Here is a 115343-nt window from a genome sequence, read left to right as displayed (position 1 = left end):
GAAGGACAACGAGCGCGACTTGCGCGACGTTCCCGAAAGCGTGCGCGCCGACCTGACTTTCGTGCCGGTAGCGCATATGGACGAAGTCCTTCGCCACGCGTTGTCCGACGCGTTCGGGAAGTTCGCGCTCGCGGCGGATGAAGGCGACGACAATCTGCAGGGCAAGCCGTTCGTGCAAGCGAACGAAAAACCGGAGGATACGCCGCCGTTAGGTACTCACTGATGGGAGAAGTCGGTCAAGATGAAAATCAATCAAAGCGAGTTTGTCATTAGCGCGGTCGGCCCTGATCAATATCCGGCGGACGGTTTGCCGGAGATTGCCTTGGCCGGCCGCTCCAACGTAGGGAAGTCATCGCTCATCAACAAGATGCTGCTCAGACGCAATCTGGCGCGCACGAGCGCGCAGCCGGGCAAGACGCAGACGCTGAATTATTATAAGGTGACCAGCGAAGCCGGCGTGCTTTACTATGTCGATTTTCCCGGTTACGGTTATGCGAAGGTGTCCAAGTCCCAACGTCAAGCATGGGGCAAGATGGTCGAGAAGTATTTGCGCGACCGGGAGCCGCTCAAGCTCGTGCTCCAGCTCGTGGACTTCCGCCATCCGCCATCCGCGGAGGATCAGAACATGTACGCCTGGCTGTCCCATTACGGCATCCCCATGTGCGTCGTGGCCACGAAGACCGATAAAGTATCTCGTTCCCAGTGGCCGAAGCATTCGAAGATGATCCGCCAGACGCTCGGCATGCCGGGCCATGTTCCGCTTGTCCTCTTTTCCTCCGAAACGGGTCAAGGAAGAGATGATTTATGGAGCATTATCGCGCAATCGGCAGATATGACGATGAAATCCCCCTCTGAACCCCCTAAACTCGCGCAGGAAACCGAGGATAACGGGTAAAAGTTTGGCTGGATCGGGTGAGGAATCGTTTTTTGAGCGTTTTTTACGGAAAAATCGAGACTCGGCGGCAAGAAACAAGGTTGTGAATCCGGTATAATAAGACTTAGCAAGACGGTTTCACAATTTGCAACACAATGGAATTGAGGAGATTTTATGGCTCAACGGGTAGCCACGGAGTATGTGAACGCCAGCTTTGTACTTCCGGAATCCGAAATGCCGAAATTGATCTCTCTTTGCGAGCTCCAACAGCTGAAGATGCAAGTGTTCGTGTTGGATAACGGCAATCATGAGGTCGTGCTAGGAGACGATGCGGGCGGAGAAACGATCCGCTTGACGTTCGAGAGAATGAATGGTCAGTTTCGTTGCGTTCTCACTTGCCGTGTCGTTCAACCGAATTTGAATAATGTACTGCGCAAGCTCGTATCGTCCTTCAAAGGAGATGCGGTAGTCAATCGGATTTATCCTGGATTTACGATGGTTTATCACTATATACGGGGAGCCGTCGTCCGAATCGTGGAATGCAGCGGCAACAACTTGCGCACGGTGTTCGAGCACCGGGACACGGCAGGAGCGTTGGAAGCTAAGTTCAAGTTGGTCTCGGTCGAAGGCGAGATCGAGAGGTTGCGCGGAGCGGTCAACGAGCTGCTCGACATCCGCAATCAGACGCTGGACGCCCGCCGGATCGCCGATATCGACGAGAAGTTGAAATACCACAGCCGCATGCTGTTCGCGCTGGAAGCTTAAATTTGCCATTCTAGGGAGCCGACGATACGGCTCCTTTTGTTGTTGCCTGCGGATCGCGGAGAATCGCCCGGCAGCGGTTTCGGGCCGACACCCGGTTTTCCTAAGCTGGGCGCGGTATGGCGGGGGGTAAAGACGCGCAAAAAAAAGTATTGCATTTCATGCGGATAGATGTTATTTTTAGTTTCGTTGACAACACAATAGGAACCAGGATTCACTCTCAAAGGAATACAGACAGATTCCCTCCAAGTGAATGACGTAGGTCCTAGCGGATGAAAAGTTTCACACATTTTATTCCTAGGAAGGGGGAACCGAAAGATGGAATATTCAACTTTCGGAAGACACGTTGCGGTCGATACATGGGGAGGAAACGTCGATCTGTTGAACAGCGCGGAGCTGCTTCAATCCCACATGGTAGAAGCCGCTGAAGCGTGCGGCGCAACCGTTCTCTCGGTTCAAGCCAAACAATTTGAGCCGCAAGGCGCTACGGTGCTCGTACTGCTGTCCGAGAGCCATCTGTCCATTCATACGTATCCTGAGAGAGGATTCGCCGCGATCGACTGCTATACTTGCGGCGAAACGGTAGATCCGCAGCTTGCGATCGACTATTTGATTAACGTGATCAAGCCGGAGAAGACGTTTGCGAAGAAGTTGGTCCGCGGTCTTGGCGAGATGCAAGTCGAAGAACCGAAGATCAAGCTGGCTGAACTCGTCTAATAACGATATCAAACTCGCCACGGGGCATGCGCCCTGTGGTTTTTTGTACGTGATATCTTGCTCGCGCGACGCCGGTCGAGGGAATAGATTGAACGCAGCAGGCCGACACTAGCAAGAAAAGGTCTTAAAGGCATGGCAGGGTTATTCGAAAAGTGTTCAAATTTGGCGACAGAGCGGTCGTCCAATTGTGCTATAATGAAAATTGATTTGGAATGAATCGAATTCGCTCCTTAGGAAGGCAGGTGAATGCCCCGTGCATCTGATCGTCGTCGGTCTTAATTATCGTACAGCACCCGTAGAAATCCGCGAGAAGTTCGCGCTTTCTGAATCGGATCTGCCGAAGGCGCTTCAAGCGCTCAAAGCGACGACGGGCATTCTCGAAGGCGTCATCGTCGCTACCTGCAACCGAACGGAGATTTACGCGGTCGTAGACCGGCTCCACCTATGCGGGCACTATATCCGCTCGTTCATGGAGCAGTGGTTCTCCGTGCCGCGCCAGCAGTTCAATTCCCACTTGTACATGTACGAGGACGATCGTTCGGTAGAGCACTTGTTCCGCGTCGCATGCGGTCTGGATTCGATGGTGATCGGAGAGACGCAAATATTGGGCCAAGTGCGGGACGCGTTCTTGCTGGCTCAAGAAGAACGGGCGACGGGAACGTTGTTCAACCGCTTGTTCAAGCAGGCGATTACGCTCGCGAAACGAGCGCATTCCGATACGTCGATCGGCGAGAACGCCGTGTCGGTCAGCTATGCGGCCGTCGAGCTGGGCAAACGCATCTTCGGACGGTTCGACGAGAAGACGATTATGATCGTCGGCGCCGGCAAGATGAGCGAATTGACCGCGCAGCACCTGCACGCGAACGGAGCCGAAGAGGTGCTGGTCGTCAATCGGACGCTCGAGAACGCGCAAGATCTCGCCAAGAAGTTCCAAGGCGAGGCGCTTGCGTTCGAAGAGGCGATGAACCGCCTCAAGGATGTCGACATCGTGATCAGCAGCACCGGCGCGCAACGGTTCGTTCTGACCCGCGAGCAAGTCGAGGCTGCCATGGCGAGCCGCAAGAAAAAGCCGCTGTTCCTGATCGATATCGCCGTGCCGCGGGATATCGAGCCGTCTACCGGCGACATACCGAACGTATTCCTTTACGATATCGACGATCTCGAAGGCATCGTAGAGAACAATATAGCCAAGCGCCGCCAAGAAGCCGCGATCATCGAAGAGATGATCGAGCTTGAGGAGGAGGCTTACCGTCAATGGTACGCTACGCTCGGCGTAAGCCCGCTCATTCGCGCTTTGCAAGAGAAAGCCGCGAGCATTCAGGAAAGCACGCTCGACAGCTTGCTTCGGAAGCTTCCGGAGCTTGACGAAAGACAAGTGAAAGTGATCCGCAAGCTGACGAAGAGCATCGTCAACCAAGTGATTCATGATCCGATTCTCCGCATTAAAGAACTGTCCGCCGAAAAACGCAGCGACGAAGCGATGAAGCTGTTCGTGCAGCTATTCGCGCTCGAGGAAGACGTCGCGAAGCTGAAGGCGCAACAGAAGGCGGAGGAAAAGTCCCGCAAGGATGCGACCTTAGCGGCGGCTAAAGCGCCGGAGACGGCAGTCGGTTCAGGCTTGGATCAAGGCGGCTTGCTGTCCAAGCTCGCGGGCGCGATTCGATAACGGTAGGGAAGCGGGAGGCGCTGCCCTCATGATGACGCAAGATTTGTTAACGGACGCCGTCTTGTATATTTATGCCCTGAGTCTGCTATTCTTCGTATCCGACGCCGCTTCCGGCAACCGGAGCGCGAGAAAAGTCGGAACAGGGCTGCTTGTTTTTGTATGGGTCATACAGACGGCGTTCCTGCTGTATATTCTGATCGAAAGCCTGTCGGACCCGAAGCTTACGATCAGGGAGTTTCTGTTCTACGTATCATGGCTGCTCGTGTCGGCTTCCTTCGTGCTCCTTCGATGGCTTCGGGCCGATCTGCTCGTCTTGTTGGTCAATGTCGTCGGCTTCGCCGTATTGGCGCTCAATTTGCTTGAGTATCCCGGCAGGCGAATGGAGCTGGGGACGGAAGAGGTTGCAAGACGGCTGCTCGTCGTGCATATCAGCTTCATCACGCTGGCTTTCGCGGTGTTGACCGTAACGGCGCTTCTATACGGAATGTACTTGTACCTGCATCGCCGCCTGAAGACGAAGCGATGGTCGCCGGTGATGAGCCGAATGCCGGGGCTGCAGCTCATCGATACATACGCGTTCCGTTCCGGACTTATCGGCGTGCCGCTGTTGCTGTTGTCGCTATCCACGGGAACGGCCGCGTTGCTGCTCTCGGCGAACGGAGGGGAGCTGCTCGACCTGAAGGCGTTGCTTGCCTACGCGGCTGGCGCTGCGTACATCGTCTCCCTCATCCGCAGCCGGTTGGCGCGGGAGGCCGGCGGCGAATCGGCTAAGTGGAGCCTGATCGGATATGCGCTCATGGTCGCCGATTTTTTCGCCAGCGCGTTCTCCTCGTTCCATCATATGTTCTAGGCGTAAAGGAGCCGGATAGACGTGTCCGAATGGTACCCGATCTTATTGAACTTGAAGGACCGAACGTGCGTCGTGATCGGAGGCGGAGCCGTCGCCGCGCGGAAAGCGCGAGGGCTGCTCGATGCCGGCGCGAACGTTACGATCGTCAGTCCGAAGCTGAACCCGGAACTGTCGGAGCTGGCGGAAGCAGGCCGGATTCGCCACGTGCCGAAAGCATATGCCGACGGCGATCTCGAAGGCGCTATGCTTGTATTCGCGGCGACGGACAGTCCCGAGGCGAACGCAGCGGTCTTGTCCGAGGCGAATAGGCGGGGGATACCGGCGAATGCGGCTGACGGCGGCGAAGCAGGAGACTTTATCGTTCCGGCCGTGTTAAGGCGAGGCGATCTCGTATTGACGGCGAGCGCATCCGGTTCCGGCCCGGCGGTGGCTTCGCGCATTATCGGCGAGCTTAGGGATCGTTACGGGCCGGAGTATGCGGATTACTTGATCGGGTTAAGGAAGATTCGGTCATGGATTAAGGCGGAGGTCGCCGATCCGATCGAGCGGCGCAGGCTGTTAGAGGAGGCGTCTACGGATCAGTCGCTGACCGAATGGAGCAAGCTGGACGATCGGGCGGATATTCACGCTATAATAGAAAGATTAAAAGTGCGAGCACTTGGAAGGAAAGGATAACACACCATGCGCAAAATCATTGTCGGAAGCCGGCAGAGCACGCTGGCATTGACGCAGACGCAGCAGACGATCGACGCGATAAGCAAGCTGTGCGCGGAGGCGGGGCTTCATTATACGTTCGAGGTCAAACCGATCGTGACGCGAGGCGACCGGATACTGGACGTGACGTTGTCGAAGGTCGGGGGCAAAGGCTTGTTCGTCAAAGAAATCGAGCAAGCGCTGCTTGACGGGGAGATCGACTTTGCCGTTCATAGCATGAAAGATATGCCGTTCGAGCTGCCGGAAGGCTTAGTCGTCGGCGCGGTGCCGGCTAGACAAGATCCGAGAGACTGCTTGATCTCGAACACGGCGACCAGCCTGGAGGAGCTTCCGCAAGGGGCGCGAGTCGGTACGAGCAGTTTAAGAAGGGCCGCTCAGCTGCTGGCGGGACGTCCGGATTTGCGGATCGAATCGATACGCGGCAATATCGATACGCGTATCCGCAAGCTGTCCGAGGAAGGCTTCGACGCGATCCTGCTCGCGGCCGCCGGCTTGCATCGCATGGGATGGAAAGAGAAGATCACGGCGTATTTGCCGACGGACGTCTGCTTGCCTGCGGTCGGCCAGGGCGCGCTCGCGATCGAATGCCGCGGGGACGATGAAGACGTGCTGGCCATATTGCATCTCGTGAACGACCCGGTGACCGAGAGAGCGGTTTCCGCGGAACGCAGACTGCTCGGCTTGCTGAACGGCGGGTGTCAAGTTCCGATCGGCGCATTCGCCGAGGCAAGCTCCGCGGACGCGGGCTCGCCGGTTACTTTGACCGGAATCGTATCGTCTCCGGACGGCGTCAAGCTGCTTCGGGAAACCGCGACGGGCAGCGATCCGGGCAAAGTAGGTTATGAGGTCGCCGAAGCGCTATTGCGCCGGGGAGCGGACCAGTTATTGGCGGAAGCGAGGGAGTAGGCGGATGAACACGGGGAAGATTGGCAAAGTCTATTTGGTGGGAGCGGGTCCGGGGGATCCGAAACTCATAACGATCCGAGGTCTGGAGGCGCTGAAGCGCTCGGACGTCGTCGTATTCGACCGTCTCGCGGGGCCTCAGCTGCTCAATCACGCGAGACAAGACGCAGAGCGGATTTACGTCGGCAAGCTGCCGGACCGCCATACGATGAAACAAGAAGAAATCAATCAGTTGCTCGTCGATTTGGCGCTGCAGGGCAAGTCCGTCGCTCGCCTGAAAGGCGGGGATCCGACCGTCTTCGGCCGAGTCGGGGAAGAAGCGGAGCTGCTGCGCCAGAACGGCGTCGAATACGAGATTATTCCCGGCATTACTTCGGCGATCTCGGTGCCGGCATACGCCGGCATCCCGGTGACTCATCGAGACTTGGCCTCCTCCTTCTCCGTCATTACCGGACATGAGAGTCCGGACAAGCTTGATCTGTCGATTCATTGGGACAAAGTGACGAACGCTACCGGCACGTTAGTCTTTCTGATGGGCGTAGCCAAAATCGGCTATATAAGCGAGCAGCTAGTCAAACACGGCCGATCTCCGCAGACGCCCGTTGCGCTCGTGCAATGGGGTACTCGCGCCGAGCAGCGAACGCTCGTCGGCACGCTGGGCGATATCGAAGCGAAAGTCAGCGAGGCGAACTTCAAGCCGCCGGCGGTCATCGTCGTAGGCGATGTCGTGGGCCAGCGCGAGACGCTCTCGTGGGTGGAGCGGAAGCCGCTCTTCGGCCAGCGGGTGCTCGTCACGCGCGCGCGCTCCCAAGCAAGCGAACTGGTCGCCAAGCTGGACGATCTCGGGGCCGAGACGTACGAGTATCCGGTCATCGAGACGAGACTTCCGGACGCTGCCGGCAACGTTCAGGCGATCCGGGAAGCGCTGGCTCAGGCGGATGTTTACGATTGGGTCATTCTGACTAGCGTGAACGGCGTCGAATACTTTTTCCGCTGGTTAGAGAGTGAAGCCGTCGATATCCGTCGCTTCCATCGCGCGAAGTTCGCTGCCGTCGGTCCGAAGACCGCCCAGGAATTGGCGCAAAGAGGGATTCGCGCCGATCTGCTTCCGGAAAGCTATCAAGCGGAAGGACTCGCGGATAAGCTTGACGGATTAGTTATACGGGGGCAGAAAGCGTTGCTGCCGCGAGGGAATCTCGCTAGGGAGCTGCTTCCGAAGAAGCTGCGGGAGCTGGGCGTCGAGGCGATAGAGATCGATGTGTACGAGACGGCGCTATCGGCGCCTAAGGATATGTGGATCGCCGAGATGCTGGAGAAGAAGCAAATCCACGTCATTACGTTCACTAGCTCGTCCACTGTCGTCAATCTGCTGGAGGCGCTTAAGCTTAACGGCATCGATGATCCGGTCGCCGCGCTGCAAGGCATCGAAATCGTATGTATCGGTCCCGTGACCGCCGAAACGGCGGAGAAACGCGGCATTCAAGTTACGGTCGTTCCACAGCACGCGACGATCGACGGCATGGTCGAGGCTTTAGCGGAGCGGCGTCGCATCATGAGAGGAGAATAGACAACGATGGCATATCCGATCGCAAGACATCGCAGATTAAGAGGATCGGCTGCGCTGCGCAGCATGGTAAGAGAGACGAGCCTAAGCGTTAACGATCTCATCGCGCCGATCTTCATCACGGAGGGCGAAGGCGTTCAGCACGAAATTCCGTCGATTCCCGGCGTCTATCATTGGTCGCTCGACACGTTGGAGAAGGAAATAGGCGAAATCGCGGCGGCGGGGATCAAGTCGGTTCTCGTATTCGGAGTTCCGAGCAGCAAAGACGCCGTCGGTACTTCGGCATTCGAAGACAACGGCATCGTACAACGGGGCATTCGCCGAATCAAAGCGTTGCGGCCGGATCTTATCGTTATCGCGGATACTTGCTTGTGCCAGTTCACGGATCACGGACATTGCGGGGTTGTTCATCAGACGGATTGCGGGGCGGAAATCGACAACGACGAATCGCTCGAGCTTCTGGCGAAGACGGCGGTATCGCAGGCGAAGGCAGGCGCGGACATAATCGCCCCTTCGAATATGATGGACGGCTTCGTGACGGCGATTCGCGGAGCGCTGGATCACGCAGGCTTCGCGAATACGCCGATTATGTCTTACTCGGTTAAGTTCGCGTCTGCCTATTACGGGCCATTCCGCGAAGCGGCGCATTCGTCGCCGCAATTCGGCGACCGCAAGACCTATCAGATGGATCCGGCTAACGCGCGCGAAGCGATGCGCGAAGCGCAGTCCGACGCGGAGGAAGGCGCGGACTTCCTCATGGTGAAGCCCGGCCTGGCCTATCTGGATATCGTTAGAATGCTGCGGGACAGATACGATCTGCCGATCGTCATCTATAACGTGAGCGCGGAATATTCGATGGTAAAAGCGGCGGCGATGCAAGGGTGGATCGACGAGAAGTCGATCGTGCTCGAGACGCTGACGGGCATGAAACGCGCGGGCGCCGAGTTGATCATTACGTATCATGCGAAGGATGCTGCTCGCTGGCTGCAGGAAAGCTGAGCGTTAGCCGCGCAGCTTCAGCAGGTTAATCTTGTACTCGTTGATGCCGAACGTAAGCACGCCGCGGGATTCCAGCTCGCGAAGCACGTCGGAGAGCACGGCTTTCGTGACGCCGGCCATCTGGGCGAGCTCGTCGTAATTGAGCGCCATGTGGATCGAGATGATGTTGCCTTCGCGATTGCCGTTCTGATTGGCTAGCGTGATGAGATTCTTAAGCACGCGCGTGCGTCCGTCGAGGAACGTCAAATCGTTCACGTGCTCGTTCGTCTTGCGCAGCCGGCGGCTCAGCTCGGTCAGGATGCCTTTCGTAATATCGAAATGGTTCTGCAGAAGTTCCATGAACTGGTCGGAGGACAGCTCGAGCACGGTCGTCGGCTCCAGCGTTTGCGCGGAAGCGGAACGCGGACGGCCGTCGAGCAGCGACAGCTCTCCGAAGCTCTCGCCGGCGTTGACGAGCGACAGCACTTTCTCTTCGCCGTTGTTGCTCCGGGTGAACAGCTTGATCGATCCGGACAAGACGACGTAGAACGTATGTCCGAGTTCTTTCTCCTGGAACAGGAGGGAGCCTTGGGGTATCGTGCGGCGTTGGGCGATTCTTAGAATATGTTCGAGCTGCTCGTCGTTAAGATTATCGAATAATGACACTTTCTTTAACCATTCGATCATCGTCTTCGTCCTCCATTCAACCGGTAAAATCATTCTAATTCGTAGTGTATCATAGCTATTTCCAATCTAGATAGTAGGGTGTGACGATTATGAGCGAAAATCGTCGAATTCGCGACGACGCAAAGTCCAAAGCCGCTTTCGAGCAAGCGAAGAAAGTCATTCCCGGCGGGGTGAACAGTCCGGTCCGCGCGTTCAAATCCGTCGGATTAACGCCTCTGGTGATCGCGCGCGGGGAAGGAAGCCGCATTACCGACATCGACGGACAGACGTATATCGACTACGTGCTGTCTTGGGGTCCGCTCATCGCGGGACATGCCCATTCGGAAGTCGTCGAAGCGATCAAGCGGACGGCCGAGAACGGCACGAGCTTCGGCGCTCCGACCGAGCTCGAGACCCTGATGGCCGAACTCGTCTGCGAGCGAGTGCCTTCCGTCGAAGTCGTGCGCATGGTCAACTCCGGAACGGAAGCGACGATGAGCGCGCTAAGATTGGCTCGCGGCTATACGAAAAGGAATAAAATTCTGAAATTCGAAGGCTCGTACCACGGACACGCGGACAGCCTGCTGATCAAGGCGGGTTCGGGGGTCGCCACGCTCGGACTGCCGGATAGCCCCGGCGTTCCCGAGAGCGTTGCGAGCCACACGTTAACCGTTCCTTATAACGATCTGGAATCGGTTAAGGTCGCTTTCGAACGCTTCGGCGAAGAGATCGCGGCGATCATCGTGGAACCCGTCGCCGGCAATATGGGCGTCGTTCCTCCTCTGCCCGGCTTCCTGCAGGGGCTGCGCGATATCACGACGAAGTTTGGCAGCCTGCTTATTTTCGACGAGGTTATGACCGGTTTCCGGGTTCATCGTCATTGCGCGCAAGGGCTGTACGGCGTAACGCCGGACTTGACGACGCTCGGCAAAGTGATCGGCGGCGGGCTGCCGGTCGGCGCGTACGGCGGCAAGAGAGAGATCATGGAGCAGATGGCCCCGGTCGGTCCGATCTACCAAGCGGGCACGTTGTCCGGCAATCCGCTCGCGATGGCAGCGGGTTATACGACGCTCAAGCTGATGACGGAAGAAGCTTACGAGCTGCTGGAGCGGTTGTCGGTACGGCTTCAAGCGGGCCTCGAGCGGAACGCCAAGGAAGCGGGCGTTCCGATGACGATCAATCGAGTAGGCTCGATGGTATGCCCTTTCTTCACGGATAAGCACGTCATTAACTACGAGTCCGCGAAGCAAGCGAACGCGGACTCGTTCCGCTCGGTGTTCCGCAGCCTGCTCGACGGAGGCGTCAATATCGCTCCTTCCGCCTATGAGGGATGGTTCGTCTCCACCGCTCACTCTGAGCAAGATATCGACCTTACGGTCGATGCTCATCGGACGGCGCTTCGTAAGCTCTAATCGTTGCGACCGTCTTGCAACCTCCCGCGATTGCGATCGCCGGGAGGTTGTTTGTATTTTGCGGTTCGAACAGGCATGCTAGGCTCTCTTCGGCATATAGATAGTTAGTGAGTTGCTAGAGGGCCCTGACAGCGATCCGGGCGCCGAGTGAAGAAGGAGGAATCACCGTGACGGAGCCACCAAACGGACTGCGGTTCGATATTTACGAACGGGTGCATTTGCCGGACGACGTAGCCGCGATCGACGAATTGGAGGAAATCGAGCTTGTGCCCCATATGCAGGTGCTTCCGCGCGAGGACAACGTCCTGCTAAGCGGGAGCCTGCTGCTGTCCGGCGTATATCGCGCGCAGTATTCCGACGAAACGACGCAATTGACGCATTGGATACCGGTAGAGATCACGCTGCCGCTTAATCGGGTCCAGAACGTGGACGAGATCGGCGTGGAAATCGACAATTTCGACGTCGATTTGTTGTCGACGAGGTCGCTTAACGTGACGGGCGTATTGGCGCTGAGAGGGTTGCAGACGTCTTCCTCGCAAGAGCCGATATGGAAGGACGACAGCTTTACGGTCGTACATCAGGCGCGGTCGAGTTACGAGGAGGACTTCGGGCGCGACGGCTTATCCGCAGCGCAGGCAGCCGACGATTCCGCCGACGATGACGACTCCTCGCAGGCCGCGTCTTCCCAGTCGGACGATTCCTTGCTTGAATTCGATCCGGAGCGGATCGAGGAGCAGCAAGCTGCGCAGCCGCAGCAACCGCAGAAGCCGCAGCCGGTCCCGAGCTTCGCCGATGCCGCGAACGAGGGAAGTTGGCTGTCGAACTTCAAGAGCTACGCGGATAAAGCCAAGTCTCAGGAACAGACGAGAGCGGCGCAGCCCGTCCAATCATCGGATGGGTGGGGAGATTTAAGCCAGCGGCGAGACGCGGATCCGCAAACGAGCCAGCCCGCAGCTCCGTCCTATAGCGCATTGGAAATTCCGGCATTGCCGGCGGACGTGCCGGCAGCCCAGCCGGAGACTTTGCCCTCAGTCTCGGCAGCCCCGGAACCGGAACCCATGAAGATCGCCATTAACGGCTTGCCGTCGGATGCGTCGCAACGCATTCAATCCGGCGTCGGGCTGCTGTCGCAGCTCGGCGATATCGGCGCCAGGCGCGAATCGGATTTGAAGCGGCAAGAGGCCGCGCAATCGGAAGAAAAAGCGAATGCCGCAAGCTCTTCCGGAAGTACCGGCGACGAACTCGAATGGACGCGCCTATTATCGGGCGGAGAGAACGAAGCCCAGTCGTTCCGCAAAGTCCGGATGTGCATCGTGCAGCGCGACGATACGCTCGAATCGATCGCGGACCGATATAACTTGCAACCGAGGGTGCTGCAAACGCACAATAAGCTTAACGAACCGTACTTATCCGAAGGGCAAGTGCTCTACATCCCATAGAGCGGCTGCCGCTTCGCCGCATACCCGTCTCCCAATAACCTCCGGCGATCCTTCCGCCGGAGGTTATGAGGCGTATCGCCGCCCCTTATTGACTCTCCCCTCGGCGAAGGGTAGAATAGGGGGAAAGACTTGGATAGGGAAGAGTCACAGATCGTCCTACAGAGAGCGGGGCCGCTGAACGTCAGCGCTGGAAGGTTCCGCAGGAGAATTGAGCTGCGACGAGTCGCCCTGGAGTTTCTTGTTCGAACGGACGGCCGCTGTGCGGCTTACGCCCTAGATCAAGACGGCTGCTACCGTTATCCCGCGTCGAGTGCCGCTCCGGCTGAATATAGCCTGGCGGAACGAAGGTGGTACCACGGAAGATGAACCTTTCGTCCTTTGCGACGGGAGGTTTTTGTGTTTTTATGCGCCGCGATAAGGAGTCGGAACTCCTTGTCGGCAGGCTGAACATTGCGTCCTATGGAGGTTAATTCGTACATGTCCGAGACAAAAAGCTTTAACGTCGAAATGCCGACGACTTACGATCCGGCGAGCGCCGAACGCAAATGGTACGACGCGTGGCTGCAGGGCGGATACTTTCAAGCGGGACGCCGTCCCGACGCGCCTAAATATACGATCGTCATCCCTCCTCCGAACGTAACGGGCATGCTTCATATCGGGCATGCGCTCGACTTCACGCTGCAAGACATCATGATCCGGTTCAAACGGATGCAGGGCTTCGACGCGTTATGGCTGCCTGGAACCGATCATGCGGGCATCGCGACGCAGACGAAGGTCGAGCAGAAGCTGCGCGAAGAAGGCAAATCCCGTTACGATTTGGGTCGCGAGGCTTTCCTGGAGAAAGTATGGGAATGGAAGGAACACTATGCGGGAACGATCCGCAACCAATGGGCTAAGATGGGGCTGAGCCTCGATTATTCCCGCGAGCGGTTTACGCTGGACGAAGGCTTGTCCGCGGCGGTTCGCGAAGTGTTCGTGCGCTTATACGAGAAAGGCCTGATCTACCGCGGCAAACGGATCATCAACTGGGATCCGGCAGCCCGCACGGCTTTGTCCGACATCGAGGTCGAGTACAAAGAGGTCAACGGCCATCTGTATCATCTCCGCTATCCGCTCGCCGACGGCAGCGGCTCCATTACCGTCGCCACGACGCGCCCGGAGACGATGCTGGGCGATACGGCGGTCGCCGTTCATCCGGAGGACGAAAGATACAAGAGCCTGATCGGCAAGATGATCAAGCTGCCGATCGTGGATCGCGAAATTCCGATCATCGCGGACGAATACGTCGATAAGGAATTCGGAAGCGGCGCGGTCAAGATTACGCCGGCCCACGACCCGAACGACTTCGAAGTCGGCTCTCGCCATAACCTGCCGCAGATTACGGTCATGGACGAAGGCGGGCGCATGAACGAGCATGCGGGGCCGTATAACGGCCTGGACCGCGCGGAATGCCGCAAAGCGATCGTCAAAGACTTGCAGGAGCAAGGCGTGTGCATCCAAATCGAGGATCACGTTCATCAGGTCGGCCATAGCGAACGTTCCGGAGCGGTCGTCGAGCCGTACCTGTCGACGCAATGGTTCGTCTCGATGAAGCCGCTCGCCGAGCGCGCGATCGCTAACCAGAAGTCCGGCCAAGGCGTCAATTTCGTGCCGGACCGGTTCGAGAAAGTGTATTTGCAATGGATCGAGAACGTCCGCGACTGGTGTATATCCCGTCAACTCTGGTGGGGACACCGGATTCCGGCTTGGTACAACGATACGACGGGCGACATTCATGTCGGTCTCGAAGCGCCGGAAGGCGCGGATCAGCCGGGTTCGCCTTGGCGCCAAGACGAGGACGTGCTCGACACGTGGTTCAGCTCGGCGCTGTGGCCGTTCTCGACGCTCGGCTGGCCTTCGGATACCGAAGACCTGCGAGCGTACTTTCCGACGAGCGTGCTCGTTACGGGCTACGACATCATTTACTTCTGGGTTGCCCGGATGATCTTCACGGCCCTCGAGTTCACGGACCGAATTCCGTTCAAGGACGTGCTCATCCACGGCCTCGTCCGCGACGCGGAAGGTCGCAAAATGTCCAAATCGCTCGGCAACGGCGTCGACCCGCTCGACGTCATCGCGCAATACGGCGCGGACGCGATGCGGTTCATGATCTCGACGGGCAGCACGCCGGGTCAAGATTTGCGCTTCCGCTTCGAGAAAGTCGAGCAGGCGCGCAATTTCGCCAATAAAATATGGAACGCATCGCGGTTCGCGCTCATGAACCTCGAAGGCTTCAACTATGCGGATATCGACCTGAGCGGCGAGCTGTCCACGGCAGACCGCTGGATTCTGCATCGGTTTAACGAAACCGCGCAAGACATTACGCGCCTGATGGAAAGCTATGAGTTCGGCGAAACCGGCCGTTTGCTCTACGACTTCATCTGGGACGATCTGTGCGACTGGTACATCGAGTTCGCGAAGCTCACGCTTTATGGAACGGATCCGATCGCGAAGCGCAGCACCCAATCGGTCATCGCATACGTGCTCGACCGCACGTTGCGTCTGCTGCACCCGTTCATGCCGTATTTGTCCGAGGAAATTTGGCAGCATCTGCCTCACGAGCCCGGCGAGACGATCATGCTCGCGGCATGGCCGGCGTACGACGCTTCGTTCGAAGCTTCGGAAGCGGTCAAAGAGATGAAGCTCCTCATGGAGGCGATTCGCGCCGTGCGGAACATTCGCGCGGAAGTGAACGTATCGCTGGGCAAGAAGATCGAGCTGCTGCTTAAGCCGACCGGCGCGGAAGAAGAAGGCATTTTCCGTCGGAACGAAATTTACGTTCAACGCTTCTGCAACACGTCGGCGCTTACGCTCGACCCGTCTCTGACGGCGCCGGACAAAGCGATGACGGCGATCGTCACGGGAGCGGAGCTGTACTTCCCGCTGGCGGGCTTGATCGACATCGGCCAAGAAATCGCGCGGCTGAACAAAGAGCTTGATGCCCTTAACGCCGAGGTCGACCGCGTAGAGAAAAAGCTGGCCAACGAAGGCTATATCGCCAAAGCGCCGGCGCACGTCGTCGAGCAGGAACGCGCGAAAGGCGCGGATTACAAAGACAAGCGCGACAAAGTGCTGGCGCGTATTGCCGAGCTGCAAGCTTAACGGAGGGAAAGCATCATGAAGAACGAATCTCCCCGGACCGGAGCCGGCTTTAACAGCGCCGAAGAGGCGATGTCCTGGATTGTCGGACTGACGAATTTCGGCATTCGTCCGGGACTTGACCGGATCAAGCTGCTGATGGAGGCGCTGGGCAATCCCGAGCGTCGGCTCAAATTCATTCACGTCGCGGGCACGAACGGCAAAGGCTCGGTTTGCGCCTACTTGACGAGCGTGCTCCGCAAGGCGAAATACGATGTCGGCACGTTCACGTCGCCGTATTTGACCTCGTATGCCAATCGGCTGCAATACAACGGACAGGATATCGACGACGAGACGCTCTTGCGTCTCGTCAACCGGATCAAGCCGGAAGCGGATAAGCTCGCCGGTACCGAATGGGGCGCGCCGACGATGTTCGAAATTACGACGGCGCTCGCGCTCCTGTATTACGGCACCGTCACGTTCCCGGACTACGTCGTCTGGGAGACGGGATTGGGCGGCCGGCTTGACGTCACGAACATAGTCAGTCCGGTCGTCACCGTGATCACGAACGTCGGGCACGATCATATGGACCTTCTTGGTCCGACGATCGCCGACATTGCCAGAGAGAAGGCAGGCATCATTAAACCCGGCGTTCCGATCGTTACGGCCGCCGGCCATCCGGAAGCCGCGGCGATCATTCGGGAGACGGCCGAGAGCAAGAAGGCAACCTTGTACGCGCTAGGCGATCAGTTCGGGTTCAAACCGGAGTCGATCCGGGAAAATGAACAAATTTTCGGTTTTCAAGGGCCGTTCCGCGCGATACAATCGTTAGCGGTGACATTGAACGGAACGCATCAGCTCGCGAACGCCGCCGTGGCGGCCATGACGCTTGAAGTGTTGCGCCAATATTACGCGCTTATCGTCGACGACGAGGATCTCGAGGCAGGGCTCAGAGAGACGTCCTGGCCGGGTCGGCTCGAGATGGTTTCCGATTCCCCGCGCATTCTTCTCGACGGCGCGCATAATCCCGAAGGGATGGAGGCTTTGGCCGCTGCCCTGAGCGATATTTACAGCTTCGATAGGCTGAACGTCATGATCGCGATGATGCCGAATAAGAATCACGAACATTCCCTGCGGCATATACTACCAATGGTGGATATGCTAGTGATTACGGAGCCCGATTTTCATAAAAAAATGGCCGCCGAAGATTTGGCCGCAGTCGCGAACCGGCTGAAAGCCGAGCTTGGAGGTCCGCGCGACATCGTCGTCGAACCGGATTGGCGGCGTGCTTTGACGCTTCTGCGCGATGCGTCCTCGCAAGCGCCTGCTCAAGGGGATACGCTAAGCGTCGTAACTGGCACGTTATATTTGATTGCCGACGTTCGCTCGTGGTTGCTCCACGGAACGAATTCAGAAAAAGGCTGGTGAAGCGTCGTTGCGAACCGCTGAACATGTTCATTTTATCGGTATAGGTGGCTACGGTATGAGCGCCATCGCCCGCGTGATGCTGGAGATGGGTTACAAGGTGTCCGGCTCCGACGTCGTACGTCAAGAGCTGACCGAGAAACTAGCGGCCGGCGGGGCACAAATTTATATCGGCCACGAGCCGGAGAATGTACGAGGCGCCGATCTCGTCGTATATTCAACGGCGATCGCCAAGGACGACGTGGAACGCCGAGCCGCGGAGCAATTGCGCATCCCTACGCTGCACCGCGCCCAGATGCTGGCGCGCCTCTTGAACGCGCGCACGGGCATCGCCGTCGCCGGCGCGCACGGAAAAACGACGACGTCCTCCATGATCGCGCTCGTGATGGAGAATTGCGGGCTGGATCCGACATTCATTATCGGCGGGGAGATCGTCAACGTCGGCACGAACGCGAAAGCGGGCAAGAGCGACTTCGTCGTGGCCGAAGCGGACGAAAGCGACGGTTCCTTCCTTCAATACGAACCGGCCGTCGGCGTCGTCCTTAACATTGAAGCCGATCATCTGGAAAATTACGATGGCGATTTCAACAAGCTGAAGGATGCTTACGTATCTTTCCTTGGCAATATTCGACCGAGCGGCTGCGCGGTCGTATGCGCGGACGACGACAACGTACGGGAAGTCGTGCCGATGGTGAAAGGTCCGCGCGTGGTTACGTATGGCGTCAGCTCGTCAGATGCCGATTTTACCGCGACGAATATTAACCTCGGCGACCGCTGCGTATCGTTCACGGTACGCAAAGGGAACGACGAACTAGGCACGGTCGAGCTGTCCGTACCCGGACGCCATAACGTCTACAACGCGCTTGCGACGGTCATCGTCTGTCTCGAGGCAGGCGCTTCTTTCTCGGCGATCGCCGGAGCGATTCGCGAATTCCGCGGCGCTAAGAGACGGTTTCAAGTGCTTGGCGAAGTGAAGGATATGCTGGTGATCGACGACTACGCGCATCACCCGACTGAAATCCAGGCGACGATCCAAGCCGCCAAAGCGACGGGCAAGCGCATTATTGCCGTGTTTCAGCCCCAGCGATATACGCGCACGTATTTTCTGCTCGATGCGTTCAGCAGAGCGTTCACCGACGCCGATGAGGTCATCATCACGGATATTTATTCGCCGGCCGGCGAGCAGAGGATCGAAGGCGTCAATTCCCGCAGGCTGGTCGAGCTGATCGCCGGCAACAGCAATCCGAACGTGCGATATATCCCGACGAAGGAAGAAGTGCGCGATCTGCTCGCGGACGAGATCAAGCCTAACGATCTCGTTCTGACGATGGGCGCGGGCGATATATGGAAGACGGCCTACGAGCTTGCGAAGATTCTTCGCGAGCGAGAAGGAGCGGAATAAGCGAATGCTCCCTTGGGAAGCTCTCTCCTTCAACGAAGGAGGGGGCTTCCCTTATTCCTTTATAACGATATCCCTGTCGCTCAGGGACGCTGCAACGTTCTCCCAGACCGCAGTAGAGCGTTCTATCATATTTTTCATCCGTCTCTCATATCCTATTGATAGATTGTAGGACAAGGGGAGACGCGGCATGCCATCCAACGCAAGAATGACGTTTCGTTTCGAGCAGCCTCCTATGCAGAAGCCGGTTAAGCTAGCCCCGGCGGCGAATCTTGCCCGGACGGAGCGGGAGGACGTCTTCGATGAACCGTCTATCGCAGCCAAGCCGGAACTAGCGAGCGAGGCGCGAGTTGAATCAGCATATAATCATTTAGTTATAGAGCCGTCCATAGCGAATGACGGACCCTATCAAGACGATATTCGCGCGCTCGAGGATATCATTCGTCGGACCGATTCCGTCGTCGTGCATATCCCTCCGGCGGAGAAAGCTCCCGAGACGACACCCAAGTCCGACCGCAAGCTGCCCGTTGGTACGATTCGCCATCCCGTCGTCGTCCGGGAGCTGGAACAGACCGAGCCGGATCATGAACAGCCGGAGCGATGGAGCTTGCCGGCGGATGACGACTATACGCCTACTGAAGATTGGCTATCGCAAGCAGGAAGCTATAGACGTAACGATTCTCCGACCTGGACGCGCGTGTTCTTGTCGGTGACCGCGGCGATCGCAACCGGCGCGCTATTCGGATATATGGTGCTGACGTTGTTCACCGGTGAGCCGATGTTCCCCGGCAAGCAGTCTGCGGGAATTCAAGCTGCCGGGCAAGCCGGAGTCCCGGACGCCGCATCGTCATCGACGGCCGCGGCAGCCCATGCCGACGATGCCGCCGTGGGAGCGGGAACTACGCCGGACCCGAACGCAACGGGTAAAATAGAAGGCAAGTCGTTTGCGGAAGTTCCTGCGAATGAAGCTTACGTCCTGCAATACGGCGTCTTCCGCAACGCGGACAGCACGCAATTGGCGGCCGCGCAACTGAAAGACGTCGGATTGCCCGCTGCGATCGACGACGGCGACGGTTACCGCGTCTACGCGGGCATCGCCTCGACCCGCGCCGAAGCCGAGCTTCTGGCGGCGCAAATGCCGAACATCGAAGTGTATATCAAGCCGCTCGGAGCAACGGCGCTAATGTTGGACGGAAGCGAACAATCCGAGACGATACGAGCATTCATGACCGAGAGCGCATCGCTCGCGCGGTTGATCGCTCAGCTCACCGTAGGCGGCCTGCAAGACGGGCTGCCGCAGCCGTTCGCGCAAGAGGACGCGGACGCCTTGCGGCAGACGGGGTCCGCGTGGAAAGCCGCCAAGCTGCCGCAAGGCGCGCTTACGGGCGCGGCTAACGCCGCGGCGGTAAAGCTCGAGCAAGCTTTGGATGAGGCGCTTGATTCGCTCGCAAATTATAGCGGCAAGACGTCCCGGTTTCATCTATGGAACGCCCAGACGGCGATCATGCAAGCCGGGCTGGCGGACCGCGAGCTGCGCGATGCATTGCAGCCCGCCGCGCGCGGTTGAGCAATCCGTAACTCGAACGAGGCAGCTCTGACTCCGCGGGGCTGTCTTGTTTATTCTCATTCGTTCCAGTTTCGCATTGTGCGCAATCTCCAAGCCACGTATAATGAGTATGCAAGTGTCAAAAAATGGTGGTGAATAACGAACCGTGAAGAAAAATGGCTGGATTCTGCTACTATTCATCCTGTTAGGCATGCTTGCCGGCACCTTGGTTTCCCATTGGCTTCAAGACGCGCAAGCCCTTAATTCCTCACCCGCTCGCTTCCGGTCCATTGGTCGCCTTCCGCCGATCTGGCGGTGTTCAAATTCGATCTTAATTTTGACGCGGATGTCAGCCTGCTCAGCATTATCGGCGCAGCGCTTGCCGTCTGGGCTTATCGCAAAACGTAATATCGAAAGGAAGTACAGCGTCATGGGTTTGAACCAAGCAGCTTCGCCGACGCTTATCCTGGCGTCAGGTTCGCCTCGGAGGCAAGAGTTGATCCGTTTGCTCGGCTTGCCCGTGGAAGTCGTGCCTAGCAACGTCGACGAGGACACTCCGGAAGGTTGGACGCCAAGGCAAATCGCCGAAGGACTTTCCTTGAGAAAAGCATTATCCGTTAAAGAACAACTCGCGGGGCAATCCTTCGCCGAATCTATCGTCGTAGGCAGCGATACGATCGTTGTCTTAGATCGCGAGGTTATGGGGAAGCCTAGGGACGCGGAAGACGCGACTCGGATGTTGGGACTGCTCTCCGGGCGCACGCACGAGGTGTATACCGGCGTCTCCTGCGTTCGCGTATCGGACGGGGAAACCGTCACATCGCATCGCGTGACGCACGTGCGCATGCGAGCGCTTACGGCCGAGCAAATCTCGCGTTATGTCGCTACGGGAGAGCCGAATGACAAAGCCGGCGCTTACGGAATCCAGGAAATCGGCTCTTTGCTCGTAGAATCGATCGACGGCTGTTATTTCAACATCGTCGGTCTTCCAGTATCGCTCCTCTCGGAGATGCTGGGGACGTACGGAATCACGACGCCTTAAGTTTAAGCCAATCCCGCGGCCGACGCGGCTAACGAAGGCAGGATAATGATGAGAGCGCAACGATCTTATCGGATTAGAGAGATGAGAGCCGAAGAACGGCCGCGGGAAAGAATGCAACAATACGGCGCCGGCGCGCTCAGTCACGCGGAGCTGCTGGCCATATTGCTCCGGACGGGCACGAAAGACGAATCTTCTATCGATCTCGCTCGGCGAATCTTGACGGAACGCGGCGGCTTGCGAAGACTCGCCGAGAGCAATTGGGACGAGCTCACGCCTATTCGCGGCATCGGCCCGGCCAAGGCGCTGCTGCTTCAAGCTTCCATCGAGCTCGGGCGCAGGGTCGCAAGATCCCAACTGCCGGACATGGTCAAGATCAGCTGTCCTCAAGACGCGGCGGACTTGCTTATGGAGGAGCTTCGCCACTTGAGGGAGGAGCATTTCGTCTGTCTGTTCCTGAATACGAAGAATCAAGTCATCGGCAGGCAGACTTTGTCGATCGGCAGCTTGAACGCTTCGATCGTCCATCCGCGGGAAGTGTTCCGCGCCGCGATCCGCCGAAGCAGCGCATCAATCTTGTGCGCGCACAATCATCCTAGCGGCGATCCAGTACCGAGTCCCGAAGACATCGTTCTCACGAAGCGGCTCGCGGAAGCCGGGGAGCTTGTCGGCATCGAGTTGCTGGACCATTTGGTAATAGGTGACAATCGTTATACGAGTTTGAAGGAAACCGGATGCTTGTAGTAAAATAATAGGGATTGTCCCGACGACCGATACGCCCCTTCCGGCGTTAGCTAGCGGTCGCGGTAATAGCAGGAGGTAGCAGCATGGCATTCACGCGAGATTTGGGGATCGACTTAGGTACGGCTAACACGCTCGTATACGTTAAAGGCAAAGGAATCGCCGTAAGGGAGCCCTCCGTGGTCGCCCTTCGTACCGATACGAAGAAAATCGAGGCCGTCGGCACCGAAGCGAAGAAGATGATCGGGCGCACGCCGGGCAACATCGTTGCGATTCGTCCGATGAAGGACGGCGTCATCGCCGATTTCGAGACGACGGCGACGATGATCAAATATTTCATTCGCCGCGCGCAGAAGGCGCGCGCGCTGTTCCCGCGCCATCCGAACGTGATGGTGTGCGTGCCGTCGGGCATCACCGCGGTCGAGAAACGCGCGGTCGAAGACGCGACGAAGCAAGCCGGCGCTCGCGAAGCTTACATTATCGAGGAGCCGTTCGCGGCGGCGATCGGCGCGGACCTTCCGGTCTGGGAGCCGACGGGCAGCATGGTCGTAGACATCGGCGGCGGCACGACGGAAGTGGCCGTCATATCGCTCGGCGGCATCGTTACGAGCCGCTCGATCCGGATTGCGGGCGACGAGATGGACGATGCGGTCATTGCTTACATTAAGCGTCTGTACAACCTGATGATCGGGGAGCGTACGGCGGAGCAGTTGAAGATGGAGATCGGGTCGGCTATGCCGCTCGACAAAGTCGAGTCGATCGAAATTCGCGGCCGCGACCTGGTCACCGGCCTGCCGAAGACGCTCGCCATCACGTCCGACGAAGTGACCGAAGCGCTGTCGGATACCGTGGGCGCCATTATCGACGCGGTTAAGATCACGCTGGAGAAGTGCCCGCCGGAGCTATCGGCCGACATTATGGACAGAGGAATCGTTCTGACCGGAGGCGGCGCGCTCCTGCGCAACCTCGACAAGATGCTTTCGCGAGAGACGGGAATGCCCGTCCTCGTGGCGGAGAATCCGCTGGACTGCGTCGTCATCGGAACCGGCCGAGCGCTCGACAACATTCATTTGTTCAAAACGAAAGGCGGAACTCGCTAGAAAGCAAAGCTTAGCCCATGGGACGGAAAAGCAGGTGAGCGGATATCTTTAAGTTAATGCGCAACAAAAGACTGTTTATTCTTATGATTGGGTTGATCGTATTCATTGCGCTTATGGGGTTCACGCTCGGTCGCAAAAAATTGACTTGGCCCGAGAAGTTCGTCAACGACGCCATCGGGACTGTACAAGGCGTATTTTACCGGCCGGTCGGAGCGGTCGCGGATTTTTTCCGCGACCTCGGCCGGCTTTCCGACGTGTATAAGGAGAACGAACTGCTCCGTCAGACCGTAGCGCAATATACGCAAGACCAGATTCGGTTCAACATGCTCGAAGCGGAGAACAAGCGCCTGCAAGAGGAGCTGAACTTCACGGAACGCCAGAAGCAGTTGGACAATTATCGTTATTTGATCGCGCAAGTCGTAGGCACGACTTCGAATCCTTACGAGAAGACGATCAAAATCAATTTGGGCTCCAGAGACGGCGTCCAGCCGGATATGGCGATCACGACGGTCGACGGGCTCGTCGGCATCGTCAGCCGAGTGTCCACGTTCACGTCGACGGTCAAGCTGATTACCGACTTGGACGAGAACTCGTCCGCGGGAATGCCGATATCGGCAACCGTGCTCGGCAAAGAGACACAGTCGTTCGGTATTATCGAATACGACGAAGAATCCGGTAAGCTGCAAATGACGAAGATCGACGAGAGAGACCCGCTCGCCGTAGACGACAAAGTCATTACGTCGGGTCTAGGTAACATTTTCCCTAAAGGAATCATTATCGGTACGGTAGACAGCCGCCAAGTCGGCGATTTCGGTCTAACGCATACGGCCGTCATTACGCCGGCGGCCAAGTTCGACCACCTGCGAGAGGTGTTCGTCGTCGTCGTGCCTGAAGTGGACGGTCCGTGACGATGAGAATCAATCGGGTTATTCTCTGGACGCTGCTGCTATTGATCATCGAGACCGCCGTATTCCCGTGGCTCGTACCTCCCGCATGGACGGAACGGCTGCTCCCGCATTTGGCCTTTATTATGACGTTATTCGTTTCCGGCTTCGGAGGACGCCACCCGGCGTTCCTGTTCGGCCTCGGCTTCGGATTGCTGCAGGATATTTTGTTCTACGGCAATCTGATCGGCCCTTACGGGTTCGGAATGGGTCTGCTCGGCTATGTTGCGGGACTGGCGGCGGAGAGGCGCTCGTTCACGCTCGCGTTTTTCGTATGGATCGTCGTCGTCGGGGGCGCGCTGCTCGATACGGTCGTTTATTTGATCTACAAGCTTTTTGGGCTTACGGACTTGTCTTATAGCTTCGTGTTCTATTGGCAAATCGCTCCGACGACGCTGCTCCAGCTCTTGTTCGCTCTTCTCGTCTATGTGCCGGTTCGTCGCTATTTGGTGAAACCATCCCTATCTTCAGGCGAAGACAATCCGGAGTAAGCAGGAATTCGGCTTATCTTGGCAGAATTTCAAATATCGTAGGGAGGAGCGGAAAAATGGCCGGCAAATCGCACATAACGATCAAGGGGACGAAAGACGGGCTCGTTTTTCTGCTGGACGACGACTGCGAATTCGACGCCTTGCTCAGCGAGTTAGGAACGAAACTGGACAAACACGCGCAGCAATTCACCGGTCCGATCATTCACGTATTCATTAAGCTTGGCGACAGGCAATTGGATGAGGAAGATCAGGAGCGCGTTCGCGCCGTCCTTCGCAAGCAAGGGAATCTATTGATTCAATCGATAGAGAGCAATCCGCCGGAGCAAGAACCTTCCTCGCTAACCGGACCAAGTTTACATACGGTAGCCGCTATCGTTCGTTCCGGTCAAACGTTGGAATACGACGGACACTTGCTACTGCTTGGGGATGTTAATCCGGGCGGGGTCGTTCGTTGTACGGGGGATGTCTATATTATCGGGGCGCTAAGGGGAATGGCGCACGCAGGCTCGGCGGGCAACGAAGACGCGATCATCGCCGCGTCTTCGATGACGCCGACCCAGCTTAGAATCGCCGACGTAATCAGCCGGCCGCCGGACGAGTGGACGTCCGCGGAGCCTTGGATGGAATATGCGTTCCTCAAGGACGGCAAGATGGCGATCGATAAGATGACCAGCCTCAGCCGTCACCGCAAAGATGTCATGCAGTTCAAAGGAGTGTAATCCATGGGAGAAGCGATAGTAGTCACCTCGGGCAAAGGCGGAGTCGGCAAAACGACGACATCCGCGAATATCGGCACGGCGCTGGCTTTGCTCGGTCAAAAAGTGTGCATGGTGGATACCGATATCGGCCTGCGTAATTTGGACGTCGTCATGGGGCTGGAGAATCGCATCGTCTATGATCTCATCGACGTAGCCGAAGGCCGTTGCAGAGTCAACCAAGCCCTCATTAAAGATAAAAGGTTCGACGAGTTATATATGCTCCCCGCCGCGCAGACGAAAGACAAGAACGACGTGTCGCCGGAGCAAGTCAAGCAGATCGTCGACAGCTTGAAACCCGATTTCGATTACATCATTATCGATTGTCCCGCCGGCATCGAGCAAGGCTTCCGTAACGCCATTGCCGGAGCGACGCAAGCGATCGTCGTCACGACGCCGGAGAACGCGGCCGTGCGCGACGCGGACCGCGTCATCGGCCTGCTGGAGAAAAGCCATATCGCGTCTCCGAAGCTGGTGATCAACCGGATTCGTCCGAATATGATGAAGAGCGGCGATATGCTGGAGATCGACGACATCTGCCAAGTATTAGCCATTGATCTTCTCGGCATCGTACCCGATGATGAGATGGTGATTAAAGCCGCGAACCAAGGGGAGCCGACGGTGATGAACCCGAATTCCCGCGCGGCGATCGCCTACCGCAATATCGCTCGTCGAATTCTCGGCGAAACCGTCCCGCTCTCGCAGCTGGAGGAGAAAGCCGGCATGTTCCGCAAAGTAAAGAAGTTCTTGGGAATGGGATGATCGGAACTTGCTTAACCGATTGAAAAAGATGGATTGGATGATGCTGCTTATCTTGGCGGCATTCATGGGGATCAGCGCCTTATTGATCCGAAGCGCGACCCACGGCAATCCTCAATATCCGAATTACGACCTGAAGACGCTCGTCTATTACGCCGCCGGCTTCGTCGTCATTGTCCTATCGACTATGGTCGATTATCGGCTGATCCTCAAAACCTGGTATGTCTGGTACGCGCTCGGGATTATTTTGCTGGTGGCGGTCTATTTATTCGCTCCGGAGATTAACGGCGCCAAAGGCTGGTTCGTGCTCGGGAGAGGCTTCCAATTCCAGCCGGCAGAAATGATGAAAATATTCCTGATCGTCGCCATAGCCGCATTGCTCGGAAGACGACTCGGCGATCCGCTGCGGCTGCGCAGCGACGTCATGCTCGTCGCCGTGACGGTGTTCGTCCCTTTCCTGCTCGTCATGATCCAGCCGGATTTGGGCAACGCGATCATCTATATTTTCATCGTGCTCGGCATGCTTTGGATCGGTAATATCCGATATTCGTACGTCATGCTAGGATTAGGAGCGATCATCGGCGGGTTAATGTTATTCGGAACCTTGTTTAATGCGTACAATACGGAAATCAAAACGTATATGGAAGAGCACGACAAAGGCCACTGGTACCAGCGGATCAATACCTTCATCCATCCGGACGAAGCTTCCGAGGACGACAGCCGACAGTCGAAATACGCCCAGATCGCCATCGGGTCGGGCGGATTGGCGGGCGACGGATATATGGAAGGCGATTCCAAAAACCGCAGGTTTATTCCGTATACGTACTCGGACTCCATCTTCGTCGTCATCGCGGAGGAATTCGGATTCCAAGGCGCCGCCGTCTTGCTGCTCCTGTACTTCATATTTATTTACAGGATGATCTTAATCGCCTATCAGTGCATTGACTTACGAGGCTCGTTCATCATTATCGGTATCGCCTCGATGATGGTATTCCAGATTTTCGAGAACATCGGGATGATGATCGGCATCATGCCGCTGACGGGGATTACGCTGCCGTTCATCAGCTACGGCGGAACGTCGCTGCTGCTGAACATGCTGTCCATCGGCTTAATATTCAGCATTAAATCCCATCAAGAGAAATACGAAATGGACACGTAAATGAACGTTCGCAGGCGACGGCCGGGCGGACGTTTTTTATGTGCGCATGCGTTGCAAGTCTAATCCCCCTTTGTCCGCCATAAGGTGATAGTAGAAGAGAAGGACAAGGAGGGCTTGCCGTGCAGACGAGGAACAACGCGCGGGATCGCAGGCGCGAACGTATACAGCAATTGATTACGGATATGCAGGCTAAAGAAGTTATCACTCGCGAGAATCACGATCGGCTGGAGCATTCTTCCGTTCGGCCCGATTCGCCGCCGACGATAGAAGCCGTCCCGAGCGGGATTTCGATAGACCCGCAGCTGCCTGCGGCGCCGCAGGCGCACATCCCGATGTCGCCGATCATGCCGTCGAGCGAGCCGGATCCGGAGCTGTGGTGGAAAGAAAAGCAACGTTCCATGAATTACGATACGAGCAATTGGGCGGGCATGAAGGGATTGAAGCCGACGTCGCGAGCGCCGGAGCACGGCAATTCGCCGGGCGGTTCTAGGTTGTCTCCTTGGGCGCGCGGCATGATGGTTCGGCTCGTGATCTCCGGCTTGCTGTTCGCGGGGATGTGGGGTTGGATGAAATACGAGATTCCGGGCAGCGCGGAGGCGCGGGCGTGGGTGATCGATTCCTTGACGAACGATATGGACTTCGAAGCGATAGAAGCTTGGTATAGCGATACGTTCGGGGGCTCGCCGTCATTCCTCTCCTTCTCGGACAAGAGCGGTGAGACAAAGGAGGTCGCCGCTTCTTTGAACAGAGAAGACACCGTGCTGCCCGTGCAAGGACGCATCGTGCAAACTTACGAACAGAGCGGCAACGGCGTCCAAGTGGCGGCTCCGGGAGGCAGCGATATCGTGGCGGTGTACGCCGGACGCGTCATCCAAGTGCAAGCCGAGAGCGAGAACGGGCTGACGATCCTGGTCCAGCATCCCGACCGGATTTTGTCCGTATACGGCAATTTGCAGCGCGCCTCGGTTAAGGAGAACGATTGGGTCGAAGCCGGCGATAAGCTCGGAGAGTTGCAAGCGGCGCAGCAAGGCGGAGAGAGCAAGCTTTACTTCGCCATGCAGCAGAACGGCAAGAAGCTGAATCCGACGGAAGTGGTGTCCTTTGATTAAATGGCAAGGGATCGCGTTCCGCCTTCATCCGCTGTTCGTCCTCGTCATGATCGCTTCGATCGCGACGGGACGGTTCATGGATCTGGCGACGCTGTTCGTCATTGTGCTATGGCACGAGCTTGGCCACCTTATCGCGGCGCTGCGTTTCGGCTGGACCGTACGGGAAGTGAAGCTGCTGCCGTTCGGCGGCGTCGTCGAGGTGGAAGAGGCGGGGACGCTGCCGGCCAGGGAGGAATTATGGGTCGCGCTGGCCGGACCGATGCAGAACGCGATACTCTCGGGCGCTTGTTGGCTGCTCGGACAAGCGGGCGTAGTGGATAGCGGGTGGTCGGAAACGTTCATTCGCGCCAACCTGCTTATCGGCGCGTTTAATTTGCTGCCCGTTCTGCCGCTTGACGGAGGCCGTATGCTTCAAGCTTGGATCAGCCTGTTCGCGCCTTACCACCGCACGTTGTTATGGAGCGCAAGAATCAGTCTTCTGTTCAGCGCTTCGATCGTCTGCGCTTCGGTGTATCCGTTTCTTACGGGCGGCTTGGTTCAATTGAATTTACTGGCCGTCGGCGTCTTCCTGTGCGCTTCCAATTGGACGTATATGCGCAACGTGCCGTTCGTGTTTCTGCGTTTCCTCGTCCACCGCAACCAGCGTTCGGAACGCCGCGTGGAGCGCGGCGCGTTATCCCGCCCGATCGTCATCGCGGAAGACCGTCCGCTCATCCACATCATTCGCTTGCTCATGAAGGAGCAGTATCATCTCGTATACGTCATGAATCGAGGCAAGATCGCTCGGGTCGTTCCCGAAAAAACGATCATCGAGGGGTTTCTTGGCAGATTGACTTCCGGGAATGCGGATTTTCGACTTTTCATGTAAAATGAAGAAAAGCGCAACCAGCGGGAGGTTTGAATGAAGCAGCTGTTCATCCATAGCTCGCACGACGTTACTCAATCGGCATTGCTCGAGAACGGAAATCTCGTGGAATTCAGCTTGGAGAAGGCCACGGGCAAGTCCTTGATCGGCAACATCTATAAAGGCAAAGTCGTCAACGTGCTGCCCGGCATGCAAGCCGCGTTCGTCGACATCGGCCTGTCGAAGAACGCTTTTCTATACGTCGACGACGCCCTGCACCCTCACCTGGACAAGCAGCCGAAGGACAAGCCGTCCATTGCCGAGCTTCTGACGCCCGGCGACGAACTGCTCGTGCAGGTGATGAAGGAACCGCTCGGAGGCAAGGGCGCGCGGGTAACGACCCACTTCTCCTTGCCGGGTCGCTGGCTTGTGTATATGCCGGGAGCCGACTACGTCGGCATATCGAAGAAAATCGACCAAGAGACGGAGAGGCTGCGTCTCAAGAGCTTGGCGGAAGACATCCGTCTGGAAGGCGAAGGGCTCATCATGCGCACGAACGCGGAAGGGGAAAGCCGTGTTTCGCTGGAGGAAGACTTGGACGGGCTGCGCGCGATTTGGAATCAAGTGATCGCTTCGAGCGGCAGTACCGCCGCTCCCGCCGAACTGCACAAAGACTCGGGACTCGTACATAGGCTCATTCGCGACGTCATCACTCCCGATACCGACGAATTGATCATCGACGACGACGCGTGTCTCCGGGACGCGATGGAGTACGTTCGCCAAGCGGCCCCGGCTCTGCAGAACCGAATCCGTCCCTATCAGGATCAGCAACCGATGTTCGAGAAGTTCGGTGTCAAAGAACAAATCGACAAGGCGTTCCAAGCGCGGATTTGGCTGCGAAGCGGCGGCTATCTGGTGTGGGATCAGACGGAGGCGCTTACCGTCATCGACGTGAACACCGGCAAATATACGGGCACCGCATCGCTCGAGGAGACCGTGTTCCTCACGAACCTGGAGGCGGCGGAAGAGATCGCCCGCCTGCTCCGAGTACGCGACGTCGGCGGCATCATTATCGTCGACTTCATCGATATGGAAACCGAAGAGCATCGTCATCAGGTCGTGCAACTTCTAGAGTCGACGATGAAGCGAGACCGGACGAAGTGCCAAGTCGTCGGCTGGACGCGGCTCGGACTGCTGGAGATTACCCGCAAAAAGGCGCGCGAGAACGCGATGAAGTATTTCTACGAGACGTGCGCGGCTTGCAAAGGGAGCGGCAAAATATTCGTTCGTTAAAGTTACCGTTGTTATCGCTTGTGCAATGTGTTAAACTACATTAGTGCGTGCAATCTGAACATTTTGCAGGCTACAACCGCACTCCACCGGGTCGACAAGACCGGCGCTGCCCTGACTGAACGTTATGTTGCGGCAACCGGCACCCCATGAGGCGAGTCTTAGACATGAGGAGGTGCAACAGAATGTACGCGATTATTGAAACTGGCGGCAAGCAATACAAAGTGCAAGCCGGCGATGTCATCTTCGTTGAGAAACTCGCAGCCAACGCTGGCGAGAGCATCACGTTCGACCGTGTATTGGCAGTATCCAAAGACGGCGGTCTGACGACGGGAGCTCCGCTCGTAGCGGGCGCGTCCGTAACGGGCAAAGTCGAGCAACAAGTCAAAGGCGAGAAGATCATCGTCTTCAAGTACAAGCCTAAGAAGAACTACAAGCGCAAGCAAGGTCATCGTCAACCGTACACGAAAGTGACGATCGAGAGCATCAAGGCGTAAGAGGCAGCCGGATGATCAAGATATCGCTAGTGCGGAACAGACGTGGTCATATCGCGCGGTTCACCGTATCCGGCCACGCTTACTACGACGACCCTGGCAAAGACATCGTCTGCGCCGGCGTGTCGGCGGTAACGCAAGGAACGGTTAACGCCATCGAGAAATTGACGGGGCTCGTCCCCGATGCCGAGGTGTCCGAGAAGGACGGGCTGCTGAAGGTGGCAACGCCCAGCGGCGGCGACGAAGCTCGGAACGCCCAGGTCCAGCTGTTGCTGGAAGGCATGGTCGTTTCTCTGGAGTCTATTGCTGAAGCATACGGGAAATACGTGACAATAAAACAGACTTTTGTGGAATAAGGAGGTTGACACCATGTTGAAGCTGAATCTTCAGTTATTCGCCTCGAAAAAAGGGGTAGGATCGACGAAGAACGGACGCGACTCCCACGCGAAGCGCCTTGGCGCTAAACGCGCGGACGGTCAGAACGTACCTGCGGGCAGCATCTTGTATCGCCAACGCGGTACGAAGGTTCACCCGGGCACGAACGTAGGCATCGGCAAAGACGACACGTTGTTCGCGCTCGTGAGCGGCGTCGTCAAATTCGAGCGTTTGGGACGCGATCGCAAGAAAGTTAGCGTATACCCGCTGGAGCAAGCGCCAGTCGCTGCCGCTCTTGAAGTTTAATACTTCTCTCGAGAACAACCCGGCCATCGCAACATGGCCGGGGTTTTTGCGTAACGGGGGTTACTTGCAAGAATGGTTAAACGATACATAGCCATGCTATACTGGAACCATAGATCGTTGCGCGTATGTTGCGAATGGATGGAGAGGAGACGGGGATGCATGAGGTTGATGACATTGACGCCTTTGAATATCGTTGCGGCATCCTCGCTTGCGCTGCCCATTGCGGCGATGTTCGTCTGGTCAGGCGCGTGGTGGCCGCCCGTATCGTTCGTGCTGTGGGGGCTGGCGGTCGGGGTCTACTTGGCAATGGCCGCCTCTCGCAGGTATGATGAACGGTTCGACCGGATGCTGGATCACGCGCATGCATCGGCGATTCAGACGTTAAGCCACCACCGGCACGACTGGATGAACGACCTGCAGGTTCTGTACGGTTATTTGCGGCTGAACAAACCCGATAAAGCCGTTGATGTTGTGGATAGAATAAGAGTGCGTATGGAGCACGACAGCCGTCTGTCCCATATCGGCAACCCGAAGCTGTCGATTTACTTTTTGTCGTTCCGTACGATGTGCGACACGATGAGATTGGAAGTCGTGACGGAAGAAGGTATTCAGCTGGGACGAACGTCTGACGAAGCCGATCGGATCGCTCGCGCGGTCATCGGGATGATCAACGTGATCCGGGTAAGGACGACTCATGCTTCCGGTGAAGATAAGGTGTTGACGGTCGGTCTGTCCCAAGCGGCGTCCGGCTATCGGATCGACCTTAAAGTAACCGGGGAACTGGCTGCGGAAGGCAGCATAATCGCCGAATTGGCCCAATGCTTGGACGGAATCGGGCAGCTTGCCGATCGACCGGTCGAAGACAAGGAGAGCGCCCGCACGATGAGCGTTCATATACCGTTGCCGGCATAAATAATTGGAGTGAAATCATCATGTTCGTAGACAAAGCGAAGATTTACGTTAAGGGCGGAGACGGAGGCGACGGTCTTGTCGCGTTCCGCAGGGAATTGTACGTACCGGAAGGCGGGCCTGCCGGAGGAGACGGGGGAAAAGGCGGCAACGTTATTTTCCGCGTGGACGAAGGACTTCGCACGCTTCTCGATTTCCGTTATCAGAAGCACTTTAAGGCACCGCGAGGCGAGAAGGGCCGGAACAAATCCCAGCACGGCGCGAACGCCGACGATCTCATCGTCCGGGTTCCGCCGGGCACGATCGTCGTGGACGACGATACGGACGAGTTGATCGCCGATTTGACCCGTCACGACCAGCAGGTCGTCGTAGCGAAGGGCGGAAGAGGCGGACGGGGCAACACCCGGTTCAAAAGTCCGGCGAACACCGCGCCCGCGATCGCGGAGAACGGTGAAGAAGGGCAGGAGCGCTGGGTTAGGCTTGAGCTCAAGGTGATGGCGGACGTCGGTCTCGTCGGATTCCCGAGCGTCGGCAAATCGACGCTGCTGTCGGTCGTCTCCGGCGCGCAGCCGAAGATCGGCGCGTACCACTTCACGACGCTGACCCCGAATCTCGGGGTAGTCGATCTTGGCGACGAGAGAAGCTTCGTCATGGCGGATTTGCCCGGTCTGATCGAGGGCGCTCACACGGGCGTCGGATTAGGGCACGAGTTCCTTCGTCACGTCGAGCGTACGCGCGTGATCGTGCACGTCGTAGACATGTCCGGCATGGAAGGCCGCGATCCGTTCGACGATTGGGTGAAGATAGGCGAAGAGCTGAAGCTGTATAACGCCAAGCTCGCGGATCGCCCGCAGATCGTAGCGGCCAATAAGATGGATATGCCGGATTCGGAATCGAACTTGGAGGCGTTCCGCAAGCAAGTCGAAGAGATTCATCCGGATATGCTCATCATGCCGATCTCCTCGCTTACGCGTCAGGGCGTTCAAGAACTGCTGTACAAAGTCGCCGATCTGCTCGACACGTTGCCGCACCATCTCGTTACGGAGGAAGCGGACGACGAAGACGTTGAAGAGGGCGTTGTCTATCGCTTCGAGCCGGGGAACGACACGTCGTTCACGATTACCCGAGACAACGAAACGTTCGTCATCCATAGCGAAGCGATCGAGAAGCTCATGCGCCGGACGCAATTCAATTCTCACGAGGCGGTCGTACGGTTCGGCCGCATCTTGCGCGGCATCGGCGTCGACGCGGAGCTTCGCAAGCGCGGGGCGAAGGACGGCAACACGATCCGGATCGGCAAGTTCGAGTTCGAATTTTTCGAAGGCGGCTCCGACGAATACTTATTCGAAGATTCCTAATACGCCAAGCCCCTTGTCCTGCCTAACGGTGGCAACAAGGGGCTTTTATCAATATGCGCGGAGTTAGTCGTCGAAACCGACTAATTTTCGCGATAGTCCGTGATCCTGCGCCCTCTTAGTAACTCTTCCGACGCTTTTCTTTGTACACCGTAAATGGACCTATTGATACTCCGTCCGATATTCGATATAATGTCCTCCATGAGCGTACATTCGTCTTTTATAGGAGGACGGAATATGGCGGAGCGTTACTATGCCGTCAGGGAGGATTTGTTGCCCGAGGGGATCCTGAAGACGGAACAGGTCAAAGAGCTGTTGCGCCGCGGAGAGGCCGCGACCGTCCATGAGGCGGCTGAACGCATCGGCCTTAGCCGCAGCGCGTTCTATAAATATAAAGACGGCGTATACGCGCTGGAGCAGGCGTCCCGGGAACGAATCGCCACCTTGTCGATGGATTTGGAGCATCGGTCCGGCGTTCTCTCTAAAGTGCTTGGAACGTTGGCGGCCAGCGAAGGCAACGTGCTTACGATCTCGCAATCGATCCCGTTGCAGGGATTGGCGAACGTCGTCGTATCGCTGGATACCTCGTCGATGGGCGGGGAACTGACGGAATTGTTAGAGGAACTTAAGGTGATCGGCGGCGTGAAGCGGGCGAACGTCGTCGGTCGCTCGTAGTCGACGCAGCCGACATGGAGCTGCCGAATGAGGAAGACAGATCGAAGCGGAGGGGCTAGAATGAAGCCGATAAGAGTAGGTTTGCTTGGATTGGGCACGGTTGGCACGGGGGTCGTTCGCATCGTCGAAGGCCATCAAGAGGATTTGCAAAGCCAGATCGGATCTTCGATCGCGATCTCCAAAATATTGGTGAAGGACCGCGCGAAAAGCCGCAGTATCTCCGTGGATCCAAGCAAGTTGACCGAGGATCCGTGGGACATCGTCCGCGACCCGGACATCGACGTAATCGTCGAAGTCATGGGAGGCATCGCGCATTCCCGCGACGTCATCTTAGAGGCGCTCGAGCGCGGCAAACACGTCGTTACGGCCAACAAAGACCTGATGGCGCTCCACGGGCCTGAGATTCTGGCGAAAGCGCGCGAGAAGGGCTGCGACGTGCTTTACGAAGCGAGCGTCGCCGGGGGCATTCCGATCATTCGCACGCTGATCGAGGGTTTCTCCTCGGATCGGATTACGAAGATCATGGGGATCGTCAACGGAACGACGAACTATATTCTGACGAAGATGAGCCAAGAAGGCGCGGCTTACGCCGACGTGCTGAAGGAAGCGCAAGCGCTCGGCTACGCCGAGTCCGACCCGACCTCCGACGTCGAGGGCTTGGACGCCGCGCGCAAGATGACGATCTTGGCGACGCTCGGCTTCCGCGCGAACGTGGCGCTGGAGGACGTTAGCGCGAAGGGCATCAGCAACGTGTCCCAAGAGGATATCATGTACGCTAAGCGGCTCGGCTACGAGGTGAAGCTGCTCGGAATCGCCGAGCGAGAAGACGATTCGATCAGCGTCAGCGTTCAGCCGACGATGGTGAAGCAAAGCCACCCGATCGCCTCCGTGAATGGCGTGTTTAACGCCGTATACGTACATGGCGAAGCGGTAGGCGAAACGATGTTCTACGGCCGGGGAGCTGGCGAGATGCCAACGGCGACGTCGGTCGTCGCGGACTTGGTCGCGGTTGTCAAGAACATGAAGCTGGGCGTGAACGGCCGCCAGGCGCAATTGAGCTATAAAGTGATGAAGCTGAAAACGGACGAGCAAATCGCTTCGAAATACTTCCTGCTGCTCCAAGTCGACGATCGTTCTGGCGTTCTTGCGCAAATCGCGCAAGTGTTCTCGAATCTCGACGTCAGCATCGAATCGGTCATGCAGCCTTCCGCTCCGGATAAGGAAGGCGCCGAGCTCATTATTATTACGCACAACGCGAACCAGGCCGCAATGAACAAAGTGCTTAAAGCGTTCGAAGCGCTGCCGGCCGTACAACAAATCAAAAGCGTCTACCGTGTCGAAGGGTGAAGGATTCCGCATGAGTAAGCAATCACAAATCGTTGCCGACCGGGTCGTAGTCAAGGTTCCGGCAAGTACGGCGAACCTCGGACCGGGCTTCGACTCGCTAGGTATGGCATTAGCTTTATTCGCATGGGTTAGTCTAGCGCCGGCCGATACGACCCGGGTTACGCTTTACGGCGATAATCTGGACGGCGTTCCGCTGGATAAGACGAATCTGGTATATGAAGTCGCTCAAGCCGTTTTCGAGCGCGCGGGAATCTCGATCCCCGAGCTGGACATTGCGATTCGCTCCGACATCCCGTTAACGAGAGGACTCGGCAGCAGCGCTTCGGCGATCGTCGGCGCGCTCGTCGCGGCGAACGCTCTGATCGGCGATCCGCTCTCTCAAGACGAGCTGTTCCAGATGGCGACGGCGCTGGAGAAGCATCCGGACAACGTCGGCGCGTCCTTGTTCGGAGGGATTATCGTGGCCGCTTGGGACGGGACGAGAGCGGAGCTCGTCAGATTCGATCCGCCGGCCGGGATGGCCGTATTGGCGGCGATTCCGCAATTCGAATTGTCAACGAAGAAAGCGCGCAACGTCCTTCCGGAGAGCTTGCCGCTCAAGGATGCCGTCTTTAATGTGACGCACAGCTCCTTGCTAACGGCCGCGCTGGCCAGCGGGCGGCTGGATTTGCTTCGGTTCGCGATGCGGGACCGGATTCACCAGCCTTACCGCGCGGCGCTGATCCCGGGGATGGAGAAGATCCTTCGAGATGCGGGAGACCACGGAGCGCTTGCGGCGGTGTTATCCGGCGCGGGTCCGACGCTGCTCTTGCTTACGAAGGCGGACGCGACCGACTCGGCGCAGCTTATCGGCTTCATTAAGCGGACGATGAATGACGAAGGCATAGATGTCGAGACCAACTGGCTAGTGCCATGCCTTCACGGACCGCAAGTAAAGCTCTTGAGCAAACATCAGCCAGGGTTCGACGACGATCCTAACCTGATCATCGCAGCATCCGAAGCGGGGGTCGGCGCATGACGAAGCGTAAATCCGTTGCGGTGCTGCCGAAGGGGACGGTGTCGGACGAAGCCGTCCGGCATCTGTTCGAAGGCGCGGACGTAGAGTTCGTCTATTGCAAGATGATATCGGACGTGTTCCAATCGACGGCAAGAGGAGATACCGATTGGAGCGTCATCCCGATCGAGAATACGATAGACGGTTCGGTAAGCCTGCACATGGACTGGCTCGTTCATGAAGTCGACTTGCCGATTCAAGCGGAGTGGGTGTTTCCGTCGATTCAGAATTTAATCGGCAGACGAAGCGAGCTTGCGGGCGAAGGCGACCGCTTCGACCCTGCCCGGATCACGAAAGTGATGAGCCATCCCGTCGCGATGGCCCAGTGCCTGCAATTTCTGCGGGCCAACCTGCCGCATGCCGAATTGGAAACGCTCAGCAGCACGAGCGAGGCCGTTCGCACGGTCAAGCAGAATCCGGGCTCCGGCTGGGCGGCGATCGGAACGAAGCTGGCTGCGCAGGATTACGGGCTGGACTTGCTCGAAGAAGGCGTTACCGATCACGATAACAATTTCACGCGGTTTCTGCTCGTCGGCCACGCGCCTTTCGAACGACCGTCAGCTCAGCTCCGCAAGACTAGCATTCTGATCACGTTGCCGGAGGATTATCCGGGCGCGCTGCATCAAGTGCTGTCCGCATTCGCTTGGCGCCGCATCAACTTATCCAAGATCGAATCGCGTCCGACGAAGAAGAAGCTTGGCAACTACTATTTTTATATCGATATCGAAATGTCTTTGGATTCGGTGCTGCTGCCGGCCGCTATCGCGGAAATCGAAGCGATCGGCTGCCAAGTCCGTCTGCTCGGGTCTTATCCTAGCATCCCATTTTCCAAATAACCCGCGATACCTGATTATCCGGCGTCCCGACTAAGGGGCGTCGGTTTTTTATGCCCGGATGGATGTCAAACGCCTATCGCCTGCATAGGATGTAGGGATTGCGCGAGGGCGTTCGCCCGCACGTAGAGAAGTCAATCGATCAGGAGGGAACGGCGTGAAGATCCATATGGTAAAGCAAGGGGATACGCTGTATTTGATCGCCAAAAAGTATAACGTGCCACTAGAGGAACTGATCAAGGCGAATCCGGAAATCAGCAATCCCGACGAGCTCGCTATCGGTACGAAGGTGAAAATACATTCGCAACCGAAATCGGCGTTCGAAGTGATGCACCAGCACGTTGTCCAGCAAGGCGATAGCTTGTGGAAGCTGTCTAAGGCTTGGGGAATCCATCTAGCCGACATGATTAAAGCGAATCCGCAGCTCAAAAATCCGAACGCGTTGTTGACGGGAGAGGTCGTTAATATTCCGAAGGCAGGAAGCGCTCATGAACCCGCGCAAGGCATGCATCATGCACATGCGATCGAAGGCAAAGCGCCTACCGGCGTGAAGCCGAGCACGGAGGTCGTTCCGGCGCCAATGCCAATGCCAATGCCAATGCCGATACCCGAGCCGGCACCTATGCCAGCTCCTCCGGTTTTACCGCCGGAACCGGTTATGCCGGTTCAAGAGATCAAGCCGATCTACGGCGCGCCGCACAAAGATTTGTTCATGCAATATCCGACTCCAGCCGTTCAAGCCGGAGCGATGGTTCCGGATTGTCCGCCCGAAGCCGTATCGCCGGCGTTCGGATACGGATACCCATCCGTGTCGCCTGCTTCGATGATGCCGGCTCATGAGGGTTACGGATACGCGCCATACTCCGGTATCGCTCCGTTCGGCGGCCAAATCGGAGGTTTGGGGAATATGGGCGGACTTGGCGGCTATGGGCCTCAGGCCGCGCAGCAAGGAACATTTCCGGGCGTCGGATCTCCGTCCATGGCGTCACCCGGCATGACGTCACCCGGAATGATGCCTCCAGGAATGATGTCTCCAGGAATGATGCCTCCAGGAATGATGTCTCCTGGAATGATGTCTCCAGGAATGATGCCTCCAGGAATGATGTCTCCTGGGATGGTATCTCCGGGCATGATGCCTCCGGGCATGGTATCTCCAGGTATGGCATCGCCCGAGATGACGGGTATGAAACCGCAGGCTGGGTGCACAACTTGCGGGGGGGCTTCGGCTTGGCCAAGCGCAACGAATATGTATCCCGGCATGGGATATCCCGGTCAAGCCCAACCGACAACGGTCTCGCCTTATGAAGGGTATTCGTATTCGGCAGGAACGGATGTAGGCGGATTTCAAGGAGGCGTCGGCTCCTATGGCGGCTATCCCGTACAATACGGCACGAATCCTAACGTTGCCGGCGTTGCGTCGCCGGCGGAAATGGCTCACACCGGACATGGATACTCGTATTCAGGCGCAGAAGCTTACGGATACGGCGGCGGATTTCCGCCAATACCGTCATACCCTTCGGCGCAGCTAAGCTCTTACGATGGCGGTTACGAGGATCGCTCCGTCAGCGATCTCCACGAGGACGCGCAGGATACTGCAACAGCGAAAAGCCGTCCTGCGGCGAAAGCGAAGCAGAAGGCGAAAGTCATACGCAATAGCAAACCGAAACGCAAAGAAAGCATGCCATGGATAAATTGGTAAACTAAGCGCATAGCACCGGAATTCCCAGGCAACACTATAGAAAAAAGCAGAGAAGGGGATTCCGGTGCTGCGCTTCCGCGTGCTTAAAGAGCTTAAGAAAAAGTTGAAGAGAAAACGTCGCCACGTATGGTCGCTGGGCATTGGCGCGGCCATATTCACTCTTGCCGCGCTCGCCGGATCGATAGGAGCTTACGCGATCGTGCGAAATTGGTCAAGCGAGCAGCCTGACGATGCCGTTGCCGTGTTCTCGGCATCGGACAAGCTCGACTACGGACCGGGGTTCGGAGAGTCCGACCGGGATAAGACGATCGCTGCTTTGCGCCAGCGAAAGGGAGACGTCGAACTCGTCCTTCATCGAAGCTACTTATGCGGAGAAGAGACGCGCAAGCTCGGCACGCATTCCGCGGAGGAAGCCTACGAGCTGATTCTCGCGCACCGGGAATGGGAAGCGTCGCTTACGGAAGGCGGCAAGCTGACGTTGGAAGAATCCGTTGACGACTTATCGCCCCAATGCCGAAAGTCCGCGTATATCGGTATGGATCAGAACGGAAATTTATCGTTGTTTAACGGTCCGCCTACGAAGGATAAAGTCGTGAGAACCTTCTTCCAATTGGACGTTAGAACGTTGCAGACGAGCTTGACGAAGCAGAAGCTCGAGGAGCTGCTGCACGGCATTCGCGTATCGGACAAGGACGAGTATAATAGCGTTATATCCACGTTCAGCGATTATGCCCGGATGAAGTCCAAGGGGTAATCCTTCGTGTTCCTTGTCTCCGCCATGCCCATACCAGAAGGATAAAGGGCTCTGATAGGAAGAGAAGGGTTGCCAGTCCATCGACGAAGCGCCAGGAATAAAGAGAATGCTCCCTTAGCTGATGGATAACGGCAAGGAAGATCCCCATAGCGTCAAGCACGATAAAGTCGATAAAAAACCATAACACAGATGCAATGCCGACGATATAAATCCAAATGTACCACTTGATGATATTTTTCTCGCGCTGGTCTACAGAATCCCATTCTTTCCGTTCATTGGCCCTAAGAAGACCGAATTTATTACGCAGCGCAAGTCCGGTATTGTGCAGCAAATTGTTGCAGCGAAGGAATGTAGTCGCTACATAATAGATGTCGGTTTTCATGAAGAATAGAAATTGGAAGGCAAGAGAACACAGCAAAGACACATTGATGAGCTTCAGGAGACCAAGCATCAAGGGGGATACGTACACATACGCATGATAATGAAGATATTGAATAATAAAGGACAAAGAGATATATACGCATTCCAGCATCATTCCCGCTAAATAAGCTTTATACCTTTGTTTGGGGTGGAGCAGTACGATGTTGGACATGTTGGTTTCAGCAACGGGGAACACCAATCGGTGGCTAAGGCGAATGTTAGCGGGCACTCCTATTGAACGAGCGGCCAGCAAATGCGCAAGCTCATGGATGAGCAGGAATCCCCAGCTTACGGACGCAATGGCGAATAGCGACGCAGAAGTAGACGAAGAGATTAAGATATCCGTAAAGCGCGGAATAGATACTGCTCGACTCTGCACGGCGGCAACAATGCCAAGCAGAACTATCGTTCCATATAGGCAATATGCCCAGGGCATAAATAAGAGAATGCCCAGCTTCTTCGGTATCCAGGGGAAAGAAACCTTGGGTAATGCAGGTTCGTTCACAACGATATGATCCACCATGTGAATAAAGGGAGGGTCTACCAGAAGATCGTTCGCGAATTCAAGTATCTCTACAGGCTCTCCAGCCTCCATAGCGATCGCGGCTTCCGCCTCTTTAACGGGAAAGCCCTGATTAAGAAGTTCGATAATTCTGACGCCAATCCGAGGCAATAGGACGAAGCAACTGATATCTTCGCGGCCGATCAGTATTTCCTCTTCACTCTCTTGTCTCATCGCCAGCGGAAAGAAGGTCAGTATGCTGTCGCCGTTAAGGCTACAATCAGGTTTAGATGGTTTGCCGTCGATGGAGAACACCTCGCTTTCCCCCGTTCCTGTCCACCCCTAATACAATGGTATCGACATTGTAGAAGCCGCGATCGTCAATGTCAGATCGCGGCCCCGATTACTGGTTTGAGCTAGTTCCTAGTAACCATTGTTGTGCAAATTTGCTCTATCTTTTTCACTTTGATCTTCATGGTATCACCACCCTTCCAGAGGGTCGAGGATCATATGTTCTGAGCGATCCCAAGCTCTTCAAAAACATGGATAACCGAATGTTCTTCATTACAAGATCCACACGTCGGGCAAGCCGCATGCCGTTGCGAGAGATCGATAGCTTTTTCCTTCTCAAGGGTCATGAAATCAATATTGATCATCGTTCCTTTCGATACTAATGGTCCTACTCCGGTGAAATAACGGAAAATTTCAGATGAAATCATGCCGCAGATAATCATTAAGTTGGATACGATCGCTGAATTGGGGATTTGATTGTCAAATCGAAGGATATTGGAGACGCTTTGCACATAGTCGGGATATCGTTCGCTTTGTTGGATATGAAGACAATCGATGCAACCGGTTTCAAGTGGGGATACGGTGAGCAAGAAGCCGCTTATAACGTTAATGCCTCCTACAACGAAAGGGGTCTGCAAATTTACGCAGGCTTTATTGATCCAACGTTGCAATAGAAATAACGGTTGATCCGCAGCCAGGATGACGAGATCGGTGCCTTGAATGACGCTAGCCGCATCCTCGACGGAGAGGATTTGTTTATGTACCGTCTCGACCTTCATATCTGAGTAGAACCGAGCCATGAAGTCCTTGGCGACGTCAATCTTGAGCTTGCCGATATCGGCTTCATTAAATAGCATCTGCCTGTTCAGATTGCTTAGATCAACGGTATCGAAGTCGACGACTTTTACTTGGGTTACGCCTAAACCGCCCAAATGAAAGAGGAGGCTGGAACCAAACCCACCAATTCCGATTATGGTTACATGTGCGGATTTAAGTTTCTCTTGCATGGTCCATGGGCTGCTTTGAAAGGTGGAGTAGAAGGAGAAATAATCAAGGTTTGCCTTGAAGCGATGCCGCTCCAAATCAGTGAGTGAGGATCGTTCTAGTGCGGAATAATCGTAGAGAAAACCGAGATTATGAAGTTCATAGACAGCAGCTTCGACCTCATCTAATCGAATGTGATCGTAAGTTTCCTTCAGCAGCCGGAACAATTCGGGAACCGTTCGAGTACCGTCCATGTACTGAATAAGCTTAAGGATAGCGCCGTCATCATCTTCAATCTCTACTCCCATATCCTTGTAGAATTCACCTAGGCGGATAACGCCGGGTTTAATCTCATGTACGGATTGGGTGTGTTTAAATACAGGCCGTGTTCGATATACACTCATAAACCGCAACTTCCCTTCTTTAACAGAATGAAGACTGGCGGAATCTATGGAGCTCATCGGTGGAAGCGCTGCCAAAACAACAGTCGTTTATATTTTTCAAGGCACACCCCTATTGTAGATGCAAGTTGATTATAGTCATTCTTACTTTTTTTGTCAACTTTTGAGGTGGTAAAAAATGGTTTATCCCGGCGGTAACCAGGCACATCATTAACTTTTATCTCCCCTTCCGCATATTGCCCCATTCTGAGAATAATTCGCGCAGCTGTTCTCCTTCTGTTCTCATGGAAGCGAACATTTGCTATAATCATAGGATAGTTCAGGAGCGACTTTTGAGAGCGGGGAGCGTATTAATGAGAGTGCTAGGCATAGACCCCGGAATCGCGATCATGGGCTTCGGCTTTATCGATAAGACGGGGCATAAGTTGACGCCCGTGCAATACGGATGCATCGAGACGGAAGCGGGCACGCCACCGGAAATCAGATTGAAACAAATCTACGAAGCGTCTTGCAGCCTGCTGGATCAATATAAGCCGGATACGGTTGCGGTGGAAAAGCTGTTCTTTAATAAAAACGTCACCAACGCGTTCAGCGTCGGACAAGCGCGCGGAGTGTTCATGCTCGCGGCGGCGCAACGGGGGCTTCCGATCTCCGAATATACGCCGATGCAGGTCAAACAAGCCGTCGTAGGATATGGCGCGGCCGAGAAAAAGCAAGTCCAAGAGATGGTTCGCATGCTGCTGAAGCTGCAAACCGTGCCGAAGCCGGACGACGTCGCCGATGCGCTTGCCGTGGCGATTTGCCACGCGCACTCTGCCGTCATGAACGATAGAATGAATGGAGCGACGCTGAGATGATCGATTTTTTACGCGGCAAGATCGTACATACGGAACTGGAATACGTCGTCATGGACGTACGGGACGTCGGATATCGGGTGTTCACGCCGAATCCGTACGCGCTCGCTGCCAAAGAAGAAGCCGTTCAGTTGTTCATCCACCACCATGTTCGCGAGGACGCGATTCAGTTGTTCGGGTTCACGACCCGCGACGAACAGTGGCTATTCCGCAGACTGCTTGAAGTGTCCGGTATCGGCCCTAAGGTTGCGCTCGGCATTATGGCCGGCGGCAAACCGGAGACGATCGCGGCGGCGATCCAGCAAGAGAATATCGCGTTCCTGACGAAGCTGCCGGGCATCGGGAAGAAAACGGCGCAGCGCATGATTCTCGATCTGAAGGAAAAGCTCGGCGGAACGGACGGTCTGTGGTCGGCAACGGCGATCGAAGAGGTAACCTCGCCAGCCGTCATGGGCGGGAGCGCTTCATGGGCTGCCGCTCGCGAGGCGCTTGGCGGACTCGGTTACCGGGAAGCGGAGCTAGACCGGGCATGGCACGCCATCAAGGACAAGGTTACCGGCAGCGAATCGCCGGATGCATTGATGAAGCTGGCGCTCCAGCAGCTATTTCAAGGATAAACGCGCGCGTAAGCGGGGGAGGAGGCAGCAAAGATGGAGGACCGCATCGTCACCGCGCATTTGATGATGGAAGACCAGGCGGTGGAATACAGCCTGCGTCCGCGTTACTTGAACGAATACATCGGACAAGCGCAAGTGAAGGACAATTTGAAGATTTACATAGAAGCGGCCAAGATGCGCCGCGAGCCGCTCGATCACGTGTTGCTCTACGGACCTCCGGGACTCGGGAAAACGACGCTCTCCAACATTATCGCCAACGAGCTCGGAGTGAATATCCGCACGACCAGCGGACCTGCGATCGAGAGGCCGGGAGACTTGGCGGCGATCCTGACGAACCTGCAAGAGAACGACGTGCTCTTCATCGACGAGATTCATCGCCTTCACCGCACGGTCGAAGAGGTGCTTTATCCCGCGATGGAAGACTTCGCGCTCGATTTCATTATCGGCAAGGGACCAAGCGCAAGGTCCGTAAGGCTTGACCTGCCGAAGTTCACATTAATCGGCGCGACGACTCGCGCGGGGTTGCTGTCGGCGCCGCTGCGCGACCGGTTCGGCGTCGTCAGCCGGTTGGAATTCTATACGGAAGACGAGCTCTCCTATATCGTTACCCGAACTTCGGAAATCTTCGGCGTCGGCATTATCGGCGAAGCGTCCAGGGAGATCGCGCGGAGATCGCGCGGAACGCCGCGTATCGCGAACCGGCTCCTGAAGCGGGTACGGGATCACGCGCAGGTCAGGGGCGACGGGGTTATTACGGAAGCGGTCGCCCAAGACGCGCTCGAGAGAATCCAAGTCGATCCGATGGGACTCGACAGCATCGACCACAAAATGCTTAGAGCGATGATCGTGAATTACGGCGGCCGTCCGGTAGGGCTCGATACGATCGCCGCGTCGATCGGGGAAGAAAGCCAGACGATCGAAGACGTGTATGAACCGTATCTCATGCAGATCGGATTCCTGCAGCGCACGCCTCGGGGAAGAATCGTCACCGCAGCGGGTTATAAGCATCTAGGACTTCCACTTCCGGAAAGAGAGGCCTAAACGATGGCGCCAACTATTCGACAACCTCGTTCACGCTCGCGATTGGCATTGCTCGTGCTCCTGCTCGCCGCGCTATTGTCGGCTTCTTCGCGAATCGTCGCGCATGCGGACGTCGCGGTCCCTAGCACGATCCGTGCAGCGCTGTTCATCAATACGGGCGCAAGCGCGTCCACTTCGTTGACTTCCGTCGCAACGCTTCAGTCCGCCGGCGGACTGAAGCTCGTCTGGAGAGATCCGCAGTTCAGCCTGGCCATCGGTTCGACGGTACCGAACCAGCTCGTACGGTTCGGCATGGACGGGTATCGGGCGCTCGTGCTCGAGACCGCGGACTTATCCGCGGCGACCGCGGTGCTGAAGTCGATTCAGGCGCAGTCGTCGTCGGCGTTCATGACCCAATTGTTCAAGTCCGGCAAGATGGTCTATCAGGTATCCGAAGGCTCGTACGCGACCGCTTCTCAAGCCGCCGCGTCCTTGGCAAAGTGGACGAACGCGGCTTCTTCTCTGGGGGTACAGACGCTGCTTAGCCCGCGAGTGGCCGGTCCATGGGCGATCGAGGCCGGTTCCTACGCGAGTTCTGCGGAAGCGGCAGCCGCGGCGGAGGTTATCGGGAACAGCGGTCTTGACGCGTTCGTTGCGCTGAAGCCGGTGAACGGAATCATCACGTACACGGTTAGAGTCGGCCAAGAGAAGGACGCTGCGGCGCTGGCCGCCGTGCAGCAAACCGTCATCGCGACGGGAGTCGTTAACGTCGCGATTCCTGCGCCAAGCGAACCGTATGCGGTTGTTCGCAACGATATGACGTTGAACGGAACGGCGGCCGTGCCGGTCCCGATGTACGCGATTCCGGCTTCGTCCGGCGTCGTGCTCCGCGCCGACCCGGCGGGCGCGAATCCGATCCAACTGGCGGAACGTTCCAAGCGGTCTTACCGGGGCAGCATGGAACTCAGCGTGAACAACAATTCGCTCGCGGTCATTAACGAAGTGAACCTAGAGCATTATCTTTACTCCGTCGTCGGAACCGAGGTCGGCTCCGGCTGGCCGCTCGAAGCTCAGAAAGCGCAAGCGGTGGCGGCGAGATCTTACGCGCTCGCCGGGGGTATGGCTTTCAAGATCGCCCACGTCGTCGATACGACGGTAAGTCAAGCTTATTACGGTACGGGCGCCGAGAATCCGAATTCGACGGCGGGCGTCGACGCGACGCAGGGCGAAGTGCTTGTAGGCGCGGGCGGCAAGATCATCAGCGCGCTGTTCTCGTCGAATGCCGGAGGCGTTACCGCGGATGCGGCGGAAGGCTGGGGCAAGGCGGACCCGATCTATGCGAGCGCGGCGCTCAGTCCGGACGACGGTCCGAACGCCGGCAAGAAGCAATGGTACAGAATCTCGTCCAACACGGGATTGGTCGGATACGTCCGGGAGGATTTACTTGCGGACGCCGGTCGCAAAAATGCGGCAGGTCTCCCGGAGCTGCAGGTAACGGGCGATGTCGCGATCGTACGTTCTAAACCGGCGACCGACGGAGACGATCTTGGACGATTAACGCTTGGCGAACGCGTAGTACCGCTTGCCAAGGTGCCGGAAATGACGAAAGCGTACAGCTGGGTAGCCGGACCGTTCACCCCGGAACAGCTGCAGGCGAGCTTGTCCAAGCGCGATCCGAGTATTGCCGGACCGATCTATACGCTTGAAGTATCGGCGAGAGGGCCGTCAGGCCGGGCAACCGAGCTGAAAGCGAACGGGGCTCGCGTGGCAATCGACCAACCGGACAGCTTCCGCAGCGCGCTAGGCAATATCAACAGTACGCTGTTCGAGATCGAAGAGACCGGCAGAATGACGGTGTTGGACGGTCAAGGTAACACTCGGGAGCTGGCTAAGCAGTCCGGTACGCTCAGCATCGCCGGCGGTAACGGACAAGCGCAGACGGTAAGCGACGGCAACTTGTTCATCATGGACGGCAACGCGCAGGTGAGAGCCGCGACCGTGAAGCCGAAGTTTATCATTAGCGGTTACGGTTGGGGCCACGGTATCGGCATGTCCCAATGGGGAGCGCGAGGCTTCGCGGAACAAGGGTATGACTACCAATATATCCTGCTATACTATTACAAGAACGTGACGATCGAAAAAGGTGCAAAGTAGATGAATGTTAGCGATTACGATTTTGATCTGCCGGAGGCTTTGATCGCGCAGACTCCTCTTGCGGATCGGACGGCTTCCAGACTGCTCGTGCTGCATAAGGACGGCGGCCGGACGGAGCATGGGACGTTCACCGATCTGGCCAAATTCCTGAAGCCGGGGGACACCCTCGTGTTGAACGACACGAGAGTGCTCCCCGCACGTCTGTTCGGAGTCAAAGCCGAGACCGGCGCGAAAGTCGAGCTGTTGCTTCTGAAGCGTCTGGACGGAGACCGCTGGGAAGCGTTGGCCCGGCCTGGCAAACGCATTACGCAAGGGACGAGGCTTCACTTCGGACAAGACGAGAATAACGGCGGCGCGCCGCTCCTGACCGCGATCGTCGAGGCGGAAGGAGAGATGGGGGCACGAACCGTCCGGTTCGAATACGCCGGCATCTTCAACGAGCTGCTCGATCGTCTCGGTCAGATGCCGTTGCCGCCATATATTAAGGAAACGTTGGACGATCGCGAAAGATACCAGACGGTGTACGCGAAGCACGAAGGCTCCGCCGCCGCGCCGACTGCCGGCCTTCATTTTACGGACGAATTTTTGAGAAGCTTGCAGGCTTCCGGGATTAAAGTGTGCCCGATCACGCTGCACGTCGGATTGGGGACGTTCCGCCCGGTGTCGGCCGAATCGGTGGAAGAACACGAGATGCATGCCGAATGGTATTCGGTCAGCAAGGAGAGCGCGAACATGCTTCGCGAGGCGAAAGCGAGCGGAGGCCGGATCGTTGCCGTCGGCACGACGTCGGCGCGTACGCTCGAGACGCTCGGCAAGCGGTTCGGAGATGATCACGTGCAAGCTTGCGAGGGATGGACGGACATTTTCATCTATCCCGGCTACAAGTTCCGCATGGTCGACGCCTTGCTGACGAATTTCCATCTTCCGAAGTCGACGCTGGTGATGCTCGTGAGCGCGTTGGCGGGAAGAGAACCGACGCTTGCCGCCTACCGGGAAGCGATCGAGCGGCAGTATCGGTTTTTCAGCTTTGGAGACGCGATGTTCATCACTTAGGTAATAGGCCTAAGCAGAGAGGAATCATGGAATGGCTATTAAATACGAGTTTATTAAAGCGTGCAAGCAGACGGGCGCGAGACTAGGGCGTCTGCATACGCCGCACGGCATCATCGATACGCCTACGTTCATGCCGGTAGGCACGCAAGCGACGGTCAAAGGGATGAGCCCCGAGGAGCTGAAGTCGTTAGGCGCGCAGATTATTCTCAGCAATACGTATCATCTGTTCCTGCGCCCCGGCCATGAATTAGTCGAACAAGCAGGCGGGTTGCATAAGTTCATGAACTGGGACCGTCCGATTCTGACGGACAGCGGCGGGTTTCAAGTGTTCTCCCTGAGCGAGATGCGCAAGATCACGGAAGAAGGCGTGCAATTCCGCTCCCACATTAACGGCGACAAGCTGTCCCTAACGCCGGAGAGCGCAACGCACGTCCAGAACGCGCTCGGCGCGGACATCATGATGGCGTTCGACGAGTGCCCGCCATACCCGGCGGAATACGAGTACGTGAAGCAATCGACGGAACGGACAAGCCGTTGGGCGGAGCGTTGTCTCAAGGCTCATAAGCGTCCGCACGACCAAGCTTTGTTCGCGATCGTCCAGGGAGGCATGCACGCCGATTTGCGGAAAATCAGCGCGCGGGATTTGACTTCCCTTGATTTTCCGGGGTATGCTATGGGTGGACTGAGCGTAGGCGAGCCCAAACCTATGATGTACGAGATGCTCGAAGAGACGGTTCATTTGCTGCCTAGCGATAAACCTCGTTATTTGATGGGCGTCGGATCACCCGATGCGCTCGTCGAAGGCAGCATCCGCGGAATCGATATGTTCGACTGCGTATTGCCTACGCGAATCGCGCGCAACGGCACCGTAATGACCAGTCAAGGCCGATTGGTCGTGCGCAATGCCAAATTCGCCAGCGATTTCGGTCCGCTCGATCCGGAATGCGATTGCTACGCTTGCCGTAATTACTCCCGCGCATACATACGCCATCTCGTCAAAGCGGACGAGATGTTCGGGCTGAGGCTGACGACCGTACATAACCTTCATTTTTTGGTTAATCTTATGGCGAACGTACGCCATGCGATTCGGGAAGACCGGCTGGGCGATTTCCGCGATCAATTTTTCGAAGCTTATGGCATGGCCGGTAACGAAAGCGGATTTTAATGAAGGGGGGGACAACCTATGTGGCTATCCGGTGATGCGGGCGGAAGCAACCTGCTAGTAACGTTGCTGCCGTTCGTTCTTATGTTCGCAATTTTCTATTTCCTGCTGATTCGTCCGCAACAGAAGAAGCAGCGCAATCGCGGCGCCATGCTGAACGCCTTGAAGAAAGGCGATAAAGTCGTCACGATCGGCGGCATGCACGGAACGATCTCGGAAATTACCGACGATTCCATCGTGTTGAAAGTGAACGACGTAACGAAACTCACGTTCGACCGTTCCGCGATCAACAACGTTACCGCTCGCGCGGAAACGAACGAATAATAACAACGGTGGCGCTAGGGAGAAATCCCGGCGTCGCTTTTTTAGTTTACGAGGGGCGAATAACACCAATTCGATAGTTATTATTCGAGATAATAGATGAACGGGGAAAATAACAACATATCGTTTGTTATTTGCGCGATTTTTACGGATATGATGGTTTTGGGTCGAAAATAGTTGCGATTGGTTGTTATTCAGTTATCGTGACACCGAAGTAGATGAAATAACTGCGCATGGTTGTTAGGATGAACGGAAACTGAAACGTTACCTGGAGGCTGCAGCAAATGGAAACGACGATCGCAGGTCCGGATGGGAAGCCGCGCTGCCGTTGGTGCGGCTCGACGCCGGAGATGATGCATTATCATGATACCGAATGGGGTTATCCCGTAAGCGACGATCGCCGACTGTTCGAGAAATTGTGCTTGGAAGGGTTTCAAACCGGGCTCAGCTGGCGTACGATTCTGGACAAGCGCGAGCATCTTCGCGAGGCGTTCCATCACTTCGACTTCGAGAAGGTCGCTTCTTATACCGGGCAGGATATCGACCGTCTATTGAACAATAAGGGGATCATCCGTCACCGCGGCAAAATCGAGGCCGTCATTAACAACGCGAAGCGGGCGCAGGAACTCGTCCGACGGGAAGGGTCGCTAGCGGCGTTCCTATGGCGATACGAACCCGCCGCCGGGCTGGCAAAGCCGCAGACCGTATCGGTCTCCGAGGCATCAACCGCGCTGTCCAAAGACTTAAAGAAGCTAGGCTGGAAGTTCGTCGGACCGACGACGATGCATGCGTTCATGCAATCGATGGGTCTGATCAACGATCATGTCGAGGATTGCGCGGTCAGACCTCCAGTCGAAGCCGCGCGCGCGACATTTATTCGGCCGGGGATTAGCGCAGGTTTTATCGAATTAAAAAAAGGGCATCCGTAAAGGATGCCCTTCGTCATGCGATCAAGACTCCAAAGACCGGGAAGCCTTCAGCTTCGCCCGAATGCGAAGCGGCCAGCTGACATCGCCCAGCGAATGGTCCGCCCAATCGCCGACTTTGAGACCGACCGTGACGGCGAAGCTCGCGAGTACGAGTCCCGCGACCATATCCGTAAACCAGTGAATCCCAAGGTAGAAGATCGAGAAGATGATCACCGAGGCATGTATCCATGTAAAGACGGCCCATTTGCGGATACCGGAACGGCTGGCGAGAAGCGCCATCGAAACCGAGATCGACGTATGTAAGCTAGGGAAGCAATTGTTCAGTCCGGATAGCGCGCGATAGCTCGATTCGAAGGTCGGGAATGAATCCAGCATGAGAAATTTAATTTCCGGATGCGCGAACCACACTTCATTGACCGGTACGAACAAATAAAAAGGGACGGCCAGGAAGTAGTTAAGCAGCAGCGTCACGCAGAAGGCGTAGTACAGTCTCCGGTTGTTATGGAACGTATAGATGCCAATCGACGCGATCATGACGGCCTGGAAGACGACAAGGTAGAACATCGTGCAGACGGCGGTGAGCAGGTCGGATTGGAAAGTCGATTGAAGCCATAGCGGCCATTTCCCTTCCCATCCGCTTAATAGCGGGGTGAGGTCGTACGGGACATTGAGCCACCGTTCCAGTCTGAGCTCGTTCTTGTTGAGCACCAGAATAGCGGACATGGCAACGAAGAACAGCAAATAGTTGCGCGACATCGCCAAAGACTTCAGGAACATCCATGCAGCGATGAGTGGCTGTCGCCTTGTGCCGAATGTCAGCAAGACGGCAACGACGACGACCGTATAGATCGTCAAAGTCGACATGCTCTCGAACAAAACCATGGTGCGCCTCCCGTACAGCCTGTTGATCGAAACATACCGAACTATTATAGCACAATAAGCCCGGGATTATCGAAAATCAGGCACGGGAGCCGAATTTAGCGACCGGTGGCCGTATTTACGCCGAGCATGCCGCCGAATGCCCCGGTCATCGCCGTTACGAGCAGCAGAATCGGCACGGATGTCGTCCAATTCGCGTCCGTGGCCAGGAAGCTGACGATCAGGATAATCACCGTATACAATAAACCGTTCGCGATGCCGAAGTACCATCCTTTGCGCTTCGCCCGCCTAGCCGATGCGAATCCCCCGGCGAAGGAGGAGAAGCCATGCACGCCGAACACCCAAGGGAGCATGTTCGATTCGTTCACCGAAGAGCCCGTCAACATAATGGAGAGAACAACCGCGCCGATCGCCAGCCATATGCATGACCAATATAAGCCGGAAGCGACAGGCGAGGCGATCCGAAAGCCAATTGCGCCACTGAAAGATTTCACCTTTATACCTCCTTCTCATTCCTATTTGTACAGCTTATGGCACGCGAGGGTAGGCTAGTACAGCAGCTTGCGCGCGCAGGCTCCTTTGCCATATTTTCCGCTTGATGCAATTGAATGAGCCCCATGGCATGCGGTGACACTACGACGGCAAGCTTGACTTACGCGAAGCGGCTACCGAGAGGTGAAGGAGAGAGGCGCATGGAATTCACGGCGATACTGCTGCGGACGGCGTTCATGTACATCTTCATCTATGTCATCTTGCGGATGATGGGAAAACGCGAGATCGGCAAGCTGTCCGTATTCGATCTTGTCATCTCCATCATGATCGCGGAGATCGCGGTCATTGTCATAGAGAGCACCGAAAAACCGTTATGGACGGCGATTACGCCGATTTTATTTTTGGCGCTCGTCCAGATCGGCATCGCGTTTATCGCATTGAAAAACAACAAGCTCCGCATTTGGGTCGACGGAAAACCGAGCGTGATCGTTCGCGACGGACATCTGAACCGCAGGGAGATGACGAAGCAACGCTACAACCTTGACGATCTAATGGCCCAGCTTCGCGAGAACGGCGTTACGGATATCGGAGAAGTGAAGCTGGCCGTACTCGAATCTACGGGCAAGCTTTCGGTCATCACTAAAGATGGCGAAGGTGCCGGCAGAGAAGCAACCGCGCGAAGCGGCGGCATTCATCCCGAAAGCTCTGCGGGGGAGCAAGATTACCCGAAAGTGCGCTACGAATTGTTGCCGATCGCTCTCATCCTCGACGGACACGTGCAGGACGATACGTTGGAAGGGATGGGCAAAACCCGTTTTTGGCTAAAAAAAGAGCTGCAGGGTTACGGGATAGACAGCTTTAAAGATGTTTTTTTCTGCAGCATCGACCATCGCGGCAAGCTGTACGTCGACCGGAAGAATCGGCCTTAATGCGGCCGCAACGGCCGAAACAGCTTTCCGATGACCGGAATGCGGGCGACGTCTCGCCGGTCGATCAGTCTAAGCATGACGAGCAGCGACAAATAGACAAGGATCGCGACGGCCGAGGCGATTCCCATATCGGCGGCGCCGATATGGAGCCAATGCTGATTCCATATCCATAGCGCGACCGCGCTCATAACGATCATCGCCAGCGTTACCCGGAGGAAATCGAGCGGATTCATTCGGAAGCCGGTTAATCTCGCTACGCTGATCCAGTGCAGCAACGTAACGAGCGCCATGTTGACCGCGATCGCGATGACGGCGCCATGAATGCCTAAATCCGGTTTCGTTGCCAATTGTACGATAAGAATGAGCTTGACCGCCGCGCCTGCGAACGTGTTGAACAATGCCGTCCCCGGCCGGTCAAGCGCTTGAAGAGCGGCTTGCAGAGGGGCTTGCATATACAGGAAGACGGCGATCGGAGCAAGCCATCTCAGCATGACTGCCATCGAGCTGCTTCCATATAATAGCGTGCAGAGCGGATCGGCCAACAATCCCATGAGCACGATGAACGGAGCGCCGGTCACGACCGCAAGCCGCATCGATTGATGGAGACGATTGTGGATCGTGGTCCAATCTCCGCGCGACGCCGCCTCGGAAAGCGCGGGTACGAGCGACACGGCCAGCGAGTACGTAAGCGCGCCGGGCAGAAGGATGAGCGGGATGACCATCCCTTGAAGCGCCCCGTATTGCGCGGTCGCGATTGCGGGCAAGACGCCTGCGATCGCCAAGCTTCGGGCGGTAATAATCGATTCCAGCAAGTAGGAAAGCGATCCGATCATTTTGCTGCCGGTTACAGGCGCTGCTATCGCAAGCAGCTGGCGCATGAAGCGCTTGTCCCGCGGCGATGCATCGGAGACGGGATCGGCGGAGGCTTCGTTGCCAAACGATCGACGCTTCTCTTTCAGAAGCTGGAGCCACAGCACGAGCAACCCCGCCAGCTCGCCGGCTCCCATCCCGAGCACCGCGCCGGCCGCCGCCCAATTCAGACCGTAAGGAAGCAGCATCCAGGCGAGCATGAGCGAAAGAACGATACGGACAAGCGTCTCGGCCGTCTGGGACAGCGCGGTTGGAATCATGTTCATCCGGCCCTGAAAATAACCGCGCCAGACGGAGGAGACGGCAACTAACGGCAGGATGGGCAGCATGGCAAGAAAAGCGGTATGCACGCGGGAGTCCGTCATGACGTAAGAAGCGATCCACTCCGCCAACCCGAGACATGCAGCGGCGCATACGAGGCTGATGGATAACGCGATGGACACGGCACCGCGCACAATGCGGCGAACCGAGGCGACGTCGCCCTTGGCTTCGGCTTCCGCGACCAGCTTCGCGACGGCTAACGGGATGCCTCCCGCGATAATCGTTAACAGCACGATCGTGAACGGAAACACGAGCTGGATGAGCCCGACGCCTTCCGCTCCGATCATGCGAGGCAATGCGATACGCGGAACGAAGCCGAGCAGACGGTTGAAGAGTCCTGCGGCGAGCAAGATCATGGCGCCTTGTATGAACGACTGTTTGCGCAATGACAACGGAATCCCTCATTCCCATGGTAAATCCCACAATTATGTGTATGCGGGGTTTGTCCTCGTTCATTCCATAGGCAGGAATTTCGGGATCGGGTGGAGAAACCTAATAGGCAAAGGGTTGCAACAGGTATGAGGAGGTACGAAGCGGTGAGCGACGCGAACGACTACATCCAGGCGCAAGAGAGCGAAGAGAAACTCCAGGACGCGGAATTGAACGAAATGATAGAGAAGCTGTGCGAGAGCAAGGCGGACGAATTCCGCATGATCGGATACGACCAAGTGACCGGCGCCGATGTATGGGAATGCGTGAGCGATAAGTACCACAAAAAAGGAACGCCGAGCCTCCACGAAGTCGTGAACGACATTTTATCCTTAAAAGTGACGCAGTTTATGAATTTTATTACGCTCAACATGTACCGCGGCGAGTTTCGCGGACGATAATCGGGACGGCAACGGCTTCTCTCCGACTTGCGGAGGGAGGCTTTCTTTTTTGACTTCCTTTCGGACACGTAGGTATAATAGGAACATTGAGAATCGAAAGGGGCCGCATATAGAGATGAACCGTTTAGTAGCATTCGCGCTAATTATTGTGGTAGCTTTCGCGGTAATGGGCGCAACGACTCCGGGTTTGCTGAACAACACGAAGCTCGGGCTTGATTTGAAGGGCGGAGTCGAAATTTTGTACGAGGCGTCGCCGTTGACGGAAGGCGGCGAAGTAACGAAAGAGTCGCTCGTGCAGACGGCGCTCAGCTTGGAGAAACGCGCGAACCAAAGCGGCGTCGCCGAGCCGGATGTTACGACGGAAGGCAAGAACCGCATCCGCGTCAAAATCGCGATCGAAACCGGCAAAACCGAGAAAGAACGCGAGGAAGCGATCACGAAAATACGCGACTTGATGCAGAAACCTGCCGAACTGCAATTCCGCAGCGCTTCGGAATGCACGGACGGCACCTATTGCAAAGTCGAATTCAATGGAAGCGACTTCAAAGCGGGCGCAGCGAAAGTCCAATCGGACGAGCTGGGCAGACCCGTCGTTGCGATCGAAGTCAAAGATAAAGATCAGTTGGCGGAAGTATCTCAGCGCCTGATTGGCCAAGTATTGGCGATTTACCTGAACGACGAGGCCATCTCGACTCCGGTCGTACAGGCGGCGTTAACGCAAGGCACCGCCACCATAACCGGACAGGAGACGCGCGCGGAAGCGCAGAACCTGGCCGACATCATTAATCTAGGCGCGCTGCCACTGAAGCTTACGGACAAGTACACGCAAAGCGTAGGCGCGACGCTCGGCAAAAAATCGCTGAACGATACTTTGTTCGCCGGCGTGCTCGCATCGGTGCTGATCTTGGTGTTCATGATTCTATTATACCGATTGCCCGGCGCGGTCGCGGCAATCTGCCTGATCATTTTCGTCTGGCTGCTGCTTGCCGTATTCTGGATGATGAACGCCACGTTGACGCTGCCGGGGATCGCCGCGTTCGTACTCGGTATCGGTATCGCGGTCGACTCGAACATTATCCAAGCCGAACGGATCAAGGATGAACTCCGCAGCGGCAAGACGGTCGCTTCGTCTCTGCGCGCAGGGGCGAAGAATAGCTTCCGTACGATCATCGACGCGCATATTACGACGATTATCGCAGCCGGCGTGCTTTACTTTATGGGACAGGGTATCGTGAAGAGCTTCGCGATCGTACTGATCGCGAGCATCGTGGCGAACATCCTGACCAACGTATTCCTCCCGCGCTACTTGCTTCAATTGCTGATCAAGAGCGGCCGGTTCAACAAACCGGGCTATTATGGCGTGAAGGAGAGTGAGATTCATGCACTCTAACAGAAAGTTCAATTTCGCGCGTTCCGCGAATAAATTTTTGCTCATCTCCGCGATCATCACGGTGATCGGCATCGTTGCGACGGGCTTCCTCGGTCTGAACTACGGGATCGATTTCAGCGCCGGCACGTCGATGGATATTACGTCGAAAAAGCCGATCGACGACGTCAAGATAGGCGAGTTTCTGGACGGCGAGAATATCGGCACCTACTCCTTGACGGTATCGAACTCGGATAACCGGGCATCGGTTCGTTTCAAGGACGCGCTCACCCAGGAGCAGGAGCGAAAGCTCAAAGCAGACTATCACGCGCAGTTCGATCCGGAAGCCTCCTTCGAAGTCAACGTGGTCGATCCCGAGATCGCCCAAGAGCAGCAACGCAGCGCGCTGATCGGCATGGCGATCGCCTGTATCGGCATCGTGCTGTACGTCAGCATTCGCTTCGAATGGCGGTTCGCGATCGCGGCGGTTCTCTCGCTCGTGTACGATGCTTTTTTCGTCATCGCGATATTCTCGATATTCCAATTGGAAGTCAACCTTCCGTTCATTCTCGCGGTTCTGACGATTATCGGTTACTCGATTAACGATACCGTCGTTATATTCGACCGGATCCGCGAAAATCTTCGTTTCGCGAAAATCAAAACGCCTGAGGACTACGACGATCTCGTCAACAAAAGCATCTGGCAGACGTTGGCGCGTTCGATCAATACCGTCATTACCGTTCTGATCGCGGCCGTATGTTTGTTCATCTTCGGCAGCGTCTCGATCAAGCTCTTCTCGCTCGCGATGATCGTCGGTCTCGCCAGCGGCGCGTATTCTTCGATCTTCATCGCCAGCCAAATCTGGCTGTACTTCAAGAAAAAGCAACCGATTAAGAAGATTCCTGCCAAAGCGGCAACCAATCCGTAAGCGAAATGGGTATAATGGCAGGTCTATGGAAAGGGCGTAAGGAGTGGCTCGGATGAAAATGGAAGATCGCACAGCCGCTTGCGAACGCGGCGCAATCGTTTCTCTGTGGGGGCTGCTCGGCTTATTTTTCGTGAAAGGCACGGTCGGTTGGTTGACCGGGAGCAAAGCGCTTATCGCGGATGCTTGTCAGTCCGCGGCGGATTGCGCCAACTCGGCTACCGCCTATCTAGGGCTTCGCAAAGGGAGGCTGCCGTCCGCGGCGGCGTCTCCTTCCCAGTCCCAGCCAGGCTCGGCGCTCGCCATCGTATTGTCGGCGATCGTGCTCGTCGCCGGACTTGAAGTCGGTATTTCGTCGATCCGGGAAGTCGCGAAAGGCGTTAACGAAGCGCCCGGCTGGGGAGCCGTCGTCGTGATCGCCGCGAGTATCGGAGCGCGTGAAGCGCTCGTACGGTATAAGAGAAAACGCGACAGCGAGTGCGGAATCCGGGAAGACCGAATGGCCGATAATCGCTCCGATATATTCGCGTCGTTGACGGCGCTCGTCGGAACATCGGCTGCGGTCGCCGGGGGGCTGCTGGATATGCCGTTCCTGTACGTGCTGGATCCCGCCGCCGGTCTGGTCATTTCGGTATTCGTCCTGCGCATGGGTTATCGATTGACGTCCGGCGTGTTACAGAAGTCGACCTTATGTACGATGAACGAAATCGATGCCCAGACGGTTCTGGAATCGGTTCAACGCATCGACGGGGTCGTCGCCGTCGAAGATTTGGGGGCTCGCGAGCACGGTCATTATATCGTGTTGGACGTTACCGTGTCCGTGAATCCTCGGATTACGGTCGCCGAAGGCCAAGAGATCGCGATGCGCGTCAAGCGTCACTTGACCAAACGATTCCTGCATATTATCGATGCAAACATCCGCGTGCAGCCTTATGATCCCGGCTATCCGTATAAATCGAACCATCAGGAAGAGGAATTATCGGCGTTCGTGCAATAGCGCCATCACGATTGTCCGCCATTATTCGCCGCCGTTGATTTACGGCGGCTTTGTTATTTGACCATGCAATGGAGGCATTATCCGGTGAGATTATCCAAATATAAGTGGGCTTTGCCGCAGCAAGACGAGCAGCTTGAACGGGAACTCGCCGCGCAGCACGGCCTCAGCAGACTCGTTGCAGGCGTGCTCGTCGCCCGCGGCTGGACTTCCGCCGAGCATACGACGGCTTTCCTGCATGCGAATGAGCAGCATCTGCACGATCCTCTCGGGATGAAAGGGATGGAAGCCGCGGTATCCCGAATCCGACAGGCGATCGATGCCGGAGAGTTAATTCGCGTGTATGGAGATTACGACGCGGACGGCGTTACGTCCACGGCGTTGATGAGCCGTCTGCTGACGGCGCTCGGCGCGCGTTTCGATACGTATATTCCGCATCGGAGCAACGAGGGTTACGGATTGAACCTGAAAGCCATCGACTTGGCTGCCGAAGCCGGCGTATCGTTGATCGTTACGGTCGATAACGGCATAAGCGCGGTGGAACAGATCGCTTACGCGGCGCAGGCAGGCATCGACGTGGTCGTTACCGACCATCATGAACCGCCGGCGTCGGGCGTGCTTCCGGCTGCGGCGGCCCTCGTTAATCCGAAGCAGGAAGACTGCCCGTATCCGTTCAAAGGACTGTGCGGGGCAGGCGTCGTCTTCAAGCTGGCCCATGCGTTCATGGGTAGACCGATGCTGGAATACGCGGATTTGGCGGCGATCGGTACGATCGCCGATCTGATGCCGCTCATCGGCGAGAACCGAATCATCGCGAAGCTGGGGTTAGCGATGCTGCGAACCAATCCGATACCCGGCATACGGGCGCTGGCGAAGGTGAGCGGAACGAAGGCGGAGGAACTGACGAGCGGACGGATCGGTTTCGGCTTGGCGCCGCGGCTTAACGCGGGCGGACGCCTTGCTCATGCAAGCGGGGCAGTGGAGTTGCTTACCGCCGCGAGTGAAGAAGTAGCCGCGGGATTGGCCGAGGAGCTGGATCAGCTCAATGCCGAGCGTCAAGACTTAGTCGTGCAGACGGTAGCCGAAGCGGAGGAGAGGTGGAAATCTCTGATGTCGGATGGACGCCGTCGGAACGTGATCGTGCTCGCAGGCGAAGGCTGGAACGCGGGGATCGCAGGGTTGGTGGCGTCTAAACTAGTCGAACGCTATTACCGGCCCGCGATCATCCTGGCGATCGATCCGGAGACGGGCAAAGCCAAAGGCTCCGCCCGTTCCATAGAGGGTTTCGATCTATTCGCCGCGTTATCCGAATGCGCGGAGCTGATGGAGCACTTCGGAGGGCATACCGCGGCTGCGGGCTTGACGATTTCCCGGGAAAACGTAGACCGATTATCCGATCGGTTGCACGCGTTAGCCGAAGAATGGCTTACCGAGGACGATTGGCAGCCGAAGAAACGGGCGGATCTCGTCTGTACGCTCGCTCACGCAACGCTCGACGCCGTCGACCAGCTTGCCGGGCTGGAGCCTTTCGGGAACGGGAATCCTACGCCTCGAGTAGTCGTTCAAGGGCTGACGGTCCGAGAGGCCCGCACGCTCGGCAAGGAAAACAATCACTTAAAGCTGTCGGTCGAGCAGGACGGCCAAGTCATCGAAGCGATCGGATTCGGCATGGGCGAAGATAGCGCCAAGCTAGCGCCAGGCATGCGGATCGATCTGCTCGGGGAGCTGTCGGTTAACGAGTGGAAAGGCTCGAGGCGCGTGCAACTCGTATTCCAGGATTGGAGAACGGGCGAGCTTAGGCTGACGGATTTGCGTCAAGAACGGGACATCTGGCGTAAGCTTGGATATCTGATCGAGGAATCGATCTCAGGTACCTTAGTATTGTGCGGCTCTGCCAGAGCGGCTCAAGATGCGATCGACCGATTCGGTTCGCGCGATATTCTAGTGCGTACGTATGCGGAGGATACGCGGCCCTCGGGCAGATGGTCGAGATTGATTCTGCTTGGCGTTCCTCGCAACGAACGAGATGCGGAGCAATTAACCGCTTGGCTGTCACCGGAATGCGGGGGAGAGCTCGTCGTCGTGTTCGACGATTCGCGAGAGGAGGATCAACCTGCTGCTAGAGTCGATTTTCCGGATCGCAAACAATTCGGACAAGTATACGGCTTGTTCAAGCGGCAGAGCACATGGATCGACGCGCCGGAAGGCTTCCTCCAATCCGTCGCGGCGGAAACGGGGTGGCCGCTTGCCACCGTTCGCATGATGCAGGAGGTATTCGTCGAGCTCGGCTTTATTGCCGTCCAAGGCAGCAAGCTTCAAGTGGTTGCCGATCCGCCGCGAAGCGAGCTGGATCGTTCGGCTCGCTACCGCAGGGCGCAGCAGGCGGCAGAAGCGCTTCAGCTTAGGCACATGCCGGCCGACGAGCTGCGAAGCTGGATGCACCGCTGGCATTTGGACCGCCGCGCTCCCGCACACGATTCGCAGTAACGTTGCCGCGCAACGCTAACCCGGCGCGCTCCCGCACACGAGTCGCAGTAACGTTGCCGCGCAACGCTAACCCGGCGCGCTCCCGCACACGAGTCGCAGTAACGTTGCCGCACAACGCTAACCCGGCGCGCTCCCGCACACGAGTCGCAGTAACGTTGCCGCGCAACGCTAACCCGGCGCGCTCCCGCACACGAGTCGCAGTAACGTTGCCGCGCAACGCTAAATAGGTCGGTCGTAGGCAAGCTCTAGCCAGATGGGCGCACGGGAGTGTATAATGCTTAACGGATATAGAAACGGCAACACTAAGTGAACGATGATCAAAGGAGCGCTACTACGTTGGACTTCAAAAACTATATTCGGGTTATTCCCGACTTTCCGCAGCCGGGCATCCGGTTCAAGGATATTACGACGCTGCTCAAGGATCCGACCGCTTACCAAGCGGCGATCGACGAGCTTAAAGCGCTGGTGAAGCATCTCGATATCGATCTGATCGCCGGTCCCGAAGCCCGTGGGTTCGTCATCGGCGCGCCGCTGGCGCTGGCGCTTGGCGTAGGCTTCGTGCCGATCCGCAAAAGCGGCAAGCTTCCGGGCGAGACCGTAGAAGCGGCATACGACCTCGAATACGGCAAGGATCGCCTGGCGATTCATAAGGACGCGATTAAGCCGGGCCAGAAAGTTCTGATCGCCGACGATCTTCTCGCTACCGGCGGCACGATCGCGACGACGATCAATTTGATCAAGCAGCTCGGCGGCGAAGTCATCGGCGCGGCCTTCTTGATCGAGCTCGGCTACCTCGACGGCCGCGCCAAACTCGGCGACATCGAAGTCAAATCGCTCGTCACCTACTAATCATCCCCAAGGACGTATCAGAGGATAATCTCTGCTGCGTCCTTTTGTTTATTACCGACCTGATCGATGTCGACTCGGCCAACCGCAGCGTAATTGCTCGACGCATACTGCATGAATGGCAGGTGTTCCAATCGATGGGATACTCCTTGACCGGTAACGAACTGTACTCCATGCAGCAGCGTCGGCACGAGGGCGGTGGAGCCGAGCATGGCGAACGGATGCCCAAGCTGAGAAGTAGATTCTGGCCGAGCGGCGGACGTTCGTGAACATCGATCTCAGGGCGCATGGAGTCCCTCTTTTCCGGCGAAGTTGGCAGGCATGGTTCCTTCCGATTCGGGCACAAGCGCGTGTCGAACGAAGGCGAAACCCAAGACTTTAGAAGGAATGGACGTGGTTGACGTTTCGCTTCGTAAAGAGGCATAATGAAAGGAATAACTTCAGGGGACACTTCCGGCGCCGGGCGCCGGCGGAAAGGAAACTCGGCATGGGCATGGAGCAGCTGCTCGACAAAGCGTCAACCTATATGAAGGAGCAGGATCTGCTCAGAGTGCGCGAAGCGTACGAGTACGCCGACGAGGCTCATCGCGGCCAGCTGCGCAAATCCGGCGAGCCCTATATTCTGCACCCCGTAGCGGTCGCCGATATTTGCATGGGCATGCAGATGGATGTCGTTACGGTCATGGCGGCGTTGCTGCACGACGTCGTCGAGGATACGAACGTGACGGTCGACGATTTGCGGGAGCGATTCGGAGATACGATCGCGGGACTTGTCGATGGCGTAACGAAGCTAGAGCGCATTCAGTTCCGTTCGAAAGAAGAGCAGCAGAACGAGAACTACCGTAAGATGTTCGTCGCGATGGCGAACGATATTCGCGTGATCTTAATCAAGCTGGCTGACCGCCTTCACAATATGCGCACGCTCAAATTCCAATCGGAAGAGAGCCAGCGCCGGATCGCCCACGAGACGCTCGAAATTTACTGCCCGATCGCCCATCGGCTCGGGATTAGCGCGATCAAGTGGGAGATGGAAGATATCGCGCTTCGATTCCTGAACCCGCAGCAATACTACCGGATCGCGCATCTCATGAAGAAGAAGCGGACCGAGCGGGAACAGTACATTACCGAGCTGATCGGCCGCATTCGCGAGAAGCTGGACGAGATGGGTATCCAAGGGGATATTTCGGGGCGTCCGAAACATATTTATAGCATTTATAAAAAAATGACGACCCGCAACAAGCAGTTCAATGAGATATACGATCTGCTCGCGATTCGCATTCTGGTAGACAACGTCAAGGATTGCTATGCCACGCTAGGCATTATTCATACGTTATGGAAGCCGATGCCGGGGCGTTTCAAGGACTATATCGCCATGCCGAAGGCGAACATGTATCAATCGCTGCATACGACGATCGTCGGACCGACCGGAGAGCCGACCGAGGTTCAGATTCGGACGTGGGAGATGCATCGGACAAGCGAGATCGGGATCGCCGCGCACTGGGCGTACAAGGAAGGCAGCAACTCAGGGGTGACGGGCAGCTTCGGCGACAAAATGAACTTTTTCCGCGAAATTATCGAGCTTCAGCAAGAGACCAGGGACGCGGCGGAATTCATGGAATCGCTCAAGATGGATTTTTTCACCGATCTCGTATTCGTGTTTACGCCGAAGGGCGAAGTGTTCGAGCTGCCGGCCGGTTCGGTTCCGCTCGATTTTGCGTTCCGCGTTCATACGGAGGTCGGCAACCGTACGATCGGAGCGAAGGTAAACGGGCGGATCGTACCGCTCGACCATAAGCTGAAAACCGGCGATATCGTCGAAATTCTAACTTCCAAGCATTCTTACGGCCCTAGCCAGGATTGGCTGAAGATCGCCCAATCGTCTCACGCCCGAACGAAAATCCGGCAATGGTTCAAGAAGGAACAGCGCGAGGAAAGCGTCGAGAAAGGCCGGGAATCGCTCGAACGCGAGCTGAGACGCCAAGGCTTGGATCCGATCGAATGGATGACGGACGAGAAGCTGCAGGAAGCGGCGAAGAAATTTACGTTTAACGACGTCGAGGATATGATGTCCGCGATGGGCTTCGGCGGCATTACGGCGGCGCAAGTGTGCACGAAGCTGACCGAGAAGCTGCGCAAGGAAGCAGAGGAAGCGAAACAGATCCAACTGACGACGGAAGTGCAGGAGATGAAGGCTCCCGCGGCTCAGACGACGGAGCGTCGTCGTCCGTCGAACGGCGTAACCGTGAAGGGCGTCGACAATCTGCTCGTTCGGTTCGCGCGGTGCTGCAATCCTGTGCCGGGCGATGATATCGTCGGCTACATTACGCGGGGGCGCGGCGTTTCCGTTCATCGGACGGACTGCCCGAACATCCCGACGGGCGATGACGGCGAAGAGACGGCGCGGGTGATCGAAGTCCAGTGGGAGGAAACCGCCCTTTCGAGCTACAGCGTCGAGATCGAAATTCTCGGCCACGATCGCCGCGGCCTTCTTAACGAGGTGCTGCTGGCGGTATCCGAAAGCAAGACGAACATCGCCGCGGTATCCGGCCGATCGGACAAGAACAAGATGGCGATTATGCATATGACCATTCTCATTCGCAACAGGGATCATCTCCAATCCGTCGTCGATAAGATCAAACGGGTGAAAGATATTTTCTCGGTGCAGCGGATGATGCAATAGACGGAGGTAGCCAGTTGAAAGTCGTCGTACAAAGAGTATCCGAAGCGAGCGTAACGGTAGGCGGGGAAGTGATCGGTCGAATCGGCCAAGGGCTTATGCTGCTCGTCGGCGTCGGGCACGAGGACGGGGAGCAGGACGTCGTCTGGATGGCGGACAAGCTGGCGGGACTTCGAATCTTCGAGGACGAGAACGAGAAAATGAACTTGTCGGTAGAGGACGTGAAGGGCGAGATTCTGTCGGTGTCCCAGTTCACGCTCTACGGCGATTGCCGCAACGGCAAACGGCCGAATTTCATGGCCGCCGCTCGCCCGGAGCTTGCGGAAACGCTCTACGAGCAGTTCAATGCCCGTCTGAGAGCCAAGGGCCTTACGGTCGAGACCGGCAAATTCGGCGCGATGATGGACGTCGCGCTCGTGAACGACGGTCCGGTGACCTTAATCGTAGATAGCAAACTTAGATAGCAGAGGTTGACGATTGAAAGCTTCGCGACCGGGCAATACTAGATGCCGACACTTCTACGGGAGATGATTGGCATGCGGCAGTCGCGCAAGGAAGCGAAGCTGGAATGGTTCATGCGGGAAGGATTAATGCCTGAGCGCCGGGAAGCGATGGCGTTGGATACCGGCCGCGAGGAGTTCGGGAGCGAGTTAGGATCGATCGGTCCTTCGGAAGGCGAGGCGAACGGCAGACGGCATCCGCCGGGCGGCCGCGGATAGCATGGCGGTAAGGAATCCCTTTCGGTTAATAAACCGGAGGGGATTTTTGATGTACGCCCAGCATGGGCGTCATCTCTACGGTGAAAGTCCGGAATGGGGGCTGGCAAGCGCCTACCATAGCCAAGAGCAAGGGTGTCCGCCGCGAGGCGGAATCCGAAGGAAGCTGGAGGCAAACGCACGGCTCGAGGTACACGAATCCAATTTGAGGCGGTTGCAGTCGGATGAGTCACCATCACATGACGAAATCCTAAGCTGCCAAAGGCTGCAGCCGTAAACTTGGGCGAGCGCGGGCGGAAAGATGACGTTCTTATCTGGGGAGACCTGTGGAATATGCGAAGTATTTGCGTAACCGTGGCTGAGAAGTCGCGCTGAATCCGCAGGAGTCAGCAGAAGCCATAGTACGGTGTTGTTGCAACAACACCGGAAGGGCTGAACCTAAAGGAGAGAAGAAATCGATGCGTTCGCGCGAAGAACAACGACAGCAGAATATCCCGCAAGGGAGCTCGCGGCAAAGGGTAGCGGTGAAACCGCAAGGGTATGCCGGAGCGCCGAGTTCTTCGTCGGCACAAACCGACCTTTCTTCTCGCGAAGGAAAGCACGACTTGCTGGATCAAATGCTCGAGGAGGGAAATCTCCGAGAAGCCTACAAGCGAGTGAAACAAAACGGAGGAGCGCCCGGCATAGACAACGTGACGGTAGCCGAGCTACAAGCACACGTATGGGAATGCTGGGAAACCGTGAAAGCGCAGCTCCAATTGGGTACGTACAGACCGATGCCAGTCAAACGGGTGGAAATCCCCAAACCCGGAGGCGGGGTGCGGCTGTTAGGTATCCCAACCGTAATGGACCGCTTGATCCAACAAGCCCTCATGCAAGTAATGACACCGATTTTCGACCCGTTATTCTCACCGAACAGCTTTGGATTCCGCCCAAGGAAACGTGCCCATGACGCAGTAAAACAAGCGCAGTCCTACATTCAAGAAGGAAATCGCTGGGTCGTAGACATAGATTTGGAGAAGTTCTTTGACAGAGTGAACCACGACATCCTCATGGCAAGGGTAGCACGAAAAGTCGCGGACAAGCGTGTCTTGAAGCTGATTCGTTCCTACCTCAATGCCGGAGTCATGGTCGACGGGACAAAGCAGGAGACGCTGGAAGGAACGCCGCAAGGCGGTCCGCTCAGCCCGCTTTTAGCTAACATCCTGTTGGACGATCTGGACAAAGAGTTAACGGAACGCGGCTTGAAGTTTGTGCGTTATGCGGACGACTGCAACATCTTTGTCCGAAGCAAGCGTGCAGGTGAACGCGTAATGGCGTCGGTCATTCGCTTTGTAGAGGAGAGGCTCAGACTAAGAGTGAATCGGGACAAGAGTGCGGTAGACCGCCCATGGAACCGCAAGTTCCTTGGATTCAGCTTTCTCAGCAACAAAGTCGCGACGATTCGAATCGCGCCGAAGAAACTGGAACAACTAAAGGAACGCGTCAGGGAGATAACCTCGCGTACGCGAGGCGTCTCGATGGAGAAGAGGCTGCAAGAATTAAATCGCTACCTGATGGGTTGGATAGGCTACTTCCGGCTAGCATCCGTAAAGACGCACTGCGAACGACTCGACGAATGGATTCGCCGAAGACTACGCATGTGCCTATGGAAGCAGTGGAAACTACCTAAATCCAGGCTCCGAAACTTACGTGCCCTAGGTGTACCGGAGTGGGCGGCAAGAATGATGGCAAACGCTCGCCGCGGATGCTGGGAAATGTCCCGAAACATAAACAACGCCCTTAATCGCTCCTACTGGAGTGACCAAGGGCTGTTAAGTCTGACAACTCGTTATCTTGAAACTCGTTAACTTTTAGGAACCGCCGTATGCGGACCCGCATGTACGGTGGTGTGAGAGGTCGGGGGCTAGCCGCCCCCATCTACTCGATTATATAACACTATTTTCGCGATGAGTTGGCTGGACTTGCTTCGTAAGATTGGGGCAGGAATGCGTAATTCGATGACGAATTATGAATACTGATCCGGTAGCGCGCTCACTTTTGTATGACTTTTCATACAAATTCCCTGTATCAGACCGCTATTTTCACAATGTTGTACGATTTTTCGTTCGTTTTTGTAATATAACTGTAATCTTTTATTCACGTTAGCTTAACCTGTATGGATTACTCTATAGACGACCCCCTTTTTTCAATAGAATTAACTTGAACCTGCCGAGACGATCGGCGGGTTATTTTCTTTTCTTTCCCGAGAACGGGTAGTCGCCTTGACAGTCATCCGGCAACAGACTACAATATATAACAATTGAAATCCGCCTGAAATTCGATGACAGGGATAAGTAATCCGGACCCAGGTCCCCAGAGAGGAAAGCCCTTCTTGCAACCGTCCGCGGCTAGCGCCGCCGGTACGAACGCGGATATGGCTGCAAGCTTTCCGGCAATGAACGGATGAAAGACCCCCTCGAGATCCTTCCGCGAACGGCTGACGCTCGAATGAGCGAAGAGCCCAGTAGCGTTATGGCGTAGCCGGGCGTTAACCGGATTGAAGCGCAAACCGAACATTGCTCGTTCGCTAATCGGAACGGTACGCGGCGGTTTGAATGCGGGTGGCACCGCGGGAGCACGTACGTACAGCTCTCGTCCCCGACGATTCCGACATCGTCGCGGGGCGGGGCTTTTTTATTTGCCGAAAGAAGGAGTGAACGAACGATGGGTTACCAGAAGCCGACGGGCACGCAGGACATTCTGCCCGGCAAGAGCGCATTATGGCAGTACGTAGAGAACAAAGCGAGAGATCTAGGGAGACGCTACCGTTACCATGAAATTCGGACGCCGATCTTCGAGTCGACCGAACTGTTCAATCGGGGAGTAGGCGAGACGACGGATATCGTCGAGAAGGAAATGTACACGTTCGAGGACCGCGGCCAGAGAAGCATGACGCTGCGTCCGGAAGGCACGGCGGGCACCGTTCGCGCTTACGTGGAGAACAAGCTGTACGGCGAACCGGACATCGCGAAGCTGTACTATATCGGACCGATGTTCCGTTACGAGCGGGCGCAGGCCGGCAGATACCGGCAGTTCCATCAATTCGGCATCGAAGCGATCGGGTCGACCGATCCGGCGCTCGACGCGGAAGTGATCGCCCTCGGATACGCGTTCTACTCGGAAGTCGGGCTGACAGGCGTAACCGTCGATTTGAACTCGGTCGGAACGCCTGCCGTGCGGGCCGCGTTCCGCGAGAAGCTGCTTGCTTTCTTGCTGCCGATGAAGGACGGCCTGTGCAAGGACTGTCAATCCCGCATGGAGCGCAATCCGCTCCGTGTCCTGGATTGCAAGGTCGACCAGGCGAAGTTCGAAGGCGCGCCTTCGATCCTGGACAACTTGGACGAGGAATGCGAGACCCACTTCGCTCGGGTGCGGGCGATCTTGGACGAGATGAACATCCCATATCAATTGAACCCTCGGCTCGTGCGCGGACTCGATTATTACACGCATACCGCGTTCGAGTACAAGGCGCAAGGCATCGGCGCGATCGACACGATCGGCGGCGGCGGCCGCTACAACGGCCTCGTGGCGCAGATCGGCGGCGACGACCAGCCGGGCGTAGGCTTAGGATTGGGCCTTGAACGCACGGTGCTGCTGCTAGAGAGCCAGGGCGTGAAGCCGGATCTCGGCGACGATATCGAGGTTTATCTCGTCGCGCTCGGCGAACGCGCGGAGCAAGCGACGCCGGGCGTCCTGCACCGGCTGCGGAGCGCGGGCATCGCGGCGGAGCGCGATTACAAAGGACGGGGAACGAAGGCGCAGTTCAAAGCGGCCGACCGTCTGGGCGCGAAGTTCGCGGCGGTGCTCGGGGACGACGAACTGGCGCGCGGCGAGATCGCGTTGAAGCATCTCGCATCGGGCGAACAACGGGCAGTCCCGCTCAGCGGGCTGGCCGAAGCGATTCAATCTTTCATACCGAACGAAAAGGGGACGAATTAGAGATGATGCTAAAAAATATCGATTGCGGAAAATTGACGAAGGCCAATGTAGGCGATAACGTCGTGCTGAACGGTTGGGTGCAGGGCTGGCGGGACTTCGGAGGCATTCTGTTCATCGACCTGCGCGACCGCACGGGTATCGTGCAAATCGTATTCAACCCGGCGTTCTCCGGGCAAGCGCTTGAACTTGGAAGCCGCGCGCGCAACGAGTTCGTGCTTGCCGTGAAAGGAGTCGTCGTCGACCGCGATCCGGAGACGTTCAATCCGAATCTGCCGACCGGCGAAATCGAAGTGCAGGTGCACGAGGTCGAAATCATCAACGCGGCGAAGACGCCTCCGTTCCCGATCGAGGACGGCGTCGAAGTCGATGAATCGCTTCGCTTGAAATATCGTTACCTTGACCTTCGCCGTCCGGAAATGCAGAAGACGTTGCTGCTCCGCTCCAAGGCGACGAAGGTGTTCCGCGATTACCTTGACGAGAACGGCTTCATCGACGTAGAGACGCCGATCCTGACGAAGAGCACGCCGGAAGGCGCCCGCGATTACCTGGTGCCTAGCCGCGTTCATCCGGGCGAGTTTTTCGCGCTGCCGCAATCGCCCCAAATATTCAAGCAGCTTCTGATGGTTGGCGGGATCGAGCGCTACTATCAAGTGGCGCGCTGCTTCCGCGACGAGGACCTTCGCGCGGACCGTCAGCCGGAGTTCACGCAGGTGGACATCGAGACGTCGTTCCTCTCGCAGGAACAATTGCTCGGCATGATGGAGACCCTCATGGCGAAGCTGTTCCGCGAGACGATCGGCGTCGAAATTGCTACGCCTTTCCAACGTCTGACGTATCATGACGCGATCCATAAATACGGCTCCGACAAGCCGGATCTGCGATTCGGTCTCGAGATCGAAGACGTCACCGATATCGTGAAGAACAGCGAAGTCAAAGTGTTCGCATCCGTCGCGGCTTCCGGCGGCGTCGTCAAAGCGTTGAACGCCAAAGGCTGCGCCAGCTGGAGCCGCAAAGAGCTCGACGACCTGCAACCGTTCGCCGCGCGCTACGGCGGCAAAGGCATCGCTTGGATTACGGTCAAGGAAGGCAAATGGAACGGTCCGATCGTGAAGTTCTTCAAAGAAGAAGAGATCGCGGCGCTGACCGAGCGGCTGAACGTCGAAGAAGGCGACTTGATCACGTTCTCCGCCGACAAGCTGAAGACCGCTGCGGACGTCATGGGCAACCTGCGTCTGAAAGTCGGACGCGAGCTCGGCTTGATCGACAATAGCGCGTACAAGTTCCTGTGGGTCGTTGACTTCCCGCTGCTCGGCTGGGACGAAGAAGGCAAGCGCTGGGTGGCGGAACACCATCCGTTCACGCGTCCTCACGACGACGATCTGGCCCTGTTCGATACCGATCCGGGCGCGATCCGCGCGCAAGCGTACGATATCGTGCTTAACGGCTACGAAGTCGGCGGCGGCTCGATGCGGATTTTCCGTCGCGAAGTGCAGGAGAAGATGTTCTCCGCGCTCGGCTTCTCGATGGAGGAAGCGAAGGAGAAGTTCGGCTTCTTCCTCGATGCGTTCGACTATGGAACGCCTCCGCACGGCGGCATCGCTTTCGGTCTAGACCGCCTCGTGATGCTGCTGGCCGGCCGCACGAACCTCCGCGAGACGATCGCGTTCCCGAAAACCGCGAGCGCCACCGACTTGCTGAGCGACGCGCCGTCGCCGGTCGCTGATCGTCAATTGGAAGACCTGCACGTCCGATTGTCGGCGAAGGCGATCGCGGCGCAGACGAAAGCCGACGCTCCGGACGCCGAAGCTTCCGCAGTGCCAAGCCAAGGCTAAGCAAAGGAGCGAGTCTCTAAGATGCTGCATCAATTTTCTCGAACGGAGCTTGCGATCGGGCCGGAAGGGTTAGCGAAGATGAAAGGCAGCACCGTCGCCGTGCTCGGCATCGGCGGCGTCGGCGGCATTGCCGCCGAAGCGTTGGCGCGGTCCGGCGTAGGCCGGATCATCTTGATCGATAAGGACGTCGTCGACATTACGAACATTAACCGCCAGATCCATGCATTGACGACGACCGTCGGTCAGCCGAAAGCCGAGTTGATGCGGGACCGGATCAAGCTGATCAATCCGGATTGCGACGCGATCGCGCTCCGCATGTTTTATACGGAGGAGACGTACGAGGAGCTGTTCAAGTATCCGCTCGATTACGTCGTCGACGCGTCGGATACGATCTCGTACAAAATCCACCTGATCAAGCAATGTCTGGAGCGCGGCATACCGATCATCTCCAGCATGGGCGCGGCGAACAAGACGGACCCGACGCGGTTCCAGGTAGCGGACATTTCGAAGACGTCGATGGACCCGATCGCGAAGGTCATCCGCAAAAAGTTGCGTCAAGAAGGCATCAAGCGCGGCGTCAAAGTCGTGTTCTCGACCGAAATTCCGGTGAAGCCGCGCGAGGACGTCACGCAGCGGATCGTTCCCGAGAGCGCGCCGGAAATCCGCAAAGCACAGCAGCCTCCGTCCAGCAACGCGTTCGTGCCGCCTGTCGCGGGCCTCATTATGGTCAGCGTCGTCGTAAGAGACCTCGTCGGCCAAGGTGAGACGTAACGAACGGCCTTCGGTTAGGTAAGGAAAAAGATGCCCGCCATATGCGAATGTCCCTATCGGCTAATGCCTTGCCTACATAGACTGAAGCATCATCTATGAGGAGGCGGTACCGTGGGAGCGTGCAGACATCATCACCGTCGCGATTGCGGATGCAACAGGCGCAAGAGAAAGCTTCGCCGGCGTAGAAGGACGTGTCCTCCCGACAATACCGGAGCCCAAGAGGAAGAGCAGACGCCGTCGCCGGTCCAGGAAGAGCCTTCGGCTTATTGGGCGCCATTGTGGATCGAGCGGATTCCGGACTGGGCGTTCGGGCCGATCGGGGGCGGAATATCGCCCGGGCATCACCATTCCGGCGGATTCCATGGCGACCATCACCGTACGGGGGGAGCGCAGGGGTTACACCATTCGGGGCAGCCCCACGAGCATGATCGTCCGGGCGTCTCGCCCGGTTGGCTTTAACCGAATAACGCAGGACTAGCAAGCCTCGGATAACCCGGGGCTTGCTTTGTTGTTGAGCTAACGATTCCGCGTTCTAGTCATCTGCCGTTTCCGCGAATCTCCCGCGGACATACGTTGATTGCGACAACGACAACGGCTGTTACGGAAAGGCGGTGTCCGTTTGACCCTTCCGGTCAGAGAGCTTCGGTTTCGCGAATCGGCTGCCTTGGAGCTTGAGAAAAACCTGTGGAAAGATCGATACGTTTCCGCGATTATGCAGGACGGCAGGCGGTCTGCGCCGGTCCGAATCCGGTATCGGGGCGGACATACCCGCGGCTACCCGAAGAGATCCTACGAAGTCGCGAGTAACGGCGTCATCACCCACTACAACGCCGAGTACGACGATCCTTCGATGATCCGCAATGCGCTTTCCTTCGCCTTTTTCAATCGGATCGGGGTGCACGCGCCTATGACGCGACACGTCCGTCTATCCGTCAACGGCCGGCCGGCGGGCGTTTATTTGGAAATCGAAGGCGTCGGTCGCCCCTTCTTCCGCAGACGGGGCATCGCGGCCGAAGCGTTATTTTACGCAGTCAACAATCATGCGAACTTCGAAATCCGCGACTCGGAATCGAGCGAACGTAAGCCGTCGCTGTTGTCCGGCTACGAGCACCGTTTCGGCGGACAGGGAGAAAGAACGAGGCTGGCGGCGTTCATCCGCGCGTTGGGCGAGGACGGTCCCGCAAGCGCCATTCGGCGAACGCTCTTGCGCGTCGATGCGGACAATTATTTACGATGGCTGGCCGGCGCGGTGCTGACGGGCAATTACGACGGATTCGAGCAAAATTACGCGATATACCGGAGCCGCCGAACGGGACGATACCGCATGGTGCCGTGGGATTACGAGGGAACGTGGGGGCGCAATTGCTACGGACGGGTCGTCGACAGCAACCTGGTGTCGGTTACCGGGTACAATCGTTTGACGCGAAAGCTGCTCGAGCAGCGGGCGATCCGAGACCGGTATGTCCGGCTGCTGAGCGGCTTCATGAACGGTCCGTTCACCGAACGCTGGCTGATGCCCGTCGCGAACGAGATGCTTGCCCGTCTGGCTCCGCATATTCGCAAGGACGAATCGCAACGGTGGTCCTATCGGGAGTTTACGGAAGAGTCAAGCCGCATACGGACGTACATCCGCGAACGCAGAGAGAGAGTCAGAGCCGAACTGTCGCGATTATGAGGGCGAATCTGCTATGATAGGAATAGCAGAAAGGCGGGAGCAACATGGATTTATTCAGCTATCGGGCGGAATCGGAGCCGCGGGCGCGGCTGCTCGCGGACCGGATGCGTCCCGAGAGTTTAGAAGAATATATCGGCCAAGAGCATCTGATCGGAGAAGGGAAGCTGCTGCGGAGGGCGATCGAAGGCGACGTCGTCTCCTCGATCATTCTGTTCGGTCCTCCGGGCTGCGGCAAAACGACGTTAGCGCACATTATTTCCAAACAGACCAAAGGCGAATTCGTCCGTCTGAACGCGGTGGACGCCTCAGTGAAGGACGTACGCGACGTGATCGAGAAGGCGGAGCAGAACCGTGGCCTATACGGCACCAAAACGATCCTGTTCCTTGACGAGGTTCATCGCTTCAACAGCGCGCGGCAGGACGCATTGCTGCCGGCGGTCGAACGGGGGACGATTATATTCATCGGCGCGACGACGGAAAATCCGTTCCATTCGGTGAACGGGGCTTTGCTGTCCCGTTCCACGCTCTTTCGCCTGGAGCCGCTTACGAAGGCGCATGCGATGGAGGCGATGCGGCGGGCGCTTGCCGACAAGGAAAAAGGTCTGGGCTTCATGAAGCTGACCGTGGACGAGGAGGCGCTCGAGCATATCGCTTCGATGGCGAGCGGCGATATTCGCCGCGCGTTGACGGCGCTTGAACTCGCAGCGGTCACGACCCCTTCGCGGCAGGACGGATCGGTTCGCGTTACGCTCGACATTGCGGAGGAATCGATTCGCCAGCCTAGCATACAAGCGGATGAATCGACGCAGTACGACGTGCTTTCCGCTTTTCACAAGAGCGTGAGGGGATCGAGCGACGCCGCGTTGTTCTGGTTCATGTACGCGGTGGAGAAGCTCGGGATGGACCCGATGGTGTTTATCCGCCGTTTGACGGTCGCCTGCAGCGAAGATATCGGCTTAGCCAACCCGCAGGCGATGCAACAAGCGGTCAGCGCGATGGAAGCTTATCATCGGATCGGTTGGCCGGAAGCCAAATATATCGTCTCGCAGGCGATCCTATTCGCGGTCGAAAGTCCGAAATCGAACGCCGTAGCCGTTGCGATCGGTAATGTCATGTCAACGATCGAGGCGACGAAGAACATCGAGGTTCCGCTTCATTTGCGGGATGGCCATTACAGCGGAGCGAAGAAACTCGGCCACGTCGGCTATCTGTACCCGCATGACTATCCCGGCCATTACGTCGTTCAGAATTACTTGCCGGACAAGCTTGCGGGCCGCGCGTTCTACGAAGCGACGGATCAAGGCACGGTGGATAAAATCCGGGTTAACCAACAGAAACGCAGACGTCCCCCTCAGCAGGAATAAACTAGCATTTTCAAGCGCGGTTCGTGTAAAATGACAATAGTCGAGCATGAGCGACAATGCAATAGGGACGGGGGGCAGAGGACATGCTTCGAAGAATCGCATGGCGTCTTTCGATGATCTTTATGGGCTCCATCCTGCTCATCGTCGCGATTTGCGTGATTACGTTTACTTCGGTTCGAGAGCTGGTAGACAGCGCGAACCGGATTAAAGACGAGACGTATCCCATGGATCATACGGTGAATCGCCTAATGCTCGCCGTGACCAACCAGGAGACGAGCCTTCGGGGGTACGTCCTGTCGGGAGACAAGTCTTACTTGGAGCCTTACGAGTCGGGAACCGCCGACGTTGAACGCTACATGTCCCTGCTGAAGGAGCATCTTCGCTACAACCCTACGATCAGTTCGCATGCGGAGCTTGCGCTGGCGAAGCTGGAGGAAGTGCAGAACGACTTCCGCCATATCGATCGGCTTATCGATGCGAACCAAGTATCGGAAGCCGCCGTGCTGCTGTTGTCGGGCAAAGCGAAGGTGGATCGTTTTCGCACGGAAATCGGCCTGTTGAACGATGATATCGTCGAGTCGATGGAATCCGCTTGGGGGGAACAGAACCGCCGTGCGTCGTTCGCCCAGGAACTTATTATCGTGTCGATCGTCGTATCGATGCTCGTGATCTTGGCGATGGGTTATTTGTATCTCACGACCCGCAAGGCGCTTCGGGCGACGATCGAGAGCGAGCGAAGGTATCGCGTGTTGATCGACAGCACTCCCGACGCCGTCGCGGTGCATCAGGACGGTCACGTCGTATTCGCGAACCCGGCGTGCACGACGCTGATGGGCGTAGGCCAGACTTCGCAGTTGGTGGGCCAACCGATCATGAAGTTCGTGCCCGCGCATTTAGCCGAAGTCGTCGCGGCACGGGCATACAACGCGATGAAGGAGAACGAGGTAGGCAAACTGGACGAGCAGTTCGTGCGGCCGGACGGCACCGTGATCGACGTGGAGGTAACGGCGATCGGCATTCCTTACCAACGAAAGCCGGCGGTGCTCATTATATGCAGGGATATCGGAGTCCGCAAGGAAGCGGAACGGAAGCTTACGGAAGCGAATATGCTTCTGGAGCGCTTGTCTAAGCTCGACGGTCTGACGGGCATCCTGAATCGGCGTTCTTTCGACGAGCGGCTTGCTTCGGACTGGGACCGTTCCCGGCAGGAGGTCGAGCCGTTAGCCTTAATCCTTCTCGATGTCGATAGCTTCAAGGAATATAACGATCATTACGGCCATCAGGCCGGAGATACGTGTCTCCAGATGATAGCCGGCATCGTGGAGGACGAAGCAAGGAAAGCAAGAGGCGCGGCATTCCGTTACGGCGGGGAAGAATTTGCCGTATTGCTGCCGGGTTGCGACTCTCGAGCCGGCAAGTCCGTCGCCGATCAAATCCGTCGTTCCGTCGAAAGCTGTGCGATCCCGCACGAAGGCGTAGCCGGCGAAGCCATCGTAACGATTAGCGTAGGCGTGGCTTCGGCGTTGGACTACACTGGCTTGGAGCATTGGGTACAGGCCGCGGATCAAGCGCTCTATCGGGCCAAGAAACAAGGCCGGAATTCGACGGTCGAAGCCGAGAACGGCTAACTTTGCCCGCAAAAGCAGGCAATATCGCTGGAATCGAGGATTTCCCGCCGTAAGAGCCGAAAAATCGGCATAGCGGGCAGGCAGGAGCGAATAGAGATGGGTACTACGGCATATTGCTGTGGCATCCGGCGTTTGACGGTCCGCTGTAAACCGTCTAAGCTATAGAAAAGTATGTATGTACAATAAAGGAGGTGTACCTATCCTCTCTCGTAAGTGGGGATAGGGATTATTTGGACGTAGACCCCTTTCCGCTAAGCGTGGACTTGGTCTTGATCGCTTTTCTCGTATTTTTGAACGGTTTCTTCGTGGCTGCCGAATTCGCGATGGTGAAAGTACGCGGCACGCGAATCGAATCGTTGGTTCAGGAAGGACATTCGCGAGCCAAACGCGCGTCACATCTCGTGGACCATCTGGATGCCTATCTGTCAGCTTGCCAACTGGGGATTACGTTAGCCTCGCTTGGTCTAGGCTGGATCGGCGAGCCTGCCATTGCGAGAATGCTCGAGCCGCTTTTCGCCGATTGGAATTTAAGCGAGAAGCTCATCCACCCGTTGGCGTTCTTAATCGGATTCTCGTTCATTACGTTGCTGCATATCGTGCTCGGCGAGCTGATGCCGAAGACCGTCGCGATTCGCAAATCTGAGATGGTAACGTTATGGGTAGCAGCTCCGCTAATGTTTTTCCGCAAGTTAATGAGTCCGTTCATCTGGTTGCTGAACGGAACCGCCGGACTATTGTTGCGGCCATTCGGCATTAATATGACCGACGAGTCGAACTCGGCGCATACCGAGGAAGAAATTCGCATCCTGGTCAAAGAAAGCCACAAGAGCGGCTTGATCGATAATACGGAGCTTACGCTCATGGACAACATTTTCGACTTCGCGGAGACGAACGCCCGCGAGATTATGATTCCGCGGCTAGAAATGATGTGCCTATACGGCAACCTGTCTTTCGATGAGAACAAGAAGATCGCGCTCCGCGAGATGCATACGCGTTATCCGGTGTGCGACAAAGACAAAGACAATATTATCGGGTTCGTTCATATCAAGGATCTGCTTAAGGCGACCGATAATGCCGTCCACGATATTCGCGAAATCATGCGGCCGATCACGACCGTTCCGGAGAGTATGCCGATCAGCGCGCTTCTTAAGCTGATGCAGAAGCGGAAGTCGCAGATCGCGATTCTGATCGACGAGTACGGCGGCACGGCCGGCCTCGTGACGCTGGAAGACATCATGGAGGAGATCGTTGGCGAAATTCAAGACGAATTCGACGAAGAGCGTCCCGATGTCGAGAAGCGCGAAGACAGCACTTATTCCATTAACGGCATGATGCTAATCGAGGAAGTGAACAACTTCTTCGGTCTCGACATTCCGACGGACGATTACGATACGATCGGCGGATGGATGTATTCCCAGATCGAAAGCCCGCCGAAGAAGAACCAATTCGTGGAATCGAACGACGGTCTGCGGTTCACGATCGAGGAGACGGACAACTTGCGCATTTCCCGCATTACCGTCACCCGCATGGACGACTCGGAATGGAATCTCCAAGAACTTCAAGCCGAAACCGGCTGACAATAGCACTTATTCTTACCTATCAAAACGGGCTTGGACGCGGCGATCGCCGCATCCAAGCCCGTATTTGCGTGTTTGATTGGCGGCACGTGGTGCCGTTAAATCAGCGCGCGCCCGCGAATGAGCGAAATAGCGGCACGAGGTGCCGTTAAATCGGCGCTTGCCCGCGAATGAGCGAAATAGCGGCACGAGGTGCCGTTAAATCGGCGCTTGCCCGCGAATGAGCGAAATAGCGGCACGAGGTGCCGTTAAATCGGCGCGCGTCCGCGAGAGAGAGAAAATAGTGGCACAAGGTGCCGTTAAATCTGCGCGCGTCCGCGAGAGAGAGAAAATAGTGGCACAAGGTGCCGTTAAATCTGCGCGCGTCCGCGAGAGAGCGAAATAGCGGCAAGTGGTGCTGCTAAATCGGCGCTTGCCCGCGAATGAGAGAAATAGCGGCAAGAGGTGCCGTTAAATCGGCGCTTGCCCACGATTTAGCGAAATAGCGGCAAGTGGTGCCGTTAAATCAGCGCTTGCCCGCGAATGAGAGAAATAGCGGCAAGAGGTGCCGTTAAATCGGCGCTTGCCCGCGAATGAGAGAAATAGCGGCACGAGGTGCCGTTAAATCAGCGCTTGCCCACGATTTAGCGAAATAGCGGCAAGAGGTGCCGTTAAATCAGCGCTTGCCCGCGAAAGAGAGAAATAGCGGCACGAGGTGCCGTTAAATCAGCGCGCGCCCGCGAATGAGCGAAATAGCGGCAAGAGGTGCCGTTAAATCGGCGCGCGCCCGCGAATGAGCGAAATAGCGGCAAGAGGTGCCGTTAAATCGGCGCACGCCCGCGAATGAGCGAAATAGCGGCAAGTGGTGCTGCTAAATCGGCGCGCGCCCGCGAGAGAGAGAAAATAGTGGCACAAGGTGCCGTTAAATCGGCGCACGCCCGCGAATGAGAGAAATAGCGGCAAGAGGTGCCGTTAAATCGGCGCGCGCCCGAGAGAGAGAGAGAAAATAGTGGCACAAGGTGCCGTTAAATCGGCGCGCGCCCGCGTGTGAGCGAAATAGCGGCAAGTGGTGCGGCGGGGTGAAGCAGACGCCGCTAGGAGATACATGCCCGGATTACGTGAGGAGCGGTAACTAAGTTAAGCCGTATACGACTTGCGAAAGTGCATCGCGAAAAACCCGACGGCCCCCAGCAACGCGAACAGCGCGCCTAGCCTGAACGCCGACCCGAAGCCGATCGCATCGATCAACCATCCGCCCAGCGTACCCGCGGCGACGCCGGCCAGGCCGCTCCAGACGACCGCGAATACGGCTTGACCGGAGGCGCGGAATTCGTCCGGAATGATGATCTGCAAATACCGCAGCGCGGTTATGTAGAAGATGCCGAACGTAACGCTGTGCATCGTCTGCAGGGCAACCATCATCCACGGCTCGTCCGCCAAGCTCAACAAGCCGAGCCGGACGACGTACATCGTGCTCGCGATCGCAAGCAACGGCAGCTCGCGGAACCGATAGCCGTATTTGGCCAGCAGGAAAAATACCGGAATTTCACTGACAGAAGAAGCCAAAGAGGCGACTCCGATGATCGAATCATCGGCATTCAGTTCGCGCATGGCGAGCGCCAGGAAGCCTTCGTTAATGCGGTGAGCGATCGAGACGAGCATGATCATGACGAAGAACGCGATCGTCTCCCGTTGCTTGAAGATGCCGATCAGGCCGCTAAACTCGAATTTGCGAAGCGACGCTTGGTAGTTGCCGACGAATAAAGACAGGATCAGCGAAATCGCGACGACGACAAGACCGATGATGATCGTCTCGTCCGAGCCGAAATGCTTCAAGATATAACCGAATAAGACGGCGCACACCGCGTAACCAAGCGAGCCGAACATGCGGATCGAAGGGAAGCTGCGGTTCATTCGTTCCGCCGCGAGCAACGTGACGCTGTCCATCATGGCGTTCATCGGCGTTTGGCAGAAGTAGAAGAAAGCCATAATGCCTGCCATGATGCCGAATTCCTTCTGCGGCAGCAGCAGCGCCAGGCCGAGTATTTGTCCGACGTATAGGATGCTGAGCACTCTTCGGATATTGCGCGAGCGGTCGCCGACGATGCCGACGACGATGTTGGACACGATCGATAGCATCGGACCGATCGAGTAGATGGCTCCGATCTGAAGCTTGGAGAAACCTAGGCTGTCGAAGTAGAGCGGGAAGTATGAGATGAGCAGCACCATGAACGCATAGTTCGTAAATTGCATGGCCCGCAGGATGAACAGTTGGCGTGCATGATTAGTCATAGTTGCTTCAGATTCATTCATAACGGGCAAGTCCCCTATAGGTTAATAACGTGCTTTATTTTACGGTACGGTGATTTCTCCGGAACAACCAAGCCAGGAAGAGCAGCTCGACGCAGACGCCGATCGACTGAGCCATCGAGCCGAGAACGCCGTTCCAACCGGGCAGAGCCAACGAGAGCACGACGATCATCGTTACGGTCGTCACGGCGTTCGCGAGCTGCGAGCCGAACATCAGCTTCGTCTCCCCGCCCGACATGACAATTCCGTTGAGCGTATCCAGCCACGGAAAGACAAGCACCAGCGGGAGGAACCCGCGAAGCGCGTGGATGCTGGCCTGCAGCAGTTCCTCTTCGGCGCCGAGCACGTGAGAGAACATCCAGGGTCCAACCGGCGTGAAACACATGATGAGAAGGTTGACCGTCGGAATGAACCCGAGCATGAGCGTAAACCGCTTGACGAGGTGCGGGTGCGATTTGAAAAATTGGAGCGCGATCTGATGAAAGTATGTGAAAAAACCGAGCATTAAGTTCATCAAGCTTCCCGCCGTCGCGAAAGAAGCGATCGTAAGCGAGCTTTTCTCCGTCGTTCCCATTAAGGTGTTCATGATCGGGCTGACCCAAACCACGATGAAAGCGGAATAAAGCAGCGGGCTGTAGAACCCGAGCACGTGTCTCGGTTTCGTTACTTCGCAAGCGTCGTCCTTCTCGGGCATCTCCTTCAGCAGCTTGCGCGCTTCCAGCCAGCTGATCGCGGCTTCGATGATCATGCCGAACAAGAAAATAGCCGCGCCCTGCCAAGCGCTATGTACGCCGGTATGGAGGAAGTATTGAGACAGCGCGAACATGCCGGACAACCGGAACACCATGCCGATCGTCAGCCAGCGCGTTTTCATTTTATAAATAATGATGCCTTGGTACAAGCAACGCAATCCGGAGAAAACGGACAAGAACATCAGCGGGTAATAAGTTTCGATCGCCTGTCGTTCCACGACCGCGTCCGCGCCGAACGCGCCTCCGAACACCCAGTGCCCGACCGGAGTGTAAGCGACCGTCGCCCCGAACAAGAGGCCTCCTCCGAACACGAAAGCGCTCACCCTCGCGACGGCTCGGAACGATACGCGGTCCCTGACGAGCGCGGAACAAGTCTGCCTCATTAACACGGCGGGGCGTTCCGTTACGTTGAGCAAGCTCATCCCGAGCGCGTAACCCGCGATTATCGTCACCTGCATGCTCGGGTCGGAGCGGGCAAGCGTTCCGTTGATAATGACGTGCGATAAATTGATGAGAAGGACGGATATGCCCAGCGGAATGAAAAAAAGGAAAAGCCGCCTCAGCGAGACGGACTCGTTATTTTGGATCATTCGGACATCCTCCATAGACATGATGCGACACGATTATTCGACTGGATTGCTTGTATTATAACAGAATTCCGCATCCGGCGCGGATGTAAAACCGAAGGTTTGTGCTGGATTTCACGGTTGCGAAGTGATAAATTAAAGAATGATATGTTTTCGAGTGGGGCAATGAAGATGACAATGCTTATGCAGGCTGATGAAGAGTTCTGGTTGGCAAGCCAATTCGCGTTCGATGAACGGCTTGGCATTCGATTGCCCCGCCTGACGGAGGATTGGGATTCGCTCAGTTGGAGCCGCCAGATTGCTTTGCTAGAGCTGTGGGAAAGAATCCGCGGCAACATTCCCGACCACGTGAAGCGATTCGAAGAAGAGATCAAGATCAAGCAGGCGATGTTGTACGAGGAAGAGGATTTTGCCGCATCGTGTCGATTGAATAGCGAGATCGCGGAGCTGGCAAGTCGAATTAACGATCTGCACATTTGGTTCCGTACCCAGCAGGAGTTGGATCGCGAAAGCAAACGGCATAGCTGATCGAACAGCGGAGGGTAACGACCGGAATGAACGGGAACGAGCTGCTGGCTGGCCAAACGCCCAAAGGGCCGCTCAGTCTGATGAAGCGGGTGTATAAGTACGTATTGCCGGAAGTCAGAGCCGAACTTGCGAGGTGGCGCAGCGTCGCGGATGCGATACCGGATCCCGAGCTTCGCAAGCAAGCGATCGATAGCATGACCTCGAAGCAGTTCCATTGCGAGGGCGGCGGCGTTTACGCGGCCGGCAACTTGGCGCAAAGGCACGTGCTGATTCCGTTGATCGTCGCGCTGCAGACGATCAGCGACTACTTGGATAATTTATGCGACAGAAGCACCTCGCTGGATGCCGACGATTTCAGGCTGCTGCATCAAAGCATGATCGACGCGGTGACGCCCGGCGCCGAACCGCGCAATTATTATGCGCTTCGAGCCGAGCAGGACGACGGCGGATACCTGCAAGCGCTCGTCGACAAATGCCGGGCGATGGTGGCGGAACTGCCGGGTTACCGGCACGTTCAGCCCTTGGTCGCGGAGCTCGTGCAGCTGTACGGCGATCTGCAAGTGTATAAGCATATCGCCCGCGAGAAGCGCGAGCCTGCGCTTCAGGCATGGTGGGAGTCGCATGCGTACCGCTATCCCGAGCTGATGTGGAACGAATTCGCGGCGGCCACGGGATCTACCCTCGGGATGTTCATGCTCTTCCTGGCGGCAACCGATCCTTCTCTTGACGGAGCGCTGGCGAAGCGGATTCGAGAAGGGTATTTTCCTTCGATATGCGGATTACATATTCTGCTTGATTATTTAATCGATCAGGCGGAAGACGAGATGGGCGGCGATCTTAACTTCTGCAGCTATTACGCGGACCAAAGCATGCTGAACGACAGGCTTGCCGGCATGGTGCGTTCGGCTCGGAGAGCGGCTGACGAATTGCCTTTCAGCTCCTTCCACCGGATGATCGTAGAAGGCTTGGTCGCGCTCTATCTATCGGATCCGAAAGTCAAAGGGCAGAAGAGCGTCAAAGCGACCGCGAAGCGGCTCATGAAGGGCAGCCCCTGGACGAGAGTGTTTTTCTGGCTGAACAGCCATTGGATAAGAAAGGCTCTGTAAGGGCCGGGAGACATTAGGGAGGAATCGGGAATGAGTGAAGTGAAGAAAATTGCCGTTCTGACGAGCGGCGGAGATTCTCAAGGGATGAACGCGGCAGTCCGCGCCGTCGTACGGAGCGGCTTATACCATGGCCTCGAGGTATACGGAATCCAGAGAGGATACCAAGGCCTCTTGAATCAAGATTTGCGTCCGATGGATTTGCGCAGCGTCGGAGACATCATACAGCGCGGAGGTACGATTCTGCAGACGGCCCGCTGCAAAGAGTTCATGACCGCGGAAGGTCAGCAGCGCGGAGCGGAGGTGCTTCGCGAGCACGGCATAGACGGCCTCATCGTCATCGGCGGAGACGGCTCGTATCAAGGCGCGAACAAGCTGAGCAAGCTCGGAATCAAGACGATGGGCTTGCCGGGAACGATCGACAACGATATTCCGTTCACCGATTTCACGATCGGCTTCGATACGGCGGTCAGCATCGTCGTAGATGCCATCAATAAGCTTCGCGACACGATGACTTCGCACGAGCGTTCGTCCGTGGTCGAGGTCATGGGCCGCCATTGCGGCGATATCGCGCTATATGCGGGCCTGGCGAGCGGGGCGGAAGCGATTCTCGTTCCGGAGGTTCCGTTCGACGTCAAAGAAATTTCGCTTCGGATGAAGGACAACTTCATGAAGGGCAAGCGTCACGGCATCGTCGTCGTTGCCGAAGGCGTCGGCACCGGAGAAGATATCGCGCGCGGCATTACCGAATTCAGCGGCATCGAGCCTCGCGTTACGGTGCTCGGGCACATTCAACGCGGCGGCTCGCCGACGCACAACGACCGGATCTTGGCCAGCCAATTGGCCGACCATGCGGTACAGAGGCTGCGCGCAGGGGATTCCGGCAAATCGATCGGCATTATTAAAGGCGAGTTCGTCGCGACGGATATCGACAAAGTCGTTTCGACGAAGAAATCGTTCAACATTGATCTGTACAATTTGGCGATGCGTCTATCCCAATAAGCTTCGACGTTGTCAGCCGATCTGGAATAGAATGGCTGACGTCGGGGTACATTTAGACTGCGCTTTACAAAGGTCGAGGAAAGCTGACACTCCTGTGCGGGCGTCAGCTTTTCTGCGTAATTTTACCTAGCTAAAAGGTGGCGAATGGGCTATAATAAGCGCTGTAGAACATAATTTCATCTCGGGTGAACATAATTTCAAAAATCCGCCGTATGAAAGCGTGTGACCGTTGTTGGAATCCGACAAAATCAAAAAAGTTATCGAAGCGGCCAAGCTGTATTACCACCTGGACTATAGCCAAAGCCAGATCGCGGAGACGCTCGGCGTCTCGAGACCTACGGTCTCGCGGCTGCTGCAGCAGGCGAAATCCGAAGGCATCGTGCACATCGAGATTCACGATCCGACGAAGGATATCGAGCAGCTGCGCAAGAAGCTGATGGAGCGGTTCGAGCTCGATCAGGTTATTATTGCTTTTACTCCTACATACGACGATAACATCGTGAAGAAATATATCGGCCAAGCGGCTGCAGATTATATCGTGTCCCTCGCTAAAGACGGCGATACGATCGGCGCCTCCTGGGGATCGACGATGTATCAAGTCGCCTTGCATCTGCAAACGAAGTCGCTTAAGAACTCGTTAGTCGTGCAGTTGAACGGCGGCGTCAGCGACGCGGACATTCTGATTTCGCCTTCGGAAATCGTTCATTTATTCGGCAAAGCCTTCGGCGTCATTCCTTACTTTATGTATTTGCCGGCCATCGTGGACCAGACGATCGTCAAGCAAGCGATCATGACGGATCGTCACATCCGGCGCGTCATGGACATGGCCAAGAACGCGAATATCGCGGTATTCACCGCGGGGGCGCCGACGCCGGATTCGGTTCTAATCAATTCGAACTATATGCGTCCGGACGAGCTCGAAGTCATTATGTCCCGCGCGGTCGGCGACATCTGTTCCCGTTATTACGACCAAGACGGGGAGATATGTTTGCCCAAATTGAACGAACGGACGATCGGCATCGAGTTGGCCGAGCTCAGGCACAAGGAGCACGCGATTCTCGTCGCTGGCGGCGCATCGAAGGTGGGCGCGATCTACGGAGCGTTGAGAGGCCGATACGGCAACACGCTTGTGACCGATCAGATTACGGCCAAGGCGTTGCTAGATAAATCCAAGAGATAAGAGGTTAGGTGCTGGATGAAAGCGGAGCAAATCGCAAGCATGATCGACCATACGTTGTTGGGTGCGGCAAGCACGGAGCAAGACATCATTCGGATTTGCGGGGAAGCGAAGCAGTACCGTTTCGCGACCGTATGCGTCAATCCGTACTGGGTCCCTGCGGCGGCTAAAGAGCTGCAAGGCAGTCCGGTCGGGCTGACGACCGTCATCGGTTTTCCGCTCGGCGCAAGCCGTACGGAAATCAAGGCAGCGGAAGCGACCGACGCGATCGCGGCAGGCGCGACCGAAATCGACATGGTGCTTAACGTAGGGGCATTGAAGTCGGGTCTGAAGGAAGCCGTGTTGCGCGACATCGAAGCGGTCGTACAAGCCTGCAAAGGCAAAGCGAAGGTCAAAGTCATCATCGAAACTTGCTATTTGACGGACGAAGAGAAGAAGGAAGCCTCGCTGCTTTGCAAGAAGGCGGGAGCGGACTTCGTCAAGACGTCGACCGGCTTCGGCAAGGGCGGCGCGACGGTCGAAGACATCGCGTTGATCCGGCACGTCGTCGGACCGGACATGGGCATTAAAGCATCCGGAGGCGTTCGGGATTTGGAGACGGCTCGCAAGCTCATTCAGGCCGGCGCTACCCGTCTTGGCGCAAGCTCCGGCATTGCGATCGTAACGGGCGGAACGGCCCAAGGCTATTAAGCGGAGGGGATGCCGTTCATGAGAACGGTCGATTTGATTACGAAAAAGCGGGATGGCGGCGAGCTCGCGAAAAGCGAGATCGATGCCCTCATTCACGGATATACGCAAGGGACGATTCCCGATTACCAGATGTCCGCCATGGCGATGGCGATTTTCTTCCGCGGAATGACGCCGGACGAACGCGCGAATCTGACGATGGCGATGGTAAACTCCGGGGAAGTCATCGATCTGTCCGGCATTGCCGGCATTAAGGTGGATAAGCACAGCACGGGCGGCGTCGGCGACACGACCACGCTCGTATTGGCGCCGCTCGTCGCATCCGTCGGCGTGCCCGTCGCCAAGATGTCCGGCCGCGGGTTAGGCCATACGGGCGGCACGATCGACAAGTTGGAGTCCGTGCCGGGTTTTCACGTGGAAATCGACAAGGACGAATTCATATCGCTCGTTAATCGGCACGGCCTTGCCGTTATCGGACAAAGCGATAAGCTGACGCCTGCGGACAAGAAGCTGTACGGATTGCGCGACGTTACCGGAACCGTTAACTCGATTCCGCTGATCGCCAGCTCGATCATGAGCAAGAAGATCGCTTCCGGCGCGGATGCCATCGTACTGGACGTCAAGACGGGGGACGGCGCGTTCATGAAAGAGTTGGACGAGGCCAAAGAGCTCGCCGCGTGTATGGTCGATATCGGCAACCGCGTCGGTCGCCGCACGATCGCCGTTCTCTCCGATATGAGCCAGCCGCTCGGCAACGCCATCGGCAACGCTCTCGAAGTACGGGAAGCGATCGACACGCTGCGCGGCGTCGGGCCTAAGGACTTAACCGAGCTTTGCCTGACGCTGGGAAGCCATATGGCGGTTCTTGCGGGGGTAGCGGCAACGCAGGCCGAAGCGGCGGAACTGCTGAAAGAAGCGATCGCGAGCGGCAAGGCGATCGAGAAATTCAAGACGTTCCTTGCGGCGCAAGGCGGCGATGCCTCCGTCGTCGACGAGCCGAGCCGGCTCCCGACCGCCAAGCATCAAATCGAAGTGGTTGCGGAGAAGTCCGGTTACGTCGCATCGATCGCGGCCGAGAACATGGGGCTGGCGGCGATGATGCTCGGCGCGGGCAGGGCGACCAAAGAATCCGTCATCGATCTAGCGGTCGGCATCGTGCTGCACAAGAAAGTCGGAGACCCCGTTGCCGCGGGACAACCGCTTGCGACGATTCATGCGAATAACGAAGAAGTCGCGGAGGCGACGGACAAAATTCGCGCTTCTATCGCCCTTCGGAACGATCCGGTCGAACCTCCGCCGCTGCTGTCGGGAGAGATCGTCTAGCGCGTCGGACAATTATTCGCCCTGAAGGGGCATACTTGGAAGGAGGTGATGGAATGGGCCAATTACTACAGACAATGGAAGCCGCCAAAGCGTTCATTCAATCACGAATCACAGTAACGCCGCAGATCGGTCTTATCCTAGGTTCCGGATTGGGCGAGCTTGCGGACGAGATCCAGGGAGCCGTCAAGATCCCGTACGAATCGATCCCTCATTTTCCGGTCTCGACCGTCGAGGGACATGCGGGGCAGCTCGTCATCGGACAGTTGCAAGGCAAACCCGTCATTGCGATGCAAGGGCGGTTCCATTATTACGAGGGTTATTCGATGCAGGAGGTTACGTTCCCCGTTCGCGTCATGAAGGCGCTGGGCGTCCGGCAACTGTTCGTTACGAACGCGTGCGGCGGAATGAATCCGGCGTTCAAGCCCGGAGATCTGATGATCATTCAAGATCACCTGAACTTGACCGGCGCGAATCCGCTTGTGGGTCACAACGAGCCGACGCTCGGACCGCGGTTCCCGGATATGAGCCGGGCGTATACGCCGGAGCTGATTAAGCTGGTGCGAGACACGGCTGCGTCGCTGGGGATAGAAGTTCAGCAAGGCGTCTATGGCGGCATCTCCGGGCCGAACTATCTGCCGCCGGCTGAGCTTATCATGCTGCGCCGGCTAGGCGCGGATGCCGTCGGAATGTCTACCGTGCCGGAAGTGATCGTCGCGAGCCACATGGCGATGCAGGTTATCGGCATTTCATGCGTTACGGATATGGCGATCGGGGAAGAGCTTGAGCCGCTTAGCCACGAGCAAGTGATCGAAGTGGCGAATCGGACGAAGCCGAAGTTTATCTCCCTGGTGAAGGAAGTCGTAGCGAAGCTGTAGAACGCTCGTCTAACTCTTGGTTTCACGCAACACATTATATAATTATTAGACAAAAGGAGAGTCATGAAAATGAAAAAGACAGCGAAAATCGCAACGGGCATTATGCTTGTCGCTTCGCTTGCCTTGACGGCTTGCGGCGCGAAGAACAACAACAACACGAACGAGGGCGCAAGCCCTGTCGCGAGCAGCCCGGCAGCAAGCGAAGCGGCTAGCCCTGCAAGCTCGGCAGGCGCCGGCAAAAAGTTCGCAATGGTTACCGACGTGGGCGGCGTCAACGACAAGTCGTTCAACCAAAGCGCGTGGGAAGGCCTGCAGAAGCTGTCGAAAGACACTACGGCGGAAGTAAGATACCTCGAGTCTAAAGAAGCAACGAACTATTTGACGAACATCAACCAATTCGTGCGCGAGAAATACGACCTCACTTGGGGCATCGGATTCTTGCTGGGCGACGCGATCACGGAAGCGGCTAAACAGAATCCGGACGCCAAGCTGGCGATCATCGACAGCGTTGTCGAAGCTCCGAACGTGGAATCCGTAACGTTCGCCGAGAACGAAGGCTCCTTCTTGGTCGGCGTCGTTGCGGGCATGATGACGAAGACGAACAAAATCGGCTTCGTCGGCGGCATCGACATCCCGGTCATCAAACGTTTCGACCTCGGTTTCGAAGCCGGCGTTAAAGCGGTAAATCCTGACGCGCAAATCATCAAAAACTACACGGGCGCATTCGACAAGCCAGACCTTGGCAAAGCGGCAGCGGCTACGATCTATAACGACGGCGCGGACATCATTTTCCACGCTGCGGGCGGCACGGGCAACGGCGTATTCAACGAAGCCAAAGAGCGCAAATCGAGCGGCAAGCAGGTTTGGGTTATCGGCGTCGACAAAGACCAATCCATCGAGTTCGGCGACGACGTAACGCTGACTTCCATGCTGAAGCGCGTTGACGAAGCGGTATATCGCATATCCAAAGATTTGCTTGACGGCAAATTCGCCGGCGGCAAAGTAACGGTTCTCGGTCTGAAAGACAATGGCGTAGGTTTGCCTGAGACGTCTTCGAAGAACGTTCCTGCAGACGTGCTCGCTAAAGTAGAAGAGTACAAGAACAAAATCATCAGCGGTGAAATCACTGTACCGACAGCCCAATAATATCGATAAAAGGGTGCTATTATGAATAAGGCGGACACAGTCGTAGAAATGCGGAACATAACGAAGCGTTTCCCCGGCATCGTCGCCAATGACCGTGTCAGTTTCGAGCTGAAGCAGGGCGAGATTCACGCCCTGCTCGGCGAGAACGGCGCGGGCAAGTCGACGCTGATGAACATACTGTTCGGACTGTATCAGCCTGATGAAGGGGAAATCTTCGTTAACGGCGAGCAGGTCGTCATCGACGGCCCGAATAAAGCCATTAAGCTTGGCATCGGAATGGTGCACCAGCATTTCAAGCTGGTGCACCCTTTTACGGTCACGGAGAACATCATTCTAGGAAGCGAGCCGACCAAAGGCTTGGCTGTGAATTATAAGAGCGCGAACGAGAAGGTTGCCAATTTATCGAAGCAATACGGGTTGAACGTAGACCCGACCGCCACGATCGATGAAATTTCGGTGGGCATGCAGCAAAGGGTCGAAATTTTGAAAACGTTGTATCGCGGCGCGGACATTCTCATTTTCGACGAGCCGACCGCGGTGCTTACGCCCCAGGAAATCGAAGAGCTGCTCGTTATCATGCGGAAACTCGTCGAGCAAGGCAAATCGATTATTCTGATCACTCATAAACTTAAGGAAATAATGGCGATCGCGGATCAGGTTACGATCGTGAGGCGCGGCAAATGGATCGATACGTTGCCCGTAGCCGGCATGAATCCGAATCAACTGGCCGAGAAGATGGTCGGCCGCGAAGTATCGCTTAAGCTGGATAAAAAGAGCGCCGTGCTTGGCGAGCCTGTGCTTGAATTGGATAAACTCGTCGTTAAGGGCCGGCAAGGACTAAGAGCGCTCAACGAGACGTCGTTCGTCTTAAGACGCGGCGAAATTCTCGGCATTGCGGGCGTGGAAGGTAACGGCCAAAGCGAGTTGATCGAGGCGATTACCGGACTGCGACCGATCGAGAGCGGGTCGCTGAAAGTTCTCGGGACCGAGATGGCGGGCGCGAAGACGCGCAAGCTCTCGGAAGCCGGTATATCGCTCATCCCGGAAGATCGCCACAAACACGGGCTCGTGCTCGATTTCCCGATGAGGGAGAACATGGTGCTTGAGACGTACTATCTGCCGCAATTCAGCAAGGGAGGGTTTCTCGATTACGACGCGATCGATGCACACGCGAAGCGCCTGATCGCCGAGTTCGACGTCCGGACGCCGGGCATCCATACGCCGGCGCGCGCGCTATCCGGAGGAAACCAACAGAAGGCGATTATCGCCAGGGAAGTCGACAAAAACCCGGAAATTCTCATTGCCGCGCAGCCGACGCGCGGGTTGGACGTAGGCGCGATCGAGTTTATCCATAAGAGACTCGTCGAACAGCGGAACATGGGGAAAGCCGTGCTTCTCATCTCCTTCGAATTGGATGAGATTATGCAGCTTTCCGATCGGATTGCCGTTATGTACGAAGGCAGAATCGTCGGCGAAGTGGACCCGGCGCAGACGAGCGACGAGGAGCTCGGCTTAATGATGACAGACTTCAAAGCACCGCAAGGAGGTGGACAACGTGAATAAGGTCATCCGATTGTTCACGAAAGACTCCGCGGTCGTACCTCTTGTCGCTATCGTGCTCGGCCTTATCGTTGGCGCCATTATCATGCTGTTCGGCGGTTATGACCCGATCTTAGCTTACCGGTCTTTGTTGAAGAAAGTATTCGGCAACCCTTATGATTTCGGGGAAACGTTGACCGCGATTACACCGCTTATCTTCACAGGCTTATCGGTCGCTTTTGCGTTCCGTACGGGGCTGTTTAACATCGGAGCCGAAGGCCAATACATTGTGGGCATGACCGGAGCGACGATTATCGGTGTGCAGGTGAATGCCCCATGGTTTATTCATGCACCTCTAGCGATTATCGTCGGGGCGTTATGCGGCGGCTTCTGGGGGATGATCGCGGGCTATCTTAAGGCGGCTCGCGGCGTCAACGAGGTCATTACGACGATCATGTTGAACTGGATCGCGCTCCACCTCGGCAACTACCTCGTGAATACGTTTGTACTCGAGCCGGGCAAAGGACGCTCGTATTTCGTGGACGATTCCGCGGCAGTTACCATCGGATGGCTTTCCCGTGCGATGGACAACGCCAGGATCCACTGGGGGATGTTCTTCGCGATACTGGCGGTTATTTTCGTCTACGCGTACTTGTGGCGCACCAAATCGGGCTACGAACTGCGCGTTGTGGGCTTCAATCCGGATGCCGCTAAATACGCAGGCATCAACGTGAACAAGGGCGTCGTAAAGGCGATGTTCATCTCGGGCGCGCTCGCAGGTCTCGCCGGTGTATTCCAATTGCTCGGCGTATTCTTGAACCAACCGATATCCGCAGGGCATACCGGTCACGGGTTCGACGGCATCGCGGTAGCGCTGCTCGGCGGCAATACGCCGCTCGGCGTCCTGTTCGGTGCGATCTTGTTCGGCACATTGTCGTACGGGGCTGCGGGTATGAGCTTCGGAGCTGACGTGCCGCCGGAAATTATCCGCATCGTCATCGGCTCGGTCATTTTCTTCGTCGCGGCGCCAGGTATTATCCGTTGGGTACTCAAACAGCTTAGACTTCGTAAAAATAAAGGCGAGGTGGCTTAGATGGATCTGGTTACGATCGGAAATATGCTAAACACCGCCTTGGTTTTCTCGACGGCTCTCATTCTGACCGCGCTCGGCGGAATTCTGTCCGAACGTTCAGGGGTCGTTAACATCGGACTCGAAGGCTTAATGACCGCCGGCGCATTCGCTGCGGCCGTATCCGCCTACCATGCACAAGAGGCTGGCTTCGGCGCATTAACGCCGTGGATCGGGCTCCTCGCGGGCGGACTGTTCGGCGTGCTGTTCGCGGTCATCCATGCGTTCGCAACGATTACGTTCCGCGCGGATCAGGTCGTTAGCGGCATCGTCATCAACTTTATTGCCGCAGGCTCAACCGTCTATTTGGTTAAGCAATTGTTCGAAGGCGCAGGCGAGACCAGCCTCGTGAACGAGACGTTCCACAAAGTAGCGATTCCGCTGCTATCCGATATTCCAGTCATCGGTCAAGGGTTATTCAACGCTTACCCGACGACTTACGTGGCGTTCATTCTAGTCGCTGTCATCTATTATGTGCTGTACAAAACACCGTTCGGCCTTCGTCTGCGCGCCGTTGGCGAGCATCCGAGCGCCGCTGACACGGTCGGAATCAAAGTGTTGCGCATGCGTTACACTGCCGTATTGCTAAGCGGCCTGCTTGCGGGCTTCGGCGGCGCGACGATCGCGATGACGACGACGGGCAGCTTCTCGCATAACACGATTTCCGGTCAAGGCTTCATCGCGCTGGCGGCAGTCATCTTCGGTAAATGGAATCCGCTCGGAGCGATGGGCGCGGCGATTTTCTTCGGATTCGCGCAGTCGATCAACAACGTTCTGCAATTGTTCGATTGGTCGCGGGACATCCCTCCGGAGTTCATCTACATGCTGCCGTACGTGCTGACGATCCTTGTGCTCGTAGGCGCCGTAGGCCGCTCGAGGGCGCCAGGCGCGCTCGGGGAACCGTACTTTGCGGGTAAAAGGTAGCGAGTTTTTGCCGTTCGAAAGTAGGTTTAACCGTCTTCCATGGAACCGATCGTTGGAACAAAGAGTCCTTCGATCGGTTTTTCCTATTCATCATCTTCCGATGTTATTTGGATCGTCTCGTTAGCTAGACTAGAGCTATCGTTCCCTAACGCCTGAATGTAAATATAGTCGTGAAAAGTCTGATTACCGAACTCCCATTTTATTGACCAACCATCGCTTCCATCTTTGTCGAAACCGATGAGTGTTCTTTCGCCCCAAGTTTCCGTCCCTCCCGGCACTTTCCAAAAGAGAACGGTTTCTGCATTTTTGACTTCCGCGTAGATAGTCATTGCGCTAACGCTTCTCGGCACTACCCACCACCCCGACTTTTTCTGTAGATCAGTATAAGCATTCAATATCTGCGCACGAGTATCATTCTTTTCGGTTTGGTTTGGCAAGAGCGATTTTGTTTCTAATGTTCGAAGATCTTCGTTGTTAGAACACCCCGAGAAGAGCATCATGATAATAAGTGAAACGAATGTTTTCTTTTTAAACATAGCTACCTCCAGATATCTATTTAATAATTAGACGGGGCGAATAAGAATTTAGTTGTCTGAACTATTGCGTAATATAGCCTTATATTATGTTATGTAAAAAGCCGTCAAACTCTTAGATTTGATAAGTTTGACGGCTTACTATTCTAATTATGCCTGGATATGGTTTAACTGGATCGAGAAGTATGCGACTACAAGCATAACAAAACGGTCTCAGTCCGATGCAATATCGGACTAAGACCGCCTAATGAATGTTTATAAGTGCATTAATATTTAACGCCGGTCGAGTAGGTGTTTCCTGCGTTCCAAAGGAGGAACTCGTCGATGCCGGTGTCGCGGAGCGCCTTGATCTGCGCTTCGACTTCGGCGGCGCCGTACTTGGTGTAGTGTCCTGCTCCGAGCCATTTGGCGGTGAAGTCTTGGATCCAAGGCCGAATGATCGGCTGCGCGTCTCCTAACGGATCCAGCTTCTTGTGCGTATCGAGCATCGCGCCTTTGATCGTCTCGTACGGCGCTTTGTCAGGATCCTTCTGCTTGAACCAACCGGTACTGTAATGGCTTGGGTATACCATCGGCGAGATGACGTCTACGTTACTGGAAATCTTCACGAAGTCTTGACCGATGCCCTCCGCTGCCGGTACCGAAGCCGCATATCCGAAAATATCGACCGATACTCTGACGCCGAGAGGAGCGAGCTGCTGCTTCGCGTATTCCACGAAACCTGCAACGATGTCCACGCGGCTCTTATCGTCTTTCGCGAATTTAAGCCCATCCGCTTTCTTCTCGAAGCCTTCCGGGAATCGGACGTAGTCGAATTGGATTTCCTTGAAGCCCATTTTGGCGGCTTCCTTAGCGATTTCCACGTTGTAGTCCCAAACTTCCTTGACGTATGGGTTCACGAATTTATCGCCGTTGCCGTTCTGCCACACTTTGCCGTCTTTCTGAACGAAAGAGAACTCCGGATGCTTTTTGGCTAGGATGCTGTCCTTGAACACGACGACGCGAGCGATCGGATAGACGTCGTGTTCTTCTAGCGTTGCCATGAGCTTGCCGATGTCCTTAATGAACGGTTTAGGTTCGCCCATCGTCTTCAGCGTCTCGTTCTCGGTTTTATAGGTGATGAAGCCCGTGTCGTCTTTAATGTCGATAACCATGCTATTGAGTTCCGTCGAATCTACCAACTGAAGAAGCTTGGCGAAACGTTCGCCGCCGGCGCTGTAAGCGGTAACATAGACGCCCTTGATTTTGGGCGCGTCTTTCTGCGGGTCCGCATGCGGATCGACTGAGGATCCCGGGTCGGACGGTTGCGACGGGTCGTTCGCGCTTCCGTTCTGCGCGTTGCCTTGCGGTGCCGATGCATCGTGAGATAGGGTGAGCTTGACCGTGTTCCATAACTTGCCGATTGCCGAATGATCTTGTTGCTGTCCGTTCCCTGAAGCCGAATTTAGCAGTAGGAACAATGCCAATAAAATATCCATCGTATCTCTCCCTATAAGCGCTCTATCCCGATTATAAACGAGTTTCGAGGGGGGAGACACAGGTATTTTGTAGTATTTTGAAGATATTTGGCGATCGCAGAACGATTATTTTGGCTAGTTTGTCCTACGTCTGAATTCTCCGATTACATCAATCGTCTGGACAACGTTGACGAAGGCCCGTTTATCGACTTCCATGATGATTTTTCTTAATTCGGCTAGCTCGTATCTCGTCGTTACGGTCATCAGCATGTTGCGGCTTTCGCTTGTATAAGCGCCCCGGGTCTCGATGATGGTTACTCCTCTCGGAATCGACATTAACCGCTTGGCCAGCTCATCGGACTTATGGGATACGATGAATGCGGTAATTTTGCGATGGGGTGTATGGACGATATCAACAACTCTTCCCGTTAAATAGATCGACAGCATAGAATATAGGGCGGCTTTCCAGTCATTGAGCAGAAAACCCAGTGCCGCTACGACGAACGTATTCAGCGCGATCACGAGCAATCCGACAGGCACGTCTTTGTAGCGGGAAACGATGGAGGCGACGACGTCGAAACCTCCTGAAGAGCCTCCGTAACGCAGCGATACGGCGCTCCCGAGCCCGACGAGCACGCCCCCGAACACTGCCCCGAGCAGCCGATCTCCTTTCGTGATGTCGAGCTCCGGCACGAGTTGCATGAAGATAACGGTCGACACGACCACGATCATGCTGAGCCCGACGAATCGGCGCCCTAGGACACGATATCCCCAGAGCAAAATCGGCAAGTTCAGGGCAAAATACATCCACCCGATGTTCCAGCCGCTCACGTACCCGATGATCATGGCCACGCCGGATACGCCGCTGCTGAGAAGTTCCTCGGGGATCAGAAGCCATTGAAACCCGCAGGCAACCGCCGCAGAGCTAAGTATCATCAATACTACGGGCCCGATCCAAGCGAATCTTTTCATCGTATGCACTCCTGTCGTAGACGCTGGCATTTCGTAACGGGACTGGTAATAGGTTTTCCCCCGATCGGTCGAACATGCAAAAAAACACGTACCCGTATCCTCATGCTGGAGTTTCCGAACAGGTTTGTGCTATAATGAACTGATTATCTTTTTGGAAGCCGTAAGTTGAAGGCCCAATACAGAAGGAGTTTGAGAAATTGAGTACATTTGCAGAATTTGGGTTGGAGCCGGACGTTCTTCAAGCCATCTCGGAGATGGGGTTTGAAGAAGCGACTCCGATTCAAGCGAAAGCCATTCCTGTCGCGATTACCGGCAGGGATATGATTGGTCAAGCGCAGACAGGTACAGGCAAGACTGCAGCATTTGGTATTCCGCTAATTAGCCGAATCGGAGTTAATGAAGACAAAATCGTCTCGTTGATTATGGCGCCTACGCGCGAACTGGCGATTCAAGTCGCAGAGGAAATCGAGAAACTAGGACGATTCAAAGGCATTCGTTCTTTGGCTATATATGGCGGTCAAGACATTTCGCGTCAAATCCGCTCGTTGAAGCGGAAGCCGCAGATCATCATCGGCACACCTGGTCGGTTGCTCGATCACATTAACCGGAAGACGATTCGGTTGGACGACGTGCGTACGGTCGTTCTGGACGAAGCGGACGAAATGCTCGACATGGGCTTCATGGATGACATCCAATCGATTCTGAAGCTTGTCCCCGAAGAACGCCAGACGTTGCTGTTCTCCGCGACGATGCCTTCGAACATCCAAAGACTGGCGCAGCAATTCCTGCGCAATCCGGAGCACATCTCGGTTATTCCGAAGCAAGTCAGCGCACCATCGATTCAGCAATTCTACGTTGAAGTGCAAGAGCGGATGAAATTCGACGGACTTTGCCGTTTGCTCGATATGGAGCCGCCTGAACTCGCCATCATCTTCGGACGTACGAAACGTCGCGTAGCGGAACTGTCGGAAGCTCTTATGAAGCGCGGTTACGCATGCGACGGCTTGCACGGAGATCTTTCCCAGAACCAACGGGATGCGGTCATGCGCAAGTTCCGCGACGGAAGCATTGACGTGCTGGTCGCAACGGACGTTGCGGCGCGCGGTCTCGACGTATCGGGCGTCACGCACGTTATCAACTTCGACCTTCCGCAAGATCCCGAAAGCTATGTTCACCGCATCGGCCGTACGGGACGCGCGGGCAAGGAAGGTACTTCCTGGTCGTTCGTAACGCCTCGGGAGACGGATCACCTGCACTTCATCGAGAAAATTACGCGTCACCGGATCGCTAAGAAACCGTTGCCTACGATCTCCGAGGCGATGGAAGGCAAGCAGAAGCTTATGGCGGAACGCATTATCGAAACCGTCAGCGGCGAAGAAGACGTCTCATCATTCAAATGGGTCGCGATGCAGCTTCTCGAGCAATACGACTCGGTACAATTACTCGCGGCAGCGATGAAGCTGCTTACCGGCGACAAGAAAGACGTCTCGATCGAATTGACGCCGGAAGATCCGATCCGTTCGAAGAAGCGCAAGTTCGACGGCAATCGCAGCGGACCAGGCGGTTATCGCGGCGGCTCGGGCGGCGGTTACCGTGGCGGTCAAGGCGGCGGTCAAGGCTCTTGGCGTCAAGGGCAAGGGCAAGGACGCGGCGGAGATTCCCGCGGATCCGGCTATGCCGGACGCAAGCCATACAGCGGCAGCAATAATGGCCGCAGCGGCGAAGGCTATCGCGGTCCGCGCACGGAGCGTCGCGACGAGCCAAGACCAGGCAGGTCGCACAGCGAGGATTTCGTAAACATCTAAGGTTAACTCGACGATTGTCATCAGGGAGGAAACCCCATGGAGATGCGGGGCATGATGGGCGGCTTCTACCGGCTGTCCGAATGGGTTATGCGGCTGTCGGTCACGAACATATTGTGGTTAGTTACGTCTTTGCCGTTTTGGTATATCACGCTTGTCACGTTCCGGGGCATGCAATTAACGGAAACGAACGAAGAATTGCTTGCCACGTTCCAATCCGGCGTAATCATACTCGCGGTTATATCTCCTTTCACCCTGTTTCCGGCGACCTCGGCGATGTTCTCGGTCGCCCGGAAATGGGTTTTAGGCGATACGGACGTGCCTCTCTTCAAGACGTTCTTCAGAAACTATAAGCAGAACTACGTCCAGGCGATGATCGGCGGTATTTTCTACGCGCTGCTGTTCGCGATCATGATTATCGATTACCGGGTTTATCTGAACCAGATCGAAGGTTTCGGATTCGTCGCATACCTGTTCATTTTTCTTATGGCATTGCTATTGATTTCTATGCTGCATTTTTTCTCGCTCTTGTCTCATTTCCATATGAAGACGTTCCAGTTACTGAAGAATGCGCTGATCTTGACGATCGGCCGGCCTTTGCGTTCGATCATGATGGCGATCGGGACGGCAGCCGTTCTGTACTTAAGCATCAAATGGACGTTCCTGATTCCGTTTTTCTTCGGAAGCATTATCGCGGTGTACACGTTCTACAACTTTAACTTGATCATGCAGAAGATGATGACGCTTAAAGAATCGTTAGAGGCCGCCGAAACCGAACAATCCGAGGACTCCGAGGACTCCGAAGACAATAAAGAAGACGGAAAGCAAGCATAAGTTACTTAACGAAAGCCTTTAGATCTTGATTATTCTCGACTCGGACGGACATCCGGCCTTCCCGCAGGAAGGCAATTCCGTTTGCGCTTACCTAACCGCCTGTTCTATAATGGAGCTATTCCTGCGATGTGCGTTACGGTGCTTATTGTTTTGAACCAATGTTTGTTTCCCGGGAGCCCTACATTGCGCTGCGGCTGACACGCCCCCGAAACGGGTAGTCAAAAGCAGGCGCTGCGCGCACCCACCTGCCAAAGCAGGTTCAGAAACATGCACGCCGGACGGCAAAGCGGGTTTTTCTAAGCTTACTCTTTAATCGCCGGGATTGGCGTGGTAAGATAGATGATAGCGCCAAAGGCACCCGGAGGGAGAGAGAGCTTTGCTGAAGCGAGTGCTGATCGGATTGATCCGAAGCCACGAACATACGAGCGATCGAGCGAAAGACCCGAAGCTCAAATCTCATTATTATCGGCTTTCTAAAGACCGCGCATGGGAAGAAGTCAGCTCGATACTTAAGAAGATGAAGGGCTACAAAGTTCTTCACGAAGTGCAGAACGTCGGCGAGATCGTGATGGAGAAGAAGACGGCAGTCGGCCGAACGATGGATATCACGATACAGGTCGTCGGTACAAGCCCAGGCAGCACGGCGGTCGATATATATTCCGCGTCCCGCGGATCGCTTGGCGACCTCGGAGCGAACTATCGGATCATCCAAGAAATTTATAGCGTTCTGGATCGCAAGCTTGCATCTTATAAGACCTCATAATGAATAGAAAAAGCGAGGAAGGCGCTAGGCCATCCCTCGCTTTTGTTGTTGTATGGAAGAAGTTAGATCAGCGCTTTGACTGCGGCAATCGCTGCTTCGTAGTTCGGATGCTCGGTCATCTCGCCAAGCACTTCCACGTACGTGATTTGGTCGTTGCGGTCAATGACGAAGATCGATCTCATGTCCAAGTGCAGTTCTTTGATGAATACGCCGTATGCTTTGGCGAAGGTGTTGTCTTTGTAGTCGGACAGCGTGACGACGCGATCTACGCCGGCAGCGCCGCACCATCGAGCTTGCGCGAACGGAAGATCCGCGCTGACGGTAATGATGACGACGTTATCGCCGAGCTTAGAAGCTTCTTCGTTGAAGCGGCGGGTTTGCGCGTCGCAAACACCCGTGTCGAGCGAAGGAACGACGCTGATGAGCTTGACTTTCCCTGCGAAATCTTTCAGCGAAGCGGTCTCTAGCAGGTTTTTGTTCAACGTGAAGTCCGGCGCTGCGTTACCGGCAGCTAGCTGAGGACCTACGAGAGTAATCGGGTTGCCTTTAAGCGTGGCGGAGCGTTCTTGAGACATGAATTTGTTCCTCCTTCATTGATAAGGGTTGCCGTAATCATTATAATCTTTAACGAATACCGTTGTCCAATGATTGGAATTTTGCTTCGTGTAGGGGGGCACTTTGTCGTGGAACTTAGGCAGCTGCAATATTTCGTACATGTCGCTAGAATGCAGCATGTGACCAAAGCGGCGGAGGAGCTTCATGTCGCTCAATCGGCGGTCAGCCGTCAAATTCATCGGCTGGAGGAAGAGTTGGGCGTCCACTTGTTCATGCAGCGCGGGCGCAACGTGCAACTGACGCCTGTGGGCCAATTGTTCCTCAAGAGAGCCGAAGGCTTGCTTGCGGACTTGGAACGCGCCGTGACGGAAATTCATGAGTTTCTCGACCCGGAGGTCGGGGAAATTCGTCTGGGATTTCCGCATAGCTTAGGCATTCAGCTTATTCCGCAGGTCGTTGCCGCATTCCGAAAGCTCCATCCGAACGTGAAGTTCAAATTCAGGCAAGGGATGTATCCATCCTTGATCCGGGACGTTATCGAAGCGGAAGTCGATCTCGCCTTCATCTCTCCTTACCCGGAGAAGAACGAACATGTGACGGGGGAAGTCGTCTTGACCGAAGAGTTGTTCGCCATCTTGCCGGCGAACCATCGTCTAGCCATGGAAGACTCCATCAATCTTGGCGAGTTGAAGGATGACAATTTCGTCCTGTTCAGTCCGGGATACTCATTAAGGCCGATCGTGCAGGAAGCATGCCGCGAAGCCGGGTTTACGCCGAAGATCGCGTTCGAAGGAGAGGAGACGGACACGATACGGGGATTAGTCGCCGCGGGGATGGGGGTTAGCCTGCTGCCCGAGCTCGCGATGTATAAGACAAGCTCGATGATGCCGGCTGTCGTGAAAATCAGCGAGCCGCAAGTGAACCGTTCGATCGCGCTCATTCGCCGTTCAAGCGAGAAAATGCCGCTCGTCGTCCAGATGTTCCATTCGTTCCTGCTCGAATACTTCGATCAATATAGAGCCCATTCATAAGAAAGGCGTTCCCGCCTCAGTCGCGGGAACGCCTTTGTGCGATATTCATTATTCTTCGCGGTTCTGCGTAAAGATCATGATGTACTTGATGAGCTCCAGCAAAGAGATGAGCGCGGCTGCGACGTAGGTTAGCGCTGCGGCGTTGAGCACCTTCGCGACGCCTCGTTCTTCGTCTTGAGCAATAAAGCCCTCCGAGATCATGATGTCGCGGGCGCGGGAGCTGGCGTTGAACTCGACAGGCAACGTAACCAGTTGGAAGGCTACCGCGGCAGAGAAGAAAATGATCCCGATGCCGACCAGGTTCATGGCTTGGAACAGGAAGCCTGCGATAAGCAAGAACGGGGCGATGCCGGATGCGAATCGTACCATCGGGAACATTCGGTGACGAAGCGTCAGCATCGGATAGCTTTGCGCGTGCTGGATCGCATGTCCGACTTCGTGGCAAGCGACCGCGACGGCCGAGATCGAGTTCTCGTAGTAGACCGGTTCGGATAGGCGTACGACGCGATGGATCGGGTCGTAATGGTCGGTCAGTCTGCCTTGGACCGGCTCGATCGGCACATCGTGAAGCCCATTGCGGTCAAGCATGCGACGGGCGGCTTCGTATCCGGTCAGTCCGTTTCTCGTCTGAACTCCCGCCCAGCTGTTGAACGTTCCCTTTACCCGGAATTGTGCCCATAGCGACAACAAGAATGCGATAATAATCAGAAAATCCATCGGGTGAAAAAACATCGGTGAGAATCCCTCCATCAATCTGGATGTTGCTTTATGGGTGCTTAGGCAGGCGCGTTACATGAAATTGTTCTTGCCAAGCAGGAGGAGAAGCGCTTCTACGCAAGCCGCCGTCTGCGGAGTAATCGCGCGGAAGAGGCGTTTGGCTTGCTGCGGCTTCAGCTGGTCGAGCACCGGTTCCAGTTCTTTGACCTCTCGTTCCAACTGAGTGAGGTGCGTCTGCAGCTCCGTAAGCTTACGGTTCACTTCTTCGTCATGCGTTACTCGGTCGAGCGAAGCGAATTGCTCCTTAATTTCCTCTAAAGTAAACTTCTGCGCCTTCAAATGTTCAATACGGCGGATGCGCGATAAAGTTTCATCATCGTATAACCGATAATTGCCTGCCGAACGTTTGCTAGGCGAGAGCAAGCCCAGCCCCGTATAATAGTCGATCGTTCTTGCGCTAATACCGGCCAAGACGGATAGTTCGCCGATCCGGTACAGGCGCGGAGTGTTCATCGTTCCGTTGCGCATGGCGTTCACCATTCTTTCCTGATATTCGGCTTCGATCCTATCCCTATCATACTCAAACGCGAACCATACAGTCAAACGTAATGCTTAGGAGTGAAAAGCGGAATCATAGTCATTTTCTACCACTGTGACATATAAACTAACACTAATGGCCGTCAAGCTGAAACCTAACATCAAATTAAGGGGTGATATCGTCATCGCAAAAGGAGAATGGCGAGCATCTAGGCGTTTATGCAGCCCAAATCCTAACATTAAGGCCGCATTCCCGATATAATGTTAGATTTTTGGCATAATCCATTAAAGAAATCGCAAAAAGTGTATTGTCAAATGGTGAAGTTCAACCTATAATGACAATAAGTCTTTCTTATTATGTAATGTAACATAACATTCGGGGAGTGGTTGTCGTGGTCAAAAAAAGTTTGCTTGCAATCGGAGCACTGCTAGTCCTATTTCCAACGTTAGCGTTCGCGGATGATCCGTCCGTAGCTCAACTGGATATGGGGCTGAATGCGATCTGGATCATGGTCGCAGGCGTGCTCGTACTGCTCATGCAAGGCGGATTTATCTTGCTGGAAGCCGGCTCTACTCGGATGAAGAACGCCGGCCACGTAGCGGGCAAGACGATTTTCACGTTAGGTCTTTGCTCTCTGATCTACTGGGCAGTCGGCTATGGATTCGCCTTCGGAACGGAAGCAAGCGAATCGCTGAACAAGTTTATCGGCATCGGCAACTTCATGTTCGAGCCTAGCTTAGCCGCAGGGGAAGGAGAAGGTTATCCGACATCGATCTTCTTCGTATTCCAGCTGGCGTTCGCGGCCGTATCACTCTCGATTGCATGGGGCGGTTTCGCTGAACGCGCGAAATTGTCCGCATACTTGATCTTCACGGTGATTTTCACGGCAGTGATCTATCCGATCATCGCGCACTGGATCTGGGGCGGCGGTTGGCTGGCTACGGACGGCGCGCAAGACTATGCCGGATCCACGGTCGTTCACTTGACCGGCGCTATGGCTGCGTTCGCGGCAACGATCCTGTTGAAACCCCGGATCGGCAAATTCAACAAAGACGGCTCCGCTAATGAAATTCTCGGCCACAACCAAGTATTCACGGCCCTTGCCGTATTGCTGCTGTGGGTCGGTTGGTTCGGTTTTAACGCGGGCAGCGCGCTCGCGGTCGGCGACGGATTCTTCGGCTACGTCGCATTCAACACGCAGCTTGGCGCCGCAGGCGGTGCGGTTGCGGCGCTTCTGATCTCTTGGCTCGTGAAAGGCAAAGCCGACATTACGGCGATGCTGAACGGCGCTCTCGCAGGCCTCGTCGCCATTACCGCGTCTTGTGCTTACGTTGAACCGTGGGCGGCGGTCGTTATCGGTCTAGTAGCGGGAATTCTCGTGTTCTTCAGCTCGATGTTCTTCGAGAAAATCAAAGTCGACGATCCGATCTTCGCCTTGTCCGTGCATGGCGCGGCAGGAGTTTGGGGCACGTTGTCGAATGGTCTATTCGCTACCGAAGAATTGGTTGCCAGAGGCGTAGGTAAACCGGGCTTGTTCTACGGCGGCGGCGGAGAGCAATTGTGGGTTCAATTCGAGTCCGTAGTCGTATGCGGCGCGTTCGCGTTCGCGGCTTCCTTCATCGTCCTGTGGATCGTGAAGAAAGCGATCGGTTTCCGCGTTACGGAAGAGCAAGAGATCATTGGTCTCGACCTCAGCGAACACGGCAACTACGGTTATCCGGAGCAAATGAAAAAAGCTGGCACGTCGGTCTGATCGCATAATCTTTAACCGGCGACCTTACAGGAGGGTATATGCCGCATGTCTAATCCCCAGCGGGAGAAGCGGTTGCGCAAGATCGCCGTAGCCGGCAGCCTTGAGAAGCTCGCGGCAATACGGGAGTCGGAGCAAAGCCGATTGTCGGCGGAGATCGTATCCTCTCCGATCCATACGGTAGTCGATTCTTTAAACGAGTTACACGACGAGTTGATCGCAAGAACGATTGAACTTGCGGAGATAGAGATGGCACGGTTGGGGCATGGCGCCCCTCCCGTGCCTTACGCGTATTTGTTGTTCGGCAGCGGAGGGCGCTCGGAGCAAACCCTTAACAGCGATCAAGACAGCGGCCTCGTCTACGCCGATCCGGCTGATGATGGGAAGGCGGAAGCTTATCGGGCTTATTTTGCGCAATTGGCCGCCATTATCGTTCGTTCCTTGATTACGATCGGATATCCCCCGTGCGAAGGTAACGTCATCTCGTCGAATGCCGATTGGTGCCTGTCCTTGTCGGAGTGGGAGGGCAAAATCGGCCGTTGGTTCGCCGAACCGAACTGGGAGAACGTCCGGTATTTGCTGATCGTGGCGGATGGCCGTCCGATCGCCGGCGACTTATCGTTCGGGGAGCGATTGAAGGATCGTTATTTCAACGACATGCTAGGCAATCCGGTCATCGCCCGAAGAATGCTTGATAATACGCTCCGGCACAAAGTATTGCTCGGCGTCTTCGGACAACTGCTCCGGGAGAGATACGGCGACGACGCGGGAAGCTTGGATATTAAGTATGGCGCATATATTCCAATGGTTAACGCGTTCCGTCTGCTGGCGCTGAGCTGCGGGATTCGCGAGACGAGCACGCTCCGGCGGATTTCCGCCTTGCAGCATGCGGGCGTGCTGACGATCGGAGAGGCGGAGAACGCCTCCCAAGCTTTCTCCTTCTTCCTGAGACTGAGGTTGCTCGCCACGGTCGCCAGCGAAGACGGACATAGGGTCAACACCGGCAAAATTTCAAGAGCGCGGCTTACGAAAGAGCTTGTAGGTCCGCTTAAGAAGGCGCTCAAGACGGGCAAATATTATCAACGAAAGGTTGAACGAGAGATGAATGGCCGCTTCGGCGGGAGGTGAAAGGGATGAAGGAACCACCCAAAAGCGCGAATACGATGGGGAGAATGTGGAATCTCTATAAAATGGGTGGATTGACGCCGGCGATCGCGTCGATGCTGGGCATGTCCAATGCGCAGCAAATGGCGTTCATTCGTTCGATGTCGCGCGATCAGCGCAAGGAAAGCTCGATGGAGCTTCAACTTTCGGAAATGGGAGCAGTCGTGTTCGATTTGGAGACGACGGGATTCAATCCGTATAACGGTGACGAGATTATCTCGATCGGAGGCGTCATCATCCGGGGAGATCAGTTCGAAGACGCGGAGCCGTTCTATCAACTCGTCAATCCGAGACGGAGAATCCCTAAACATATAACCGAATTAACGGGCATAACGAACGAGATGGCCGAGAAGGCCCCCGATCTGATGCAAAGCTTGCACGATTTCATGGACTTTGTAGGCAAGAGGGTCATGATCTGCCACGGCAGCGGCCACGATAAGCAATTTCTGAATTCCGCCTTGTGGCGGACGTCCAAAGTGAATCTGACGCACCGCGTCCTCGACACGATGATGATCGCCAAGTGGCTGGAACCGAAGCAAATCCATTACGGCTTGGACGATTTGCTAGAGCGGTTTGGCATCGAGGTGACGACGAGGCATCATGCGTTGCACGATTCGATTATGACGGCGAAGCTTTACTTCCAATTTCTTAAGATGATCCGTAATCGCCAAGTGCCGACCTTAGGGGAGTTATACGCTTATTTAAGCCGGCACTAGCGGCAGCGAAACCCAGCCTTGTTCGGTATGCCGGTAAACGGCGATGTCGCCGTCGGAGCCGGCGAAACCGATAATCCAATACGAATCCCACGGAACGAGCGACTGCTCGTCCCGTTTGCTGGGCGCGTTAGCGCCGATCGGATGGGAATGAAACACGCCAACGATAAGTCGTTGGTTTTTTTGCGCTTCGTAGCAAGCCGCGATCCACTCGCCGGGATCGAATGCGAAGGCTTCTTCGGCATTCGGAGCAACGTTACGGATCCATGCGAATCCGTCGGGGATCAGCTCGTCCGCGGTCCGATAACCGTAAACGACGCCGCAAGCTTCATTCGGCAGCCGGCGGCGGCAAGTCTCGACGAGTTCTTCCCTCAAACGGTTCCCTAGCTTGACTATAATTTCGCAGGACATATGTCTGTATCCCCCCTACACGTTAGTATGCGCGAATCGGGGAGGATGGGCAACATTCGAGCGGTTTATTGGACTTGTTTGCCCGGCTTCACGAGGAAGAAGACGAGACCGAGCGCAATCAGCGACAGGATCGACACGGTCATGAACACGGTACGGTGCGAAATGTTCATGAGCCAGCCGAACAAAGGCGGACCGAACGCCACGCCGAAAAATCGCAGGCTGCTGTACAAAGATGTGATCATGCCGCGCTCGGACTTCTCCACTGCCCCGGTAATCATCGTATTCAGGCAGGGCAAGAGCAAGCCGGTTCCGATGCTGCTAACCGTAAGCAATCCGATGAATACGTAAATGCTCTTGTTAAACCAAATCGCTAGCGCCAGGGAGACGACCATCAGCACGAGGCCGATGTTCATGAGCAGGCGGATCAGTACGCCGTTCTTGCTGATAACCGTGCCGGTAATGTAGGCTGTCGTAACCATGCCGAATAGAGGAATCGCTAATACGAAGCCTTTGCGAACGCCGTTAATGGAATACGGGGCGTCCTCTAGGATATTCGACAAGAAGAAAAGTACCCCGAACAAGATGAACAACGCCATCGCCCCGCTGAAAAAGGAAGAAATCATCCAACGGCCGTGCTTGGCGAATACCTTCTTAACGGACTGAATGTATTGACGGATCGGCTTCGGTTCTTGTTGTCGCTTCGGTTCCTTGATCAGAAAAAGAATGGCCAAGAGCGACAGCGCGCAAAACGCGGGAAAAGCGAAAAAGGCGGCGTACCAGACGATGATCGCAAGTAAAGAGCCGAGAATCGGACTGACGACTTTACCAGCCCCGTTGGACGCTTCGATCAACCCGAGCGCTTGGCTCTCTTGACCGTCTTTGTACATATCGCCGACGAGCGCCATCGCGATCGGGGCCGTGCCGGCGGCGCCGATCCCTTGCAGCGCCCGGGCGCCGATCAACACGCCGTAAGAATCCCAGATTGCGCCGAATCCGGCTAATATTCCGGCGCCGCCGTATATAATCAACGAGGGAATGATGACCGCCTTGCGGCTGAATCGGTCGGACAAGTAGCCGGCGAATGGAATGACGATCGCGGCGCATATGGAGAACAAGCTGATGACCAAACTGCTTTGGAATTGGGAAATGCCCAGTTCTCTTTGCAAAGTCGGCAAAACCGGGACAAGCATCGAGTTGCCGAGCACCAGAACGAGCGGAACGGTCGCCAGCGCGACGTACTCCCACACTTTGCTTTTGCGGCCGCCTTGCGCTTGGCCTCCGCCTTTGGATTTTGCCGGTGCATCGGAAGGGACGATGTCGCTAGTGAACGTGACGGTGAGCCTGGATCTCGATTTAGTTGCGGACATGGCGCGATCCGTTCCTCCTAACGAAATGATCGGTATCGGATGTAGAACATAGCTAATTTGCCCTTGCGAATGGACGGCTATGCAGTTGTCAGGGAGGAGGGAAGTCGTTACAGTTCGGTGACAACGGTTGGAACAATGGCCGCGAATGGGGTAGAATAAGGGCAATCAGGATGACGAGAAACGGGGATGTACCATTGAAGAGGAATATCGTAATACTGGCGCTCTTGTTGGCGGCTGTTGTCGGCGTAGTCGTGATGAACCTCGATAAAGATAAGAACGCGGCGGATGCCCGCGATCCGTCGGACATTCAAGATGCCGTGTCGCAGTTGGCGGAGGCGCCGAAGAAAGGCGCTAGGGCGCCTTCGTTCAGCCTTGCGTCGCTTGACGGGACGAAGACCTACGACGTCGGGGGGCCAAGCGACAAGGTAACGATCGTGAACTTCTGGGCAGCTTGGTGCGGACCGTGCGAAGCGGAAGCGCCCGACCTTGTCGGACTTTACGCGAAGTACAAAGGCGATATCGAGCTGTACGCGGTCAACGCGACGAATTACGACAAGCTCAGGGAAGCCAAAGTATTCGTGAAGGAGCAAGGGTTCACGATGCCCGTGCTCACCGACGAGAAGGGCACGGCAGGGGATTTGTACAAAGTGTTTTCTTACCCGACGAGCTTCATCGTGGACCGGGACGGCGTCGTTCTGGAGCGAATCGAAGGGGTTATCGAGAGGAAGCAGTGGGAACAATACTTGGATAAAGCGATTCGATCGTAACAATAAAGGCTGTGCCTCGGCCATCGACCTCAATCGATGTTCGGCGGCACAGCCTTATTCATTGTCGGTACGACGAGGGTAGCTTAGTGGTTGATAAGCCCTAGTGTTTCGCGCGGGACGGCGGTCATGGATGCATCCTTGGCCATGCCGAGCAACGCATAACGGATACTGTCGACGAGGGCTTCCCAGCTTGCTTCGATGACGTTGGAGGACACGCCGACGGTGCTCCATGTGTCCTTGAAGTTAGTCGACTCGATCAGCACGCGGACTTTCGCCGCGGTCGCGTCCTTCTCGTCCAGCACGCGTACTTTGTAATCCGTAAGATGAATATCGCGGATGCCGGGATAGAATTGCATGAGGGCCTTGCGGAGGGCGTTATCCAGCGCGTTGACCGGTCCGTTGCCTTCGGCCACCGTATACACTTGTTCTCCGCCAACCGTAAGCTTTACGATCGCTTCGGTATTCAGCGTCTTATTCGAGTTTTCGACGATGATTTTCATGTTGTCGATCGTGAACATCGGCTCGGCGACGCCTGCCGCGTCCCTGAGCAGCAGTTCCAGCGAAGCGTCCGCGCCTTCGAATTGATAGCCTTGGTGCTCCAGTTCTTTGATTCGGTCGATGACCTGGCGGGACTTGAGGCCGTCGGATTGAATGTCGAGGCCCATCTCCTGCGCTTTGGACAAAATATTGCTCTGTCCCGCAAGCTCCGATACTAGCACGCGCTGCTTGTTGCCGACCAGATCGGGCGAGATATGCTCGTACGTCTTCGAATCCTTCAGGATCGCAGATACGTGAATGCCGCCTTTATGCGCGAATGCCGCGGTGCCGACGTAAGGCTGGTTGACCGGCAGGTGAACGTTGGAGATTTCGCTAACGTACCTGGCGACGTTCGTCAGCATTTTCAATTGGTCGCCGCTAACGCAGGAATAGCCCATCTTAAGTTGCAAAGTCGGTAGAATCGAGCACAGATTCGCGTTGCCGCAACGTTCACCGTAACCGTTGATCGTGCCTTGGATTTGGCGCGCTCCGGCTGTGACGGCCGCGAGGGAGTTGGCAACGGCCAGCTCGCTATCGTTGTGCGTGTGAATGCCGATCGGAGCGTCGATGACCGATGTAACGCGGGAGACGATCTCGGCGATTTCGTTCGGGAGCGTGCCGCCGTTCGTATCGCACAGGACGATCCATGCCGCTCCGGCTTCCTTCGCCTTCTGGAGTGCGGCAAGCGCGTATTCGGGATTCGCTTTGTACCCGTCGAAGAAGTGCTCCGCGTCGAACAGAGCCTCCATTCCGCCGCGGTTAAGGAAAGCCAGCGATTCGTAGATCATCGCGAGATTTTCCTCCAGCGTCGTCTGGAGCGCCGTATGTACGTGGAAATCCCATGTTTTGCCGACCAAACTCGCCGCTTGCGCTCCGGATTCGATCAGATGCTTCAGATTAACGTCCTGATCGCACGAGATGTTCTTGCGGCGCGTACTGCCGAATGCCGTCAGCTTCGATTGAAGCTTCAACTCGCGGACGCGCTTGAAAAATTCGATGTCTTTGCTGTTGCTGCCCGGGTTGCCGCCTTCGATATAGTGGACGCCCAATGCGTCAAGCTTGAGCGCGATCTTCACTTTGTCTTCCGCAGTCAGGCTGATGCCTTCTCCTTGCGTGCCGTCGCGCAGGGTCGTATCGAAAATGCATAAGGGTGTAGACATGCGTAAACGTAAAGCCTCCTTGTTAAAAAACAGTTAAACTATTATACCATGGCTTGAACCAAATGTAGAGGGCGATAGCCTATATTTGCCGCAGGTTTCAATCCGTTTGTATAATAGCGGCATAGGAAAGAATTTCGCGGAACGGGGGCGATGGCGATGGGCGAAACGAAGCGAAGAATTATTCTGCATATCGATATGAACGCTTTCTATTGCTCCGTCCATTCAGCCGAGGAACCCGCTACGTACAAAGGCAAACCGACCGCCGTCGCCGGAAGCGTGGAACTGCGCAAGGGCATTCTCGTCACTAGCTCCTATGAAGCCCGGGAGCGGGGAGTAAGAACCGGCATGACCGTGCGGCAGGCGCTGGGTCTGTGTCCCGACTTGATTCTGATCGCCCCGGACTTCGACCTCTATCGCCGATATAGCAAAGGTTTCATGAGAATCGCGGGCAATTATACGCCGCTCGTGGAGCCGGTGTCGATCGACGAATGTTATCTCGACATTACGGGCAGCTCGCAATTCGGCACGCCGCTCGAAATCGCCGAGACGATCCGCCGCCGGGTGAAGGAAGAGCTCTCTCTGCCGTGTTCGATCGGAATCGCGCCGAACAAGCTGCTGGCCAAGATGGCCTCGGACATGCGCAAGCCTGACGCGGTCACCGTACTGCGCAAACGCGATGTGCCGGCGCTGCTCTGGGATAAACCTTGCCAGACGCTGTACGGGATCGGCGGCAAAACCGCGGAGAAGCTGAAGAGGCTTAACATTAACACGATCGGGCAGCTTGCGGCGGCGGACGAACGAATGCTCGAAGAACGGTTCGGTGTCTACGGAGCTTGGATGAAGCGCGCGGCCTACGGGATAGACGAATCGCCGGTCGAACCGATTTCGGAAGCGCCCAAATCGGTCGGGCACACGACTACGCTTCCGGCGAATATATTGGAGAGAGAACAATTCCATCGCGTATTGCTCAATCTTGCGGACCAGACGACGAGAAGATTGCGCCATCAGGGCATGATATGCAAGGCCGTGCAAATTACGATCCGCGACCCGGACATGAGAACGATCACGAGGGCGACGACAATGGCCGAGGCGACGGACGATGCTCAGGTCGTCTATCAGACGGCGTGCCGATTGATGGACGACCATTGGGGCCCCGGCAATCCCGTGCGGCTGCTCGGGGTGACGCTGCAATCGTTATCGGCCAAGGACGCAACGCCGGTTCAGCTCGATCTGTTCTCGTTCGAACGTCAACCGAAGCAAGATAAATTGACTGTCGCGATGGATAAACTAAGGAACAAATACGGGGAGAACGCCGTGCTGACGGCGGGCATGCTGGGGGATGACCCGTCGTCTTTGATCCGCAACAAACAGCGCAGAGGAACGTCGCTTCAGAAAGATTTTTTACGCGGCGATCATTCTCGCGATGAGAATGATTATTAAGAACGGAAAGCGATGGAACCGTTCTGTAATTTTGTTTGATCTCGCCATCGTTTTGTATTATATTGGACTGTAGATGGACTACTTATGGCAAGAGTCGTTTGATAATAGGAGGTTATTCCATGGCCAAATTTACTTATGTAGATAAAGACACCTGTATTGCTTGCGGCGCTTGCGGCGCAACGGCACCCGACATCTACGACTACGATGATGAAGGTCTTGCAGAAGTGATCTATGCCGGCGATGGAAATCACGGCAATTCGGAAATTCCCGAGAACCTGTACGACGATCTTCAAGACGCTGCGGACGGCTGCCCTACCGATTCCATCAAGGTAGCGGATTCTCCGTTTAATATGTAAGATCAACATCGCTGACGCGTTAAGCGAAGCTCTTTCTTAGGCGGTAAGTCCTAGGAAAGAGCTTTTTTTGTTTTTCATTTTCATGACGCTCGTCATGTTAGTCATTTTTTGGACATTAATCAACAAAAATCTTCCTACCTAAGCTATAATAAAAAGGATACTGGAACGATTTTCATAGATCGGGCGGGATTACTTGTGAAGGAAAAGATTAAACGCATTGCCATCGTACTTAACGTGATTCTGTTGATCGCGGTTTACTTCGTATATCACTCGCACACGTTGCTCAAGATCGATAATTTGCTCGGGGATTTCAACATGGAGCGGGCGAAAACCGGCGTGCCCGACTCGCGGATCGTCGTCGTGACGATCGACGAATCTTCGATCGCGGCGCTTGGCCAGTTCCCATGGGATCGCGCCGTATACGCGCAACTGCTGGCCAACATGAATCAGGAAGGCAACCTTCCGAAAGCGATTGCGTTCGATGTGATTTTCAGCGAGCCGAGCATCAATCCGGACAGCGACATGGCGTTCGCCGAAGCGTTGGCCGCTTATCCGAACGTTATTATGCCGGTAGTAGGCAATATGACGAACAATGACGTATTAAGCAACTCGTCCATCGCCAAACGCGACGAGCTGATTCAAGCGGGGTCCGTGCTCAAGCCTTACGAGCTGTTCGCCGAACTCGTGCAGCAGGCGCACATCAACCGCGTCGTCAGCCCGGACAACGTCATACGCCAGACGTGGTTGAAAATGCGCGGCCCGGACGGCGAGGTCATCCCGTCGCTTGCTTATAAAGCGGTCGAGATGGCCGGGGTCGATCTAAGCAAGTACGACGATATGACCGACCCGAAGAAGAGCGACGATCCCGTCGCGAAGAATACGATCACGATCGATTATCAGCTGGAGACGGACGACCTCATGTCGATCCCTTTCATCGATGTCATGGAAGGCGCGATACCTCCGGACATGTTCAAGGATTCGATCGTGTTCATCGGGTTTACGGCGGTCGGTCTATCGAGCGACGGCGGACAGGATACCGGGGCTACGCCGATCGAGAAGAACATTAAACTCGTCTATACGCATGCCAATATCGCTAACCAGTTGTTGAACGGCACGAACGTGTCGTACGCGCCGGACTGGGCCGAGCTGTTGCTCGCGCTGATCTTGTTCGCATTGTTCATCTGGTTGCCGTGGAAGCTGAAGAACGTGTACTCGTTCCTCATCTTTATCGTCGTGGCGTTGGGCGTCCTCTATGGTCAATATGCCGTCTATGACGCGTCTAAGCTTCACTTTAATATCGTGAACGCCATGTTGGCGATGATCTTGGCTTACTTGGCGAACGTATCTCTGAAATCCTATCTGGATAGCGTGCAGAAAAGTTTCGTCACGCGCCAATTCGGACGGTATATCTCTCCGGATCTCGTTAAGCAGATCGTAGATAAAGACATCGATATCGAGCTCGGCGGCGACTTGAAGCATATTACGATTTTATTCCTCGATATCCGCGGCTTTACGCCGTTGTCGGAGAAGCTGACTCCGCCGGAGCTCGTAGATACGCTCAATACGATGTTCAACATGATCACGGAGACGACGCTTAGGAACGAAGGCACGATCGACAAATTTATCGGCGACGCCGCGATGATCTTGTTCAACGCCCCGCTGAACGTCGCGGAGCATGAGCGGATGGCCGTCAAGACGGCTTACGAGATTCAGCAGGGCATGAAGAAAATCCGCGACGAGATTATGGAGAGATACGGCTGCGAAGTTAACGTCGGAATCGGAATCCATACCGGTAACGTCGTTGTCGGCAACATCGGTTCATACCTGCGGGTGGATTATACGGCGATCGGCGACAACGTCAACATCGCGGCGCGGATCGAATCGCAGACGAAGAAGGGACAAGTCCACGTCTCGGAGCAAGTGTACGAGAAGACCAAGGCGCACTTCCTCTTCGACGAGGGCGAGGACCGCATGTTCAAAGGCAAATCCCATCCGATCAAAGTATACGAAGTTCTTGGCATTATCGAAAAATGAGAGGAGACTTATTCATGCGACAACATTTAATCAGACTGCTCGCTTTACTGCTCGTCGTCGTTCCGCTTCTCGGCGCGTGGGCGAACGAGACTTCCGCCGCCTCGACGCGGGTGGCCGTCATTAAAGAATTGAAGGGCACCGCTAAGGTGAAGAAAGCAGGCGGCTCCAAGGAGTTCACGGCGTTCGCCAAGATGAGCCTCAACGAGGGTGATGTCCTATCCGTAGGCAGCGGCGGCTCCGCCGTGCTTCAATTCGCCAACGGGACGTCCGAAGACGATAAAATGACGGTCGGCGACAATACGAAGCTAACGTTCTCGAAGCTGTCCAATAAAAAAGGTACGACGACGAAAGTCAGCATGTGGAGCGGCTCCGCATGGGTCGACGTCAAGTCGATCGCAAGCAAGGACGATCAATTCATGCTCGAGACTCCGACCGCGGTCATGGGCGTGCGGGGAACGCATTTCATGACGGTCGTCGACCCGCTGACGGGAAGCACGCGGCTTAGCGTTGCCGGCGGGATCGTATCGATGACTCCCCCGGTACCTGGCGGGGCTGTTCCGCCGACTCCGCAGTTGATTTATCCGAGTCAGTCGATACTCACGTTGACTGGCGGAACGGGGCTGCCGAATAATAACTTGGCTGCGCCGGTCGATCCAGCGGATTTGGTCAACCGGGCAGGATCCGCATTGATCGAAGCGATGCTCCGGGCAAGCAGTGAAATCCAGCAAGAGAATGACAGATTGATGTCCCAGTACGTTCAAGATTTGGCCGTTCAGCAGTCGGATTTAGAGCGGATGCAGAATAATATCGATAATCTGGTGTCCGTAATCGTCAATCAAGCCATTGCGGCGCAGCTCATCCAACAGGCGGCGATCGATCGTATTCAGGAAGAATTGCTTAGATCCTTAGGAAAGAAGATCGATCTAAGCATTAAGGAATTGCAGCTCACCGTCGAGGAGAGACGGAAGCAAGAGATTCAACGCGAAGTCCAGAGGCAAGCGAAGGAAGCGGCAGAGAAAAAATTGCAAGAAGAGGCTGAAGCGCGCAACAAAGAACTGATGGAGAAGATTAAGCAGAAGCAGGAAGAGCAGAAGAAAGCAGCCGAGGAAGCGATTAAGAAGAAGCAAGAACAAGCGTACAGTAAATACGAGTCGCAGTTGGACGAGGCCGGCAAGAAACGCCTGCAGGAGAATAAGCAAAATCTATCGCAAGGTCAAACTCCTGCGCCAAGCGAGGTCAATACGGGCGGCGGCGGTGGTGGATCTCCGAGCGGGTCGCCTAGCAGCGAGCCCTATACGAATCCGCTGCAATCCTTGAGAGTCACCTATAAGATTTATCCGGAATCGGAAGGGTACAGCTCATTACCTCCAACTAATGTTGATTTCGATGTTCCGTTAGGAAGCGTAGGAAGCTCGTACGAGTACGAGCTCCCATCATCGATCAATTACG

At 56.0% G+C, this 115343-nt stretch carries 106 protein-coding genes and 1 other RNA gene (2 of these 107 cut by a window edge); 90 read left to right on the top strand and 17 right to left on the bottom strand.

From position 1 onward, the window contains the following. The 10 genes from lon to hemB all read left to right on the top strand — a co-directional run. Positions 1 to 223 carry the end of an endopeptidase La gene (gene lon / locus COHPA_RS0106305; protein ID WP_027085354.1) on the top strand. The gene continues 2213 nt to the left of window position 1, outside the view, so 223 of the gene's 2436 nt are visible here — the last part of the coding sequence; its start codon lies off the left edge, out of view; it ends in the stop codon at positions 221 to 223. Positions 224 to 241: 18 nt separating this feature from the next. Beyond that, the gene (gene yihA / locus COHPA_RS0106300; protein WP_027085353.1) at positions 242 to 895 is read left to right on the top strand and encodes a ribosome biogenesis GTP-binding protein YihA/YsxC; all 654 of its coding nucleotides are present in this window, start codon (positions 242 to 244) and stop codon (positions 893 to 895) included. A 153-nt stretch (positions 896 to 1048) separates the two neighbouring features. After that, the gene (locus COHPA_RS0106295; protein WP_027085352.1) at positions 1049 to 1639 is read left to right on the top strand and encodes a hypothetical protein; all 591 of its coding nucleotides are present in this window, start codon (positions 1049 to 1051) and stop codon (positions 1637 to 1639) included. Positions 1640 to 1954: 315 nt separating this feature from the next. After that, positions 1955 to 2353: an adenosylmethionine decarboxylase gene (speD, locus tag COHPA_RS0106290; RefSeq protein WP_027085351.1), complete on the top strand. Its 399-nt coding sequence runs from the start codon at positions 1955 to 1957 to the stop codon at positions 2351 to 2353. A gap of 253 nt (positions 2354 to 2606) precedes the next feature. Continuing rightward, a complete protein-coding gene (gene hemA / locus COHPA_RS0106285) occupies positions 2607 to 4019 on the top strand; it encodes a glutamyl-tRNA reductase (RefSeq protein WP_027085350.1) in 1413 nt (470 codons plus the stop codon). Between the two features lie 28 nt (positions 4020 to 4047). Continuing rightward, entirely contained in the window at positions 4048 to 4869 is an 822-nt protein-coding gene (ccsA, locus tag COHPA_RS0106280) for a cytochrome c biogenesis protein CcsA (protein WP_027085349.1), read from the top strand. A 21-nt stretch (positions 4870 to 4890) separates the two neighbouring features. Beyond that, positions 4891 to 5544 (top strand): precorrin-2 dehydrogenase/sirohydrochlorin ferrochelatase family protein, encoded by a 654-nt coding sequence (locus tag COHPA_RS0106275; protein WP_027085348.1) that lies wholly within the window; start codon positions 4891 to 4893, stop codon positions 5542 to 5544. 6 nt (positions 5545 to 5550) lie between these two features. Beyond that, positions 5551 to 6489, top strand: a complete 939-nt coding sequence (gene hemC, locus COHPA_RS0106270) for a hydroxymethylbilane synthase (protein ID WP_027085347.1) — start codon at positions 5551 to 5553, stop codon at positions 6487 to 6489. Positions 6490 to 6493: 4 nt separating this feature from the next. Beyond that, a complete protein-coding gene (gene cobA / locus COHPA_RS0106265; protein WP_027085346.1) occupies positions 6494 to 8053 on the top strand; it encodes a uroporphyrinogen-III C-methyltransferase in 1560 nt (519 codons plus the stop codon). A gap of 6 nt (positions 8054 to 8059) precedes the next feature. Further along, a complete protein-coding gene (gene hemB, locus COHPA_RS0106260) occupies positions 8060 to 9049 on the top strand; it encodes a porphobilinogen synthase (RefSeq protein WP_027085345.1) in 990 nt (329 codons plus the stop codon). 3 nt (positions 9050 to 9052) lie between these two features. Here hemB and COHPA_RS0106255 read toward each other — a convergent pair whose 3' ends face one another. After that, a complete protein-coding gene (locus tag COHPA_RS0106255; protein WP_027085344.1) occupies positions 9053 to 9715 on the bottom strand; it encodes a Crp/Fnr family transcriptional regulator in 663 nt (220 codons plus the stop codon). Positions 9716 to 9804: 89 nt separating this feature from the next. Here COHPA_RS0106255 and hemL point away from each other — a divergent pair, with 89 nt between their 5' ends. From hemL to COHPA_RS0106105, 29 genes are all read left to right on the top strand, one after another. Beyond that, positions 9805 to 11106 carry a glutamate-1-semialdehyde 2,1-aminomutase gene (gene hemL / locus COHPA_RS0106250; protein ID WP_027085343.1) on the top strand — a complete coding sequence of 434 codons (1302 nt, stop codon included), beginning with the start codon at positions 9805 to 9807 and terminating at the stop codon, positions 11104 to 11106. 167 nt (positions 11107 to 11273) lie between these two features. Further along, positions 11274 to 12545: a LysM peptidoglycan-binding domain-containing protein gene (locus COHPA_RS0106245; RefSeq protein ID WP_027085342.1), complete on the top strand. Its 1272-nt coding sequence runs from the start codon at positions 11274 to 11276 to the stop codon at positions 12543 to 12545. A gap of 477 nt (positions 12546 to 13022) precedes the next feature. Next, the gene (locus COHPA_RS0106240; RefSeq protein WP_027085341.1) at positions 13023 to 15686 is read left to right on the top strand and encodes a valine--tRNA ligase; all 2664 of its coding nucleotides are present in this window, start codon (positions 13023 to 13025) and stop codon (positions 15684 to 15686) included. 15 nt (positions 15687 to 15701) lie between these two features. Further along, positions 15702 to 17090: a bifunctional folylpolyglutamate synthase/dihydrofolate synthase gene (locus COHPA_RS0106235; RefSeq protein WP_027085340.1), complete on the top strand. Its 1389-nt coding sequence runs from the start codon at positions 15702 to 15704 to the stop codon at positions 17088 to 17090. Between the two features lie 55 nt (positions 17091 to 17145). Next, complete coding sequence (gene murC, locus COHPA_RS0106230; protein WP_027085339.1) at positions 17146 to 18489, top strand: UDP-N-acetylmuramate--L-alanine ligase; 1344 nt, start codon at positions 17146 to 17148, stop codon at positions 18487 to 18489. Between the two features lie 187 nt (positions 18490 to 18676). Continuing rightward, positions 18677 to 20053, top strand: a complete 1377-nt coding sequence (locus tag COHPA_RS0106220) for an SPOR domain-containing protein (RefSeq protein WP_027085338.1) — start codon at positions 18677 to 18679, stop codon at positions 20051 to 20053. Between the two features lie 294 nt (positions 20054 to 20347). Next, a complete protein-coding gene (locus COHPA_RS26035) occupies positions 20348 to 20440 on the top strand; it encodes a hypothetical protein (protein WP_245590285.1) in 93 nt (30 codons plus the stop codon). Between the two features lie 28 nt (positions 20441 to 20468). Continuing rightward, positions 20469 to 21074: a Maf family protein gene (locus tag COHPA_RS0106210; RefSeq protein ID WP_035120159.1), complete on the top strand. Its 606-nt coding sequence runs from the start codon at positions 20469 to 20471 to the stop codon at positions 21072 to 21074. Positions 21075 to 21119: 45 nt separating this feature from the next. Further along, complete coding sequence (radC, locus tag COHPA_RS0106205; RefSeq protein WP_027085335.1) at positions 21120 to 21815, top strand: RadC family protein; 696 nt, start codon at positions 21120 to 21122, stop codon at positions 21813 to 21815. Positions 21816 to 21898: 83 nt separating this feature from the next. Beyond that, complete coding sequence (locus COHPA_RS0106200; RefSeq protein WP_027085334.1) at positions 21899 to 22912, top strand: rod shape-determining protein; 1014 nt, start codon at positions 21899 to 21901, stop codon at positions 22910 to 22912. Positions 22913 to 22968: 56 nt separating this feature from the next. After that, positions 22969 to 23820 carry a rod shape-determining protein MreC gene (gene mreC, locus COHPA_RS0106195; RefSeq protein WP_027085333.1) on the top strand — a complete coding sequence of 284 codons (852 nt, stop codon included), beginning with the start codon at positions 22969 to 22971 and terminating at the stop codon, positions 23818 to 23820. 2 nt (positions 23821 to 23822) lie between these two features. Continuing rightward, positions 23823 to 24347, top strand: a complete 525-nt coding sequence (mreD, locus tag COHPA_RS0106190) for a rod shape-determining protein MreD (RefSeq protein WP_035120151.1) — start codon at positions 23823 to 23825, stop codon at positions 24345 to 24347. 56 nt (positions 24348 to 24403) lie between these two features. Beyond that, entirely contained in the window at positions 24404 to 25066 is a 663-nt protein-coding gene (minC, locus tag COHPA_RS0106185; RefSeq protein ID WP_027085331.1) for a septum site-determining protein MinC, read from the top strand. Between the two features lie 3 nt (positions 25067 to 25069). Beyond that, positions 25070 to 25864 (top strand): septum site-determining protein MinD, encoded by a 795-nt coding sequence (gene minD, locus COHPA_RS0106180; RefSeq protein ID WP_027085330.1) that lies wholly within the window; start codon positions 25070 to 25072, stop codon positions 25862 to 25864. A gap of 7 nt (positions 25865 to 25871) precedes the next feature. Beyond that, positions 25872 to 27020, top strand: coding sequence for an FtsW/RodA/SpoVE family cell cycle protein (locus COHPA_RS0106175; protein ID WP_027085329.1), 1149 nt, complete (start codon positions 25872 to 25874; stop codon positions 27018 to 27020). Between the two features lie 119 nt (positions 27021 to 27139). Beyond that, complete coding sequence (locus COHPA_RS0106170) at positions 27140 to 28129, top strand: M23 family metallopeptidase (protein ID WP_027085328.1); 990 nt, start codon at positions 27140 to 27142, stop codon at positions 28127 to 28129. After that, positions 28122 to 28997 (top strand): M50 family metallopeptidase, encoded by an 876-nt coding sequence (locus COHPA_RS0106165; protein WP_027085327.1) that lies wholly within the window; start codon positions 28122 to 28124, stop codon positions 28995 to 28997. The genes COHPA_RS0106170 and COHPA_RS0106165 overlap by 8 nt, the downstream gene beginning before the upstream one ends. 33 nt (positions 28998 to 29030) lie before the next feature. Further along, positions 29031 to 30266 carry an Rne/Rng family ribonuclease gene (locus tag COHPA_RS0106160; RefSeq protein WP_027085326.1) on the top strand — a complete coding sequence of 412 codons (1236 nt, stop codon included), beginning with the start codon at positions 29031 to 29033 and terminating at the stop codon, positions 30264 to 30266. Between the two features lie 182 nt (positions 30267 to 30448). After that, positions 30449 to 30760 (top strand): 50S ribosomal protein L21, encoded by a 312-nt coding sequence (gene rplU, locus COHPA_RS0106155; protein ID WP_027085325.1) that lies wholly within the window; start codon positions 30449 to 30451, stop codon positions 30758 to 30760. 11 nt (positions 30761 to 30771) lie between these two features. Further along, entirely contained in the window at positions 30772 to 31113 is a 342-nt protein-coding gene (locus COHPA_RS0106150) for a ribosomal-processing cysteine protease Prp (RefSeq protein WP_027085324.1), read from the top strand. A gap of 13 nt (positions 31114 to 31126) precedes the next feature. Further along, on the top strand, positions 31127 to 31438 hold the full coding sequence (gene rpmA / locus COHPA_RS0106145; RefSeq protein WP_027085323.1) for a 50S ribosomal protein L27: 312 nt from the start codon (positions 31127 to 31129) through the stop codon (positions 31436 to 31438). 159 nt (positions 31439 to 31597) lie between these two features. After that, positions 31598 to 32350 carry a Spo0B domain-containing protein gene (locus COHPA_RS23035; protein ID WP_027085322.1) on the top strand — a complete coding sequence of 251 codons (753 nt, stop codon included), beginning with the start codon at positions 31598 to 31600 and terminating at the stop codon, positions 32348 to 32350. A 20-nt stretch (positions 32351 to 32370) separates the two neighbouring features. Beyond that, positions 32371 to 33705 carry a GTPase ObgE gene (gene obgE, locus COHPA_RS0106135; RefSeq protein ID WP_027085321.1) on the top strand — a complete coding sequence of 445 codons (1335 nt, stop codon included), beginning with the start codon at positions 32371 to 32373 and terminating at the stop codon, positions 33703 to 33705. A gap of 234 nt (positions 33706 to 33939) precedes the next feature. Then, complete coding sequence (locus tag COHPA_RS0106130; protein ID WP_027085320.1) at positions 33940 to 34377, top strand: ACT domain-containing protein; 438 nt, start codon at positions 33940 to 33942, stop codon at positions 34375 to 34377. A 60-nt stretch (positions 34378 to 34437) separates the two neighbouring features. Then, the gene (locus COHPA_RS0106125; RefSeq protein ID WP_027085319.1) at positions 34438 to 35724 is read left to right on the top strand and encodes a homoserine dehydrogenase; all 1287 of its coding nucleotides are present in this window, start codon (positions 34438 to 34440) and stop codon (positions 35722 to 35724) included. A gap of 10 nt (positions 35725 to 35734) precedes the next feature. Then, positions 35735 to 36742, top strand: a complete 1008-nt coding sequence (gene thrB / locus COHPA_RS0106120; RefSeq protein WP_027085318.1) for a homoserine kinase — start codon at positions 35735 to 35737, stop codon at positions 36740 to 36742. Then, positions 36739 to 37614, top strand: a complete 876-nt coding sequence (pheA, locus tag COHPA_RS0106115; protein WP_027085317.1) for a prephenate dehydratase — start codon at positions 36739 to 36741, stop codon at positions 37612 to 37614. Before thrB ends, pheA begins: the two co-directional genes overlap by 4 nt. A 154-nt stretch (positions 37615 to 37768) precedes the next feature. Next, the gene (locus COHPA_RS25935; RefSeq protein ID WP_027085316.1) at positions 37769 to 39310 is read left to right on the top strand and encodes a LysM peptidoglycan-binding domain-containing protein; all 1542 of its coding nucleotides are present in this window, start codon (positions 37769 to 37771) and stop codon (positions 39308 to 39310) included. 64 nt (positions 39311 to 39374) lie between these two features. Continuing rightward, entirely contained in the window at positions 39375 to 40064 is a 690-nt protein-coding gene (locus COHPA_RS0106105; RefSeq protein WP_027085315.1) for a BofC C-terminal domain-containing protein, read from the top strand. Here the strand turns inward: COHPA_RS0106105 and COHPA_RS0106100 are convergent. After that, positions 40030 to 41301: a hypothetical protein gene (locus COHPA_RS0106100; protein WP_027085314.1), complete on the bottom strand. Its 1272-nt coding sequence runs from the start codon at positions 41299 to 41301 to the stop codon at positions 40030 to 40032. The two genes, COHPA_RS0106105 and COHPA_RS0106100, sit on opposite strands and share 35 nt — an antisense overlap. Before the next feature lie 191 nt (positions 41302 to 41492). Beyond that, a complete protein-coding gene (locus tag COHPA_RS0106095) occupies positions 41493 to 42665 on the bottom strand; it encodes a HesA/MoeB/ThiF family protein (RefSeq protein WP_027085313.1) in 1173 nt (390 codons plus the stop codon). 350 nt (positions 42666 to 43015) lie between these two features. Here COHPA_RS0106095 and ruvC point away from each other — a divergent pair, with 350 nt between their 5' ends. The 8 genes from ruvC to COHPA_RS0106055 all read left to right on the top strand — a co-directional run bounded on the left by ruvC (position 43016) and on the right by COHPA_RS0106055 (position 50772). Continuing rightward, entirely contained in the window at positions 43016 to 43519 is a 504-nt protein-coding gene (gene ruvC / locus COHPA_RS0106090) for a crossover junction endodeoxyribonuclease RuvC (protein WP_027085312.1), read from the top strand. Next, positions 43516 to 44133, top strand: coding sequence for a Holliday junction branch migration protein RuvA (gene ruvA, locus COHPA_RS0106085; protein ID WP_027085311.1), 618 nt, complete (start codon positions 43516 to 43518; stop codon positions 44131 to 44133). The genes ruvC and ruvA overlap by 4 nt, the downstream gene beginning before the upstream one ends. 33 nt (positions 44134 to 44166) lie before the next feature. Continuing rightward, on the top strand, positions 44167 to 45174 hold the full coding sequence (gene ruvB, locus COHPA_RS0106080; RefSeq protein WP_027085310.1) for a Holliday junction branch migration DNA helicase RuvB: 1008 nt from the start codon (positions 44167 to 44169) through the stop codon (positions 45172 to 45174). A 3-nt stretch (positions 45175 to 45177) separates the two neighbouring features. After that, the gene (locus COHPA_RS0106075; protein WP_027085309.1) at positions 45178 to 47307 is read left to right on the top strand and encodes a SpoIID/LytB domain-containing protein; all 2130 of its coding nucleotides are present in this window, start codon (positions 45178 to 45180) and stop codon (positions 47305 to 47307) included. After that, on the top strand, positions 47308 to 48360 hold the full coding sequence (gene queA / locus COHPA_RS0106070) for a tRNA preQ1(34) S-adenosylmethionine ribosyltransferase-isomerase QueA (RefSeq protein ID WP_027085308.1): 1053 nt from the start codon (positions 47308 to 47310) through the stop codon (positions 48358 to 48360). It abuts the gene before it with no gap. A 31-nt stretch (positions 48361 to 48391) separates the two neighbouring features. Further along, the gene (gene tgt, locus COHPA_RS0106065; protein WP_027085307.1) at positions 48392 to 49525 is read left to right on the top strand and encodes a tRNA guanosine(34) transglycosylase Tgt; all 1134 of its coding nucleotides are present in this window, start codon (positions 48392 to 48394) and stop codon (positions 49523 to 49525) included. A gap of 18 nt (positions 49526 to 49543) precedes the next feature. Beyond that, a complete protein-coding gene (yajC, locus tag COHPA_RS0106060) occupies positions 49544 to 49846 on the top strand; it encodes a preprotein translocase subunit YajC (protein WP_027085306.1) in 303 nt (100 codons plus the stop codon). A gap of 281 nt (positions 49847 to 50127) precedes the next feature. Then, complete coding sequence (locus COHPA_RS0106055; RefSeq protein ID WP_027085305.1) at positions 50128 to 50772, top strand: DNA-3-methyladenine glycosylase I; 645 nt, start codon at positions 50128 to 50130, stop codon at positions 50770 to 50772. Positions 50773 to 50793: 21 nt separating this feature from the next. Here COHPA_RS0106055 and COHPA_RS0106050 read toward each other — a convergent pair whose 3' ends face one another. After that, positions 50794 to 51654, bottom strand: coding sequence for a phosphatase PAP2 family protein (locus COHPA_RS0106050; protein ID WP_027085304.1), 861 nt, complete (start codon positions 51652 to 51654; stop codon positions 50794 to 50796). A gap of 95 nt (positions 51655 to 51749) precedes the next feature. Beyond that, positions 51750 to 52145 (bottom strand): TIGR04086 family membrane protein, encoded by a 396-nt coding sequence (locus COHPA_RS0106045; RefSeq protein WP_027085303.1) that lies wholly within the window; start codon positions 52143 to 52145, stop codon positions 51750 to 51752. Between the two features lie 198 nt (positions 52146 to 52343). On the opposite strand from COHPA_RS0106045, the gene COHPA_RS0106040 reads away from it, so the two are divergent. Further along, complete coding sequence (locus COHPA_RS0106040; protein WP_027085302.1) at positions 52344 to 53072, top strand: YetF domain-containing protein; 729 nt, start codon at positions 52344 to 52346, stop codon at positions 53070 to 53072. Here COHPA_RS0106040 and spoVB read toward each other — a convergent pair. Beyond that, a complete protein-coding gene (spoVB, locus tag COHPA_RS0106035) occupies positions 53069 to 54649 on the bottom strand; it encodes a stage V sporulation protein B (protein WP_035120140.1) in 1581 nt (526 codons plus the stop codon). The two genes, COHPA_RS0106040 and spoVB, sit on opposite strands and share 4 nt — an antisense overlap. A 150-nt stretch (positions 54650 to 54799) precedes the next feature. On the opposite strand from spoVB, the gene COHPA_RS0106030 reads away from it, so the two are divergent. From COHPA_RS0106030 to COHPA_RS0105930, 18 genes are all read left to right on the top strand, one after another. Then, positions 54800 to 55093, top strand: a complete 294-nt coding sequence (locus tag COHPA_RS0106030; RefSeq protein ID WP_027085300.1) for a post-transcriptional regulator — start codon at positions 54800 to 54802, stop codon at positions 55091 to 55093. Between the two features lie 115 nt (positions 55094 to 55208). Then, the gene (secD, locus tag COHPA_RS24990; protein WP_027085299.1) at positions 55209 to 56483 is read left to right on the top strand and encodes a protein translocase subunit SecD; all 1275 of its coding nucleotides are present in this window, start codon (positions 55209 to 55211) and stop codon (positions 56481 to 56483) included. Next, positions 56473 to 57387: a protein translocase subunit SecF gene (secF, locus tag COHPA_RS24985; protein WP_027085298.1), complete on the top strand. Its 915-nt coding sequence runs from the start codon at positions 56473 to 56475 to the stop codon at positions 57385 to 57387. The genes secD and secF overlap by 11 nt, the downstream gene beginning before the upstream one ends. Before the next feature lie 52 nt (positions 57388 to 57439). Beyond that, positions 57440 to 58381 (top strand): cation diffusion facilitator family transporter, encoded by a 942-nt coding sequence (locus COHPA_RS0106015; protein WP_027085297.1) that lies wholly within the window; start codon positions 57440 to 57442, stop codon positions 58379 to 58381. A gap of 84 nt (positions 58382 to 58465) precedes the next feature. Further along, positions 58466 to 60865: a single-stranded-DNA-specific exonuclease RecJ gene (recJ, locus tag COHPA_RS0106010; RefSeq protein ID WP_027085296.1), complete on the top strand. Its 2400-nt coding sequence runs from the start codon at positions 58466 to 58468 to the stop codon at positions 60863 to 60865. A 336-nt stretch (positions 60866 to 61201) separates the two neighbouring features. Then, complete coding sequence (locus COHPA_RS0106005; RefSeq protein WP_027085295.1) at positions 61202 to 61714, top strand: adenine phosphoribosyltransferase; 513 nt, start codon at positions 61202 to 61204, stop codon at positions 61712 to 61714. Positions 61715 to 62198: 484 nt separating this feature from the next. After that, the gene (locus tag COHPA_RS0105995) at positions 62199 to 64391 is read left to right on the top strand and encodes a RelA/SpoT family protein (protein ID WP_035120130.1); all 2193 of its coding nucleotides are present in this window, start codon (positions 62199 to 62201) and stop codon (positions 64389 to 64391) included. Positions 64392 to 64405: 14 nt separating this feature from the next. Further along, on the top strand, positions 64406 to 64852 hold the full coding sequence (dtd, locus tag COHPA_RS0105990; protein ID WP_027085293.1) for a D-aminoacyl-tRNA deacylase: 447 nt from the start codon (positions 64406 to 64408) through the stop codon (positions 64850 to 64852). 72 nt (positions 64853 to 64924) lie between these two features. After that, positions 64925 to 65107, top strand: a complete 183-nt coding sequence (locus COHPA_RS0105985) for a hypothetical protein (protein WP_027085292.1) — start codon at positions 64925 to 64927, stop codon at positions 65105 to 65107. Between the two features lie 455 nt (positions 65108 to 65562). Further along, positions 65563 to 66954: a group II intron reverse transcriptase/maturase gene (gene ltrA / locus COHPA_RS0105975; protein ID WP_027084843.1), complete on the top strand. Its 1392-nt coding sequence runs from the start codon at positions 65563 to 65565 to the stop codon at positions 66952 to 66954. An 856-nt stretch (positions 66955 to 67810) separates the two neighbouring features. After that, a complete protein-coding gene (hisS, locus tag COHPA_RS0105965; protein ID WP_027085289.1) occupies positions 67811 to 69085 on the top strand; it encodes a histidine--tRNA ligase in 1275 nt (424 codons plus the stop codon). Positions 69086 to 69087: 2 nt separating this feature from the next. Further along, positions 69088 to 70917, top strand: coding sequence for an aspartate--tRNA ligase (aspS, locus tag COHPA_RS0105960; protein WP_027085288.1), 1830 nt, complete (start codon positions 69088 to 69090; stop codon positions 70915 to 70917). Between the two features lie 21 nt (positions 70918 to 70938). After that, on the top strand, positions 70939 to 71688 hold the full coding sequence (locus COHPA_RS0105955; RefSeq protein ID WP_027085287.1) for a tRNA threonylcarbamoyladenosine dehydratase: 750 nt from the start codon (positions 70939 to 70941) through the stop codon (positions 71686 to 71688). A gap of 111 nt (positions 71689 to 71799) precedes the next feature. Beyond that, positions 71800 to 72147 carry a hypothetical protein gene (locus COHPA_RS0105950; protein ID WP_027085286.1) on the top strand — a complete coding sequence of 116 codons (348 nt, stop codon included), beginning with the start codon at positions 71800 to 71802 and terminating at the stop codon, positions 72145 to 72147. Between the two features lie 160 nt (positions 72148 to 72307). Continuing rightward, on the top strand, positions 72308 to 73363 hold the full coding sequence (locus COHPA_RS0105945; RefSeq protein WP_027085285.1) for a CotH kinase family protein: 1056 nt from the start codon (positions 72308 to 72310) through the stop codon (positions 73361 to 73363). Between the two features lie 44 nt (positions 73364 to 73407). After that, positions 73408 to 74727, top strand: a complete 1320-nt coding sequence (locus tag COHPA_RS0105940; protein ID WP_027085284.1) for a replication-associated recombination protein A — start codon at positions 73408 to 73410, stop codon at positions 74725 to 74727. Between the two features lie 83 nt (positions 74728 to 74810). Then, complete coding sequence (locus COHPA_RS24225; protein WP_027085283.1) at positions 74811 to 76355, top strand: sensor domain-containing diguanylate cyclase; 1545 nt, start codon at positions 74811 to 74813, stop codon at positions 76353 to 76355. Between the two features lie 230 nt (positions 76356 to 76585). Continuing rightward, positions 76586 to 77932 (top strand): hemolysin family protein, encoded by a 1347-nt coding sequence (locus COHPA_RS0105930; RefSeq protein WP_027085282.1) that lies wholly within the window; start codon positions 76586 to 76588, stop codon positions 77930 to 77932. A 1116-nt stretch (positions 77933 to 79048) separates the two neighbouring features. Here the strand turns inward: COHPA_RS0105930 and COHPA_RS0105925 are convergent. Together COHPA_RS0105925 and COHPA_RS0105920 are read right to left on the bottom strand one after the other, a co-directional pair. Next, complete coding sequence (locus tag COHPA_RS0105925; RefSeq protein WP_245590284.1) at positions 79049 to 80224, bottom strand: MFS transporter; 1176 nt, start codon at positions 80222 to 80224, stop codon at positions 79049 to 79051. Positions 80225 to 80258: 34 nt separating this feature from the next. Continuing rightward, positions 80259 to 81563 (bottom strand): hypothetical protein, encoded by a 1305-nt coding sequence (locus COHPA_RS0105920; RefSeq protein WP_027085280.1) that lies wholly within the window; start codon positions 81561 to 81563, stop codon positions 80259 to 80261. Positions 81564 to 81731: 168 nt separating this feature from the next. On the opposite strand from COHPA_RS0105920, the gene COHPA_RS0105915 reads away from it, so the two are divergent. From COHPA_RS0105915 to COHPA_RS0105865, 11 genes are all read left to right on the top strand, one after another. Further along, positions 81732 to 82088, top strand: a complete 357-nt coding sequence (locus COHPA_RS0105915) for a hypothetical protein (protein ID WP_245590283.1) — start codon at positions 81732 to 81734, stop codon at positions 82086 to 82088. A gap of 26 nt (positions 82089 to 82114) precedes the next feature. Then, positions 82115 to 83194: a tetraprenyl-beta-curcumene synthase family protein gene (locus tag COHPA_RS0105910; RefSeq protein ID WP_027085278.1), complete on the top strand. Its 1080-nt coding sequence runs from the start codon at positions 82115 to 82117 to the stop codon at positions 83192 to 83194. Between the two features lie 30 nt (positions 83195 to 83224). Next, on the top strand, positions 83225 to 84193 hold the full coding sequence (gene pfkA / locus COHPA_RS0105905) for a 6-phosphofructokinase (RefSeq protein ID WP_027085277.1): 969 nt from the start codon (positions 83225 to 83227) through the stop codon (positions 84191 to 84193). A gap of 232 nt (positions 84194 to 84425) precedes the next feature. After that, positions 84426 to 85373, top strand: a complete 948-nt coding sequence (locus tag COHPA_RS0105900) for a DNA-binding transcriptional repressor DeoR (protein ID WP_035120120.1) — start codon at positions 84426 to 84428, stop codon at positions 85371 to 85373. Between the two features lie 15 nt (positions 85374 to 85388). Continuing rightward, a complete protein-coding gene (deoC, locus tag COHPA_RS0105895; protein ID WP_027085275.1) occupies positions 85389 to 86060 on the top strand; it encodes a deoxyribose-phosphate aldolase in 672 nt (223 codons plus the stop codon). An 18-nt stretch (positions 86061 to 86078) separates the two neighbouring features. After that, positions 86079 to 87380 carry a pyrimidine-nucleoside phosphorylase gene (locus COHPA_RS0105890; protein ID WP_027085274.1) on the top strand — a complete coding sequence of 434 codons (1302 nt, stop codon included), beginning with the start codon at positions 86079 to 86081 and terminating at the stop codon, positions 87378 to 87380. Positions 87381 to 87433: 53 nt separating this feature from the next. Continuing rightward, complete coding sequence (locus COHPA_RS0105885) at positions 87434 to 88255, top strand: purine-nucleoside phosphorylase (protein WP_035119381.1); 822 nt, start codon at positions 87434 to 87436, stop codon at positions 88253 to 88255. 69 nt (positions 88256 to 88324) lie between these two features. Next, positions 88325 to 89401 (top strand): BMP family lipoprotein, encoded by a 1077-nt coding sequence (locus COHPA_RS0105880; protein WP_027085272.1) that lies wholly within the window; start codon positions 88325 to 88327, stop codon positions 89399 to 89401. Between the two features lie 21 nt (positions 89402 to 89422). Beyond that, positions 89423 to 90964 carry an ABC transporter ATP-binding protein gene (locus COHPA_RS0105875; RefSeq protein WP_027085271.1) on the top strand — a complete coding sequence of 514 codons (1542 nt, stop codon included), beginning with the start codon at positions 89423 to 89425 and terminating at the stop codon, positions 90962 to 90964. Next, positions 90957 to 92033 (top strand): ABC transporter permease, encoded by a 1077-nt coding sequence (locus tag COHPA_RS0105870; protein WP_027085270.1) that lies wholly within the window; start codon positions 90957 to 90959, stop codon positions 92031 to 92033. The genes COHPA_RS0105875 and COHPA_RS0105870 overlap by 8 nt, the downstream gene beginning before the upstream one ends. Then, positions 92034 to 92993, top strand: coding sequence for an ABC transporter permease (locus COHPA_RS0105865; protein ID WP_027085269.1), 960 nt, complete (start codon positions 92034 to 92036; stop codon positions 92991 to 92993). Positions 92994 to 93076: 83 nt separating this feature from the next. Here the strand turns inward: COHPA_RS0105865 and COHPA_RS0105860 are convergent, their stop codons facing one another. The 3 genes from COHPA_RS0105860 to COHPA_RS0105850 all read right to left on the bottom strand — a co-directional run bounded on the left by COHPA_RS0105860 (position 93077) and on the right by COHPA_RS0105850 (position 95955). Further along, entirely contained in the window at positions 93077 to 93529 is a 453-nt protein-coding gene (locus COHPA_RS0105860) for a hypothetical protein (protein WP_027085268.1), read from the bottom strand. Positions 93530 to 93792: 263 nt separating this feature from the next. Continuing rightward, entirely contained in the window at positions 93793 to 95004 is a 1212-nt protein-coding gene (locus COHPA_RS0105855) for a putative glycoside hydrolase (protein ID WP_027085267.1), read from the bottom strand. 114 nt (positions 95005 to 95118) lie between these two features. Next, positions 95119 to 95955, bottom strand: coding sequence for a YitT family protein (locus COHPA_RS0105850; RefSeq protein ID WP_027085266.1), 837 nt, complete (start codon positions 95953 to 95955; stop codon positions 95119 to 95121). Positions 95956 to 96152: 197 nt separating this feature from the next. On the opposite strand from COHPA_RS0105850, the gene cshA reads away from it, so the two are divergent. The 4 genes from cshA to COHPA_RS0105835 all read left to right on the top strand — a co-directional run bounded on the left by cshA (position 96153) and on the right by COHPA_RS0105835 (position 99354). Continuing rightward, positions 96153 to 97760, top strand: coding sequence for a degradosome RNA helicase CshA (cshA, locus tag COHPA_RS0105845; RefSeq protein ID WP_035119380.1), 1608 nt, complete (start codon positions 96153 to 96155; stop codon positions 97758 to 97760). 36 nt (positions 97761 to 97796) lie between these two features. Beyond that, on the top strand, positions 97797 to 98591 hold the full coding sequence (locus tag COHPA_RS0105840; RefSeq protein WP_027085264.1) for a YesL family protein: 795 nt from the start codon (positions 97797 to 97799) through the stop codon (positions 98589 to 98591). Between the two features lie 115 nt (positions 98592 to 98706). Further along, positions 98707 to 98888: non-coding RNA, 6S RNA (gene ssrS / locus COHPA_RS24800), on the top strand. 79 nt (positions 98889 to 98967) lie between these two features. Next, positions 98968 to 99354, top strand: coding sequence for a DUF1499 domain-containing protein (locus COHPA_RS0105835; protein ID WP_027085263.1), 387 nt, complete (start codon positions 98968 to 98970; stop codon positions 99352 to 99354). 62 nt (positions 99355 to 99416) lie between these two features. On the opposite strand, the gene tpx is transcribed toward COHPA_RS0105835, so the two are convergent. Further along, positions 99417 to 99929, bottom strand: a complete 513-nt coding sequence (tpx, locus tag COHPA_RS0105830) for a thiol peroxidase (protein ID WP_027085262.1) — start codon at positions 99927 to 99929, stop codon at positions 99417 to 99419. Positions 99930 to 100037: 108 nt separating this feature from the next. Between tpx and gltC the strand changes: the two genes are divergently transcribed. Further along, entirely contained in the window at positions 100038 to 100940 is a 903-nt protein-coding gene (gltC, locus tag COHPA_RS0105825; protein ID WP_027085261.1) for a glutamate biosynthesis transcriptional regulator GltC, read from the top strand. A 48-nt stretch (positions 100941 to 100988) separates the two neighbouring features. Here gltC and COHPA_RS0105820 read toward each other — a convergent pair whose 3' ends face one another. Both COHPA_RS0105820 and COHPA_RS0105815 read right to left on the bottom strand, forming a co-directional pair. Continuing rightward, positions 100989 to 101672: a zinc metallopeptidase gene (locus tag COHPA_RS0105820; RefSeq protein ID WP_027085260.1), complete on the bottom strand. Its 684-nt coding sequence runs from the start codon at positions 101670 to 101672 to the stop codon at positions 100989 to 100991. A gap of 57 nt (positions 101673 to 101729) precedes the next feature. Further along, entirely contained in the window at positions 101730 to 102185 is a 456-nt protein-coding gene (locus COHPA_RS0105815) for a MerR family transcriptional regulator (RefSeq protein ID WP_027085259.1), read from the bottom strand. Positions 102186 to 102586: 401 nt separating this feature from the next. Here COHPA_RS0105815 and COHPA_RS0105810 point away from each other — a divergent pair, with 401 nt between their 5' ends. The 3 genes from COHPA_RS0105810 to COHPA_RS0105800 are packed head-to-tail and all read left to right on the top strand — an operon-like array spanning position 102587 to position 105825. Then, positions 102587 to 103948 (top strand): ammonium transporter, encoded by a 1362-nt coding sequence (locus tag COHPA_RS0105810; RefSeq protein ID WP_027085258.1) that lies wholly within the window; start codon positions 102587 to 102589, stop codon positions 103946 to 103948. 45 nt (positions 103949 to 103993) lie between these two features. Then, complete coding sequence (locus tag COHPA_RS0105805; RefSeq protein ID WP_027085257.1) at positions 103994 to 105073, top strand: DUF294 nucleotidyltransferase-like domain-containing protein; 1080 nt, start codon at positions 103994 to 103996, stop codon at positions 105071 to 105073. Positions 105074 to 105078: 5 nt separating this feature from the next. Further along, positions 105079 to 105825: an exonuclease domain-containing protein gene (locus COHPA_RS0105800; protein ID WP_027085256.1), complete on the top strand. Its 747-nt coding sequence runs from the start codon at positions 105079 to 105081 to the stop codon at positions 105823 to 105825. On the opposite strand, the gene COHPA_RS24220 is transcribed toward COHPA_RS0105800, so the two are convergent. Both COHPA_RS24220 and COHPA_RS0105790 read right to left on the bottom strand, forming a co-directional pair. Then, positions 105811 to 106233, bottom strand: coding sequence for a M67 family metallopeptidase (locus tag COHPA_RS24220; RefSeq protein WP_027085255.1), 423 nt, complete (start codon positions 106231 to 106233; stop codon positions 105811 to 105813). The two genes, COHPA_RS0105800 and COHPA_RS24220, sit on opposite strands and share 15 nt — an antisense overlap. 65 nt (positions 106234 to 106298) lie before the next feature. Continuing rightward, the gene (locus tag COHPA_RS0105790) at positions 106299 to 107600 is read right to left on the bottom strand and encodes an MFS transporter (protein ID WP_027085254.1); all 1302 of its coding nucleotides are present in this window, start codon (positions 107598 to 107600) and stop codon (positions 106299 to 106301) included. Between the two features lie 194 nt (positions 107601 to 107794). On the opposite strand from COHPA_RS0105790, the gene COHPA_RS0105785 reads away from it, so the two are divergent. Beyond that, positions 107795 to 108367, top strand: a complete 573-nt coding sequence (locus COHPA_RS0105785; RefSeq protein ID WP_027085253.1) for a TlpA family protein disulfide reductase — start codon at positions 107795 to 107797, stop codon at positions 108365 to 108367. Positions 108368 to 108450: 83 nt separating this feature from the next. Here COHPA_RS0105785 and cimA read toward each other — a convergent pair whose 3' ends face one another. Continuing rightward, positions 108451 to 110064, bottom strand: coding sequence for a citramalate synthase (gene cimA, locus COHPA_RS0105780; RefSeq protein WP_027085252.1), 1614 nt, complete (start codon positions 110062 to 110064; stop codon positions 108451 to 108453). A gap of 156 nt (positions 110065 to 110220) precedes the next feature. Between cimA and COHPA_RS0105775 the strand changes: the two genes are divergently transcribed. The 4 genes from COHPA_RS0105775 to COHPA_RS0105760 all read left to right on the top strand — a co-directional run. After that, on the top strand, positions 110221 to 111504 hold the full coding sequence (locus tag COHPA_RS0105775) for a DNA polymerase IV (protein WP_027085251.1): 1284 nt from the start codon (positions 110221 to 110223) through the stop codon (positions 111502 to 111504). 119 nt (positions 111505 to 111623) lie between these two features. Next, entirely contained in the window at positions 111624 to 111860 is a 237-nt protein-coding gene (locus COHPA_RS0105770) for a ferredoxin (RefSeq protein WP_027085250.1), read from the top strand. A gap of 195 nt (positions 111861 to 112055) precedes the next feature. Beyond that, entirely contained in the window at positions 112056 to 113894 is a 1839-nt protein-coding gene (locus COHPA_RS0105765) for a CHASE2 domain-containing protein (RefSeq protein WP_027085249.1), read from the top strand. 14 nt (positions 113895 to 113908) lie between these two features. Beyond that, positions 113909 to 115343 carry the beginning of a FecR domain-containing protein gene (locus COHPA_RS0105760; protein WP_027085248.1) on the top strand. 1451 nt of this gene lie beyond the right edge of the window, so 1435 of the gene's 2886 nt are visible here — the first part of the coding sequence; the start codon lies at positions 113909 to 113911; its stop codon lies beyond the right edge, outside the window.

The organism is Cohnella panacarvi Gsoil 349, assembly GCF_000515335.1.
GTDB classification, from domain to species: domain Bacteria; phylum Bacillota; class Bacilli; order Paenibacillales; family Paenibacillaceae; genus Cohnella; species Cohnella panacarvi.
This window is presented reverse-complemented; position numbering and strand designations above follow the sequence as displayed.

Bases quoted from the DNA above. Each gene is read 5' to 3' on its own strand.
- COHPA_RS0105850 (WP_027085266.1), bottom strand. From the start codon at position 95,955: ATGAAAAGATTCGCTTGGATCGGGCCCGTAGTATTGATGATACTTAGC.
- yihA (WP_027085353.1), top strand. From the start codon at position 242: ATGAAAATCAATCAAAGCGAGTTTGTCATTAGCGCGGTCGGCCCTGAT.
- COHPA_RS0105925 (WP_245590284.1), bottom strand. From the start codon at position 80,224: ATGAATGAATCTGAAGCAACTATGACTAATCATGCACGCCAACTGTTC.
- rplU (WP_027085325.1), top strand. From the start codon at position 30,449: ATGTACGCGATTATTGAAACTGGCGGCAAGCAATACAAAGTGCAAGCC.
- queA (WP_027085308.1), top strand. From the start codon at position 47,308: ATGAATGTTAGCGATTACGATTTTGATCTGCCGGAGGCTTTGATCGCG.
- COHPA_RS0106200 (WP_027085334.1), top strand. From the start codon at position 21,899: ATGGCATTCACGCGAGATTTGGGGATCGACTTAGGTACGGCTAACACG.
- hemL (WP_027085343.1), top strand. From the start codon at position 9,805: ATGAGCGAAAATCGTCGAATTCGCGACGACGCAAAGTCCAAAGCCGCT.
- COHPA_RS0105955 (WP_027085287.1), top strand. From the start codon at position 70,939: ATGCTGCATCAATTTTCTCGAACGGAGCTTGCGATCGGGCCGGAAGGG.
- COHPA_RS0105995 (WP_035120130.1), top strand. From the start codon at position 62,199: ATGGGCATGGAGCAGCTGCTCGACAAAGCGTCAACCTATATGAAGGAG.
- speD (WP_027085351.1), top strand. From the start codon at position 1,955: ATGGAATATTCAACTTTCGGAAGACACGTTGCGGTCGATACATGGGGA.
- minC (WP_027085331.1), top strand. From the start codon at position 24,404: ATGGCCGGCAAATCGCACATAACGATCAAGGGGACGAAAGACGGGCTC.
- COHPA_RS0105880 (WP_027085272.1), top strand. From the start codon at position 88,325: ATGAAAAAGACAGCGAAAATCGCAACGGGCATTATGCTTGTCGCTTCG.
- COHPA_RS0105865 (WP_027085269.1), top strand. From the start codon at position 92,034: ATGGATCTGGTTACGATCGGAAATATGCTAAACACCGCCTTGGTTTTC.
- hemC (WP_027085347.1), top strand. From the start codon at position 5,551: ATGCGCAAAATCATTGTCGGAAGCCGGCAGAGCACGCTGGCATTGACG.
- COHPA_RS24220 (WP_027085255.1), bottom strand. From the start codon at position 106,233: ATGTCCTGCGAAATTATAGTCAAGCTAGGGAACCGTTTGAGGGAAGAA.
- COHPA_RS0105840 (WP_027085264.1), top strand. From the start codon at position 97,797: ATGGAGATGCGGGGCATGATGGGCGGCTTCTACCGGCTGTCCGAATGG.
- COHPA_RS0106130 (WP_027085320.1), top strand. From the start codon at position 33,940: ATGGCGGAGCGTTACTATGCCGTCAGGGAGGATTTGTTGCCCGAGGGG.
- COHPA_RS0105985 (WP_027085292.1), top strand. From the start codon at position 64,925: ATGCGGCAGTCGCGCAAGGAAGCGAAGCTGGAATGGTTCATGCGGGAA.
- rpmA (WP_027085323.1), top strand. From the start codon at position 31,127: ATGTTGAAGCTGAATCTTCAGTTATTCGCCTCGAAAAAAGGGGTAGGA.
- COHPA_RS0105775 (WP_027085251.1), top strand. From the start codon at position 110,221: ATGGGCGAAACGAAGCGAAGAATTATTCTGCATATCGATATGAACGCT.
- hemB (WP_027085345.1), top strand. From the start codon at position 8,060: ATGGCATATCCGATCGCAAGACATCGCAGATTAAGAGGATCGGCTGCG.
- thrB (WP_027085318.1), top strand. From the start codon at position 35,735: ATGAGTAAGCAATCACAAATCGTTGCCGACCGGGTCGTAGTCAAGGTT.
- COHPA_RS0105875 (WP_027085271.1), top strand. From the start codon at position 89,423: ATGAATAAGGCGGACACAGTCGTAGAAATGCGGAACATAACGAAGCGT.
- pfkA (WP_027085277.1), top strand. From the start codon at position 83,225: ATGAGTGAAGTGAAGAAAATTGCCGTTCTGACGAGCGGCGGAGATTCT.
- COHPA_RS0105860 (WP_027085268.1), bottom strand. From the start codon at position 93,529: ATGTTTAAAAAGAAAACATTCGTTTCACTTATTATCATGATGCTCTTC.
- COHPA_RS0106050 (WP_027085304.1), bottom strand. From the start codon at position 51,654: ATGGTTTTGTTCGAGAGCATGTCGACTTTGACGATCTATACGGTCGTC.
- COHPA_RS0105890 (WP_027085274.1), top strand. From the start codon at position 86,079: ATGAGAACGGTCGATTTGATTACGAAAAAGCGGGATGGCGGCGAGCTC.
- cobA (WP_027085346.1), top strand. From the start codon at position 6,494: ATGAACACGGGGAAGATTGGCAAAGTCTATTTGGTGGGAGCGGGTCCG.
- COHPA_RS0106040 (WP_027085302.1), top strand. From the start codon at position 52,344: ATGGAATTCACGGCGATACTGCTGCGGACGGCGTTCATGTACATCTTC.
- COHPA_RS0106295 (WP_027085352.1), top strand. From the start codon at position 1,049: ATGGCTCAACGGGTAGCCACGGAGTATGTGAACGCCAGCTTTGTACTT.
- COHPA_RS0106150 (WP_027085324.1), top strand. From the start codon at position 30,772: ATGATCAAGATATCGCTAGTGCGGAACAGACGTGGTCATATCGCGCGG.
- mreC (WP_027085333.1), top strand. From the start codon at position 22,969: ATGCGCAACAAAAGACTGTTTATTCTTATGATTGGGTTGATCGTATTC.
- mreD (WP_035120151.1), top strand. From the start codon at position 23,823: ATGAGAATCAATCGGGTTATTCTCTGGACGCTGCTGCTATTGATCATC.
- COHPA_RS0106055 (WP_027085305.1), top strand. From the start codon at position 50,128: ATGGAAACGACGATCGCAGGTCCGGATGGGAAGCCGCGCTGCCGTTGG.
- COHPA_RS0106255 (WP_027085344.1), bottom strand. From the start codon at position 9,715: ATGATCGAATGGTTAAAGAAAGTGTCATTATTCGATAATCTTAACGAC.
- COHPA_RS0105790 (WP_027085254.1), bottom strand. From the start codon at position 107,600: ATGTCCGCAACTAAATCGAGATCCAGGCTCACCGTCACGTTCACTAGC.
- COHPA_RS0105885 (WP_035119381.1), top strand. From the start codon at position 87,434: ATGGGCCAATTACTACAGACAATGGAAGCCGCCAAAGCGTTCATTCAA.
- murC (WP_027085339.1), top strand. From the start codon at position 17,146: ATGAGCGCCATCGCCCGCGTGATGCTGGAGATGGGTTACAAGGTGTCC.
- COHPA_RS0106220 (WP_027085338.1), top strand. From the start codon at position 18,677: ATGCCATCCAACGCAAGAATGACGTTTCGTTTCGAGCAGCCTCCTATG.
- COHPA_RS0105920 (WP_027085280.1), bottom strand. From the start codon at position 81,563: ATGATCCAAAATAACGAGTCCGTCTCGCTGAGGCGGCTTTTCCTTTTT.
- ccsA (WP_027085349.1), top strand. From the start codon at position 4,048: ATGATGACGCAAGATTTGTTAACGGACGCCGTCTTGTATATTTATGCC.
- COHPA_RS0105770 (WP_027085250.1), top strand. From the start codon at position 111,624: ATGGCCAAATTTACTTATGTAGATAAAGACACCTGTATTGCTTGCGGC.
- obgE (WP_027085321.1), top strand. From the start codon at position 32,371: ATGTTCGTAGACAAAGCGAAGATTTACGTTAAGGGCGGAGACGGAGGC.
- hisS (WP_027085289.1), top strand. From the start codon at position 67,811: ATGGGTTACCAGAAGCCGACGGGCACGCAGGACATTCTGCCCGGCAAG.
- COHPA_RS0106015 (WP_027085297.1), top strand. From the start codon at position 57,440: ATGAAAATGGAAGATCGCACAGCCGCTTGCGAACGCGGCGCAATCGTT.
- tpx (WP_027085262.1), bottom strand. From the start codon at position 99,929: ATGTCTCAAGAACGCTCCGCCACGCTTAAAGGCAACCCGATTACTCTC.
- aspS (WP_027085288.1), top strand. From the start codon at position 69,088: ATGATGCTAAAAAATATCGATTGCGGAAAATTGACGAAGGCCAATGTA.
- COHPA_RS0106240 (WP_027085341.1), top strand. From the start codon at position 13,023: ATGTCCGAGACAAAAAGCTTTAACGTCGAAATGCCGACGACTTACGAT.
- COHPA_RS0105815 (WP_027085259.1), bottom strand. From the start codon at position 102,185: ATGCGCAACGGAACGATGAACACTCCGCGCCTGTACCGGATCGGCGAA.
- COHPA_RS0105915 (WP_245590283.1), top strand. From the start codon at position 81,732: ATGACAATGCTTATGCAGGCTGATGAAGAGTTCTGGTTGGCAAGCCAA.
- pheA (WP_027085317.1), top strand. From the start codon at position 36,739: ATGACGAAGCGTAAATCCGTTGCGGTGCTGCCGAAGGGGACGGTGTCG.
- tgt (WP_027085307.1), top strand. From the start codon at position 48,392: ATGGCTATTAAATACGAGTTTATTAAAGCGTGCAAGCAGACGGGCGCG.
- COHPA_RS23035 (WP_027085322.1), top strand. From the start codon at position 31,598: ATGAGGTTGATGACATTGACGCCTTTGAATATCGTTGCGGCATCCTCG.
- COHPA_RS0105855 (WP_027085267.1), bottom strand. From the start codon at position 95,004: ATGGATATTTTATTGGCATTGTTCCTACTGCTAAATTCGGCTTCAGGG.
- COHPA_RS0105910 (WP_027085278.1), top strand. From the start codon at position 82,115: ATGAACGGGAACGAGCTGCTGGCTGGCCAAACGCCCAAAGGGCCGCTC.
- COHPA_RS0105805 (WP_027085257.1), top strand. From the start codon at position 103,994: ATGTCTAATCCCCAGCGGGAGAAGCGGTTGCGCAAGATCGCCGTAGCC.
- COHPA_RS0105940 (WP_027085284.1), top strand. From the start codon at position 73,408: ATGGATTTATTCAGCTATCGGGCGGAATCGGAGCCGCGGGCGCGGCTG.
- cimA (WP_027085252.1), bottom strand. From the start codon at position 110,064: ATGTCTACACCCTTATGCATTTTCGATACGACCCTGCGCGACGGCACG.
- radC (WP_027085335.1), top strand. From the start codon at position 21,120: ATGATGAGAGCGCAACGATCTTATCGGATTAGAGAGATGAGAGCCGAA.
- ltrA (WP_027084843.1), top strand. From the start codon at position 65,563: ATGCGTTCGCGCGAAGAACAACGACAGCAGAATATCCCGCAAGGGAGC.
- COHPA_RS0106235 (WP_027085340.1), top strand. From the start codon at position 15,702: ATGAAGAACGAATCTCCCCGGACCGGAGCCGGCTTTAACAGCGCCGAA.
- ruvC (WP_027085312.1), top strand. From the start codon at position 43,016: ATGAGAGTGCTAGGCATAGACCCCGGAATCGCGATCATGGGCTTCGGC.
- COHPA_RS24225 (WP_027085283.1), top strand. From the start codon at position 74,811: ATGCTTCGAAGAATCGCATGGCGTCTTTCGATGATCTTTATGGGCTCC.
- deoC (WP_027085275.1), top strand. From the start codon at position 85,389: ATGAAAGCGGAGCAAATCGCAAGCATGATCGACCATACGTTGTTGGGT.
- yajC (WP_027085306.1), top strand. From the start codon at position 49,544: ATGTGGCTATCCGGTGATGCGGGCGGAAGCAACCTGCTAGTAACGTTG.
- secD (WP_027085299.1), top strand. From the start codon at position 55,209: ATGAACCGTTTAGTAGCATTCGCGCTAATTATTGTGGTAGCTTTCGCG.
- ruvA (WP_027085311.1), top strand. From the start codon at position 43,516: ATGATCGATTTTTTACGCGGCAAGATCGTACATACGGAACTGGAATAC.
- minD (WP_027085330.1), top strand. From the start codon at position 25,070: ATGGGAGAAGCGATAGTAGTCACCTCGGGCAAAGGCGGAGTCGGCAAA.
- COHPA_RS0106095 (WP_027085313.1), bottom strand. From the start codon at position 42,665: ATGAGTGTATATCGAACACGGCCTGTATTTAAACACACCCAATCCGTA.
- COHPA_RS0106160 (WP_027085326.1), top strand. From the start codon at position 29,031: ATGAAGCAGCTGTTCATCCATAGCTCGCACGACGTTACTCAATCGGCA.
- secF (WP_027085298.1), top strand. From the start codon at position 56,473: ATGCACTCTAACAGAAAGTTCAATTTCGCGCGTTCCGCGAATAAATTT.
- COHPA_RS0106075 (WP_027085309.1), top strand. From the start codon at position 45,178: ATGGCGCCAACTATTCGACAACCTCGTTCACGCTCGCGATTGGCATTG.
- COHPA_RS0105820 (WP_027085260.1), bottom strand. From the start codon at position 101,672: ATGTTTTTTCACCCGATGGATTTTCTGATTATTATCGCATTCTTGTTG.
- ruvB (WP_027085310.1), top strand. From the start codon at position 44,167: ATGGAGGACCGCATCGTCACCGCGCATTTGATGATGGAAGACCAGGCG.
- COHPA_RS0105800 (WP_027085256.1), top strand. From the start codon at position 105,079: ATGAAGGAACCACCCAAAAGCGCGAATACGATGGGGAGAATGTGGAAT.
- COHPA_RS0106125 (WP_027085319.1), top strand. From the start codon at position 34,438: ATGAAGCCGATAAGAGTAGGTTTGCTTGGATTGGGCACGGTTGGCACG.